At 64.6% G+C, this 114,393-nt stretch carries 104 protein-coding genes and 1 pseudogene (2 of these 105 only partly in view); 43 read left to right on the top strand and 62 right to left on the bottom strand.

All coding sequences use genetic code 11. The features are described 5' to 3' along the window. From K2U94_RS07450 to K2U94_RS07435, 4 genes are all read right to left on the bottom strand, one after another. A protein-coding gene (locus K2U94_RS07450) for a DNA/RNA helicase domain-containing protein (protein ID WP_243066601.1) crosses the window boundary here: on the bottom strand, nt 1–1,740 show its 5' portion. It extends 282 nt beyond the left edge of the window; the window shows 1,740 of its 2,022 coding nt (coding positions 1–1,740); it begins with the start codon at nt 1,738–1,740; its stop codon lies off the left edge, out of view. 127 nt (nt 1,741–1,867) lie between these two features. Next, complete coding sequence (locus tag K2U94_RS07445; RefSeq protein WP_243066600.1) at nt 1,868–5,173, bottom strand: transglutaminase family protein; 3,306 nt, start codon at nt 5,171–5,173, stop codon at nt 1,868–1,870. A 326-nt stretch (nt 5,174–5,499) separates the two neighbouring features. Beyond that, the gene (gene ppdK, locus K2U94_RS07440; protein ID WP_243066599.1) at nt 5,500–8,178 is read right to left on the bottom strand and encodes a pyruvate, phosphate dikinase; all 2,679 of its coding nucleotides are present in this window, start codon (nt 8,176–8,178) and stop codon (nt 5,500–5,502) included. A 149-nt stretch (nt 8,179–8,327) separates the two neighbouring features. After that, nucleotides 8,328–8,897, bottom strand: coding sequence for an HdeD family acid-resistance protein (locus K2U94_RS07435; protein ID WP_243066598.1), 570 nt, complete (start codon nt 8,895–8,897; stop codon nt 8,328–8,330). 240 nt (nt 8,898–9,137) lie between these two features. Here K2U94_RS07435 and dxs point away from each other — a divergent pair, with 240 nt between their 5' ends. Continuing rightward, nucleotides 9,138–11,057 (top strand): 1-deoxy-D-xylulose-5-phosphate synthase, encoded by a 1,920-nt coding sequence (dxs, locus tag K2U94_RS07430; RefSeq protein ID WP_243068828.1) that lies wholly within the window; start codon nt 9,138–9,140, stop codon nt 11,055–11,057. 49 nt (nt 11,058–11,106) lie between these two features. Here the strand turns inward: dxs and K2U94_RS07425 are convergent, their stop codons facing one another. Then, nucleotides 11,107–12,729: a magnesium transporter CorA family protein gene (locus tag K2U94_RS07425; RefSeq protein ID WP_243066597.1), complete on the bottom strand. Its 1,623-nt coding sequence runs from the start codon at nt 12,727–12,729 to the stop codon at nt 11,107–11,109. 189 nt (nt 12,730–12,918) lie between these two features. Here K2U94_RS07425 and K2U94_RS07420 point away from each other — a divergent pair, with 189 nt between their 5' ends. The 3 genes from K2U94_RS07420 (at nt 12,919) to K2U94_RS07410 (ending at nt 16,466) form a co-directional block, all read left to right on the top strand. Further along, nucleotides 12,919–13,671 (top strand): TlyA family RNA methyltransferase, encoded by a 753-nt coding sequence (locus K2U94_RS07420; RefSeq protein WP_243066596.1) that lies wholly within the window; start codon nt 12,919–12,921, stop codon nt 13,669–13,671. An 80-nt stretch (nt 13,672–13,751) separates the two neighbouring features. Further along, nucleotides 13,752–15,020, top strand: a complete 1,269-nt coding sequence (locus tag K2U94_RS07415) for a class I SAM-dependent RNA methyltransferase (protein WP_243068827.1) — start codon at nt 13,752–13,754, stop codon at nt 15,018–15,020. A 27-nt stretch (nt 15,021–15,047) separates the two neighbouring features. Next, nucleotides 15,048–16,466 (top strand): FAD-binding oxidoreductase, encoded by a 1,419-nt coding sequence (locus K2U94_RS07410; RefSeq protein WP_243066595.1) that lies wholly within the window; start codon nt 15,048–15,050, stop codon nt 16,464–16,466. 115 nt (nt 16,467–16,581) lie between these two features. Here the strand turns inward: K2U94_RS07410 and K2U94_RS07405 are convergent, their stop codons facing one another. Beyond that, nucleotides 16,582–16,860 carry a hypothetical protein gene (locus tag K2U94_RS07405; protein WP_243066594.1) on the bottom strand — a complete coding sequence of 93 codons (279 nt, stop codon included), beginning with the start codon at nt 16,858–16,860 and terminating at the stop codon, nt 16,582–16,584. Between K2U94_RS07405 and K2U94_RS07400 the strand changes: the two genes are divergently transcribed. Then, nucleotides 16,861–18,624, top strand: coding sequence for a putative bifunctional diguanylate cyclase/phosphodiesterase (locus K2U94_RS07400; RefSeq protein WP_243066593.1), 1,764 nt, complete (start codon nt 16,861–16,863; stop codon nt 18,622–18,624). It begins immediately after the preceding gene. A 98-nt stretch (nt 18,625–18,722) separates the two neighbouring features. Here the strand turns inward: K2U94_RS07400 and K2U94_RS07395 are convergent, their stop codons facing one another. Continuing rightward, a complete protein-coding gene (locus K2U94_RS07395; RefSeq protein ID WP_243066592.1) occupies nt 18,723–19,610 on the bottom strand; it encodes a cation diffusion facilitator family transporter in 888 nt (295 codons plus the stop codon). A 299-nt stretch (nt 19,611–19,909) separates the two neighbouring features. On the opposite strand from K2U94_RS07395, the gene acuI reads away from it, so the two are divergent. Then, nucleotides 19,910–20,896 carry an acrylyl-CoA reductase (NADPH) gene (acuI, locus tag K2U94_RS07390; protein ID WP_243066591.1) on the top strand — a complete coding sequence of 329 codons (987 nt, stop codon included), beginning with the start codon at nt 19,910–19,912 and terminating at the stop codon, nt 20,894–20,896. Here acuI and K2U94_RS07385 read toward each other — a convergent pair. Both K2U94_RS07385 and K2U94_RS07380 read right to left on the bottom strand, forming a co-directional pair. Beyond that, a complete protein-coding gene (locus tag K2U94_RS07385) occupies nt 20,893–21,798 on the bottom strand; it encodes a LysR family transcriptional regulator (protein ID WP_243066590.1) in 906 nt (301 codons plus the stop codon). The two genes, acuI and K2U94_RS07385, sit on opposite strands and share 4 nt — an antisense overlap. A 60-nt stretch (nt 21,799–21,858) precedes the next feature. After that, nucleotides 21,859–22,842, bottom strand: a complete 984-nt coding sequence (locus K2U94_RS07380; protein WP_243066589.1) for an L-threonylcarbamoyladenylate synthase — start codon at nt 22,840–22,842, stop codon at nt 21,859–21,861. 136 nt (nt 22,843–22,978) lie between these two features. Between K2U94_RS07380 and K2U94_RS07375 the strand changes: the two genes are divergently transcribed. From K2U94_RS07375 to ubiA, 6 genes are all read left to right on the top strand, one after another. Continuing rightward, nucleotides 22,979–23,722 (top strand): enoyl-CoA hydratase-related protein, encoded by a 744-nt coding sequence (locus tag K2U94_RS07375; RefSeq protein ID WP_243066588.1) that lies wholly within the window; start codon nt 22,979–22,981, stop codon nt 23,720–23,722. Nucleotides 23,723–23,763: 41 nt separating this feature from the next. Beyond that, nucleotides 23,764–24,633: an SDR family oxidoreductase gene (locus K2U94_RS07370; RefSeq protein WP_243066587.1), complete on the top strand. Its 870-nt coding sequence runs from the start codon at nt 23,764–23,766 to the stop codon at nt 24,631–24,633. A 55-nt stretch (nt 24,634–24,688) separates the two neighbouring features. Then, entirely contained in the window at nt 24,689–25,654 is a 966-nt protein-coding gene (thrB, locus tag K2U94_RS07365) for a homoserine kinase (RefSeq protein ID WP_243066586.1), read from the top strand. Then, the gene (rnhA, locus tag K2U94_RS07360; RefSeq protein ID WP_243066585.1) at nt 25,651–26,097 is read left to right on the top strand and encodes a ribonuclease HI; all 447 of its coding nucleotides are present in this window, start codon (nt 25,651–25,653) and stop codon (nt 26,095–26,097) included. Before thrB ends, rnhA begins: the two co-directional genes overlap by 4 nt. A 102-nt stretch (nt 26,098–26,199) precedes the next feature. Next, nucleotides 26,200–26,652, top strand: coding sequence for a hypothetical protein (locus K2U94_RS07355; protein WP_243066584.1), 453 nt, complete (start codon nt 26,200–26,202; stop codon nt 26,650–26,652). Between the two features lie 3 nt (nt 26,653–26,655). Then, the gene (ubiA, locus tag K2U94_RS07350) at nt 26,656–27,609 is read left to right on the top strand and encodes a 4-hydroxybenzoate octaprenyltransferase (protein ID WP_243066583.1); all 954 of its coding nucleotides are present in this window, start codon (nt 26,656–26,658) and stop codon (nt 27,607–27,609) included. A gap of 9 nt (nt 27,610–27,618) precedes the next feature. Here ubiA and K2U94_RS07345 read toward each other — a convergent pair whose 3' ends face one another. Next, a complete protein-coding gene (locus K2U94_RS07345) occupies nt 27,619–28,158 on the bottom strand; it encodes a DUF6101 family protein (RefSeq protein WP_243066582.1) in 540 nt (179 codons plus the stop codon). A 217-nt stretch (nt 28,159–28,375) separates the two neighbouring features. Between K2U94_RS07345 and K2U94_RS07340 the strand changes: the two genes are divergently transcribed. The 4 genes from K2U94_RS07340 (at nt 28,376) to lpxK (ending at nt 32,191) form a co-directional block, all read left to right on the top strand. Beyond that, nucleotides 28,376–29,275 (top strand): 3'(2'),5'-bisphosphate nucleotidase CysQ, encoded by a 900-nt coding sequence (locus K2U94_RS07340; RefSeq protein WP_243066581.1) that lies wholly within the window; start codon nt 28,376–28,378, stop codon nt 29,273–29,275. Further along, a complete protein-coding gene (locus K2U94_RS07335; RefSeq protein ID WP_243066580.1) occupies nt 29,272–29,508 on the top strand; it encodes a DUF4170 domain-containing protein in 237 nt (78 codons plus the stop codon). The genes K2U94_RS07340 and K2U94_RS07335 overlap by 4 nt, the downstream gene beginning before the upstream one ends. Before the next feature lie 221 nt (nt 29,509–29,729). Further along, nucleotides 29,730–31,025 (top strand): 3-deoxy-D-manno-octulosonic acid transferase, encoded by a 1,296-nt coding sequence (locus tag K2U94_RS07330; RefSeq protein ID WP_243066579.1) that lies wholly within the window; start codon nt 29,730–29,732, stop codon nt 31,023–31,025. 101 nt (nt 31,026–31,126) lie between these two features. Next, entirely contained in the window at nt 31,127–32,191 is a 1,065-nt protein-coding gene (gene lpxK, locus K2U94_RS07325; RefSeq protein ID WP_243066578.1) for a tetraacyldisaccharide 4'-kinase, read from the top strand. Nucleotides 32,192–32,194: 3 nt separating this feature from the next. Here the strand turns inward: lpxK and K2U94_RS07320 are convergent, their stop codons facing one another. The 3 genes from K2U94_RS07320 to K2U94_RS07310 form a co-directional block, all read right to left on the bottom strand. Next, the gene (locus K2U94_RS07320; RefSeq protein ID WP_243066577.1) at nt 32,195–32,428 is read right to left on the bottom strand and encodes a DUF2093 domain-containing protein; all 234 of its coding nucleotides are present in this window, start codon (nt 32,426–32,428) and stop codon (nt 32,195–32,197) included. An 80-nt stretch (nt 32,429–32,508) separates the two neighbouring features. Next, nucleotides 32,509–33,906, bottom strand: coding sequence for a serine/threonine protein kinase (locus K2U94_RS07315; RefSeq protein WP_243066576.1), 1,398 nt, complete (start codon nt 33,904–33,906; stop codon nt 32,509–32,511). 145 nt (nt 33,907–34,051) lie between these two features. Continuing rightward, entirely contained in the window at nt 34,052–35,035 is a 984-nt protein-coding gene (locus tag K2U94_RS07310) for a glycosyltransferase family 2 protein (protein WP_243066575.1), read from the bottom strand. 496 nt (nt 35,036–35,531) lie between these two features. Here K2U94_RS07310 and K2U94_RS07305 point away from each other — a divergent pair, with 496 nt between their 5' ends. The 5 genes from K2U94_RS07305 to K2U94_RS07285 are packed head-to-tail and all read left to right on the top strand — an operon-like array spanning nt 35,532 to nt 40,518. Continuing rightward, complete coding sequence (locus tag K2U94_RS07305) at nt 35,532–36,749, top strand: 6-phosphofructokinase (RefSeq protein WP_243066574.1); 1,218 nt, start codon at nt 35,532–35,534, stop codon at nt 36,747–36,749. Further along, nucleotides 36,746–37,597, top strand: coding sequence for a class I SAM-dependent methyltransferase (locus K2U94_RS07300; protein ID WP_243066573.1), 852 nt, complete (start codon nt 36,746–36,748; stop codon nt 37,595–37,597). Before K2U94_RS07305 ends, K2U94_RS07300 begins: the two co-directional genes overlap by 4 nt. Beyond that, complete coding sequence (locus K2U94_RS07295) at nt 37,594–38,469, top strand: rhamnan synthesis F family protein (protein ID WP_243066572.1); 876 nt, start codon at nt 37,594–37,596, stop codon at nt 38,467–38,469. Before K2U94_RS07300 ends, K2U94_RS07295 begins: the two co-directional genes overlap by 4 nt. Further along, the gene (locus K2U94_RS07290) at nt 38,384–39,754 is read left to right on the top strand and encodes a hypothetical protein (RefSeq protein WP_243066571.1); all 1,371 of its coding nucleotides are present in this window, start codon (nt 38,384–38,386) and stop codon (nt 39,752–39,754) included. Before K2U94_RS07295 ends, K2U94_RS07290 begins: the two co-directional genes overlap by 86 nt. Beyond that, complete coding sequence (locus tag K2U94_RS07285) at nt 39,751–40,518, top strand: glycosyltransferase family 25 protein (RefSeq protein WP_243066570.1); 768 nt, start codon at nt 39,751–39,753, stop codon at nt 40,516–40,518. The genes K2U94_RS07290 and K2U94_RS07285 overlap by 4 nt, the downstream gene beginning before the upstream one ends. 3 nt (nt 40,519–40,521) lie before the next feature. On the opposite strand, the gene K2U94_RS07280 is transcribed toward K2U94_RS07285, so the two are convergent. The 4 genes from K2U94_RS07280 to rpsU all read right to left on the bottom strand — a co-directional run bounded on the left by K2U94_RS07280 (nt 40,522) and on the right by rpsU (nt 43,695). Continuing rightward, on the bottom strand, nt 40,522–41,280 hold the full coding sequence (locus tag K2U94_RS07280; protein ID WP_243068826.1) for a metallophosphoesterase family protein: 759 nt from the start codon (nt 41,278–41,280) through the stop codon (nt 40,522–40,524). 83 nt (nt 41,281–41,363) lie between these two features. Beyond that, nucleotides 41,364–42,950: an exodeoxyribonuclease VII large subunit gene (xseA, locus tag K2U94_RS07275; protein WP_243066569.1), complete on the bottom strand. Its 1,587-nt coding sequence runs from the start codon at nt 42,948–42,950 to the stop codon at nt 41,364–41,366. Between the two features lie 168 nt (nt 42,951–43,118). After that, nucleotides 43,119–43,334: a hypothetical protein gene (locus K2U94_RS07270; protein WP_243066568.1), complete on the bottom strand. Its 216-nt coding sequence runs from the start codon at nt 43,332–43,334 to the stop codon at nt 43,119–43,121. Between the two features lie 76 nt (nt 43,335–43,410). Further along, a complete protein-coding gene (gene rpsU / locus K2U94_RS07265) occupies nt 43,411–43,695 on the bottom strand; it encodes a 30S ribosomal protein S21 (RefSeq protein ID WP_243066567.1) in 285 nt (94 codons plus the stop codon). A gap of 743 nt (nt 43,696–44,438) precedes the next feature. On the opposite strand from rpsU, the gene K2U94_RS07260 reads away from it, so the two are divergent. Further along, complete coding sequence (locus K2U94_RS07260) at nt 44,439–45,749, top strand: DEAD/DEAH box helicase (RefSeq protein WP_243066566.1); 1,311 nt, start codon at nt 44,439–44,441, stop codon at nt 45,747–45,749. A gap of 49 nt (nt 45,750–45,798) precedes the next feature. Here the strand turns inward: K2U94_RS07260 and K2U94_RS07255 are convergent, their stop codons facing one another. Together K2U94_RS07255 and K2U94_RS07250 are read right to left on the bottom strand one after the other, a co-directional pair. Then, the gene (locus tag K2U94_RS07255; RefSeq protein WP_243066565.1) at nt 45,799–46,011 is read right to left on the bottom strand and encodes a cold-shock protein; all 213 of its coding nucleotides are present in this window, start codon (nt 46,009–46,011) and stop codon (nt 45,799–45,801) included. 259 nt (nt 46,012–46,270) lie between these two features. Next, nucleotides 46,271–47,701 carry a hypothetical protein gene (locus K2U94_RS07250; protein WP_243066564.1) on the bottom strand — a complete coding sequence of 477 codons (1,431 nt, stop codon included), beginning with the start codon at nt 47,699–47,701 and terminating at the stop codon, nt 46,271–46,273. A gap of 167 nt (nt 47,702–47,868) precedes the next feature. On the opposite strand from K2U94_RS07250, the gene lepA reads away from it, so the two are divergent. Continuing rightward, nucleotides 47,869–49,674: a translation elongation factor 4 gene (gene lepA / locus K2U94_RS07245; RefSeq protein WP_243066563.1), complete on the top strand. Its 1,806-nt coding sequence runs from the start codon at nt 47,869–47,871 to the stop codon at nt 49,672–49,674. 4 nt (nt 49,675–49,678) lie between these two features. Here the strand turns inward: lepA and K2U94_RS07240 are convergent, their stop codons facing one another. From K2U94_RS07240 to K2U94_RS07225, 4 genes are all read right to left on the bottom strand, one after another. Beyond that, the gene (locus K2U94_RS07240; RefSeq protein ID WP_243066562.1) at nt 49,679–49,891 is read right to left on the bottom strand and encodes a hypothetical protein; all 213 of its coding nucleotides are present in this window, start codon (nt 49,889–49,891) and stop codon (nt 49,679–49,681) included. 140 nt (nt 49,892–50,031) lie between these two features. Then, a complete protein-coding gene (locus tag K2U94_RS07235; protein ID WP_243066561.1) occupies nt 50,032–50,685 on the bottom strand; it encodes a cupin domain-containing protein in 654 nt (217 codons plus the stop codon). Between the two features lie 96 nt (nt 50,686–50,781). Beyond that, a complete protein-coding gene (locus K2U94_RS07230; protein ID WP_243066560.1) occupies nt 50,782–51,036 on the bottom strand; it encodes a hypothetical protein in 255 nt (84 codons plus the stop codon). 90 nt (nt 51,037–51,126) lie between these two features. Next, complete coding sequence (locus tag K2U94_RS07225; RefSeq protein WP_243066559.1) at nt 51,127–51,636, bottom strand: DUF992 domain-containing protein; 510 nt, start codon at nt 51,634–51,636, stop codon at nt 51,127–51,129. 301 nt (nt 51,637–51,937) lie between these two features. Here K2U94_RS07225 and K2U94_RS07220 point away from each other — a divergent pair, with 301 nt between their 5' ends. Further along, on the top strand, nt 51,938–52,645 hold the full coding sequence (locus K2U94_RS07220) for an MgtC/SapB family protein (protein ID WP_243066558.1): 708 nt from the start codon (nt 51,938–51,940) through the stop codon (nt 52,643–52,645). Nucleotides 52,646–52,708: 63 nt separating this feature from the next. Here the strand turns inward: K2U94_RS07220 and greA are convergent, their stop codons facing one another. Together greA and carB are read right to left on the bottom strand one after the other, a co-directional pair. Further along, nucleotides 52,709–53,182, bottom strand: a complete 474-nt coding sequence (gene greA, locus K2U94_RS07215; protein ID WP_243066557.1) for a transcription elongation factor GreA — start codon at nt 53,180–53,182, stop codon at nt 52,709–52,711. Between the two features lie 192 nt (nt 53,183–53,374). Next, nucleotides 53,375–56,698 (bottom strand): carbamoyl-phosphate synthase large subunit, encoded by a 3,324-nt coding sequence (gene carB / locus K2U94_RS07210; RefSeq protein WP_243066556.1) that lies wholly within the window; start codon nt 56,696–56,698, stop codon nt 53,375–53,377. A 310-nt stretch (nt 56,699–57,008) separates the two neighbouring features. Here carB and K2U94_RS07205 point away from each other — a divergent pair, with 310 nt between their 5' ends. The 4 genes from K2U94_RS07205 to pedF all read left to right on the top strand — a co-directional run bounded on the left by K2U94_RS07205 (nt 57,009) and on the right by pedF (nt 59,115). Beyond that, on the top strand, nt 57,009–57,362 hold the full coding sequence (locus K2U94_RS07205; protein WP_243066555.1) for a c-type cytochrome: 354 nt from the start codon (nt 57,009–57,011) through the stop codon (nt 57,360–57,362). A 116-nt stretch (nt 57,363–57,478) separates the two neighbouring features. Continuing rightward, on the top strand, nt 57,479–57,889 hold the full coding sequence (locus K2U94_RS07200; RefSeq protein ID WP_243066554.1) for a GtrA family protein: 411 nt from the start codon (nt 57,479–57,481) through the stop codon (nt 57,887–57,889). After that, nucleotides 57,886–58,422: a TspO/MBR family protein gene (locus K2U94_RS07195; protein WP_243066553.1), complete on the top strand. Its 537-nt coding sequence runs from the start codon at nt 57,886–57,888 to the stop codon at nt 58,420–58,422. Before K2U94_RS07200 ends, K2U94_RS07195 begins: the two co-directional genes overlap by 4 nt. A gap of 210 nt (nt 58,423–58,632) precedes the next feature. Further along, on the top strand, nt 58,633–59,115 hold the full coding sequence (gene pedF, locus K2U94_RS07190; protein WP_243066552.1) for a cytochrome c-550 PedF: 483 nt from the start codon (nt 58,633–58,635) through the stop codon (nt 59,113–59,115). A gap of 60 nt (nt 59,116–59,175) precedes the next feature. On the opposite strand, the gene K2U94_RS07185 is transcribed toward pedF, so the two are convergent. From K2U94_RS07185 to K2U94_RS07165, 5 genes are all read right to left on the bottom strand, one after another. Beyond that, on the bottom strand, nt 59,176–59,844 hold the full coding sequence (locus K2U94_RS07185) for an O-methyltransferase (RefSeq protein ID WP_243066551.1): 669 nt from the start codon (nt 59,842–59,844) through the stop codon (nt 59,176–59,178). Nucleotides 59,845–59,956: 112 nt separating this feature from the next. After that, nucleotides 59,957–61,282, bottom strand: a complete 1,326-nt coding sequence (locus tag K2U94_RS07180; protein ID WP_243068825.1) for a dicarboxylate/amino acid:cation symporter — start codon at nt 61,280–61,282, stop codon at nt 59,957–59,959. Between the two features lie 100 nt (nt 61,283–61,382). After that, nucleotides 61,383–62,411, bottom strand: coding sequence for a CBS domain-containing protein (locus K2U94_RS07175; protein ID WP_243066550.1), 1,029 nt, complete (start codon nt 62,409–62,411; stop codon nt 61,383–61,385). 92 nt (nt 62,412–62,503) lie between these two features. Beyond that, on the bottom strand, nt 62,504–63,508 hold the full coding sequence (locus tag K2U94_RS07170; RefSeq protein ID WP_243066549.1) for a nickel/cobalt transporter: 1,005 nt from the start codon (nt 63,506–63,508) through the stop codon (nt 62,504–62,506). Then, on the bottom strand, nt 63,505–64,161 hold the full coding sequence (locus K2U94_RS07165) for a DUF1007 family protein (protein WP_336606154.1): 657 nt from the start codon (nt 64,159–64,161) through the stop codon (nt 63,505–63,507). Before K2U94_RS07165 ends, K2U94_RS07170 begins: the two co-directional genes overlap by 4 nt. 155 nt (nt 64,162–64,316) lie before the next feature. Here K2U94_RS07165 and K2U94_RS07160 point away from each other — a divergent pair, with 155 nt between their 5' ends. After that, on the top strand, nt 64,317–64,958 hold the full coding sequence (locus K2U94_RS07160; protein WP_243066548.1) for a DUF4336 domain-containing protein: 642 nt from the start codon (nt 64,317–64,319) through the stop codon (nt 64,956–64,958). Nucleotides 64,959–65,048: 90 nt separating this feature from the next. Here K2U94_RS07160 and K2U94_RS07155 read toward each other — a convergent pair whose 3' ends face one another. Then, nucleotides 65,049–65,312: a hypothetical protein gene (locus K2U94_RS07155; RefSeq protein ID WP_243066547.1), complete on the bottom strand. Its 264-nt coding sequence runs from the start codon at nt 65,310–65,312 to the stop codon at nt 65,049–65,051. Between the two features lie 311 nt (nt 65,313–65,623). On the opposite strand from K2U94_RS07155, the gene K2U94_RS07150 reads away from it, so the two are divergent. Then, entirely contained in the window at nt 65,624–66,460 is an 837-nt protein-coding gene (locus K2U94_RS07150; RefSeq protein ID WP_243066546.1) for a DUF1194 domain-containing protein, read from the top strand. 191 nt (nt 66,461–66,651) lie between these two features. Here the strand turns inward: K2U94_RS07150 and K2U94_RS07145 are convergent, their stop codons facing one another. After that, nucleotides 66,652–67,146, bottom strand: a complete 495-nt coding sequence (locus K2U94_RS07145) for a fasciclin domain-containing protein (protein ID WP_243066545.1) — start codon at nt 67,144–67,146, stop codon at nt 66,652–66,654. A gap of 253 nt (nt 67,147–67,399) precedes the next feature. Here K2U94_RS07145 and K2U94_RS07140 point away from each other — a divergent pair, with 253 nt between their 5' ends. After that, nucleotides 67,400–67,927 (top strand): helix-turn-helix domain-containing protein, encoded by a 528-nt coding sequence (locus K2U94_RS07140; RefSeq protein ID WP_243066544.1) that lies wholly within the window; start codon nt 67,400–67,402, stop codon nt 67,925–67,927. A 97-nt stretch (nt 67,928–68,024) separates the two neighbouring features. Then, on the top strand, nt 68,025–68,171 hold the full coding sequence (locus K2U94_RS07135; protein ID WP_243066543.1) for a hypothetical protein: 147 nt from the start codon (nt 68,025–68,027) through the stop codon (nt 68,169–68,171). Between the two features lie 870 nt (nt 68,172–69,041). Here K2U94_RS07135 and K2U94_RS07130 read toward each other — a convergent pair. The 3 genes from K2U94_RS07130 to K2U94_RS07120 form a co-directional block, all read right to left on the bottom strand. Then, a complete protein-coding gene (locus tag K2U94_RS07130; protein ID WP_243066542.1) occupies nt 69,042–70,475 on the bottom strand; it encodes a homospermidine synthase in 1,434 nt (477 codons plus the stop codon). A gap of 123 nt (nt 70,476–70,598) precedes the next feature. Continuing rightward, nucleotides 70,599–71,162: a GNAT family N-acetyltransferase gene (locus tag K2U94_RS07125; RefSeq protein ID WP_243066541.1), complete on the bottom strand. Its 564-nt coding sequence runs from the start codon at nt 71,160–71,162 to the stop codon at nt 70,599–70,601. A 116-nt stretch (nt 71,163–71,278) separates the two neighbouring features. Further along, nucleotides 71,279–72,421, bottom strand: coding sequence for a type III PLP-dependent enzyme (locus tag K2U94_RS07120; RefSeq protein WP_243066540.1), 1,143 nt, complete (start codon nt 72,419–72,421; stop codon nt 71,279–71,281). Between the two features lie 680 nt (nt 72,422–73,101). Between K2U94_RS07120 and K2U94_RS07115 the strand changes: the two genes are divergently transcribed. Further along, nucleotides 73,102–74,688, top strand: coding sequence for an OpgD/OpgG family glucan biosynthesis protein (locus K2U94_RS07115; protein ID WP_243066539.1), 1,587 nt, complete (start codon nt 73,102–73,104; stop codon nt 74,686–74,688). Here the strand turns inward: K2U94_RS07115 and cdd are convergent, their stop codons facing one another. From cdd to K2U94_RS07090, 5 genes are all read right to left on the bottom strand, one after another. Beyond that, a complete protein-coding gene (gene cdd / locus K2U94_RS07110) occupies nt 74,689–75,090 on the bottom strand; it encodes a cytidine deaminase (protein ID WP_243066538.1) in 402 nt (133 codons plus the stop codon). It abuts the gene before it with no gap. Between the two features lie 14 nt (nt 75,091–75,104). Beyond that, nucleotides 75,105–75,911 carry a hypothetical protein gene (locus K2U94_RS07105; protein WP_243066537.1) on the bottom strand — a complete coding sequence of 269 codons (807 nt, stop codon included), beginning with the start codon at nt 75,909–75,911 and terminating at the stop codon, nt 75,105–75,107. A gap of 125 nt (nt 75,912–76,036) precedes the next feature. Further along, nucleotides 76,037–76,564, bottom strand: coding sequence for a DUF1269 domain-containing protein (locus K2U94_RS07100; protein ID WP_243066536.1), 528 nt, complete (start codon nt 76,562–76,564; stop codon nt 76,037–76,039). 117 nt (nt 76,565–76,681) lie between these two features. Next, the gene (locus K2U94_RS07095; protein WP_243066535.1) at nt 76,682–79,837 is read right to left on the bottom strand and encodes an efflux RND transporter permease subunit; all 3,156 of its coding nucleotides are present in this window, start codon (nt 79,835–79,837) and stop codon (nt 76,682–76,684) included. Between the two features lie 4 nt (nt 79,838–79,841). Continuing rightward, a complete protein-coding gene (locus K2U94_RS07090; RefSeq protein ID WP_243066534.1) occupies nt 79,842–80,996 on the bottom strand; it encodes an efflux RND transporter periplasmic adaptor subunit in 1,155 nt (384 codons plus the stop codon). Between the two features lie 261 nt (nt 80,997–81,257). Between K2U94_RS07090 and K2U94_RS07085 the strand changes: the two genes are divergently transcribed. Together K2U94_RS07085 and K2U94_RS07080 are read left to right on the top strand one after the other, a co-directional pair. Beyond that, nucleotides 81,258–81,734: a hypothetical protein gene (locus tag K2U94_RS07085; RefSeq protein ID WP_243066533.1), complete on the top strand. Its 477-nt coding sequence runs from the start codon at nt 81,258–81,260 to the stop codon at nt 81,732–81,734. A gap of 31 nt (nt 81,735–81,765) precedes the next feature. Next, complete coding sequence (locus K2U94_RS07080; protein WP_243066532.1) at nt 81,766–83,070, top strand: TAXI family TRAP transporter solute-binding subunit; 1,305 nt, start codon at nt 81,766–81,768, stop codon at nt 83,068–83,070. A gap of 15 nt (nt 83,071–83,085) precedes the next feature. On the opposite strand, the gene K2U94_RS07075 is transcribed toward K2U94_RS07080, so the two are convergent. From K2U94_RS07075 to K2U94_RS07050, 6 genes are all read right to left on the bottom strand, one after another. Beyond that, entirely contained in the window at nt 83,086–84,804 is a 1,719-nt protein-coding gene (locus K2U94_RS07075) for a SulP family inorganic anion transporter (protein ID WP_243066531.1), read from the bottom strand. 129 nt (nt 84,805–84,933) lie between these two features. Further along, complete coding sequence (glnA, locus tag K2U94_RS07070) at nt 84,934–86,343, bottom strand: type I glutamate--ammonia ligase (RefSeq protein ID WP_243066530.1); 1,410 nt, start codon at nt 86,341–86,343, stop codon at nt 84,934–84,936. 390 nt (nt 86,344–86,733) lie between these two features. Next, nucleotides 86,734–87,720 (bottom strand): TorF family putative porin, encoded by a 987-nt coding sequence (locus K2U94_RS07065; protein WP_243066529.1) that lies wholly within the window; start codon nt 87,718–87,720, stop codon nt 86,734–86,736. 319 nt (nt 87,721–88,039) lie between these two features. Beyond that, nucleotides 88,040–89,530, bottom strand: a complete 1,491-nt coding sequence (locus K2U94_RS07060; RefSeq protein ID WP_425332508.1) for an ammonium transporter — start codon at nt 89,528–89,530, stop codon at nt 88,040–88,042. Between the two features lie 25 nt (nt 89,531–89,555). Further along, the gene (locus K2U94_RS07055; protein ID WP_243065702.1) at nt 89,556–89,894 is read right to left on the bottom strand and encodes a P-II family nitrogen regulator; all 339 of its coding nucleotides are present in this window, start codon (nt 89,892–89,894) and stop codon (nt 89,556–89,558) included. A 235-nt stretch (nt 89,895–90,129) separates the two neighbouring features. Continuing rightward, the gene (locus tag K2U94_RS07050; protein WP_243066527.1) at nt 90,130–90,882 is read right to left on the bottom strand and encodes a DsbA family oxidoreductase; all 753 of its coding nucleotides are present in this window, start codon (nt 90,880–90,882) and stop codon (nt 90,130–90,132) included. A gap of 119 nt (nt 90,883–91,001) precedes the next feature. Between K2U94_RS07050 and K2U94_RS07045 the strand changes: the two genes are divergently transcribed. Continuing rightward, the gene (locus K2U94_RS07045; protein ID WP_243066526.1) at nt 91,002–92,033 is read left to right on the top strand and encodes a class I SAM-dependent methyltransferase; all 1,032 of its coding nucleotides are present in this window, start codon (nt 91,002–91,004) and stop codon (nt 92,031–92,033) included. 12 nt (nt 92,034–92,045) lie between these two features. Here the strand turns inward: K2U94_RS07045 and arsH are convergent, their stop codons facing one another. From arsH to K2U94_RS07015, 6 genes and pseudogenes are all read right to left on the bottom strand, one after another. After that, complete coding sequence (gene arsH, locus K2U94_RS07040; protein WP_272884849.1) at nt 92,046–92,768, bottom strand: arsenical resistance protein ArsH; 723 nt, start codon at nt 92,766–92,768, stop codon at nt 92,046–92,048. A 149-nt stretch (nt 92,769–92,917) separates the two neighbouring features. Beyond that, complete coding sequence (gene arsB, locus K2U94_RS07035) at nt 92,918–93,994, bottom strand: ACR3 family arsenite efflux transporter (protein WP_243066525.1); 1,077 nt, start codon at nt 93,992–93,994, stop codon at nt 92,918–92,920. Nucleotides 93,995–94,041: 47 nt separating this feature from the next. Next, on the bottom strand, nt 94,042–94,572 hold the full coding sequence (locus tag K2U94_RS07030; RefSeq protein ID WP_243068822.1) for an arsenate reductase ArsC: 531 nt from the start codon (nt 94,570–94,572) through the stop codon (nt 94,042–94,044). Nucleotides 94,573–94,746: 174 nt separating this feature from the next. Continuing rightward, nucleotides 94,747–94,920: pseudogene (locus K2U94_RS07025) on the bottom strand (helix-turn-helix domain-containing protein); the annotation flags it as partial. A gap of 162 nt (nt 94,921–95,082) precedes the next feature. Beyond that, a complete protein-coding gene (locus K2U94_RS07020) occupies nt 95,083–95,319 on the bottom strand; it encodes a thioredoxin family protein (protein ID WP_243066524.1) in 237 nt (78 codons plus the stop codon). A 15-nt stretch (nt 95,320–95,334) separates the two neighbouring features. Beyond that, on the bottom strand, nt 95,335–96,390 hold the full coding sequence (locus K2U94_RS07015) for a permease (protein WP_243066523.1): 1,056 nt from the start codon (nt 96,388–96,390) through the stop codon (nt 95,335–95,337). Nucleotides 96,391–96,582: 192 nt separating this feature from the next. Between K2U94_RS07015 and dapD the strand changes: the two genes are divergently transcribed. From dapD to dapE, 3 genes are read left to right on the top strand one after another with little or no spacing between them, the layout of a single operon-like run. Then, nucleotides 96,583–97,437, top strand: a complete 855-nt coding sequence (dapD, locus tag K2U94_RS07010; protein WP_243066522.1) for a 2,3,4,5-tetrahydropyridine-2,6-dicarboxylate N-succinyltransferase — start codon at nt 96,583–96,585, stop codon at nt 97,435–97,437. Further along, nucleotides 97,437–97,907, top strand: coding sequence for a hypothetical protein (locus tag K2U94_RS07005; protein WP_243066521.1), 471 nt, complete (start codon nt 97,437–97,439; stop codon nt 97,905–97,907). Before dapD ends, K2U94_RS07005 begins: the two co-directional genes overlap by 1 nt. A gap of 1 nt (nt 97,908) precedes the next feature. Further along, entirely contained in the window at nt 97,909–99,087 is a 1,179-nt protein-coding gene (gene dapE, locus K2U94_RS07000) for a succinyl-diaminopimelate desuccinylase (protein ID WP_243066520.1), read from the top strand. Here dapE and K2U94_RS06995 read toward each other — a convergent pair. Next, entirely contained in the window at nt 99,075–100,208 is a 1,134-nt protein-coding gene (locus K2U94_RS06995; protein ID WP_425332507.1) for an NAD(P)H-dependent flavin oxidoreductase, read from the bottom strand. The genes dapE and K2U94_RS06995 overlap by 13 nt on opposite strands. Then, entirely contained in the window at nt 100,166–100,909 is a 744-nt protein-coding gene (locus tag K2U94_RS06990) for an SDR family oxidoreductase (RefSeq protein WP_243066518.1), read from the bottom strand. Before K2U94_RS06990 ends, K2U94_RS06995 begins: the two co-directional genes overlap by 43 nt. A 105-nt stretch (nt 100,910–101,014) precedes the next feature. On the opposite strand from K2U94_RS06990, the gene rpiA reads away from it, so the two are divergent. From rpiA to K2U94_RS06970, 4 genes are all read left to right on the top strand, one after another. Beyond that, nucleotides 101,015–101,728: a ribose-5-phosphate isomerase RpiA gene (gene rpiA / locus K2U94_RS06985; protein ID WP_336606153.1), complete on the top strand. Its 714-nt coding sequence runs from the start codon at nt 101,015–101,017 to the stop codon at nt 101,726–101,728. Between the two features lie 22 nt (nt 101,729–101,750). Then, nucleotides 101,751–103,136, top strand: a complete 1,386-nt coding sequence (gorA, locus tag K2U94_RS06980; RefSeq protein WP_243066517.1) for a glutathione-disulfide reductase — start codon at nt 101,751–101,753, stop codon at nt 103,134–103,136. Between the two features lie 94 nt (nt 103,137–103,230). Continuing rightward, nucleotides 103,231–103,905 carry an SOS response-associated peptidase gene (locus K2U94_RS06975; protein ID WP_243066516.1) on the top strand — a complete coding sequence of 225 codons (675 nt, stop codon included), beginning with the start codon at nt 103,231–103,233 and terminating at the stop codon, nt 103,903–103,905. 83 nt (nt 103,906–103,988) lie between these two features. Beyond that, on the top strand, nt 103,989–106,664 hold the full coding sequence (locus K2U94_RS06970; protein WP_243066515.1) for a DUF2339 domain-containing protein: 2,676 nt from the start codon (nt 103,989–103,991) through the stop codon (nt 106,662–106,664). 79 nt (nt 106,665–106,743) lie between these two features. Here K2U94_RS06970 and K2U94_RS06965 read toward each other — a convergent pair whose 3' ends face one another. The 8 genes from K2U94_RS06965 to K2U94_RS06930 form a co-directional block, all read right to left on the bottom strand. After that, a complete protein-coding gene (locus K2U94_RS06965; RefSeq protein ID WP_243066514.1) occupies nt 106,744–107,688 on the bottom strand; it encodes a PhzF family phenazine biosynthesis protein in 945 nt (314 codons plus the stop codon). Beyond that, a complete protein-coding gene (gene pssA, locus K2U94_RS06960) occupies nt 107,685–108,512 on the bottom strand; it encodes a CDP-diacylglycerol--serine O-phosphatidyltransferase (protein ID WP_243066513.1) in 828 nt (275 codons plus the stop codon). The genes K2U94_RS06965 and pssA overlap by 4 nt, the downstream gene beginning before the upstream one ends. A 1-nt stretch (nt 108,513) precedes the next feature. Continuing rightward, nucleotides 108,514–109,212, bottom strand: a complete 699-nt coding sequence (locus K2U94_RS06955) for a phosphatidylserine decarboxylase (RefSeq protein ID WP_243066512.1) — start codon at nt 109,210–109,212, stop codon at nt 108,514–108,516. A gap of 80 nt (nt 109,213–109,292) precedes the next feature. Continuing rightward, the gene (locus tag K2U94_RS06950) at nt 109,293–109,502 is read right to left on the bottom strand and encodes a SlyX family protein (protein WP_243066511.1); all 210 of its coding nucleotides are present in this window, start codon (nt 109,500–109,502) and stop codon (nt 109,293–109,295) included. Nucleotides 109,503–109,515: 13 nt separating this feature from the next. Further along, nucleotides 109,516–111,303: a DNA mismatch repair endonuclease MutL gene (mutL, locus tag K2U94_RS06945; RefSeq protein WP_243066510.1), complete on the bottom strand. Its 1,788-nt coding sequence runs from the start codon at nt 111,301–111,303 to the stop codon at nt 109,516–109,518. A gap of 245 nt (nt 111,304–111,548) precedes the next feature. After that, a complete protein-coding gene (locus K2U94_RS06940; protein ID WP_243066509.1) occupies nt 111,549–111,899 on the bottom strand; it encodes an endonuclease domain-containing protein in 351 nt (116 codons plus the stop codon). Between the two features lie 7 nt (nt 111,900–111,906). Next, complete coding sequence (locus K2U94_RS06935; protein WP_243066508.1) at nt 111,907–113,214, bottom strand: M16 family metallopeptidase; 1,308 nt, start codon at nt 113,212–113,214, stop codon at nt 111,907–111,909. A gap of 22 nt (nt 113,215–113,236) precedes the next feature. Beyond that, nucleotides 113,237–114,393, bottom strand: the 3' portion of a protein-coding gene (locus K2U94_RS06930; protein WP_243066507.1) for a M16 family metallopeptidase. The gene runs 199 nt beyond the window's last position; 1,157 of the gene's 1,356 nt are visible here — the last part of the coding sequence; its start codon lies off the right edge, out of view — the gene reads right to left on this strand; its stop codon occupies nt 113,237–113,239.

Below are 114,393 nucleotides of genomic sequence, written 5' to 3'. Positions count from 1 at the left end.
ACCTTGACAGCCATATTCGCTGACGGGCGTTTCCAGGGCGCTGCCGCTACGAAAATCTGAGTAAGGTTTTAGGAACCAATGTCCAATCGGACTAAGTTCGTTGGAGCGAAGGGCCGGGGGAACGCCATCTCCGACTAATCGAACAGCACCCGAACTACACAAGAGTCCGACCGAGCGTTGTCCCCTGCGACGCTCCCGCAACCAGGCGCGGGCCCGTTCCAAATCTCGAGTGAGATAGGTGGGCGGCTCGTCCATTTGATCGGCAAAACCTCGAGCCTGTACGAGATCGCTTTCAAGAAGGGCGGCGACCCAGAAGCCGTGTAAAGGGTTTCGGTAGCTGCGGATCGCATTCGCAAGATGCAAACTGGCGACGCGCCGGCAATCAAGGCTAGCAAAATCAGAATCGCTCGCGAGACCATCGCCACAGACCAATTGGCCGCCATCAATCGCCGCCGGCGCCGCGACGATTTCCCATTTGACGCCATTGCGAATTGAATCCGCGATCGCTTCGGCCCATAGAGGCAATCCGCCCTCGCCGCGGTTAATCTCTTGCCCGGGACCGACCAGGCACACCAAACAGCACCATTCAAGGCGATCGAGAATTTCGAGGAAAAGCGCGGGCTCCGATTTAGCCCGCCCCATCAGCTCCTGGCCGACTTCCGCATTCCAAGCCCGCTGCGCCTCGTCAAACACGATCACATGTTCGGGAGGCTTGGCGCCGTCAGTATGTTCTTTGAGATAACCGAGGAGATTCTGAATGGCGCTATCGGCTTCATATTTTGCCGCCGCCTTCGATTTTTGCCCGCGGCGCGCGCTGTCTGTCGCCAGGGCCTCTGTAAGCACGTGAACCAAGGGGCGGTTGCCCGACAAAAGCGCCGCCGGCCGCTCGCCGCTTCTTAATTTTAGAGCAAGATCCAAACCCAATAAGGTCTTGCCGGCGCCTGGAGCGCCTGTCACGAAACAAACAATTTTCCGACGAAGGGTTTCAGCCCCGCTTACAATATCGCGCAGCGCCTGAGCTGCCGCTTGCAATTCTTCGTCGGCCGCATCGCCTCTTCCAATATCGGCGATTGCATGGCCCTGGTAGAGCGCCTGTGCAGCTTCGACAATTGTTGGCGTGGGGCGATAAGCGGAAGCGTCAAAACCCACGCCATCGAGCGGCAGAGCGTCAAAATCGCTCTGCGCCGCGACTAGTCGGAAGGCGTCGATCAGCGTCTCCCTATTGGCGAAAAGAATATTCGCAACTCCGTCGCATAATTGCAGAGATTGAGAAACCTGCGGCGCGCAATCAGCACATAAAATAGGGACAATCAGTCTCGATTGGCTTGCTTCGTGAAAATCCTTAAGCGAACAAGCGTAACGTTCGAGCTGGGCTTTGTGTGCACCCAGATAAGATTTTTCGCCGATCTTAAATTCGACCACGGCAACGACGCCTGGCGCCAGCACAACCGCATCGAGGCGTTTAGCCAGACGAAAGAGGGACACTTCGAGCGAAATGGACCAGCCATAAACGCCAACGTCCATTTCAGAAAAGGCGTCGTGCAGAATGGCGATTTCCGCCTCCCACGCTCGAATCTGTTCGGCCTGCGCGGAGCTGTGCAGAGCGACATGTCGACTGGAGAGGTGACCAACAATTTCAGCGGTTAGCGTGGTTAAAAACTCTTCGACGGTCGCGCGATAAAAAGAACGTTGCGCATTGGTTTTCGATAGGCTCTCGCCGATTTTAATCTGCTCGCTCATCGAAAGGTTAATCGCATTGCAGCAACATTCCTGCCGCCACATCGGGATAGTTCATGGCGGAAAACCAAGTTAAAGAAACGTTCCGATCAACCGGGACGCCTTCGGCGTCCCGGTTGATCTTAGCCCCTCACACCCCCACTGGCCGGCGCAGATCGAGCGTGTTCGGGAAATCGCTGGTGGCTTCCTCCGCCGGAAGCCAGATGCGGCCGGGGGTGTGGCCGTGGTCCTGGAAGCGTGCGAGGCGGCGCGCTTCGGCCTCGTAGGAATTGACCGGGAAGGTCTCGTAATTGCGTCCGCCCGGATGGGCCGAATAATAGACGCAACCGCCGAGCGACCTTTTGCTCCATTTGTCGATAATGTCGAAGGTCAGCGGCACATGCGGCCAGACGGTCGGATGATAGCCGGCATAGGGCTGCCACGCCTTGTAGCGCACGCCCGCCACCGCCTCGCCGCGTTTTCCCGTCGAGCCGAGCGGTATCCGCCGCCCATTGCAGGTCACGATATGGCGGGCCTCATTGAAACCCTCGACCCGCGCCTGCAGACGCTCGACCGACGAATCGACGAAGCGCACCGTGCCGCCTGGCGAGCCCTCCTCGCCCATGACATGCCACGGCTCAAGCGCCTGGCGGATTTCGAGCTTCACGCCCGAATGTTCGACCTGGCCGTAGAAGGGGAAGCGGAACTCATATTGCGCGCGATACCATTCGCGATCGAAAGCGTAGCCGGCGCGGCTCAAATCGTCGAGCACGTCCAGAAAATCCTCCCAGACGTAATGCGGCAGCATGAAACGGTCGTGCAGGCTGGTGCCCCAGCGCGACAGTTCGCCCTCCTGCGGCTCACGCCAGAACCAGGCGACGAGCGCACGCAAAAGGAGTTGCTGCGCCAGCGACATGCGCGCGTCGGGCGGCATTTCGAAGGAGCGGAACTCGACGAGGCCGAGCCGCCCGGTCGGGCCTTCCGGCGAATAGAGCTTGTCGATGCAGATTTCGGCGCGATGGGTGTTGCCGGTGACGTCCGTGAGCAGATTGCGATAGAGCCGGTCCACCAGCCACGGCGGGACATAGCCCTCGCCCGGACGCGGCGTATTGGCGAGCGCGATCTCCATCTCATAGAGCGCGTCGTGGCGCGCCTCGTCGATGCGCGGCGATTGCGATGTCGGACCAATGAACAGGCCGGAAAAAAGGTAGGACAGCGACGGGTGGCGCTGCCAGTAGGTCACCAGGCTTTTCAACAGGTCCGGACGCCGCAGGAAGGGGGAATCGTTGGGCGTGGCCCCGCCGATGACGACATGATTGCCGCCGCCGGTGCCGACATGGCGCCCGTCGATCATGAATTTTTCCGTGCCGAGCCGCGACAGCCGCGCCTCTTCGTAAAGGGTCGTGCTGATGTGGACGAGATCGTCCCAATTGTCGGCGGGATGGACATTGACCTCGATCACGCCGGGGTCGGGCGCGACCCGGATCACCTGCATCCGCCAGTCGAGCGGCGGCGGATAGCCCTCGATATGGACCGGCAGGCCGAGGTCGCGCGCGGTCTCCTCGACCGCCGCGAGCAGCTCCAGATAATCCTCGAGGTAACCGACCGGCGGCATGAACACATGCAGGCGCCCGTTGCGCGGCTCGATCGCCAGCGCCGTGCGCACCTGCGACGAATAGCCGAGCAATTGCTGGTCCCACAATTGCTGATCGCGCGTGACGGCGCCGCGGCGATATTTCTGGGCGATGGCCTCCGCCTTGGGCAGCGGCATGCGCGGCTCGGTCGGGTCCTGTTCCACGATGAAGGGATAGGCGCTCGGCGCCACATAGGGCATCGAGGAGAGCGGCAGGCGGAACCCGATCGGCGAATCGCCGGGGGTGAGGAAGATCGCGCCGCGCCGCAGCGGCCATTTCTGGCTGATCCAGCTGCGGGTCTGGGTCTGGGCGTTCCAGCGCTGCACCGGCAGGACGAAGCCGGTCGGCACGTTGAGGCCCTGGCTGAACACACGGGCGAAACGGGCGCGCTCTTCCGGCTCGGCGAGCTTGCTGTCGCCGGGCGTGACATTCACCGGCAGTTCCGATTCCTTCAACAGCCAATGCGCTGGGTCCTCATAGGCCGGAACGACATAATCTTCTGGAATCATGAGCTTTTCTGCGACCGTGACGCAGAACGCGCGCGCCTGTTCCGGCGTGGTCGGCTTCGACGGATTTTCGCGCGCGATCAGATTGACGTCGCGCCAGATCGGCTCGCCGTCCTTGCGCCAATAGATCGAGAAGGTCCAGCGCGGCAGGCTTTCGCCCGGATACCATTTGCCCTGGCCGTAATGCAGAAATCCATTGGGCGCGAATTTTTCGCGCAGGCGGCGGGTGAGGTCGTCGGCGATCGTCCGCTTGGTCGGCCCGACCGCTTCGGTGTTCCATTCCGCCGACTGGTAATCGTCGATCGAGACGAAGGTCGGCTCGCCACCCATGGTCAGGCGCACGTCCTGCGTGCGCAGGTCCGCGTCCACCGTCTTGCCCAAAGCGTCGAGCGCATGCCAGGACTCGTCCGAGAAAGGCGCGGTGACGCGCGGCTTCTCATCAAGCCGTTCGATGGTCATTTCGAAGCCGAAATCGGCGCGGGCGTCGCCCGCGAAAGAGCCTTCGATCGGGGCGGCGGAGGAATAATGCGGGGTTGAGGCGAGCGGCAAATGGCCTTCGCCCGCGAACAGGCCGGACGTCGGATCGAGGCCCACCCAGCCGGCGCCGGGGATATAGACTTCGGCCCAGGCGTGGAGATCGGTGAAATCATGCTCCGTGCCCGAGGGGCCGTCGAGCGATTTCAAGTCGGGCTTGAGCTGGATCAGATAGCCGGAGACGAAACGCGCGGCAAAGCCGAGATGGCGCAGAACCTGGACCAGAAGCCAGCCGGTGTCGCGGCACGATCCCGAGGCGACCCGCAGCGTCTCTTCCGGCGTCTGCACGCCAGGCTCCATGCGCACGAGGTATTTAATCTTATGCTGCAATTCCTGGTTCAACCAGACCAGGAAATCGACCGTGCCCTGCTCCTCACGCGGGATCGTGTCGAGAAAAGCCTGGAGCAGCGGGCCGGCGGGTTCGGCGCCGACGTAAGCCGAAATGTCCTTGCTCAGCGATTCGGCGTAAGTGAAGGGGAATTTCTGGGCATATTCCTCGATGAAGAAGTCGAACGGATTATAGACCGCCATTTCGGCGAGCAGATCGACGGTGATCGAAAATTCCTCGGTCAGCTCGGGAAAGACGAGCCGCGCCAGATAATTGCCGTGGGGGTCCTGCTGCCAGTTGATGAAATGGTTCGCGGGCTCGATCTTCAGTGAATAGGCCAGGACCGGCGTACGGCAATGCGGCGCCGGCCGCAGGCGAACGATCTGCGGCCCCAGCGATACCGGATGATCATAGGAATAGCGGGTGGAATGGTGAAGTTTCGCGAGGATGGCCATTGCGGCATGAGCCTTTCTTGGCGGCGACTGTGCAATTTATGAGGACTAAAGCGCAGGCCTGTCACGTCTGAAAAGAAGGCTTTCGGTCATGTTGACGAGCGAGCTGGCTGAAATTTAGGCGCCGTGAGTCCCCTCGCAGCCTGGTCCGTCGTTCTACCAGCGCCCAATACGGGGGCGGCCGCCAGGGTTTGATGGCGCGACGAACGAAGCATCGCGCTCAGTCAGGGCCTGGCGTCTCTGAGGGCCGCCCGCCGCCGCGCCGGAAACTCGGCAGAAGTTTCCGGCATTCTGGTTACGAGGGAAAATCAGCGCGACGCGCTTTCTCCTCACGCCGTCGAGCCCGCCGCCTGTCCGAGGGCCGCCTGGGCGGCGGCGAGGCGGGCGATCGGCACGCGATAGGGCGAGCAGGACACGTAATCGAGCCCCGTCTTCTCGCAGAAAGCGATGGAGGATGCGTCGCCGCCATGCTCGCCGCAAATGCCGAGCTTGATCTTTTCGCGCGTCTTCCTGCCGCGCTCCGCCGCCAGCGCCACCAGCTCGCCGACGCCCTCCTGATCGAGCGTCACGAAGGGATCATGCGCGAGAATGCCCTTCTGGACATAGGCGCCAAGGAAGGAGCCCGCGTCGTCGCGCGAAATGCCGAGCGTCGTCTGGGTCAGATCGTTGGTGCCGAAGGAGAAGAATTCCGCCGTCTCCGCGATCTCGCCGGCGCGCAAAGCCGCGCGCGGCAATTCGATCATCGTGCCGACGATATAAGGAATCGTCACGCCGGTCTCTTTCGCCACCGCTTCCGCCATGGCGTCGATACGCGCCTTGACGAGATCGAGTTCGCGCTTGGAGAAGACCAGCGGCACCATGATTTCCGGCGTCACGTTCTCGCCGGTCTTCTTCTGCGCGGCGACGGCGCCTTCGAAGATGGCGCGGGCCTGCATTTCCGCGATTTCCGGGAAGGCGACGGCGAGACGCACGCCCCGGAAGCCGAGCATCGGGTTGAACTCGTGCAATTCGTCGGCGCGGCGCTTGAGCTTATCGGGGCTCGCGCCGATCGCGGCGGCGACTTCGGCGATTTCCTCCGCCGTATGGGGCAGGAACTCGTGCAGCGGCGGATCGAGCAGGCGGATAGTCACCGGCAGGCCGTGCATGATCTCGAACAAGGCCGCGAAATCCTCGCGCTGCATCGGCAGGATCTTGGCCAGAGCGGCGCGGCGTCCCTCCTCGTCGTCGGCGAGAATCATCTCGCGCACCGCGATGATGCGGTCATTGTCGAAGAACATGTGCTCGGTGCGGCAGAGGCCGATGCCCTCGGCGCCGAATTTGCGCGCGATGCGCGCATCGTTCGGGGTGTCGGCGTTGGTGCGCACCTTCATCCGGCGCACGGAATCGGCCCAGCCCATCAGCACGGCGAAATCGCCGGAAAGCTCCGGCTGCAACATGGGAACAGCGCCGTCCATCACCTGTCCGGTCGCGCCGTCGATGGTGATGACCTCGCCCTTGGCGAAGGTGCGGCCCATCGCGGTCATGGTCTGCGACGCATAATCGACCCGCACCGTTCCCGCGCCCGAAACGCAGGGCTTGCCCATGCCGCGCGCGACCACCGCCGCATGCGAGGTCATGCCGCCGCGCGTGGTGAGGATGCCCTCCGCCGCATGCATGCCGTGGATGTCTTCCGGCGAGGTTTCGACGCGCACCAGAATCACCTTGTGGCCGGCGGCCTTGAGCGCCTCCGCTTCGTCCGACGAGAACACGATCTCGCCGCTCGCCGCCCCGGGCGAAGCCGGCAGGCCGGTCGCCACAATCTTCCGCTCGGCCTTGGGGTCGAGGGTCGGATGCAGCAATTGGTCGAGCGAAGCGGGCTCGATTCGGGCGATCGCCTCCGGTTTGGTGATCAGGCCCTCACTGGCCATTTCGACCGCGACCCGCAACGCGGCGCGGGCGGTGCGCTTGCCGTTGCGGGTCTGCAGCATCCAGAATTTTCCGCGCTCGACGGTGAATTCCATGTCCTGCATGTCGCGATAATGCGTTTCCAGCAATTTGGTCGCGCGGACGAATTCGGCGAACACTTCCGGCATCGCCTGTTCCAGCGAGGGCTTGTCGGACTTCGCGGCGATTCGCGCGGCCTCGGTGATGTTCTGCGGCGTGCGGATGCCGGCCACCACGTCCTCACCCTGGGCGTTGATCAGGAACTCGCCATAAAGCGCGTTCTCGCCGGTCGCGGGATTGCGGGTGAAGGCGACGCCGGTCGCCGACGTCTCGCCCATATTCCCGAATACCATGGCCTGGACGTTGACCGCCGTGCCCCAGCTTTCCGGAATGTCGTGAAGGCGGCGGTAGGTAATCGCGCGCTGGTTCATCCAGGACGAGAAAACCGCGCCGATCGCGCCCCAGAGCTGCTCCTTGGGGTCCTGCGGGAAAGGCTTCTCGGTTTCGCGCAGCACCGCCTCCTTGTAGCTGGCGACGATCTTGCGCCAGTCCTCGGCCTTCAGCTCGGTGTCCTGCTGATAGCCCTTCTGGTCCTTGTAGACCTCGAGAATCTCCTCGAAATTATGGTGCTCCACGTCGAGCACCACATTCGAATACATCTGAATGAAGCGGCGGTAGGAATCCCAGGCGAAGCGCTCGTCCCCGGCCGATTTGGCGACCGCGTCGACGGTGACGTCGTTGAGGCCGAGGTTGAGCACGGTGTCCATCATGCCCGGCATCGAGGCCCGCGCGCCCGAGCGCACCGAGACCAGCAGCGGATTTGCCGGATCGCCGAAGGCATGGCCGGCGAGCGCCCCGACATGGCGCAGCGCCGCCTCGACCTGCTCGGCGAGCTCCGGCGGATAGGCATGGCCATTGGCGTAATAATAGGCGCAGACTTCAGTCGAAATGGTGAAGCCCGGCGGCACGGGCAGGCCGAGATTGGCCATCTCGGCCAAATTGGCGCCTTTGCCGCCAAGCAAATTCTTCATTGCGCTGGCGCCTTCCGCCTTGCCGTCGCCGAAAGAATAGACCCATTTCGCCATTATGGATTTCCTCACGCCGTCAGATTTTCGTCCGACGCATCCGTTAGAGTGTGCGGGAGCTTGTAAGAGGCTTTCGGCCTTTATCACCTTGGGGCGCCAAAAGCCAATCGCCGCGGGCAAAAACAAAAGGCTTTAGGATGAACAAAACGTCAGGGCCGAAGTTTCAGCCCCAGCGCGATCCAGCTCGCGCCATAGAACACCAGATCGATCCCGAATAAAACGCCGAGCACGACCATGGTGTTGCCCGGCCAGCCGGCGAGAATCAGGACGCCGAGCAGCGTCGTGATCGCGCCCGCGAAGATGACGAATGCCTTCGGCCCCGCCGGCAGCTTGAAGCCGAGCCAGATGCGCACGACGCCCGCGAGCAGGAATCCGACGCCGACCACGGCGGTCAAAACCGCGGCGGCGACTGTGGGGCGCGCCAGAGCGAAGGCGCCGAACACCAGATAGAACAGGCCGCTCATGACCCACAGGAAGAAGGACGGCCAATCGCGGGTGTTGAAGCCCATGACGATTTCGAAGCCGCCGGCCAGGATCAGCATGAAGGCCACGAACAGGACGACGGCCGCGGTCGAGACCTCCGCCATGGCCAGCGCCGCGACGCCGAAGACGAGGCAGAGCGCGCCATAGGCGACGAACCAGCCCCAGCGCGAGCGCAGGCGCTCGATCGCTCCGCCTAAAGAATGACGCGGATCAAATCCCGGCATGCCCATGCTCATGGCCGCCTCCTATGGAAAAACATTCGCTTTGGCGCCTGAACGCGGCGCAGATGAAAGCCGCAGGCGGCGTGGCCGTCAAGAGATTTGCCTGTTAAGCCGACCATCGGCGCCGAATCGCGCCGCCCCGTCCAACGGCCGGTCAACAAAATTCCTTGGTGCAATTGCCCCCCGGTCGCTCAACGTGTAAAGCACGCTTTCGCGCTTCTATTCATGGGGGAGCGAATATTGATTGAGTGCGCCGTGAACAATAATTCGACGACCCCTGTTCTCGACCTTGTCAAAGTCCCAGCCGACTTGCGTCAGTTGCCGGAATCCGACTTGCGCGCCCTCGCGGAAGACGTTCGGCGAGCGACCATCGACGCGGTTTCCGTCACCGGCGGCCATCTTGGTTCTAGCCTCGGCGTGGTCGAATTGACCGTCGCGCTCCATTACGTCTTCGATACGCCGAAGGATCGGATCATTTGGGACGTCGGCCACCAGGCCTATCCGCACAAGATCCTCACCAGCCGCCGCGACCGCATCAAGACCCTGCGCCAGGGCGGAGGCCTGTCCGGTTTCACGAAACGCGCGGAAAGCGAATATGATCCTTTCGGCGCCGCGCATTCCTCGACCTCGATTTCGGCCGGCCTCGGCATGGCGGTCGCCCGCAGCCTTTCGGGCGGCGACAATAAAGTGATCGCGGTCATCGGCGACGGCTCGCTGTCGGCGGGCATGGCCTATGAGGCGATGAACAACGCCGGGGCCTCGCATTCGCGCCTCATCGTCATCCTCAACGACAACGACATGTCGATCGCGCCGCCGGTCGGCGCCATGTCGGCCTATCTCGCCCGCCTGTCCTCGGGCCGCACCTATCTCAAGCTGCGCGACGCCGGCAAGACCATCGCCCGCCATTTGCCGAAAACCGTCGAAACCGCGATCACCCGCGCGGTGGAACACGCCCGCACCTATGTCACCGGCGGCACTTTGTTCGAGGAGTTGGGCTTCTATTACGTCGGCCCGATCGACGGTCATAATCTCGACCATCTCCTGCCGGTGCTGAAAAATGTCCGCGACGCCGATGTCGGCGGCCCGGTGCTGATCCATGTCGTGACCCAGAAGGGCAAGGGCTACGCCCCCGCCGAAGCCGCCAAGGACAAATATCACGGCGTCAACAAATTCGACGTGGTGACCGGCGCCCAGGTCAAGCCGAAGGCCAACGCCCCGGCCTATACGAAAGTGTTCGGCGAGGCTTTGGTCAAGGAAGGCGAGAAGGACGACAAGATCGTCGCCATCACCGCCGCCATGCCCTCGGGCACCGGCGTGGACCTGTTCCAGCAGATTTTCCCGAAGCGCACCTTCGACGTCGGCATCGCCGAACAGCATGCCGTCACCTTCGCCGCCGGCCTCGCCACGGAGGGCTACAAGCCTTTTTGCGCGATCTATTCGACCTTCCTGCAGCGCGGCTATGACCAGGTCGTCCACGACGTCGCGATCCAGAATCTGCCCGTGCGCTTCGCCCTAGACCGCGCCGGCCTTGTCGGCGCCGACGGCGCGACCCATGCCGGCTCGTTCGACGTGGCTTATCTCGGAATCCTGCCCAATATGGTGGTGATGGCCGCGGCCGACGAGGCGGAGCTGGTCCATATGGTCGCGACCGCCGCCGCTTACGACAAGGGCCCGATCGCCTTCCGCTATCCGCGCGGCGACGGCGTCGGGGTCGAACTGCCGCAGGAGGGCCAACCGCTCGAAATCGGCAAGGGCCGCGTCATCCGCCAGGGCGACAAGGTCGCGATCCTGTCGCTCGGCACGCGCCTCGCCGAGGCGCTCTACGCCGCCGAAACGCTTGCGGCGCAGGGTATTTCAGCCACGGTGGCCGATGCGCGCTTCGCCAAGCCGCTCGATGTCGAACTTATCCGCAAGCTCGCCAGCGAGCATGAGGCGCTCATCACCATCGAGGAGGGCTCGATCGGCGGCTTCGGCTCCTTCGTCGCGCAGCAATTGGCCGAGGACGGCCTGTTCGACCGCGGCTTGCGCTTCCGCGCCATGGTGCTGCCCGACGCCTTCATCGACCAGGACAAGCCCGACGCGATGTACGCCAGGGCCGGCCTCGACGCCAACGGCATCGTCGCCAAGGTCTTCGAGGCCCTCGGCCGCCCCGCGGCAACCATGAAAACGGCCTGATCGCCAATCGAATCGAACCCGGAGCCGCGCGCGCCCGGGGCTTTTCGTCTCAGTCCGTGGGCAATTCGCGGCGCGCGTCCCACACGGCGGCGAGCGCGCGCAGCTTGTCGGGCCAGGCCGTCTTCTCCATGGCGAGAACGTTGAGAAAATAGGCAAGGCGACGGGATTTCATCACCGTGTAGAAGGTGAGCAGCGAAGTCGGGACGAAGACCGCGAAAAAAATCATGATCCGTTCGGCCGTCGGCAGATCGGCGTGGTTGAAAAGATTCATGCCGAGGAAGCCGGTCGTGATCGTCCCGGTCAGGCTGAACAGGGTCACCACAGTCAACTGGAGGATGGTCACCGCCTGACGGCGCAACAGATCGGCCTCCATGAAGGCCTCCATATCGTTGACCTCCTCGCGCAATTCCTGGAACAGGGCCTCTGTGCGCATCTGCCCTCTCCAAATGCGGAACACGTCGCGCAAGATGGCCTGATCCGAAACTTCGCAGAAATAATAGCGGTGGGTAAAGCGCAGGAAGCTCGCGGAAATTTCGCGAATGTCGTGGCGGAAGCGCGACACCGACCGGCTGTCCCGTCTTTCCAGACGGCTGATGACGTCAACCACCCGGTTCGACATCATCAGGATCGCGGCGCGATGGAAATGCGCGATCAGGCCGAGCATGAAAAACTGGTGGCGGAACTGGCCGAGGAAGCCGCGCTCGGCGTCGACAAAACCGCGATCGCCGGAGCGGCCGATCATCACCAGCGCTTGTGGCGTGCACATCAGCCGCATATTGGGCCATTCGGGATCGGAACGGCCGGGGTCGAAATAACGGTCGTAGCAATGCGCACGCTCGAAATCGGCAAGAAAAGCGGAAGACATCGGCAGCCTGTCCTCGACGCCGGGCGGCGCAGCGAAAGCCAGACGCGTGAATTCCGCGCGTGTCAGAAGGGTCGGGTCCTCCACCGCGAGAAAGGTCATCATCGGCATGCGGTGGAATTCCAGCGGCCGGTAGCGCACGGCGCCGACGGCGCCGCGTCGGTTCAGGACCATCGGCCGTAGCATGAATTCCCAATGCGCGGCGATGGCGATGGTCTGGGTCCGGGAAACCGATTCATAATATTTTGATTTCGTCGTGTAGTCGGCGCAGGCGAGCGGCGCCCCGTCGCGATCGAGCCATTCAACCGTCTCGAAACAATTGGCCGGCTCGCCGCCCTCGCTCCAGGCCGACGGATAGGCGCGGCCGAAACGATTGACAATGTTCATGGCGACGCGCAGATCGATGTTCTCCGCCGAAATTTCGATCACGGGAATCATGACGTCGGCATCGTAGAAGAAAAAAACGTCGGCGTGATCGACAGTGAGGACGCGGGGTTCGGCTTCGCCCGGCGCGCGCACCCGCACCGCCTTGATATCGGTGCGGCGATAGACAAGCAGTGGCGACTCGCCGTAGGAGCGCGCCGATTTCGAACGCTCGCCATAGAGAAAACGCTGGACATGCGGCAGGAAGGATACGAATTCCCGATAATGGCGCTCCTGATAGAGGGTCGCGTCCTGGGGAAAATCGTCATCGAGCAGCATCCAGTTGGGATCGCCGTCGAGCCGGCGCCAATGGACGTCGCCCTTGTCCGCCAAGGGCATCAATTGCAGCGGCCAAAACAGAATCTGGCGAAATTGCTCGACCCGCATGTCTCCCTCCCCCACGCTCGTCGTCCTTTTCGGCGCATCCGCCGACCTTTTCCCGTCCCGACGCCCATGCTACGCGCTTCGCGCCCTGGAGCGCCATGCGTTCCGGCGCGACGTTCGCCTGGCGCCGCGCATGAAATGTGCGGCGGGCCGCAAGCCAAGGCCCGCAAGAGACCATGCAAGAGACTCTGAATGACCCGACGCGCCGATATCGCTTTGGTTGAACGCGGCTTCTTCGCCAGCCGCGCCAAGGCGCGCGAGGCCATCGAGGCCGGCCTCGTCACATTGGACGGCCGCCCGGTCGCCAAGCCGTCGGAGCCGGTCGCCGACGACGCCGTGCTCACGGCCAGCGCGCCCTATCCTTATGTGTCGCGGGGCGGCGTCAAACTGGCGGCGGCGCTCGACGCCTTCGCGCTCGACCCTTCGGGAAAACAGGCGCTCGATATCGGCGCCTCGACCGGAGGCTTTTCCGATGTCCTGCTGACGCGCGGCGCGGCCCACGTGACCTGTGTCGATGTCGGTCACAGCCAGCTTCACCCGAGGATTGCGCAGGATTTCCGGGTGACGTCGTTCGAAAAGCGCGACGCCCGCGCGCTTTCCGCAGAAGATCTTCCCGCCCCGCCACAAATCATCGTCTGCGACGTCAGCTTCATTTCGCTGGAAAAAATCCTCCCGCCGGTTCTGGCGCTCGCCGCGCCGCGGGCCGAGGCCGTCCTGCTGATCAAGCCGCAATTCGAGGTCGGGCCGGAACATGTGAAAAAGGGCCTCGTCCGCGACGAAGTTGCGCAGAAAAGCGCCTGCGGCCGGATCGAGGCTCTGGTCGAAAAGCTTGGCTGGCGCGTCATCGGCCTGATCCCGTCGCCCGTCGCCGGCGGCGACGGCAATCGGGAGTTTTTGCTGGGGGCGCATCGACATAGCGTTTTCGAGCCGGATGGAGACCATTGAGCGTGAAGAAATCGCGTCAAGACAACCAGCCGCCGGCTGGACCCGATCCGATCGGATCGGGTCCAGCCGGCGTGATCGATCTGAACGCCCGTCTCGACATTGAAAAACTCGGAGCGCGCGGCGAAGGCGTGAGTTTTGGGCCGAATGGCCTGATCTTCACGCCTTTCGCGCTGCCAGGAGAAACCATTCTCGCCGAGGTGGACGGCGAGCGCGGCAAGCTTATCGAGGTTCTGGCGCCCTCCCCCGACCGCGTGCGAGCGCCCTGCCCGCATTTCACCCAATGCGGCGGCTGCGCCGTGCAAACCCTCGCTCAGCCCGCCTATCAGGCCTGGAAAGGCGGCCTCGTCGCCGACGCCCTGCGCAACGCCGGCGTGAGCGCGAAGGTCGCGCCGCTCATTCCCGCCTGGGGGGCAGGAAGGCGCCGCGCGACCTTCCATTCCCGCAACGACCAGCGCGGCAAGGCCCATGTCGGCTATATGCAGGCGAGAAGCCACCGCATTTTCGAACTCGACGCCTGCCCGATCCTCGCGCCGGAGCTGGCCGGCGCCCTGCCCGCCGCCCGCCGCGTCGCCGAGGTTCTGGAATCGCTGGAGAAACCGCTCGATCTCGTCGCGACCGCCAGCCTGAACGGACTCGACCTCGACATTCGCGGCTGCGGCAAGCTGGATTTCGCGCTCGAACAGGCCGTCATCGCGGAGGCGCAGGCGCTCGACCTCGCGCGCATTTCCAACCACGGCCTGCCGCTGGTCGAGCGCCGCGCGCCGGAACTCGCGATCGGCCGCGCCCGCGTCGCGCCGCCGCCCGGCGCCTTCCTTCAGGCGACCGCCGCCGGCGAGGAAATTCTGGCGCAACTCGTCCTCGACGCCGTGGGCGCGGCGAAAAAGACCGCCGATCTCTTTTGCGGAATCGGCACATTCGCGTTGAGATTGGCGGAGAAAGCCGAGGTCTTCTGCGCGGAAAGCGACGCCGCCGCGCTCGCCGCCGGTTTGCGCGGCGGACGCGCCGCGCCCGGCCTGCGGTCCCTCAAGGGCGAAGCCCGCGACCTGTTCAGCCGCCCGTTGCTCTCCGGCGAGCTCGAAGACTTCGACGCCGTCGTCTTCGATCCCCCGCGCGCCGGGGCGGAGGCGCAGGCGCGCGAACTGGCGAAAAGCGCCGTTCCGATCGTTGTCGGCGTCTCCTGCAATGCCCAGACTTTCGCCCGCGACGCCAAAATCCTCCTCGATGGCGGCTATAAGCTGGAACAGGTCACGCCGGTTGACCAATTTCTTTTTTCGCCCCATGTGGAGTTGGTCGGCGTCTTCCGGAAGGAAGCGACCAAGCCCGCGCGCAGACGCCGCCTCCTCGGCTAGTGCGGGATTGCAACGAAACGGATTGAAATGACCGAACTTTCTCCTGCCGAGACCGCCGCGCGACTCGCCAAGATCGTCGGCGAGAAATATGTCCTCGCCGCGCCGCGGGACATGGAAGCTTTCATGACCGAGCCGCGCGACCTCTGGCATGGCAAGGCGGCCTGCGTCGTGCGCCCGGGCAGCACCGAAGAAGTCGCCGCCATCTGCGCCTTCGCCGACGAGAACGGACTGAAGGTCGTGCCGCAGGGTGGCAATACCGGCCTGGTCGGCGGCCAGATTCCCGACCAGTCGGGCAAGGAAATCCTGCTGTCGCTCGGACGTCTCGACAAGATCCGCGAGATCGACCCCGAATCCAACACCATGATCGTCGAGGCCGGCGTCACCCTGCAAAAGGTGCAGGAAGCCGCCGAGAGCGTCGATCGCCTGTTTCCCCTCTCGCTCGCCTCGGAAGGCTCCTGCACCATCGGCGGCAATCTGGCGTCGAACGCCGGCGGCACCGCGGTTCTGGCCTATGGCAACGCCCGCGATCTGGTCACCGGCCTTGAAGTGGTGCTGGCCGACGGCTCGGTGCTCGGCAATCTCTCCAAACTGCGCAAGGACAACACCGGCTACGACCTGAAACATGTCTTCATGGGCTCGGAAGGCACGCTGGGGATCATCACCGCGGCCGTGGTGAAACTCTATCCGCGCCCGCGCGCGGTCGAGACCGCCCTGATCGGGCTGGCCTCAGCGGAAAAGTGCCTCGAACTGCTGGTGCTGGCCCAGGGCACGGCCGGGCCGGATTTGAAGACCTTCGAATTCATGTCGCGCTTCGGCGTCGAGATCGTGGTCAGGCATTCCGCCGGCGCGCGCGAACCGCTGGAAAGCCCGCACGCCTGGTATGTGCTGCTGGAACTGGCCTCGCAGTCGGAAACCGGCCTCAACGACAAGTTGATGGCTTTGCTCGAAGCGGCTTTCGAAAAGGAAATCATCGAGGACGCCGCGGTCGCCGCCTCGCTCGACCAGCGCAAGGCCTTTTGGGCTTTGCGCGAAAACCTGTCCGAGATGCAGAAATTGGAGGGCGGCTCGATCAAGCACGACGTCTGCGTGCCGGTCGCCTCGGTCCCCGCCTTCCTGGCGGAGGCCGTTCCGGTGGTCGAAAAGACCATTCCCGGCGCGCGGCCGGTGCCCTTCGGCCATATGGGCGACGGCAATATCCACTTCAATGTCAGCCAGCCGATCGGCGCCGACAAGGCGGCCTATCTCGCCCGCTGGGAGGAGTTGAACGAAGCCGTCCACGCCGTGGTCAAACGCATGAACGGCTCGATCTCCGCCGAACATGGCATCGGCGTGCTGAAACGCGAGTTGCTGCCGACGGTCAAGGACCCGGTCGCGATGAACGTCATGCGCCGCTTCAAAACCGCGCTCGACCCGCGCAATACGCTCAATCCGGGCAAGGTTTTGTAATCATAGACCGAAATTTGGCGACCACGCGGCGACATCCTTAAACGGACTTCGCCGCCTTGTTAATCATTGACAGCTAGGAATTGAGCCATCGCTCAAGGCCGCCTGCATGTCTTTATCATTCAAAGCGCATTTCTCCTTGACCGCCGTCGAAGCCGAAGCGCGGGTCGATCCGCGCATCCGGGCGCGCGCGCTCGAAGTATTCGTGCAGCGCGAAACGATGAACTCCTATTTGGCCCAATTCGTGTTCGGCCTGATCGCCATATCTGGATATTATATCGGAAATCAAAGCATTGTCGTTATCGGCCTCCTTCATTGCCTGGTCGATCAGCTGGTTCGCCACAACCTGCGCCGCTTTTCCCGCAGCCTTCACCGTGGCGAACTCGACAATGACCACTTGCGCCGTATCGAGCGCATCTTCTTCGGCGTCGGCTTCGTCTGGGCGATGGCGTCCTGGCCGCTGGCGGAAGCCCTCGACGGCCTCCGCCTCTTGCTGACGGTCGTTTCCGTGGCCGGCCTCCTCGTCATGGCCAACACGACCTGTTTCGCGCCCCGGGTGTTCAGAGCCTCGGTCATCGGCTTCGGGCTCGGAATTGGGCTGGCGATCCCTGCCATCAAGACCATTCCCTGGTATGTCCTCGCGGGCGCGACCACAGCCTTCCTGATCGTCGTAACAGGCGTCGGCGCGGGAACCGCCCGACAATTGATCCACATGCTCCGGATGCAGGTGGAGCGCGACGAAGCGATCGAGTGCCAGAAGCGCACCATCGCGGCGCTCGATTCGGCGCGCAGGGCCGCCACTTCCCTGGCGGAAACGGATAATCTGACGGGGCTCCCCAATCGCTTCCTGTTCATGACGAAACTCGACGCGCTCATCGCGAGCGAGGAGCCTTTCTCTCTGACCTTGCTGGACATCGATCTTTTCAAGAACATCAACGACGGTCTGGGACACAACATCGGCGACGAGGCGCTCAAGGCGGTTGGCGGCGTCCTGGCGACTTGCGAGGAACAACATGGCTTCGCCGCCCGGCTTGGCGGCGACGAATTCGCGGTCATCGCCATCCGGAACCGGGGTGAGAAGAGCGGAACCGACTGTGTCGCGTGGGTGAATGAAAGGATCGGCGACCTTCGGACGTCGAATCTGAAAATTCCGTCAATCTCGATAACCGGGGGCTCCACCTATTTTCCACAGGATGCAAACAATCGCTCGGACCTGCTGGCGGCGGCCGACATGGCGCAGCGGGAGGCGAAAAAGACGCGGCGCGGCGGCAATCTCGATTACAGCGCCAATCTCACGGACACGTTCCGGCGGGAAACCCGGATCGCGCAGGCGCTCAATGAGGCGATCGCCGCGCGCTCGCTTTCCATTTGTTTCCAACCCAAGATCAATCTCCAGGCCGGCCGCGTGGAGGGCGCCGAGGCGCTGTCCCGCTTCCCGGAAAGTCTCGCCGGCTACTCCCTCGACGAGATTTTCGAGGTGGCCGAAAAGCGCGGCCTCGGAACGATCCTGGACGAACTGGTTCTGGACGCCTATCGCGAGGCTCTGGTCGCCTTGAGAGACGAATTTTCGATTTCCTTGCCGACTTCCGTCAATCTTTCCGGCGCCATTCTCAAGGCGCCGGAGCGGCTCTTCGCCAAACTCAACATGCTGATCGCGGAGGGCCTGTCGCCCGCGCTCATCCGCATCGAAATCACGGAAAACGCGGTTTACGGCCGAGGCCAGATCGGCGTCATCAAACTCCTTGACGATATCGTCAAGCTCGGCTTCAGCCTCGCGCTGGACGATTTCGGAACGGGCGGCGGAACCTTGCTCCATCTCGTCAACCTGCCGATCAGCGAAATCAAGATCGATCGATCCTTTGTTTCGGGCATGCTGACTGACCGCAACAAGAACGCGATCATCAGCGGACTGATCGTCACCGGCCAGGGCATGGGCGTCGACATTGTCGCCGAGGGCGTTGAAACAGAAAAAGAAGCAAACCGCCTGCGCTCCATGGGCGCGCGATTCGCCCAAGGCTTTCTCTGGTCGAAACCATTGCCGCTGTCCCGGTTCGCGGATTTCGTCCGACTTTTCGGTCCAGGCGTCGGGAACAATCCCGCCATCAGGCCCGAGGCCGCCTCGGCGAGGCGTCCGGAGTTGCGATTCGCCGGCCGAGCCTGAAACAGGCGGAAATGCGCGACCTACGCCGCTGCAAGAGGGCGCTCGACGCACACACAGGCTCAGTCCGGACAAGGCGCCACAGGCGGAGGCGGCCGGGGTCAGGCGAGCAGCGCGCCGATGTGCTCCGCCTTGTCGTCGGGCTCGACGTGGATGGTCACGACCGCTTCGCCCAGCGCCTCGGTAAGCGCCGCTTTCAGCCTGTCGCAAATTTCATGCGACCTGGCGACCGTCATTTCGCCCGGCACGACGAGGTGAAAATCGATGAAAGTCGTTTTTCCCGCGTGGCGCGTGCGCAGGCCGTGGACCTCGAGCGCTCCCCCCGCATTGGCCTCCAGCGCCTTGCGGATCAGCGCGAGCTGTTCTGTGGGCGCCGCTTCGTCCAGCAGCCCGCCGGAGCTCTCGCGGATCACCCCCCACCCGCTCCGCAGGACATGAACCGCCACGAGCGCGGCGATGACCGAGTCGAGCATGCCGATATTGGTCAGGACGACCAGCGAAAGGCCAACGATCACGCCCGCCGAAGTCACCACGTCGGCAAAAAGATGTTTCCCGTCCGCAACCAGGGCGGCCGAGCGGTTCCGCCGGCCCTGTCGGATGAGGACGGCGCTCCAGATCGCATTCAGGGTCGTGGCGACGCCACTGATGGCCAGGCCCAGGACGGGAGCGTCGATGGGCCTGGGCGTGATGAATCCGGCATAGGCTTCGCGCAAAATGGCGAAGCCCGCGACCAGGATTAGGGCGCCGACGCCGACCGCCGAAAGATATTCCGCCTTCTGGTGGCCATAGGGGTGGTTCTGATCCGGCGGGCGGGCCGCGTAACGAATGGCGACCAGCGCGGTCAGCGCCGTCGCGACATTGATGATGCTCTCAAGCGCGTCGGAAAAAAGCGCGACGCTGCCCGTGACGTGGTACGCGGCATATTTGATCGCCAGAACGACCACGCTGACCAGCAGGCTGCCGGAAGCAATTTTTTGGGAAAACGTCATGCGTGGAGCGTCGTTGAATGGCATAGCGGCTTTGGCGGCGCGTGGAACGCTAACCGATTTCTCGTGGGGTTGGTAATTGCGATTTGCCGACTCCGCTCTGTCCGACGGTCGATCGGCCGGTCAGGAGAGTTTAACCGCCCGCCCAGCAACCGGAACCAACCAGGTCCGCCGCCCCTCCGGCACAACGCCAGTTGGCGACGCCCATCCTTTCCTTGCCGGGATGCAAATCGCTTTTCCCCTGACCACGCTTGACGCTCTCCGCGCGGCGCAGTCTCATGCCCGCCCAACGGAGGCGCCCCATGTCCAAATTCAAGGCCATCCGCATCGACAAGGATGCGTCCGGCTACCGCGCGACCTATTCTGAATTCGACGAATCCGAGTTGATGGACGGCGACGTGACCGTGCGCGTCAGCCATTCAACGGTCAATTACAAGGACGGCCTCGCCATCACCGGGAAGAATCCGGTGGTGCGGCGCTTCCCCATGATCCCGGGCATCGACTTCGCCGGCGTAGTCGAAAGCTCGTCACATCCGGACTTCAAACCGGGCGACGCGGTGGTCCTCAACGGCTGGGGCTGCGGCGAGACTCATTTCGGCGGTTATGCGCAAAAGGCGCGGGTCAAGGGCGATTGGCTCGTGCCGCTGCCGAAGGCCTTTACCGCCGCGCAAAGCATGGCGATCGGAACGGCGGGCTATACCGCGGCGCTCGCGGTGCTGGCGCTGGAAAAGCAGGGGATGACGCCCGATCGCGGCCCCGTCCTCGTCACCGGCGCGGCGGGCGGCGTCGGCTCGATCGCCATCGCGCTGCTCGCCACGGCCGGCTGGCGGGTCATCGCCTCCACGGGCCGGAAGGAAGAGGCTGATTTTCTGACTTATCTCGGCGCATCCGAAATCATCGACCGCGCCGAACTTTCAGCCCCCGGAAAACCGCTCGGCAAGGAGCGCTGGGCGGCGGCGGTGGATGCGGTCGGCTCGCACACCCTCGCCAATGTCCTCGCCCAGACCTCTTACGAAGGCGCCGTCGCCGCCTGCGGCCTCGCCCAGGGCATGGACCTGACGACCTCCGTCGCGCCCTTCATCCTGCGCGGCGTCTGCCTGCTCGGCATAGACAGCGTGATGAAGCCCAAGGCGGTGCGCCTGCGAGCCTGGGAGCGGCTGGCGCGCGATCTCGACCAGACCAAGCTCGCAGAACTCAGCCAAACCATCGGTTTCTACAAAATCATGGACACCGCCGCCGACATTCTCCAGGGCAAGGTGCGCGGGCGAGTGATTGTGGAAATCGGCTAAATCCCCTCGCCCTGGCCGTTGCCGGCGAGGACGGCGCGGCGCCGGCTCAGTTCGACGCCGGCATGATCCATGAAGGCGCGCACGCGCGCGGCGTGGCGCAGGTCGGGATGGGTCAGAAGCCACAGCACGGCGCCGCGTCCGGCCATGGGTTCGTCGGTGCATACCAGTTCGGGGTGCTGGTCGCCGACGAAGCGCGGCAGGAAGCCGATCCCCACGCCCTGGGCGATACATTTCGCGAGGCCGACCGTGGTGTTGCAGCGCATGGCGATGCGGTGCGGCGGGATTTCCTTCTCGATCCAGTCGAAAACGTCCACGCCGCCGAATTGTTCGTTGAAGGCAATATAGGTGTTGCTCTCGTCGGCGAGGTCGAAGCCTTTCTCGTAAAGCGCGCGTGAGACGTATCGGCCCCAAACCGACGGGCCGATGCGCCGGCCGACGAGGGTTTCGGGCGGCGCATAGGTCGAGCGCACTGCTATGTCGGCGTCGCGGCGCGAGAGATTGAGCGGCTGGTTGGTTACCAGCACGTCGAGCTGAATGTCCGGAAAAGCCTTGCGGAAACTCGCCAGAATGGGCGCGAGCACGTAATTGAACAAGGCGTCGTTGGTCGTCACCCGCAGCAGGCCGGACGGTTTTTCGTCGCGCCCCGCGATGCGCCGCTCGAAATCGGTGACGTCGCGGCCCATGCGCTCGGCCAGGGCGACCATTTCCTGGCCGGCGGCGGTGGGCGAATAACCGTTGCGCGAACGTTCGAACAATTTGGCGCCGATCATCGCCTCAAGGGCGCCAAGACGGCGAAAAACGGTCGAATGGTTGAGATTGAGCGACGCCGCGGCGCCGACCAGCGACCCCGATTCGGAAATTCCGCGCACCAGGCGGAAATCGTCCCAACTGATCTGATTCATGACGTCAAAATGGGTCGATTCCAGAAAAAGCGCAAGGTTGGCGGCGCTTCCCGCAGAGCATCAGCCGCGCGGCGCCGCCGCGCGGCGCAGGCGATCGTTGATCGCCTCGCCGAGATCCTCTTCCGGGATTGGCGCGACCGCGATTTCGCGCGCCCCGCTCGCGTCGAGCGCCCGCAGCATGGAAAAAAGATTGGCCGCCGCCTCGGTCAGGTCGCCGCTTGGCGAAAGGTCCAGCGCCCTGCCGGGGGCGTCGGCGAACCGGCCGCAGAAATCGAGCCCGATCTCGCCCTCTCGCAGTGTTTCCGCTTCGAGCCGCACCGAGGCGCGCGGCGCATAATGGGAGGCGAGCAGGCCCGGCGCGACCGGCTGGCCGGCCTCGTCCTCCACGGCTCCGGCAAGACTTTCACCCAGGACGCGCTCGATTTCGGCGCGCGGAACGCCGCCCGGACGCAGGAGGCGGGGCGTCTCGTCGAGCAGGGAAACTATCGTCGATTCGACGCCGACCGGGCAGGCGCCGCCGCTGACCACGGCGTCGATCCGGCCATCGAGGTCGGCCAGCACATGGGCGGCGGTCGCCGGGCTGACATGGCCTGACAGATTGGCCGAGGGCGCCGCGACCGGACCGCCCGCCGCCGCGATCACGCTGCGCGTCAGGACATTGCCAGGAATGCGCAAAGCAATGCTGTCGAGGCCCGCCCGCGCCAGATCGCAGACTGTTGCGCCGGGCGCGAGCGGCAGAACCAGAGTCAGCGGCCCCGGCCAGAACGCCTCGGCCAATTTCTCGGCCCTAACATCGAAAACCCCCTCGCGCCGCGCCGCCGCGACATCTGCGACATGGGCGATCAGGGGATTGAAGCTCGGCCGGTCCTTGGCGCGATAGATTTCCGCCACCGCGCGCGGATCGGTCGCCAGGCCGCCGAGACCATAGACAGTTTCCGTCGGCAGCGCGACCAGCCCTCCGGCGCGCAAAATCCCCGCAGCTTCTGCGATTCCCGCCGGACCGGGCGCGAGCAGCCGGGTCACGCGCTTGTCTTCCTTGTTCAATCGGCCAATCCTGCTTGACGCTGGCGCGGAAATATAGTTCACCTATAAACTAATATCCCGCCTTTGTTGCCGATGCACATGACACCGGCGCGCGCGTCAGGCAAGAACAATGGGCGAGGACAGGGGGAGGAACGGCATGGCGGATATCGAAATCGCCCGGCGGGGCGCGGTGCTGGAATTGACCATCAACCGGCCCGCCAAGAAGAACGCCCTGACCAACGCCATGTACCGCGCGCTCAACGTGGCCCTCCACGAAGCCGAGCGCGACCTGGACATTGCCGCCGTCCTCGTCGCCGGCGCCGGCGGCGTGTTTTGCGCTGGCAACGATATCGGCGATTTCGTCGCCGCGGTCAGCGCGGGCGGGGAAATGGCCGGCGCCGATTTCATTCGCAAGATCGCCGCTTTTCCCAAGCCGCTCGTCGCTGCGGTCGATGGGCTCGCGGTCGGCGTCGGCTGCACCCTGCTGCTCCATTGCGACCTGATCTATGCGACGCCCGAATCGCGCTTCTCCCTGCCTTTCATCGATCTCGGCCTGCTGCCGGAGGCGGGCTCCTCGCTTCTGCTGCCGCGCCGGGTCGGCATGGCCCGCGCCAGCGCCTGGCTGCTCGCCGGCGAAAGCTTTTCGGCCGCCGAGGCGCTCGCCGCCGGCCTTGTCAACGACATCGTCGCCCAAGACTCCCTGCTCGCGACGGCGCGGGAAAAGGCGGCCAAACTCGCGGCCAAGCCGCGCACCGCCCTGATGGCCGCGCGTAAATTCCTGCGCGGCGACAAGGAGGAGATCCTCACCCGAATCGACGCCGAACTCGAAGCCTTCCGCAACGCCCTGGCGTCGCCGCAAGCCCAGGCCGCGCTGGCGGCCTTCCTCAACAAGAGCAAGTAACGCAAGCCTCAACAAGAGCAAGTAACCCAAGGGAGGACATCATGGCTGGTCTTGCTGGCAAAACCCTGTTCATCACCGGCGCCTCGCGCGGCATCGGCCTCGCCATTGCGCTGCGGGCGGCGCGCGACGGCGCCAATATCGCCATCGCGGCCAAGACGGCGGAGCCACATCCCAATTTGCCGGGCACCATTTTCACCGCGGCGAAAGAGATCGAGGACGCCGGCGGCCGCGCCCTGCCCCTGACCGTGGACGTCCGCGAGGAGGCCCAGGTGGCCGCGGCCCTGGCCCGGACGGCGGAGACTTTCGGCGGCCTGGACATTGTCGTCAACAACGCCAGCGCCATTGCGCTCGGGGGCAGCCAGCAGATCGACATGAAGCGTTTCGACCTCATGCATCAGGTCAATGCGCGCGGCTCCTACATGACGGCGAAACTCGCCTTTCCTTTTCTCGCCAAGGCCGAAAATCCCCATGTGCTGATGCTGGCGCCGCCGCTCGACATGAAGGAAAAGTGGTTCGCGCCCCACACCGCCTATTCCATGGCCAAATTCGGCATGAGCCTCGCCGTGCTCGGCCTTGCCGGCGAGTTCCGCCCGAAGGGAATCGCGGTCAACGCCCTGTGGCCGCGCACCACCATCGCCACCGCCGCGATCAACAATCTGCTCGGCGGCGAACAGATCATGCGCGCCTCGCGCAAGCCGGAGATCATGGGCGACGCGGCCTATGCGATTTTCACCTCGCCGAGCCGCGCAGCGACCGGCCAGTTTTTCATCGACGACGTTCTGCTGGCCTCGCGCGGCGTAAAGGATTTCGACGCCTATCGCGTCGATCCGACCAGCCCGCTCGCCCCGGATTTTTTCGTCCCCGAAGATACGCCCGTGCCGGAGGGCGTTTCGCTCAAGCCGGCGGTTTGACGCTTCCCTCCCGCGCCGCTAACACGTCTTCGGCGCGCGGGGAGAGTCGCAAAAGATGGCGGTTTATACGGATGTCACGGACGAGGCCCTGTTCGCTTTCCTCAGCGCTTATGACCTCGGCGCCGTTCTATCCTTCAAGGGCATCGCCGAGGGCGTCGAAAACTCCAATTTCCTGCTTCATTGCGAAGCCGGGCGTTTCATTCTCACGCTGTACGAAAAAAGGGTGAGGCCGAACGACCTGCCGTTCTTCATCGGCCTGATGGAGCATCTGGCGGCGAAAAAACTGTCCTGCCCGCTGCCGGTCAAGCGCCGCGACGGGGAGGCGCTCGGAACGCTCGCCGGGCGCCCGGCGGCGATCGTCACCTTCCTCGACGGCGTCTCGGTCCGCAAGCCGGAAGCCCGCCAATGCGCCGAAACCGGTCGCGCATTGGCGCAATTGCATCTCGCCGGCGGCGATTTCGGCCTCTTCCGCCGCAACGCGCTCTCGGTCGCGCATTGGCCCGAATTGTTCGCCGCCTCGCGCGCCCGCGCCGACGAGGTTTCGCCAGGACTGGCGCAGGAAATTGCCGCGGAACTCGATTCCCTTGAGCGGCTCTGGCCATGCGATCTGCCCCAGGGCGTGATCCACGCCGATCTTTTTCCCGACAATGTCTTTTTCATCGGCCCGAAACTTTCCGGCCTGATCGATTTCTACTTCGCCTGCAACGACGCGCTCGCCTATGATCTGGCGATCTGCCTCAACGCCTGGTGTTTCGAGCCGGACGGCTCCTTCAACGCCACCAAGGGCCGGGCTTTGCTGCAAGGCTACCAGAGCCTGCGCCCGCTCGAAGACGTCGAGCGCGGCGCCCTGCCGGTTCTGGCGCGCGGCGCCGCCATGCGATTCCTGCTGACCCGGCTCTACGACTGGCTCAACGTGCCGCCCGGCGCCCTGGTCAAGCCCAAAAACCCTCTGGAATATCTAAGCAAATTGCGCTTCCACCAGACCATCGACAACGCCGGCGAATATGGGCTCATCGAATGAGCCGCCGCGTCGCGATCTGGACCGATGGCGCCTGTTCGGGCAATCCGGGACCCGGCGGCTGGGGCGCCATCCTGACCTTCAACGGCGCCGAGAAGGAATTTTCGGGCGGCGAACCCACGACCACCAACAACAGAATGGAGCTCACCGCCGCCATTTCGGCCCTGGAGGCCCTGACCCGCCCCTGCGCCGTCGATCTCCACACCGATTCGCAATATGTCCGCCAGGGCGTGACCTCGTGGATGCTTGGCTGGAAGCGCAACGGCTGGCGGACCGCCGACAAAAAGCCGGTCAAGAACGAGGATTTGTGGAAGCGGCTCGACGAGGCCGCCCAGCGCCACGACATCGCCTGGCATTGGGTCAAGGGCCATGCCGGCGACCCGATGAACGAGCGCGCCGACGCGCTGGCGCGGGCCGGCATGGCGCCTTATCGGAAGGGCGGATAGGGACGTATTTGCCGCAAGAGACAGCCGGCGCTTGCGCCTCCAAGGCGCTTTTTGCTAAAGAAGCTTAAAAATGCGGCGGGGGCGCTGCCAAAGCGGGACACAATGATCAAAGCGATAATCGCCTCGATGCGTCCATTTTTCCTTCTCGGCGTCTTTTTCCTGGGCTTTTCCGCGCTCTCGGGAGCCGCGCGCGCGCAAAGCTGCAACGAGGATCTCGCCGCCTTGGGCAAGAGCCGCAACACCGAGATCGAAGCGCTCAACGCCATTTCCAAGGCGCACGGCAACAAGCTCGATCCCATCGCCGCCTGTCCGCATCTGCGCAAGATGAAGGAAATCGAGGCCAAAATGGCGAATTATTTCGCCAAGAACAAAGATTGGTGCAACATCCCGGACGATTTCCTCGCCAATTTCAAGCAAAACACCGAACGCACCGCCAAGATCGCCGAACAGGCCTGCGCCCTGGCCGCCAAGGCCAAGCAGATGCAGGAGAGCGGCGGCGGCGCCGGCCTCGGCAATCTGCCGCCTCCGCCGAAGCTCCCCGCCGGACCGCTCTGAGCCATGCCGGCGCCGGCGGTCGACGGGGCCGCTCAGCCCCAGCTTCCTGACGCGTCGGCCTCCAGCCTGTGGCGGCGCCTTCCAGCAAGCTGGACGCCCTATGTCCAGCTCGCGCGGCTCGACCGTCCGGCAGGGTGGCAATTATTGCTCGCCCCATGCCTGTCCTCGATCTGCCTCGCCTGCATCTATCGCCTTGAAAATCCCAATTATGGCCTGCTCGCCTTGTTCTTCATCGGCGCTGTCGCCATGCGCGGGGCGGGATCGACCTTCAACGACCTGATCGATCGCAAGATCGACGCCCGGGTCGAGCGCACGGCCGCGCGGCCGCTGCCTTCCGGCCGGGTCAGTCCGCGCAATGCGGCGATCTTCATGGCCGCCCAGGGTCTCGTCGGCCTCGCCGTCCTGCTGTCCTTCAACCGTTTCGCGATTCTTCTCGGCCTGTTGTCGCTCGTCCCGGTCGCGATCTATCCCTTCATGAAGCGCTTCACGTCCTGGCCGCAGGCCGCGCTCGGCCTCGCCTTCTCCTGGGGCGCTCTGTTGGGATGGGCGGCGCAGACCGGCGGCCTCGCCGCGCCGGCGCTGTGGCTCTACGCCTCATGCGTCGCCTGGACCATCGGCTATGACACGATCTACGCCATTCAGGACCGCAAGGACGATGTCGCCGCCGGAGTCAAATCCACCGCTTTGTTGTTCGGCGAGCATGTGCAGCTTGCGGTGGCGGTTTTCTATCTTCTGACCGTGCTCTGCGCCGAGGTCGCCCTTGTCCTCGCGGGCGCGGGCCTTGCGGCCCATCTCGGCCTGCTCGCCTTCGCCTCGCATCTCGTGTGGCAGATTCGCGGGCTCGACGCCGACGACGAGGCCAAGGCGCTCAGGTTGTTCCGCTCCAACGGACTCGCCGGCTTCCTGCTCTCCGTCGGCCTCTTCACCGAGAACCTGCTGTTTTATCTGGTCCGCTGAGATCGGCGCTCATTCGTAGCAGATGATTTCGCGCTCGCCGCAATGGACCGGCAGGACGCGGCCTTTCGCGCCGGCCTTGCGCCGCGCCGACATGGCGGAGCGCCGCTCCTTCAGCGGCCAGCCGCGCCGGCGCGGCTGAACCGTCCCGGTCCTGACCTCGCCGAGCCGGCCCTCCACGAGGCGGCCTTCCACGAGCGAGGCGTCGCCTTGGGCGCTGCGCGCCAGCCGCGGCAGGCGAAAGAATTGCGCCCAGGCCAGCCAATCGGGAGCGATGTCCTTCTCGTTCTCGGCTTCCGCCAGCACCAGATCGAGTTCGGGATCGGCATGCGCCAGAATCACCCGATAGAGCAGGCCGCGCGCGCTTTGGTGAAGGGCCAGCACGACGCCGCGAAAGCTGCGCACCGGCACCGAAAGGCGCATCCGCACGCCGGCCACGCAGCGATCGATGGCGATGGCCTCGGCCGCGACGCCGACCTCGCGCTTGCCGGAATCGGCGCGCGGATCGTCGGCGACGAAGCGGGCGAGAATGGCGGCCTGGGGCTGGGACATGATCTGCTCCTGCGGGAGATTTCCGCGATGGGCCGATCTTTCGCCGCAACCCTCCTCGACCGTGCTAATAAAACAGGCGGCATTTTAGCGATTTCGCCTGGGCGCGCGGCATGTCGAACCCGCTGTTAGGGCAATTGTTCAAATTGTCGGCAACTGTTTCACGAGCGGGAGAGAAGCGCGATTTTCGCACTTGCGAAATGTCTTGCGCTGCGGTGACATGACGATTACACGAAACGTCAATCCTTCCAGCCAGGGCCGCGCATTGTCCGATCCGTCCGCCTATGCCGCCATTCTGCCTCGCATCGAGGCGATCGCGCGCGAGGCCGGCGCGATCGCGATGGATTATTTCCGCCACGGCGGGCCGACCCACGCCGAGGTCAGCCACAAGGCCTGCGGCTCGCCGGTGACCGAAGCCGATCTGCGCATCGACCATTTTCTGCGCGAAAGCTTAAGCGCGCTCGCGCCGGAGGCCGGCTGGCTGTCCGAGGAAACCGCCGATTCGCCCGAGAGGCTGAGGCGCGAAATGGTTTTCGTCGTCGATCCGATCGACGGCACGCGCGGTTTCGCCTCGGGCGATCCCTGTTTCGCCATTTGCATCGCGCTCGTCGCCGGCGGCCGGCCGGTCGTCGGCGTGGCGCATGCGCCGGCGCTCGATGAAACGTTCACGGCCATATTGGGAGGCGGCGCGCGCCGCAACGGCGTTCCGATCAATGTCTCCGGCCGGCCGGCGATCGCCGGCGCGTCGGTTTCGGCGCCAGAGCCCCTGGCCGCCGATCTCCGGCGCGCGGGTCTCGCCTTCGAGCGCAAACCCCAGCTGCCCTCGCTCGCCATGCGCCTGCTGCGGGTCGCCGACGGCGAATTCGACGCCGCCCTCTCCCGCGCGAACGCCTATGATTGGGACATCGCCGCCGCCGACCTCATCTTGCGCGAGGCAGGCGGCGCGCTGACCGACTTTGCCGGCCGCGCGCCATTGTACAACCAGGTCGAGCCGAAACATCCCGCCCTCGCCGCGGGACCGCCCGGCCTCCAAGCCGATCTGATCCGGGCGGCGCGCGACGGCGCGGCGAAGGCCGCGCGCGAACGCGCCGCCATGCCATTGAAGGGTGATTGCCAATGAGCCATGAAGTCGAGCCCAAGCAGCTGCTGCACCTTGTTTTCGGCGGCGAGCTGAAGAATATCGAAACCACGGACTTCAAGGATATTTCGGAAATCGACTTCGTCGGCATGTACCCCAGTTTCGACAGCGCCCACGCCGCCTGGAAGGCCAAGGCGCAATCGACGGTGGACAACGCCCATATGCGCTATTTCATCGTCCATCTTCACCGCGTTCTCGACCCTTCGGACGATTGAGCCCGGCGCCGCGGCGTTCTTACGGTCGGGCCCTCGCAATTTCCCCGGATCTGCGTTATTCGTCGCCTGAGCCAAAGGCTTGGTCGGAGGCGGAGCGTGAGCTTTTCACGTCTTCGCCGCGTTTCGGCCCGAATGGTCGAGCAAATTCGCCGCGCCCTAAGCGGAGGAGCCGGACGACGGCCCCCGACGCGGCCGAAAAATAATAACGAGACCGGACTGCGATGAGTTCTGCGGTTTTTCTGCCCGTCTACCGCGCCGCCGCCAGGGGCCTTGCCCCTTTCAGCGGCGTTTTCCTTTGGCGACGCGGCCGCAACGGCAAGGAAGACATCAAAAGGATCGGCGAGCGCCGCGGACGCGCGAGCCAGCCCCGTCCCCAGGGCCGTCTGGCCTGGCTGCATGGCGCGAGCGTCGGCGAAGGCCTGGCGCTGCTGCCTTTGGTCGGCCGCCTCATCGCAAAGGGCTTCCATGTCCTCGTCACCACCGGCACGGTGACCTCAGCGCGCATCCTCGCGCAACGGCTGCCGGAGGGCGCGACCCATCAATTCGCGCCGCTCGACGCGCCCGCCTTCATCGAGCGTTTTCTCGACCATTGGCGGCCCGATCTGTTCATCCTCGCCGAATCCGAAATCTGGCCCAACACCATCTGCGCGGTTCACGCCCGCAACATCCCGATCACTCTGGTCAACGCCCGGCTGTCGCCGCGCTCCTTCGAACGCTGGCGGCGCCTGCCAGGCTTCATCTCGGCGCTGCTCGGCAAGATCGATCTCTGCCTCGCCCAGAGCCGGGACGACGCCGCGCGCCTGCTCCAGCTCGGCGCGCCGCGCGTGGACGCCATCGGCAACCTGAAATATGACGTGGACGCGCCGCCCGCCGACCCCGCCCGCCTCGACGAGCTCGCCCGCCAGATCGGCCCGCGGCCGATCTGGATCGCCGCTTCGACCCATCCGGGCGAGGAGGCGCTCGCGTTCCAGGCGCACAAGGCCCTGGCCGCGCGCTTTCCGCGCCTGCTTACGGTCCTCGCGCCGCGCCACCCGCATCGCGGCCCGGACATCGTTGCCGAGGCCGAGGCCGCCGGGCTCGAAGCCGCCCTGCGCTCGCGCGGCGAGCCGATCCGTCCCTCGACCCAGGTTTATGTGGGCGACACGATCGGCGAGCTCGGCCTGTTCTATCGTCTGTCGAGCGTGATCTTCATGGGCAAGTCGCTCGCCGGGGAAGGCGGCCAGAATCCGATCGAGCCGGCCAAGCTCGGCTCGGCGATCCTTCACGGCCCCCATATCGGCAATTTCCTCGACGTCTATGGCGCGCTCGACAGCCAGGGCGGAGCGATCAGGGTCGCCGACGCCAACGCCCTCGCCCGCCAGCTCGAAGCCTTGTTCACCGACCCTGCCCTGCTGCGCCGCACCGCCGAGGAATCGCGCCGCATTGTCGGCGAGCTCGGCGGCGCGACCGACAAAATCATGCTGGCGCTGGAACATTATATCGCGCACATGATTGTATCTCGGCCTGAGGCCTTCTAGATTTACCTATCATACCGTTGGCCAGCCGGCGCCGCGCCGGTCGGCGCGGACGCCATCGGCCCTTTTCGGGGTCCGATGGGCGTAAGACCTTGCGAGGCCCCATGCGCGCGCCGGCTTTCTGGTGGTCCGCAAAACCCGGCCTGTTCGGGCGGATCATGATCGCGATTCTCTCGCCCCTGGCCGCGCTTTACGGCCGGGCGGCGGCGCGCCGGATGGCGCGCGCGGGCTCGCGGGTCACCGCGCCCGTGATCTGCGTCGGCAATTTCGTGGTCGGCGGCGCGGGCAAAACCCCTACCGCTTTGGCCGTCGCCAAGTGGCTCAAGCGCGCCGGCGAAACGCCCTGTTTCCTGTCGCGCGGCTATGGCGGGGCGCTCAGCGCCGACGGCGGCGCCCATCTGGTCGACCAGCGCCGCCACGGCGCGGCCCAGGCCGGCGACGAACCGCTACTGCTCGCCCGCGTCGCCCAGACGGTGGTGGCGCGCGACCGCCCGACCGGCGCCATGCTGGCGCTCGCCGGCGGCGCCAGCCTGATCGTCATGGATGACGGCCTGCAAAACCCGAGCCTGCGCCGCGACTTCGCCTTGGCCGTCATCGACGGCGCCGTCGGCTTCGGCAATGGCCGCCTGCTGCCGGCCGGCCCCTTGCGAGCGCCCATTGCGCTCCAGCTCAAGCTTTCCTCGGCGGCGCTGGTGATCGGCGAGGGCGAAGCGGGCCACGCCGCGGCGAGCCTGTTCGAAGCCTCCGGCAAGCCGGTCTTCCACGGCCGGCTCGCGCCCGACGCCAACGCCGCCCTGCGCATGCTCGGCGCGAAGGTCGTGGCCTTCGCGGGAATCGGCCGGCCGCAAAAATTTTTCGAATCGCTCGAAGCCTGCGGCGCGCGGATTGTCGCGCGGCACAGCTTCCCCGACCATTATCCCTACCGGCCGCCCGAAATCGCCGCGCTGCAACGCCAGGCCGAAGCGCTCAACGCCTTGCTGGTGACGACTGAAAAAGACATGGTCAAGCTCGCGCCCTTCCTGCCCGTTCTGCGGCAGGATCTTCCCCAGCCCGAGGCTCTGCCGGTCGGGCTCGTGGTCGAGGAAGGCGACGACCTGCGCCAACTGCTGCTGGACGTGGTGGCGAAATTCCGCGGCGCCGGCCGGCTTTCCGGCGAAATCAAAATGTAGGACTTACGGCTTGCGCGGCAATTCGCCGAGCTGCTGCAGGCGCAGCATTTTCGCCTCGGGCCCGGCATAGGGCTCCTGCCGGTCGACGTTCCAATAGCGCAATTCCTCGATCATGATATGCGCGCCGGTCGCCGCGCAAACGACGAAGGCGCCCGGCTTCTTGATCTTGAAATCGCCGTCGAGATATTCGATTTCGGCCGGCCCGCTCATCGGGACCCGGCGATCAATGCGGTTCATCGGCCTCATCCAATTCCCCCGCGCTCCCGTCGGGGCTTCCACCGATGTACCGCCAATCGCCTCGCCGTTCAATCCCGGGCTTAAATTCCCAGCCCCACGTCCGGCTCCATCGGGACCTCGTCGCCGGCGCCGGCCTCCGCGGGCTGGGGCGGGCGGACGAGCGTGACGGTGCAGGGCGCCTGGGCGCCGATCCGCGCGGCGACCGGGCCCATGCCGCCGCGCCGGCCCGAGCAGGCGCAGATCACGATCTGATCGACGAAATTTTCGCGGGCGAAATCGATCAAAGCGGCCGCGGGATCGCTCGCCTCAAGCACATGGGCGGTGATCTGGGCCGAGGGCAGGCCGAGCCCGGCTGCCCAGCGCCGCGCCTCCACCAGCCGCCGCACATGGAGATTGCGACCGAACTCGTCCTGGGCGCTGTCGAGGCGCAGCCGGCTGGTCTTGATGACGCTGACGCAGGCAAGCCGCGCGCCGGGCGCGGCGGCCATGATTCGGGCGACCGTGTCGCGCAGGACCTCGCCCAGCGCGGCATTGGCGTCGCCGAGGTCGAGCGCCGCCATGACGATCGGCGCGGCGGCGCGCCGGGCGGCGATGCTTCGCGGCGTCCTCATCGGCGCGAATTTCTGCGCCCACCAGCGCCGCCGCGCCGTGAGCCAGGAATCGGCGCGGCGCTTTTCCGCCCGTTCGGTCAGGCGAATCTGCTCCGGTTCGGCGAGATCGAGCGCGAGTTGCGCGGCGGTGGGATAGCGTTTGTCGGCCTCCGGCTCCAGGCAATGCAGGATGACCTCCTGAAGCCAGGGCGGACAGTCGGGGCGGTGGCGGACGGGCGGCTCCGGGTCGCGCCACAACCGCCGGGCGAGCGCCCGGCGCTGGCGCGGCGAACCGAATGGCCGCACGCCGGTCAGCAGGAAATAGAGCATGACGCCGAGCGCGAACATATCGCTGCGCGGATCGGTGCGATCGCGCAAAATCTGCTCTGGCGACAGATAGGGGCCAGTGCCGAGCGGCAGGCGGAATTCCTCCGCCAGCAGGTCGGGCAGCAGGTCGTGGCGCGACAGGCCGAAATCGATCAAAGCGAAGCCGCCGCCGGCCCGGCGGATGACATTCGATGGCTTGACGTCGAGATGGATCACGTTCTGGCTATGGAGATCGGCCAAAGCGTGCGCGACGCCGACGCCGATCTCGACCACGTCGTCGATCGGCAGCGGCGCGTGATCGATGCAGCCGAGCAGGCTTTCGCCCGCAATATGCTCCATGACGATATAGGGCTGGCGGCTGAAATCGCCCGAGGCGATGAATTTCGGCGCATGGGGGCCGTGGAGCAGCGGCAGGATCATCTGCTCCATCTCGAAACCGACGATGGCGGTGGCGTCGTCGCCGTCCTGAATGATCGGCGCCTTGAGAATCGCCGGAGGCGACATGTCGTCGCGGGTCACCCGCCACAGATGCGCCATGCCGCCGACATGGATGCGCTCCATCAGGCGAAATCCGTCGATGACGTCGCCGGGATGCAAATCGGAAAAGGCGAGGCGGTCGAACGGAATCGGTGAACTCCTCGGTTGGCGGCCCGGCTCACGAACGCATGAAGCGCCGGAGGCGCGCCGACGCGCCGATATTGGGCCGTCAGGCGCGCGCCGCGAAACGGACCAGCCTTCGCGCGACGCCCGTCAGCCGCCCCCGATAGATCCGGCCCACGACAGGGGCGACCCAGTTCATGCGCCGACGGACGCGATTCTTCATGTAGGGGACGATTTCAAGCATGGCCGTCCAGCCATGCGCCAGACGAGCCGCTTCGCCGTTTTTCGAGCCATTATAAAATTCGTTGTAAGCGATCTCGAAAAAACGCGGCGCGATGAAGTTGCGCCGCCAGTATACGCCCAGGCGCGGATCGTCGGGGAACAGTTCGATGAGCTTGTGAAAGTAAATCATGCGGGATTTAGCCATCCTTGCGCTGAAGGATGTCGATCCGGCGTAGATGCGCCAGCGCGTTACGGCCTCGTTGACATAAACGCTTCGGTAGCCGGCCATGAACAGCCGCAGGAATAGATCGTCGTCCTCATAGCCGGAAAGCCGCTCGTCAAACAGACCGACGGCCACCATGGCGTCTTTCGCGATCAGCGAGGCGCCGGGAAGAATGAACTGGTCGTAACTCAGACAATCCTGCAAAGACCGCTTCGGCTGCGGCGACGGAACGGCGTCGAGGACGCAATGGGCGACCATGCGGCCCTCGCGATCGATCTGGTCCAAATTGCCATAGACGAAGGCCAGATCCCGAACCGGCGGGCTTTCGAAAGGCGCTTTCAGAACCGCAAGATGATTATCGTACCATGCGTCGTCCTGATCGAGCAGCGCGATGTGCGAGCAGTTTGTGTGCATGATCGCCGTGTTGCGGGCCGACGATTGGCCGCCGTTCGGCTTCCTGAGGATCGTGATGCGGTGATTGCGCGCGAATTCTTCAACGAGCGCGGGACCTTCGTCGGTCGAACCGTCGTCGACGACGATCACCTCGTCGGGAGGGTCGGTCTGCGCGACAACGCTGCGAAGCGCTTCAATGATGAACGGCGCGCCATTATAAAGAGGAATGATTGCGGCAACCGTGATGGTCAAGGTCCAATTCCCTTCGAACGTTTACCCTGGCGCGACATGATGAGGTTCCTACACTTCGATTGGGCCTCCTGACAAGTTTCGACACCCAATCGACTCGTTGAATCCTAACATCTGCGGCCCACTTTCAATCGGATACTGAATGGCGGCGGACCATATCCTCGGTAAAATTGTTTGAAAAACCTACACAATTTTCCACGCCCAAGCGGAGACCTGCTGCTGGGCGGTACGAATGCGTATTCCATTAGTCCTCAAGATTTGAACATCTGAACAAAACTGACAGGGGAACCAATGGCGATCCGGCGGAATCGCCAGCGGCTCCAGTTTGCCTGGTTTTTCGGGGTTGCGCGTAAAACCGGCGTCGGCCTTCGCGCGCGCCGCTCTATAGCCCGCGCGGCGATGCGGAGCCAAGCCTCGGCGTCCGGCGCCGCGGCAAAAACCGGTTTCCCTTTTCCGCCCGCCGCTATAAAACTGCCCTGTTTTCAAGGGGAGGAATTTGATGACGCCGAAGAAAATTCTCGTCGCCCAAGGCGGCGGTCCGACCGCGGTGATCAACCAGTCGCTCGCCGGCGTCGTGCTGGAGGCGCGCAAATTCGCAGGCGTCGAGCGCGTCTATGGCGCCCATCACGGCGTGCGCGGCATCGTGGACGAGAACCTGCTCGACCTGACCCAGGAGACCAGCCACAATCTGGAGATGGTCGCCAACACCCCCTCCTCGGCGCTGGGCTCGACCCGCGACAAGCCGGACGCCAAATATTGCCACGAGATCTTCAAGGTGCTCCAGGCCCATGAGATCGGCGCCTTCTTCTATGTCGGCGGCAACGATTCCTCCGACACCGTACGCATCGTCGCCGATGAGGCGATCAAGGCGAACTATGCCCTGCGCTGCGTGCATATCCCCAAGACGATCGACAACGATCTCGTCGGCAACGACCACACCCCCGGCTTTCCCTCCGCCGCGCGCTTCGTCGCGCAGGCCTTCGCCGGGGCCAATCTCGACAACGCCTCCCTTCCCGGCATCTATGTCGCGGTGGTGATGGGCCGCCACGCCGGCTTCCTGACGGCGGCCTCCGCGCTCGGCAAGAAATTCCCCGAGGACGGCCCCCATCTCATCTATGTGCCCGAGCGGGTTTTCGACACCGAAAAATTCCTCGCCGACGTCAAGCGCATCTATGAACGGCTGGGCCGCTGCGTCGTCGCGGTTTCGGAAGGCGTCCACGACGCCGCCGGCGCGCCGATCGTCACCAAGCTCGCCGAACAGGTCGAGCATGACGCCCATGGCAATATCCAGCTTTCCGGCACCGGCGCGCTCGCCGACTTGTTGTGCGAGGAGATCAAGAACAAGCTGAAGATCAAGCGCGTGCGCGGCGACACTTTCGGCTATCTCCAGCGCTCCTTCATCGGCTGCGTCTCCGACGTCGATCAGCGCGAAGCGCGCGAGGTCGGCGAGAAGGCGGTGCAATATGCGATGTGGAGCGGCCGGAACGGCTCGGTCTCGATCAAGCGCACGGGATTCTATTCCGTCGATTACGAGCTGGTTCCGCTCGAAACGGTGGCCGGCAAGACCCGGGTGATGGAGGACGAATTCCTGTCCGACTGCGGCACCGACGTCACCGACGCCTTCCGCCTCTACCTACGTCCGCTGCTCGGCTCGGGAATGCCCGACGCCTATCGCCTGCGCCCGAACCATGTGGCCAAGGTCCTGCACAAGGCGTGAGCGGAAAAACGCAAGATCGGGGGTCGGCCGGGCTCGGCGCCTTTCTGGCGGACGAGTTCGAGCCAGCCTTTTGGACGCCCGAACTGCTGGACGAGGAAAGCGCATGGTGGGCCCATGTTCCCTTCGCCTTTTGGCTGGTGGCGGCGACGCGGCCGCGCATCGTGCTGGAGGTGGGCGTTGATCGCGGGGTGTCCTACGCGGCGTTCTGCGAGGCCGCGCTGCGCCTTCGCCTGGATTGCCGGCTCCACGGCGTGGACCTTTGGTCCGATCCGGGCGGCGACGAGCGTTTCGATGACTTCGCCAAATTCCACGATCATCGATACGCCGGCTTTTCCCGGCTGATGCGGATACGATCCGTGGACGCGCTCGACGCCTTCGCGGATGGATCGATCGACCTCCTCCACATCAACGCGTCCGGCGGGCTTCTGGACGCGCGCGAAGAATTCCGGCGCTGGCGGAAGAAGATTTCGCCGCGCGGCATTGTGCTTATCCATGGCGAACCCGTCGAAGACCTCCACAACGGCCAGTCCTTTTTCGTCTTTCCCCGGGGCGAAGGCCTTGCGCTGGCGGCGCCGGGGCCACAGACGCCGGACGCGGTGGCGAAACTTTTCGCGCTCGACGACAACTCTGCCCGCCGGCTTCGCGAACGCTTCGGGCTGCTTGGCGAAAGATGGGCGGAAAGGGCGACGATCCTTGGCCTCTTGCGCCAATTCGAGAGCGACTTCCAAACCCTGCGGCCAAAAGACGAGGATTTTCGCCTGACCGTCGCCGACCGGTTCCGGAACAGCCTTATCAAGACGGCCGCCGACCCGTTTCGTTATTTTCGACCCAAGAGGCGCCGGCGATGAACGACGCGAGATGGCGCCGGCTCCTGAAGATTCCGCCCGGCTTGATCAGATACCGATATGCCGCCCTTCCGATCGCGGCGTTGGCCGAAGCGCCGACCGGCGAGCCGAAGATAGGCATATTCGTCCACGCCTTCTATGAACAGGAAATCCAGCGCATCCTTCCCTATCTCGCCCATATCGGCGCGCCCTTCCGCCTGTTCGTCTCGACTGACACGCCCGAAAAAAAGAATTTTCTGGAAGCGGCGCTGCGATCCTATGCGCCGGACGTTCGCATTTTCGAAAACCGCGGCCGCGACATCGCGCCGAAATTCGTCGGTTTCAGGGACGAGCAGCGCGCATGCGATCTGGTCCTGCATATCCACACGAAAAAATCGCCGCACGCCGAGGAACTGGCGCGCTGGCTGGAATTCATCCTCGACAGCCTGCTCGGCTCCCCGGACGTCTTGCGCAGCATATTTGGGCTGTTCGCAACCTATCCTCATCTTGGCGTGATCGCGCCGCGCGTCCATCCGTCGGTCGTCTATGGCGTCCAATGGGGCAAGAATTATTGCAAGACGGTTTATCTGGCGCGGCGGATGGGCGTAAGGCTAGAGCGTTCGACCCGACTCGACTTTCCCGCCGGGTCGATGTTCTGGGCAAGACCTGCCGCGTTGGCTCCCCTGCTCGACCTCGACCTGGCCTTTTCGTCCTTCGAGCCGGAACATGGCCAGGTGGACGGCACGACCGCCCATGCGCTCGAACGATTGATTTTTTACGCCGCCGAACGCGCCGGCTATCGCTCGCTCCATGTCGGGACCTCGGACGACGCCGAAGCTTTCGAGACCGTCATCGGCTCCGGCGAATTGGAGCAGGGCTGGGTCAGGACCAGATAAAGCCGGAGCCGGAACCATTCTCCCCATTCTTGCCGATAGCTGGACGATCCTGAATTCCCGCGCCTTCCGCGCCGCGGACTATGCCTGGCTGCATCTTTCGTCGCGCTATCTCGCGCCTCTCGCCCTGTTTCATTACCTGCTCGCCGGCGAAAAGCGCGGCTATCGTCCGACGCCGTTCTTCGATCCCGACTTTTTTCGCGCGCGAAAGCCGCAAGCCCCCGGCGCCAGCGCTTTCGCCACCTTTCTGCGCGCGCCTCACGGCGCCCCGGCCTGCGCCGAATTCGACGAGGATTGGTTCGTCGCGCGTCATCCGGAAGCAAAGGCGGCCGCCTCGCCCTGGGCCTATATGACGGAACAAGGCATTGCGAAGCGGCTCGATCCCTCCCCGGAGGTTTCGCTCGCCTTCGTCGCTGGCGCCTATCGCACCCGCAACAAAAGGCTGGCGCGGAGCCTGATGAAAATCTTTCACAGGCGGCGCGGCGACGGCAAAAAATCCTGCGTCCTGAACCGGCAGGACCTTGAGGCCAATCAGGCCGCCTTTCGCGCCGCCATCAAGCTGCGCGCGCTTCATGAGGGGGCGGCGCGGCGGCCATGGCTCGTCTTCGTGCAGACCAATGGCGGCCATCCCGCCGCGCTGCATGCGCCCGAACGGCGCTACGACCTGATGCTCAATTATTATCACGAGCCGAAAGAGCCGCCCCGGGAAGCGGAATATGTCTTCGTCCAGAACGGAACCAAGACCACCGCGATCGCCGAACTGATCGAGGCGCGGCCGCAGCTTTTCGACCCTTATGATTATGTGCTTTTCCTCGACGACGACATCGACCTTTCGGCCGCGCAACTCGCCGATTTTTTCGAAACCATGCGGAACAACAGCCTCGACCTCGCCCAGCCGGCGCTCGCCGAAGGCTCCTATGGCTCCTTCCTTGCCCTGTTCCAAAAGGCGGGCTCGCCCGGCTTCAGGCGGGTCAATTACGTCGAGATCATGATGCCCGCCCTGTCGCGGCGGGCGCTGGCCGCGAGCGCCGATTGCTTCCGCTCCGGGATCAGCGGCTTTGGCGTGGACGCCCTGATCGGCGCGACGGTGCGGCGGCTTTTCGGCGCGACCGTCGCGGTGGTGGACCGCGTCGCGGCGCGGCACCAACGCGCCATCGACCTCGAAGGCGGCGCGCTCTATCTTTATTTGTCCGCGAACGGCATTGATCCCGGCGTCGAAATGTGGACCATCCTGGCCGATCATGAACTTGAACAAGACCTCAGGGAAACGGGGGCGAGCGGACTTTGAAGGTCTATTACATCAATCTCGACCGCGCGCCGGAGCGCCGCGTCCACACCGAACAGATGCTCCAGGGCGTCGATTTCGAGCGCGTCGCGGCGGTAGACGGCAGCAGGAATCCGCCGACGAAAAAGGGCCTGAACCGGTTCCAGATCGCCTGTATCGACAGCCACCGGATCGCCTGGCGAAAATTCCTCGCCACGCCGGATTCCTTCGCCTGCTTTCTGGAAGACGATCTTCATTTCTCGCCGGAATTTCCAGCTTTCGTGATCGGGGAATACTGGATTCCCGCCGAGGCGCATGCAGTCAAGCTCGACAGTTTCTATAATGTGGTCATGGTCGGCGCGCAGTCGCCCGCCCCGCTCGGACGCGGGCTCGCGCGGCTCTACACCCGCCACGAAAGCTCAGCCGCCTATATTCTGAGCCGCCGCGGCGCCGAAACCTTCCTGCGCCTGAGCGAAAATCCGACCCGGCCGGTCGATTACATCCTCTTTCCGGAAGACCCGATCGGCGAAAGGCTGAATGTCTTTCAACTCACGCCCGCCGTCGCCGTCCAGGATTCGCGCTACGAGAAACATCACGCGCCGGGCGCGAATTTCGTCAGCGCCATCGCCCGGACCGACCGGCCCGGTCCCGACGGCTTCCTCCCCCGACTGTGGTTCAAATTGAAACGGGAAACGATCCGCGTCGTCCACGATATCGGCCGCGCCAGACGTTATCTGGTCAACCGGCTGTTCCGCCGCCTCAAGCCCGAGGTCATACCGTTCCGGTAAGCTCTACCATCCCAGGAAAAGGCGCTCGCCAAGGAATTCCGGCAGGCCGGCGGCGAATATTTTTCTCGCCGCCTGATCAACGTCATAATCGACCCGGCTGAAGGTCACGGTCCCGCGCAGGTCGTCGTAAAGCGCGAAACAGGCCAAAGGATTGCCGTCGCGCGGCTGGCCGACCGAGCCGAGCACCGCGAGCCAGCGCCGGCTACGGGCAAGCGGCGTTGGCAGATTGGGAGTCGGCGCGAAAAAGGTCGGCGGCTTGCCCGGCGCGACATGATAGAGTTGCTGGCGATGAACATGGCCGCAGAAGGTGACGCGGGCCTCGACCGCGCGCAGCGAACGTTCCGCGGTGTCGATGCCGGTCACATAATTGAAGCGTTCCGGCGCGCTGGCGTCGCCGTGGACGAACAGGGTCTGCTCGCCGCCCTCGCCGAGCGTCGCGGCGGTATAAGGCATTGCGGCAAGGAAATCGCGCTGGGCCTTGTCCAGGCGTCGCGCGGTCCATTCGATCGCGGCGCGGGCGGCGTCGTTCATATATGGCGACGCCCCGCCGACCGCCGCGAGATCGTGATTGCCCATCACGGCGATCGCGCCCTGAGCGACATCCTCAGCGACGCAATCGACGATATAACAGGGATCCGCGCCGTAACCGATCAGATCGCCAAGATAGACGAATTTCTGGGCGCCCATCCGCCGCGCCTCCATCCGGCACGCGTCGAACGCCTCGCGATTGCCATGAATATCGGTGAGAAGCGCAATCAGCATTTTGATCCAGATCAATGAAATTCTATTTCTAGATCAAATCGCGCCGCGCGTCGCGTCCCCGCCGCGACTTTTCGACAATTCCGTCAGAAAAGACTGCCCTGTCCGCCGGCCTCGGTCTTGCGCCGCGCCGGCGCGCGCTTTTTCGGCGCCGCCCGTTCGAGGGGCGGACCGGCAGTCGCGGCGATCTTGCCATCCGCGAATTGCAGAGTGAGACGCGCGCCCTCGGGCGCCTGAGCGGCCGAGCGCACCGGAGCGCCGTCGGCGTCGCGCACCAGCGCGAATCCGCGGCGCAGCACCGCCTGATAGCCGACCGCCGCCAGCATCTGATCGGCGTGGCCGAGCCATTCGCGCCGCCGCGCCAGAGAGGCGAGCGCCGCCGCATCGAGCCGGGTCGCCAAAGCCCGCCTCCTTTCGTCCTGCGCGCGCAGGTCGTTGCGCAGCAAAGCGAGGCGCGCGAGGCGGGCGGCGCCGAACCTTGCGCATAGCGTCGCGATCCGCTCGCCCCGCTTCTCGACCAGCGCCGCGCGGACCGCGCCGAGCCGGAAAGCGAGATTGTTCAGGCGGCCGGTCGCGCGCTGCAATTCGGCGTGCGGGGCGTGGCGCGTCAGCAGACGGGAGGCGTTGGCGAGCGCAAGCTGGCGCCGCGCGAGCGCGGCCGCCGCGCTCGCGCGCAATTTATCGCCGGCGCGATCGACTCTCTGGCGCGGCGTCGCGAGCAGGCTTTCCGGTCCCGGCAGGGCGCGGGCCAGGGCGCGCAAATCGGCGCGGCGGCGATCCAGGAGCCGCAGGGCCGCAGCGTCGTGGCGGCGCGCGACATTGGCGAGGTCCGTCAGCAATTCGGCGCGCACCGGCACGGCTTTTTCGGCGGCGCCGGTCGGCGTCGGCGCGCGCAGGTCGGCGACCAGATCGAGCAAGGTCCAGTCGGTCTCATGGCCGATGGCCGAAATCAGCGGGACGCCGGACGCGGCCGCCGCGCGCAAAACCTCTTCCTCGTTGAAGCTCCACAAATCTTCGAGCGAGCCGCCGCCGCGCGCGACGATCAGCAGATCGGGGCGCGGAACGGCGCCGCCGGGGGTGAGCGCGTTGAAACCCCGAATCGCCGCCGCGACCTCGGCCGCCGACGTCTCGCCCTGAACCCGCACCGGCCAGACCAGAACGCGGCGCGGAAAACGGTCGTTCAGCCGGTGGAGGATGTCGCGGATCACCGCCCCGGTCGGCGAAGTGACGATGCCGACGACCGCAGGCAGGAAGGGCAGTTTTTTCTTGCGCGCCTCGTCGAACAGGCCTTCGGCCGCGAGTTTTTTCCGGCGCTCCTCGAGCAAGGCCATCAGGGCGCCAAGCCCTGCCGGCTCAAGCTGTTCGATAATGATCTGATAGGAGGATTTGCCGGGGAAGGTGGTGATCCGGCCGGTGGCGATCACCTCCAGCCCTTCGTGCGGCTTGGCGCGCAGACGCGCAAAAGTTCCCTTCCAGATCACCGCGTCGATGCGGGCGCTGGCGTCCTTCAGCGAGAAATAGCAATGGCCGGAGGAATGCGGCCCGCGATAATTGGAAATCTCGCCGCGCAGCCGCACATGGCCGAACTGGTCCTCGATCGCGCGCTTGAGCGCCCCGGACAGTTCCGAGACGGTCACTTCCGGCGCATTGGTCAGCGAGACGGATTCGCTCATGACGGGATCGCACGAGTCGGAGACATTCATCCTGTCTAGCAGATTTGGCGATGGCGGAGAAAGCGACGCGAGCCGGGGAGCGTCTGCAATGGAATTTCGGGTCCGGGCGGCAAGCGGTCACAGAACCGAACGGCAAAGATTTCCTCTAATCTTCGGTCTGTTCATTCCTCATGAGCGCCGCACGACTTTGATCGCCGCCATTGGGCGACCCGAGCGCTGGGCGATTTCCCGATCCTGCGTTTCGAGAAAAGCCCGCGCCGGTTCATCGCCATCGAGGCCGCCAAGAATCTCCTTCGGAACGCGCCGGTTTGAACGCGTGGCGCCGTCTTCGTACATGACGTCGAACAAGACAAATTCGCTCTTCGAGCCAGGTTTGCGCGCCATATTTTCATTTCTCCGCATCGCCGCAGGCCGATTCTACGGTTGATTTCATCGCAACAGCACGCTTCACGTTAAAATATCAAGGCGATGGCGGCGCCGCGGAAAAGGCCGGCGCCGCAGGTCGTTGCGGACCGCGCGGGGCCTTGCGCTTGGGCTTGGGCAGCAAGCCTTCATACTGCGCCTTTTTGCGCGCCTGCTTGCGCGCCCGCCGAATGGCTTCGGCGCCTTCCCGCGCGCGTTTCTCCGAGGGCTTCTCGTAAGCGCGGCGCTGTTTCATTTCGCGAAAGAGACCTTCACGCTGCATTTTCTTCTTCAGCACGCGAAGCGCCTGCTCGACATTGTTGTCGCGAACCAATACCTGCACGAATTCTCCGATCTTTGCATTCGAGGGATGCGCTACCGGCCCGGTGGCGGCGACGCGAAACGTGCGAACAAGCGCCAGAACGACTGCCGCCCCAGGGAAACACGATTATTTTGGAGATACGGGGAGAGCTCCGTGTTCGACCATCGAACGACCCTGTCGTCGTTCTATACGATATGGCGCGGGGATTGGCCAGAGACGGAAATACAACCTCATCTTGTTTCAGACATTGTTGACCGCCAACAAGAGCAAATCGAGTTTTGGCCCCAGGCGTGGCGCGTCCGTGAGCGGCTTAATGCTCCCGCGTCCTTATTTATGATCTCCACGACATCGATAAACACCCGACAGAGCGCGCCCGCGCTCTGCATTCAGCGTGCTTTCAGGGAAGAGAGGCCCATGAATTCTGGAACCGTCAAATGGTACAACGCCAGCAAGGGCTACGGCTTCATCGCCCCGGATGGACCAGGATGTACTGGCGAGCGGAGAGAATCTTGTCGACTGGCGCGAAACCCGCAAGTTTTCCAATCCGGTCCAACCGGAAGCGCTTGCCATGCATTGCCGATGCGCTTATTAGCTGACGTTTAACGGCGCGCCGGCGCATGGGACGCGAATTTTTTTGAATTGACGCGTCGCCCGGCCTCCAGACCGTTTCCTGACAGTCGGCCCATTCTGTGCGGGGCCTTCTTCGCCACGCCTCAGCGTCCGCCGCCAAAACTGCGGGCGCGCGGCCACATGAAAGACGTCAATTGACAACCTTTTCCGATCTCGGCCTGGCCGAGACCATTCTGCGCGCTCTCAAATCCGAAGGTTACGAAACGCCGACGCCCATTCAGGCGCAAGCCATTCCGCCCTTGCTCGAAGGCCGCGACCTGCTCGGCATCGCCCAAACCGGCACCGGCAAGACCTGCGCCTTCGCCACGCCGCTCATCACCCGACTTCTGCAATTCCCTGAAAATCCGCGCAGCAGACAGACGCGCGTGCTGGTGCTGGCGCCCACCCGCGAACTGGCGGCCCAGATCGGCGACAGTTTCAAGACCTATGGCCGTTTCGCCGGGCTGCGCGTCGCCACGATCTTCGGCGGCGTTGGCTTTGGCCCGCAAGTTCAGGCGCTTTCACGTGGGCTGGATGTGCTGGTCGCCACCCCTGGCCGTCTGCTCGATCACATGGCGCAGGGCAATCTGCGGCTCGATGGAACCTCCGCGGTCGTTCTGGACGAGGCCGACCATATGCTCGATCTCGGCTTTGTCGTTCCGATCCGCAAGATTTTCGCCAAATTGCCGAAGCGGCGTCAAACGCTGTTCTTCTCCGCCACCATGCCGCCGGAAATCGCCACGCTGGCGGCGGAAATGCTGCATCAACCGGTCACGGTTTCCGTTACGCCGGTGGCCAAGACGGCCGATCGCGTGGCCCAGCGCGTGATCCTGATCGAGGCCAAGCGCAAGCGCGAGGCTCTGGTCGACTTGCTGCAAAATCCCGACTTCCGCCGCAGCATCGTCTTCACCCGCACCAAACGCGGCGCCGACCGGGTGGCCTCGGCTCTGGTCGAGGCCGGTCACGCGGCGGAGGCGATCCACGGCAACAAAAGCCAGAACCAACGCTCGCGCGCTCTCGACGGGTTCCGCTCGGGCCGCGTCGCCGTGCTGGTCGCCACCGATATCGCCGCGCGCGGCATCGACGTTGACGGCGTCAGCCATGTGGTGAATTTCGAACTGCCGGAAGTTCCGGAAGCCTATGTGCATCGCATCGGCCGCACGGCGCGCGCCGGGGCTGAAGGCGAGGCCATTTCCTTTTGCGACCACGAAGAGCGCGATCTTTTGCGCGGCATCGAGAAACTGACCAAACAGACGATTCCGACCACCGATCTGCGCCTCGCTCCCAATGCGGCCGGCGAGACTCTGCCGGCGGAGAAAAAGCCGGACGCCCGATTCGGGCGGCCAAATGGCGTCCCCGCCGTGAAAAGGTCGGCGCCGCGTCGTGACGGCGAAAGGCGGCGGGCGCCGCGCCCTTCAGGCGAAGGCCGCCCGCGCCAGGGCGAAGCTCAAGCCAAACGCCGCTGATCGGGGGAGACTGGGCCGTCGAAATCCGAGCGGCCCAGTCGCTGCGCGTTCAGCTGATGATCGTCAGCGTTTCCACTGAAGTCTTGCCGCTGCGCTTGTCCACAGCGGTCTCGTAGCTGACTTTCTGGCCATCGGGCAGAGCGCGGATGCCGGCGCGCTCTACCGCGCTGATATGGACAAAAACATCGGGGCCGCCCGCATCCGGCTGAATGAAGCCAAAGCCCTTTTGCCAGTTGAACCATTTTACTGCGCCAGTCGGCATGATCTGTCCTTTCCATGCATGAGTCTTGCGGCTCCGCGAAACGCGCAAAAGCCGGTCGAGGCCAGTGGGGAGGAAAGCGACGAGCCGGCGCGTCAAAGGACGAGATAGCAGGTTCATTCAGCTGGACTCGACCATTGAGACGTATGCCACGCGCGCGAAATGCGCAAGCCAATGACAGACGGTGAAGAAGATTAGGCTCGCCGCCGCCCGGGAGGGAGGAAGTGGGCGGCGGGCGCCGCGCGCTTGCCGTTTGCGTCTGTCATGCCGCCTGCGCCCTCAACGCGGCGGCCTCGCCCGTCTTCTGCTTTTGTGGCGCCTCGAACAGCAGGCGGCCCGCCCAGACCAGCAGCGCGAGGTTGCGCAGGAGCGCGACCAGGCCAAAGATCGGCGGCAGGCTGGCGGCGCAGAACACGTAAAGATAGGGATATTCCAGCTGCGTCAGGACGAGACCGGCGAAAAGCGCGAGATTCGCGGCGCGCGAGGCGCGCAGCGACGCCAGCGCGGCGACCGGCGTGAGCCAAACCAGATATTGCGGCGAGAACACTTTTCCCAGCGCCGAAAAGGCGACGATGATGGCGCAGACGCCTTTGGCGAGTACGACGACGCGCTCGAATTCGGTCTCGCAGGCGCTCAGCGCCCGCCAGCTCCAGGCGAAGACGCCGAATATGGCCACAACGGGCGCTATTTCCGCGAACGGCCGCAGCAAAGGCTCGTAAGCCGCAACGATATTGTCGGAGCCGAAGGAAAAGACCGAGCCGGCGACGATCCCCGGATCGAAAGCGCGCAGGAAAATCAGCAGGGCGCCAAGGGTGCTTTCGACCTGCAGGGGCCGCGCCGCATGATAGGCGAAGGAATCGCGCCAATGTTCGCCGGCGAAAAACAGATAGGCGACCGCGGCGACAAGGCAAACCGCCGCCGCGCCGCCGAAGCTCTCGACAAGCGCGCCCCAGCGCCGCGTCGTCGCGTAATAAAGGGCGCCGAGCGGCGCGAACAGGATCGGCGCGCCCTTGCAGACCACGCCAAAAGCCAGAGCCGCCCCGGCGCCGGCGGACCAGCGCGCGGCCAGGGCAAAGATCGTCAGGCCGACCGACAGGGAGACGCAGGCGTCATAGCGCCGGGCGACAAGGGCGCCGAGCGCCGCCGTCGTCGCCAAGGCGAACAACAGCGTGCGTTCGCCCTGCCCCGGTGACAGCTTTTCGACCGCGCGGACGGCGAGGAAGACCGAAAGCGTCAGCAGAAGCTCCATCTCCAGCCCGAACAGCAGGTGGTAGGTGCTGAAATCCTGGGTGAAGAGGGCCGGCGCGAGGGCGAACACAACCATTCCGGGGGGATATTCCACGACGAAATCGCGCCAGGGCCGTAGCGGCCGTTCCGGCGTCACCTTCGGGAAGGCGCCGGCGTCGGCCTGCCCGGAGACGCCATGCGCCGCCCGCCATTGCGCCGGCGTGCGCACGAAAAAGCTGGAATAGGGCCTGCCCAGCATCGCATTGGCATAGGCGAAATAGCGCGAGGTATCGAAGTCGTTGCGCGCCAGAACGCCGAGGAATTCAAGGGCGTTCAGCCGGCTCGCGATCTGCTGGGCCGTGACGTTCGCTCCGTCCGCGGGCGTCCGGTAGCTGCTCAGCGACGGGCCATAGAGATTGAACCAGCCAAAGACCAGCGCCAGCCACAACAGCCAATATTTGCTCATGCGAGTCATCGGGGCGGCGATCCGGCAGGTGAAATGCGTCGCCGATGGTAACGCGGCGCCGGTGAAAAATTCCCTATCGGCGCCGCGCCGGGCGTGGCGATCGGCGCGGGCGCGTTTTTTGCCTGCGCGCCCTTCCTTTCGCGCGGCCGCCCTGCTATCTGCGGCGGATGACCGCGCATAAGATCGACAATATCCGCAATTTCTCCATTGTCGCCCATATCGACCATGGCAAGTCCACCCTCGCCGACCGCCTTATCCAGCAGACCGGCGCCCTGGCCGAACGCGAAATGGTCGAGCAGGTGCTGGATTCGATGGATATCGAGCGCGAGCGCGGCATCACCATCAAGGCGCAGACGGTGCGCCTCGAATATAAAGCCCAGGACGGCCAGACCTATATTCTCAACCTGATGGACACGCCCGGGCACGTCGATTTCGCCTATGAGGTCTCGCGTTCGCTCGCGGCCTGCGAAGGCTCGCTGCTGGTGGTGGATGCTTCCCAGGGCGTCGAGGCCCAGACGCTCGCCAATGTCTATCATGCGCTCGACGCCGGGCACGAAATCGTGCCGGTGCTCAACAAGATCGACCTGCCCGCCGCCGAGCCCGACCGGATCAAGGCCCAGATCGAGGAAGTCATCGGCCTCGACGCTTCGGACGCCGTGCCGATCTCGGCCAAGACGGGCCTCAACATCGACCTCGTGCTGGAGGCCATCGTCCGGAAACTGCCGCCGCCGCAAGGCGACGAAAAGGCTCCGCTCAAGGCGTTGCTGGTGGACAGCTGGTACGATTCCTATCTCGGCGTCGTGGTGCTGGTGCGCATTTTCGACGGCGAGCTGCGCAAGGGCCAGAAAATCAAGATGATGGGCACAGGCGCCCATTACGAGGTCGACCGCATCGGCGTGTTCCGCCCGAAAATGCAGGATGTCCAGAAGCTCGGCCCAGGCGAGGTCGGCTTCATCACCGCCCAGATCAAGCAGGTCGCCGACACCCGCGTCGGCGACACCATCACCGACGACAAGAAACCCTGCGTGGAAGCCCTGCCCGGCTTCCAACCGGCCCAGCCGGTGGTCTTTTGCGGCCTCTTTCCGGTAGACGCCGCCGATTTCGAGGACCTGCGAGCCGCCATGGGCAAGCTGCGGCTCAACGACGCCAGCTTCTCGTTCGAAATGGAATCGTCCGCCGCGCTCGGCTTCGGCTTCCGCTGCGGCTTTCTGGGCCTGCTCCATCTCGAAATCATTCAGGAGCGGCTGGAGCGTGAGTTCAACCTCGACCTGATCGCGACCGCGCCGTCGGTTATCTATAAAATCATGATGACCTCGGGCGAGACGATCGAGCTGCACAATCCGGCCGATATGCCCGACGTGGTCAAGATCGCCGAGATCCATGAGCCCTGGATCAAGGCCACCATTTTGACCCCGGACGACTATCTCGGCGCGGTCCTGAAACTATGTCAGGACCGGCGCGGGGTTCAGGTGGATTTGAATTATGTCGGCAAGCGCGCCATGGTGGTCTATGAACTGCCGCTCAACGAAGTGGTGTTCGACTTTTACGACCGCCTGAAGTCGATCTCCAAGGGCTATGCTTCGTTCGACTATACGATCATCGACTATCGCGCCGGCGATCTGGTCAAAATGTCGATTCTGGTCAATGGCGAGCCGGTCGACGCTTTGTCCATGCTCGTCCACCGCACCCGCGCCGAATCGCGCGGCCGCGCCATGTGCGAGAAGCTGCGCGAACTGATCCCGCAGCACATGTTCCAGATTCCGATCCAGGCGGCCATCGGCGCGAAAATCATCGCCCGCGAGACCATCCGCGCCCTGCGAAAGGACGTGACCGCCAAATGCTACGGCGGCGACGTCACCCGCAAGCGCAAGCTGCTCGAAAAGCAGAAGGAGGGCAAGAAGCGCATGCGGCAGTTCGGCAAGGTCGAAATCCCGCAGGAAGCTTTTATCGCCGCCCTCAAGATGGACAGTTGACGCCCTATCTGCCGGCGTCGATTCGCTCCACGGTGGCGACCACTTCGTTCGTCAACTCATAGGTCGACTTCTGCTGCAAATCCAGTTCGACCACGCGCCGCGAGAGGCCGGAAAGGTCGTCCTGCGCCGCGCCGATCGCCTTTTCGAGCGATTGCAGCGCCGCGTAAAGCCATTCGATCTTTTCGTCGGGGCTCATCGCCTTCCATTCTTTCGCCATCGTCGCGCTTCTCCGGCTTCGGTCAGATCATCGATCATAAGTTGAATATATTAATTAATACAATCTTAGGTTGTAATAATTGAAATGATCCGCCGCTTCCGCTTTGACCTCGCGCTGTTCGCGTTCTCGAAGTTCGCGCCTCAGGCCTCCAGCGCGCAGACATTGGGCTGAAGCAGGGCGCCGGCCTTGAGCCAAAGCCGCACGCCCTGCGGCCCCACGAAGCCGCCGAGCGCCTGCGCCGGTGGAAGCCTCAGCCAGGACCAGCGCTCGAAACACTCGCCGTTCTCGGTGAAAGAGCCTGAAAGGACAAATATTTCCAGTCCGTCCGGATTCGGCAGGCGGATCTCCGCCCCCGGCGCCCAGTTTTCCTGCCAGACGCGCTCGCTGGCATTTTCGAACAGCAGCCTTCGCGACGTTCCGGCTTCGGGCGGCAGGGCCACGACGGCATGGTCATCCGCCCGGAATTGCCAGAGTTTGACGAAGATGACGCAACCGGCGTCGGAGCCCGGAGCGTGGGCTGTGCCTGTCGGATTGCGCAGATAGGAGCCCGCCGGATAATCGCCGGTTTCGTCCTGAAAGACGCCTTCCAGCACCAGGATTTCCTCGCCGCCGCCATGTTCGTGCGCCGGAAAGCGGCTGTTTGGCGCGAAGCGCACGATAGAGGTGGCGCGCGCGATCTCGTCGCCGATGCGAAACAGCATGCACCGCTCGACGCCCGGCGCCGGGCTCGGCGTCCAAGGCAACCTGCCGGCGTGCGCCGCCGCCCGCGAAGTCAAATCATCATTGAGACGCATCGCGCGCCCTCCCCGGCTGAACACGTCCCCGGGACGTGAGGGCGGCGAAAGGCAATGTCAATAGCGTCGATCCCGCCGGACCGCGCGGCCAGCCAGTCAGTTCCCGTTATAATAGGTCTGGGGGTAATATTGGCTCGGATAATAAGTCTGCGGGTAATAGGTCGGGGTCTGATAGACCGGCTGATTATATTGCGGCGGCGGCGGAAAATTCGCCGGCGGATTGTTGGCCGGCGGCGAGTACCTCGGCGGACTCGCGACCGGCGGCGCATAATTTTGCGCGATCGACGGCGTCGCCACACCGATGAGGGTGACGAAACAGGCGAAGCAGGGCAGGCAGACGGGGATGCGCATCGGGGATATCCTCGGAGAGGTCAACCAACTGCGCAAGTCTGCGCCTCGAACCTGTCCCGAAGCCTGCCATTCCCGCCGGCCGCGCATCGCTCAGTAATGATGATGACGGCGATGGTGATGGGGAGGCGGCGGAACGAAATCCAGCGTCAGGCCCGTCACGCCGCCGGCGACGTTCAAACCCTCCTGGGCGGTGAGCGACACCGGTTGGAGCGCGATCGTATCGGCGCTGCCGCCGATCAGAACATTGGCGCCCAGGCCGACGCCGACCGTCACCTCGCCGCTCACACCGCCGTAGCTTCCCGCAAGCGCGCCCTGGGGCGGGGCGCTGGTCGGCGCGAACACCGCCCACGCCAACAGGCCCTTGGTGGTCGCGCCAAGATCGACGCCGATCTTGGTGATCGAGCCGGCATAATGCTCGACACGGCCGCCTTGCGAGGTGAAACGGCAAACCAAAGCGCGATTCGAGGCGATGATCAATCCCGGACCGCCGGCGACCTCGCAATTCAGCGTGCCGACCTGCACTTGGTCGGCGGAAGCGACATGAGTGGAAAATGCAAGCGCCGCCACGGAAACGGCGAATAGGACGGAACGCATGTTCATGGGGAAATCCTTCCTTGCACTGGGCGCAAAAATCGCCCGAACTCTCGGAGAATTCACGGGATTTCCGCCGTCAAGAGGCGGGAGCCGACCGTGACGCCGCGGGCATTATCGTCTTAGCCTGCGCCTTGGCAATGGAAAAAGTGAGACGCAATTGCGTCGATGGGCGGGAGCCCCGCCGCCCGTTCCCGAGCCGCCCGCCGCTGTTGTCATAAAATGGCAATCGAAATCGCGATTGATCGCGCGATCCGCGAAAACGCCACGCGGCGGCCGGACATGCGACGCCTGTGCTGGAAGGGCCTGAATGCTTCCCGTCAATGGACATTTCATCGGCGACGCGCTTCACCTGCTCGCCGCGCTGGCCTGCGGCGCCCTCATCGGCTTCGAACGGCAATGGCGCGAGCGCAACGCCGGACTGCGCACCCATACGCTGGTGGCGCTCGGGGCCGCGACTTTTGTCGTCTTCGCCGCGCAATTCGCCAATGAGAATCCCACCCGCGTCGCCGCCCAGGTCGTCTCCGGCATAGGCTTTCTCGGCGCCGGCGTGATCTGGAAGGAGGGCGCCAATGTGCGCGGGCTCAATACGGCCGCGACTTTGTGGTGCTCCGGGGCGGTGGGTCTGCTGGCAGGCGCCGGCTATTGGCCCCAGGCGGCCTTCACGGTGGTCCTGATCGCTTCGGTCAACCTCGTCCTGCGCCCGCTGACGGCGCTGATCGACCGCCAGCCCGTCGAGAACGCCGAGATCGAATCCTACTATCTGGTGGCGATCGTTTGCCGTTCGGATGAAGAGGCCGAATTCCGCGCCAGGATGCTGCAATATTTCTCGACCGGCGACCTTCACCTGCGCCAGCTTGACAGCGTCAATATCGAGGGCAGCGACCGCGTCGAAATTTCGGCCCAGGTGACCTCTGGCAAACCGCGGGAGCTGGCGCTCGAACATATCGTCGGCGCGTTCAGCCTCGAGCCCGCCGTCAGCGCCGCGCGCTGGCGCAGGGTGACCGATATTCTGTAAAGGGCGCGTCGCGGCGGCGTTTCTGTCGCGCCTTCGATTCCACCCTCCGCGCGGGAAAGTGCGTCAGACGAAATCGATTTTCATGATTTCATAGCTCTTGCCGCCGCCGGGCGTGTTGACCTCGACCGAATCGCCGACCTTCTTGCCGATCAGGGCGCGCGAAATCGGCGAGGAAATCGAAATCTTGCCGGATTTGACGTCCGCCTCCATGTCGCCGACGATCTGGTAGCGCTTCTCCAGTTCGGTGTCCTCGTCGATCAAGGTCACGGTCGCGCCGAATTTCACCGTGCCGCCAGAGAGCTTGCTGACGTCGATCACGTCGGCGCGGGAGAGCTTGTCCTCCAGTTCGGCGATTCGGCCCTCGTTGAGCGACTGCGACTCCTTGGCCGCGTGATATTCGGCGTTTTCCGACAGATCGCCATGGGACCGCGCTTCCGCGATGGCCTGAATGATGCGCGGCCGCTCCTCCTGCTGGCGGCGCTTCAGCTCCACCTCGAGGGCCGCATATCCGGCGACGGTCATGGGCAGCTTTTCCATCCTGCGACTCTTTCAAATTCTAAGGCTCGCTTCGCCGCGGGCGGCGAAGCTTTCGACAAACCCCGACGGCATTCACGCGGCGCCGGGACAAAACGCGAGACGCGCCCGATGGGGCGCGTCGCATGCTCGTTTTAAGAACCCTCATGATGGAACAGAGGCGGGCGCAGGTCAACGCCCCCCGGAAAGCTTCCCTCAGGCGAAATAATCCTGAAGCGCCCGCACTTCGAGATCGCCGGCGAGAAAGGCGCGCACGCCCTGCGCCGCGGCAAGCGCCCCGGCGAGCGTGGTGTAATAGGGCGCCCTGTGCAGCAGAGCGGCGCGGCGCAGCGAGCGCGAATCGGCCAATGCCTGCGCGCCCTCCGTGGTGTTGAACACCAGTTGCACCCCGCCGTTCTTGATGGCGTCCACGACATGGGGCCGGCCTTCCGACACCTTGTTGATCTTTTGCGCCGAAATGCCCTGCTCGTTGAGGAAGCGCGCGGTGCCGCCGGTCGCCAGCACCTTGAAGCCGAGATCGGCCAGAAGCCTGACCGCCTCGAGCACCCGCAGCTTGTCCACATCGCGCACCGAGACGAACAGGGCGCCCGACGTCGGCACCTTGGTTCCAGCGCCGAGCTGGCTTTTGGCGAAGGCGATGTCGAAGCTGCGATCGAGGCCGATCACCTCGCCGGTCGAGCGCATTTCGGGTCCGAGCACCGTATCGACGCCGGGGAAGCGGGCGAAGGGGAATACTGCTTCCTTGACCCCGACATGACCGCCCTCCCAGGGCGTCAGGCTGAATCCCGCAAGCTTTTCGCCCGCCATGACCCGCGCGGCGATCTTGGCCAGCGGCCGGCCGATGACCTTGGCGACGAAAGGCACGGTGCGCGAAGCGCGCGGATTGACTTCGAGCACATAGATCTCGCCGTCCTTGAGCGCGAATTGCACATTCATCAGGCCGCCGACATGAAGCGCCAGCGCGAGCTTGCCGGTCTGCTCCTCGAGCCGCGCGATCATTTCGGGCGTCAGCGAGCGCGGCGGCAGCGAACAGGCCGAATCGCCGGAATGGATGCCCGCCTCCTCGATATGCTCCATGACGCCGGCGACGAAAACCTCCTCGCCGTCGCACAGGCAGTCGACGTCCACCTCGACGGCGTCCATGAGATAGCGGTCGAACAGCAACGGATTCTTGCCCAGAACCGTGTTGATCTGGCCGGTCTTGTCGTTGGGATAGCGCGCCTTGACGTCCGACGGCACCAGACCCGGCAGCGTTCCGAGCAGATAATCGTCCAACTCGCCCGAATCGCGGATGATCGCCATGGCGCGGCCGCCGAGCACATAGGACGGACGCACCACCAGAGGCAGGCCAAGCTCCTGGGCGACGATGCGCGCCTGCTCCACCGAATAGGCGATGCCGTTTTTCGGCTGCTTCAGGCCGAGCTTGTCGAGCAGGCGCTTGAACAGGTCGCGGTCCTCGGCGAGGTCGATCGAATCGACCGAAGTGCCGAGAATGGGAATGCCCGCCTCCTGCAACGCCTTGGCGAGTTTCAACGGCGTCTGGCCGCCGAACTGGACGATGACGCCCTTGAGCGTCCCCGCCTCCTGCTCCTTGGCGAGAATTTCGAGCACGTCCTCGCGGGTCAGGGGCTCGAAATAGAGCCGGTCCGAGGTGTCGTAATCGGTCGAAACCGTCTCCGGATTGCAATTGATCATGATGGTTTCATAGCCGGCGTCGCCGAGCGCGAAACAGGCGTGGCAGCAGCAATAATCGAACTCGATGCCCTGCCCGATGCGGTTGGGCCCGCCGCCAAGGATCACCACTTTCGTGCGGTCGCTCGGGCGCGCCTCGTCGGCCAGGACGCCGGCGAAAGGCCGCTCATAGGCCGAATACATATAGGCCGTGGGCGAGGCGAATTCCGCCGCGCAGGTGTCGATGCGCTTGAATACCGGTCGCACGTTCAAGCTTCGGCGCAACGCCGCGACGTCCGACTCGTTCCTGCCGGTCAGCGAGGCGAGGCGCAAATCCGAGAAGCCGGCGCTTTTGAGCATGCGGAGATTGTCGGCGTCCTCCGGCAGGCCGAAGCGCCTGACCTTGCTTTCGAGCGCCACGATTTCGGCGATCCGCGCAATGAACCACGGGTCGATCTTGCAGGCCTCGTGAATTTCCGCTTCGCTCATGCCCATGCGCAGGGCCTGGCCGACGACCAGCAGGCGGTCAGGCGTCGGCGTCCCCAAGGCTGCGCGCAAAACATTCATGTCGTCGCCCTTGCCGAGCCCGTCGATCTCGATCTCGTCGAGGCCGGAAAGGCCGGTTTCCAGCGAGCGCAGCGCCTTTTGCAAGGATTCGGCGAAATTGCGGCCGATGGCCATGGCCTCGCCGACCGATTTCATCGCCGTGGTCAGGATCGGCTCGGCGCCGGGGAATTTCTCGAAGGCGAAGCGCGGAATCTTGGTGACCACATAATCGATGGTCGGCTCGAACGAGGCCGGCGTCGCCCCCCCGGTGATGTCATTGGCGATTTCGTCGAGCGTATAGCCGACTGCGAGCTTGGCCGCGACCTTGGCGATCGGGAAGCCGGTCGCCTTCGAGGCGAGCGCCGACGAGCGCGACACGCGCGGGTTCATCTCGATCACGATCATCCGGCCATTGGCTGGATTTATGGCGAACTGGACGTTGGAGCCGCCCGTCTCGACGCCGATTTCGCGCAACACCGCGATCGAGGCGTCGCGCATGATCTGATATTCCTTGTCCGTCAGCGTCAGGGCCGGCGCGACGGTGATGGAATCGCCGGTATGGACGCCCATCGGATCGATGTTTTCGATCGAGCAGATGATGATGCAATTGTCCGCCTTGTCGCGGACGACCTCCATCTCATATTCCTTCCAGCCGAGTACGCTTTCCTCGATCAGGACTTCGGAGGTCGGCGAGGCGTCGATGCCGCGCTCGACAATGTCGATGAATTCCGCCTTGTTGTAGGCGATGCCGCCGCCAGTGCCCCCGAGCGTGAACGACGGGCGGATGATCGCCGGCAGGCCGATGTCCTCCAGCGCCTCCAACGCCTGACTGAGCGTCTTGATGTGATGCGAGCGCGGGGTGTCGAGGCCGATCCGAATCATGGCCTCGCGGAACAATTCGCGGTCCTCGGCCTTGTCGATCGCCTCCGCCGTCGCCCCGATCAACTCGATGTCATATTTGGCGAGCACGCCCATTTTCTTGAGCGACAAAGCGCAGTTCAGCGCCGTCTGTCCGCCCATGGTCGGCAGAAGAGCGAAGCCGCCGGGCGCCGCGTAACGCTCCTTCTCGATGATCTTGGCGACGATTTCCGGGGTGATCGGCTCGACATAGGTGCGGTCGGCGAGATCGGGATCGGTCATGATCGTCGCCGGATTGGAATTGACCAGGACGATCCGGTAGCCTTCCGCGCGCAGCGCCTTGCAAGCTTGTGTGCCGGAATAATCGAACTCGCAGGCCTGGCCGATGACGATGGGGCCGGCGCCGATGATCATGATCGTCTGGATGTCTGTCCGTTTCGGCATTTTCCGCTCTTTACCTTTTGCCTCGGCCGCGACGCGCCCGAGGCGCCCCTCGCGGGAGGCTGTTTCCGAGCTTCGGCGCGGCCTTGCGCCGCGCACAAAAAAAGGCCGCACTTTCGGCCAAGAAAGCCTGAGCGCGTCCTCCGCTGTCATCCCGCGACGGGAGAGATTTCGGTCGGGAGACGCCCGGCCTGAATGTGACGCTCCTGTTAGCGTAAGTTTGCAGCGCTGTGAACCCCCGGACGGCGCGAGCCCTTCGCGTCGTCCGGGGATTTTCAAGGAAAGGTAATGGCTTCAGGCCATATTTCGAACAATGACAAAACAGAAATGCCCCTGGAACGGTTCCTGCCGCGCAGCTCTCGTCGCTCTGCTCGCCCTTGCGGCAGGCGTCCCGGCGCATGCGCAAGGCGTCGGCGGGCGTGAGCTGACCGTCGGCAAAGGCTCGATGGTCGCGACTTGCGCCGCCTGCCATGGCGTCGACGGCATCGCCCATGACGCGGAAGTTCCCAATCTCGCCGGGCAGAACGAGGCCTATCTCTACAATCAGTTGCGCGCCTTCCACAGCCGGCGGCGAGCGCACAAGGAAATGACCTATATGAGCCGCAACCTGACCGACGAGGAAATGCGCGCCCTCGCCGCCTATTTCGCCCATTTGCCGCCACGCTGAGCATGCATTCGTTGGCGAACCAACGAATGCATGCTCAGCTTCATTTGAATTAGCAGGATTTTTGTCCGAAAATTGGCCACCACTTTTCGGAATTCCTGCTCAGCCGGAACCGCCCGATGTCGCTCCGCCGTCAGTTTTCCTCCTTCTTCATCGTCGGCTCGATCGCGACGGCGACTCATTATTCCGTTTTGATCTCCCTCAAGGAGCTGGCGCATTGGCGCGTCATCCCCGCCACGCTCTGCGGCTTCTGCCTGGGCGGCCTCGTCTCCTATGTCCTCAACCGCCGGCACACTTTCGCCAGCGACCGCGCCCATGTCGAAGCCGGATGGCGCTTCTTCACCGTGTCGGCGGTCGGCTTTTTTCTGACCTGGGGCCTGATGCGCCTGTTCGTCGTCGAATGGCATGCGCCCTATCTGCCGGCGCAAATGGTCACCACCGGGCTGGTGATGTTCTGGAATTTCGGCGCCAACCGCCAATGGACCTTCCGGCCGCAGAGCGCCTGTCCCGCGATCGGAACCCGCCATTGACAGCGTCTCCCGAAACTCTGCCGCCGCCCGGCTCCGGCCCGGCTCACGATCCGGCTCCCGGCATGGCCCCGCGCCGCGCCGCCGTCATTGCCGTCGGCCTCGTCTTTTTCGATTCGCTGCTCGGCCAGCTTGCGACGATCCCCAATATCACGCCCTGGTACGAGGGGCTGGCGAAGCCCTCTTTCACCCCGCCCAACGCCGTGTTCGGACCCGTCTGGACCCTGCTCTACGCCCTCATGGCTTTGGCCTTCTGGCGCATCCTGATCCAGCCGAAGCAGAAGGCCCGCAGCCTCGCCATCGGCGTCTTTCTCGCCCAGCTCGCGCTCAACGTCATCTGGAGCTACGCCTTTTTCGCCGCCCACAGCCCCCTGCTCGGGCTGATCGACATCATCCCGCAGGAAATATTGGTCGTCGCCACGACGATCCTGTTCTGGCGCCTCGACCGTCTCGCCGGCCTGTGCCTGCTGCCGCTCGCTTTGTGGGTCGGCTATGCGGCGGTGCTGAATTTAGCCGTCTGGCGACTCAACGGCTGAACGAAAGCCCTGATTCCTGCGTGTAAATTGTTCTAAATGACAGGTACTTAGACCGCACGTCCCCGCAATTTCACCGCAATTGAGGCCAAATTCAGACAGCGCGACGGCGGCGATTGCAGCGCAACATCGCCGCCGTCGCGCGCGTATCGGAATAGATCTTGGCTTACGGAGAACGGGCGTCGGGGATCGATCGCCAGGGGAGCTTTCATTATGCGTAAAATCACGGGGGCGGCCGGGCTGGCCGCCGGTTTCCTGTTGCTGGCTTCTGTCGAGGTTATGGCCCATGGCGACGTGACGCCGCACCCCGTGGACACGACCGGGCTGCCGCCGCTCGGCAAGACCTGGGTCGATTCCAATCCCTATCGCGGCAACGCCAAGGCGATCGCCATCGGCTCGGTCGGCTATTATCACAATTGCGCCGCGTGCCATGGCCTGAACGCCGAAGCCGGCGGCATGGCCCCCGATCTGCTGCAGATCGCCAAGGACTGCGTGACCGAGACCTCCGCGGAGGAAAAGGCCTCCTGCTTCAAGGACAGCGACGATTATTTCAAGGGCGTCGTGCTCGAGGGCCACAAGAACAGCGAGGGCCGGGTGACCATGCCCAGCTACAGTAGCGTCTTCACCCAGGAAGCCGTCTGGGCGATCAAGGCCTATCTCGACAAGCGCACCGCCGACGAAGCCAAGACGAACTGAACCGTCGGCAAACAGGCGCGGCCGCCGGCGCATGAGCGCCGCGGCCGTTCCGCGGGTTCATCAGGCCTTTTCGACCAGGCCGATCGCAAAACCGTCCCAGCCCTTGGCGCCGACGGTCTGGATTGCGGTGGCGGTCAATTTTTTCTCGGCGCCGGCCTGATCGAAGAATTTTCGCGTGCCGACGATGTCGAGATCGTCGCTCGCCGCATCGAGCACCCTGCCCTCGCGCACCACATTGTCGACGACGATGGCCGCCCCGACCCGGGCGAGGCGAAGCGCCCATTGCAGATAGTCGGGATTGTTGCGTTTGTCGGCGTCGATAAAGACGAAATCAAAAACCGCGCCCTCCTTTTCAAGCAAAGGCAGGGACTCCAAAGCAGGGCCGACGCGCAGGTCGAGTTTCGCTCCCTGCCCCGCGGCCTGAATATTCTCGCGGGCCACCGCCGCATGGGCGGGCGAATATTCGAGCGTGACGATCTTGCCGTCATCCGGCAGGGCGCGGGCGAGCCAGATGGTGGAATAGCCGCCGAGCGTGCCGATTTCGAGAATCCTGCGGGCGCCAGCGAGCCGCGCGAGCAAATGAAGCAGCTTGCCCTGCGCCGGGGAAACGTCGATCGACGGCAGGCCCGCGTCGCGATTGCGCTTCAGCGCCCCGTCGAGCGCCGCGTCGGGCGGCGACAGTTTTTCGATAATATAGGCGTCAACCGCCGTCCAATCCTTTTCCGTCATGTCACCTGCCCCGTTCCAGCGGCGCGATTTAACCGCTACGAGGCTTCCCTTGTCGAGGAAAAAGGCGCGGGGCGGAAATGGCCTCGGCGCGCCGAAGTCGAAGGACGAAAAATCATCCGGCGAATTCCTCCCGCTCCGCTTCTTTCAGAATGTCTTCCGAATCGGACGCGCCCGAGAGCGCGGCATTGAGCCTGGCGCGATCGAGTTCGCCCTCCCAGGCCGAGACTGCCACGGTCGCCACGCCATTGCCGATGATATTGGTCAACGCGCGATTTTCGCTCATGAATTTGTCGATGCTGAACACGATGGCCATGCCGGGCACAAGGCGCGGGTCGACGGCGGCGAGCGTCGCCGCGAGGGTGATGAAGCCGGCGCCGGTGACGCCCGAGGCCCCCTTGGAGGTCAGCATGGCGACGACGACGATGATGAGCTGGTGTTTGAGGTCGAGGGGAATGTTCAGCGCCTGGGCGATGAACAGGGTCGCCAGCGTCATATAGATATTGGTGCCGTCGAGATTGAACGAATAGCCGGTCGGCACGACCAGACCGACCACCGATCGCGAGCAGCCGAGCTTTTCGAGCTTGGCCATCAATTGCGGCAGCGCGCTCTCGGAGGACGACGTGCCGAGCACGATCAGCAGCTCGTCCTTGATATAGACGAGGAATTTGAAAATGTTGAAGCCGACCGCCCGTGCAATCAGGCCGAGAACGACGAAGATGAAAACCGCCGAGGCGAAATAAAAGGTCGCGATCAGGCCGAGCAGGCTGCCGAGCACGGTCGGGCCAAATTTGCCGACCGTATAAGCCATGGCGCCGAAGGCGCCGAAAGGCGCGGCGCGCATGACGATGCCGATGACGCCGAACACCGCATGGGCCACATCGTCGATCAGGCGGCGCAGGGGCGCGCTGCGCTCCCCCATCGCCATCATGGCGAAGCCCATCAGAATCGAGAACAGCAGAACCTGGAGAATATCGCCTTTGGCGAAGGCGCCGACGACCGAATCGGGAATGATGTCGAGCAGGAATTCGACGGTCGAGCGATGCGCCGACGAATTGGCGTATTTGACGACCGCCGCGGCGTCGGCATGGCCGCCGAAGCCCGCGCCCGGCTGTACGACATTGCCGATGACGAGGCCGATGACGAGCGCGAAGGTCGAGACGACCTCGAAATAGACCAGAGCCTTGACGCCGACCCGCCCGACCTTCCTGGCGTCCTGGATATGAGCGATGCCGGTCGAGACAGTGCAGAAGATGATCGGCGCTATCACCATCTTGATCAGCTTGATGAAGCCGTCGCCCAGAGCCTTGACCCCCGGCTCCGTCGCAAATTTCGGGAAGGCCACGCCAACCACGACGCCGAGCAAAATGGCGAACAGGACCTGGACATAGAGCTGGCGATAGAGCGGCTTTTTCCCGGGCGGCTCGGCCGCGTCGCTCATATTGACCGGCAGGGACGACGGGACGGCTTCGCTCACATTCATCGGGGCGCTCTCCTCGCGCCCATTCAACGCCCCGCCATGGCGAGCGCAAGGATTTTTCTCAGCTTCCCCAGACCAGAGTCAATTCGGCGTCGCCGGGAAAGCCGTCAGGGAAATTCGCGATGCGCGCCGAAAGGGCGAAACCCAAAGGCCGCAATTCCTTATCCCAGCGCAGAAAGAAATCCGCCGCCTTGCCGCGCAGGCTCGCCGGCCAGTCGCGATCGGGCAGGTTGATGGCGCGGCCGCCGTCGTCGCAGAGCGCGGCCGGGAAGGTCAGGGCCACGACGCCGGTTTCGCCGCGCCGCGCCGCCTCGCGCGCCAGCATCATGAGCTGAGCCATCTCCTTGTCGTCATAGCGCGCGGTCAATAATTCCTTCACCAGTTCGCCGCGCTTTTCATGCGCCTGGCGGATCGCGTCGTGCTGCACCTGCGCCTTGGCGCGCTCGAACTCGCCCACCATCGCCTTCAGCTCCGCCGCCGTGACGCCGCCCGCCGGGATTTCCGGCTCGGGCGGCGGCGCCTTCTCGGCTTTCAGCTTCTTCAGCCTGGCCTGGGCCCGCTGGCGCGCGGCGTCGAAGACCTCGGGCGTCACCGGGCGCGCCTGCGGGCGCTCCTCGGGGGCGAATAAACGCAACAGGTCGGCGCGGGTGACGACTCCGACCACGATCCCGTCGCGCAGGACAAAAATGCGCTTCACCCGATGGGCGCTCATCAGATCGGCGACGTCCGCGACGCTGGCGTCCTCATCGACGCAGAGAGCCGGCTTGGCCATGATCTGGCGCACTTTGTCGGCCTCGCGCTCCAGCGCGTCGAGATAATTCGCGGCCATGTCCTGGCCGCCGGCCAGCAGGTTCACCCAATCTTCGCGCAGTTTCTTATGCATGGCGGAATCGGCGAAGCGGAAATCGCCTTCGCTGACCACGCCCAGCGGGCGCCCCTGCGGGTCTAGCACCGGCAGGCCGCTGACGCCGAGGCGCAGCATCGTCTCGGCCGCCGCGCGCGCCGATTCGTCAGGGCCGACTCCGGACACCGGACTGGTCATGACGTCGCGCGCGCGTTTTTCACCGCTGGAGCCGACGATATCCAACATGACGCCCCCCTGAAATACGCCAGCCATTATAGGCGCAAATTATGAAACGCGCCTGAATTTGCGGGCGATGGCTCCCGCGTTTAAGGCCAGGATTAAATCGCGCCGCCCGTCGCAATGACGCCCGCGAGCATCACGACCCCGACGGCGAGGACGACGCAGGCCGCGCCGACCTCGAGCAGCCGGCCGAAAATTTCGGCGCGCCGGCGCCGGGCTCCGAGCATTGCGCGCGCCGCGCCCTTGAACAGGACGGCGCCGCCGGCAAGCCCGGCCGTGGTCAGCGCCGTGCCCACCGCCATGGCGAAGGTCGCCCACACCCCGATCATGAACACGCTCTGCGCGGCGGCGAAGACGAGCACCAGAAGCGCGCCGGAACAGGGACGCGATCCGGCGGCGACCACCGTCATGACGCCCTGACGCCAGGAAAAGCCGTCGCCGAGCTGGCTCGGGTCGGGCGCGATACAGGCGCAATCCTGGCCGTGCAGCCCCTGCCGCGCGCCCTCCTCCGCTCCGGACTCGCAGCGAAAACGGGTCGCGACGGGAAGCGGCGGCGCGCGCAGGGCGGCATAGAGGCTTCCGCCCTTGCGCCACACCAGCCAGAGCCCGAGGGCGGCGATGAAGACATAGGACGCGACCTCGACGGCATGGGTCGTCGCGATCATCTTGCGCGCCGTCGCGCCCAGGATGATCGAGGCGATCCCGACGATGGCGATGGCGACCACCGCCTGCAGCAGAGCAGCCAGACCGGCGAGGACCACGCCGCGCCGCAAGGCCCTTTCATTGGCGAGCATATAGCTCGTGATCACCGCCTTGCCATGGCCGGGTCCGGCGGCGTGAAATATCCCGTAGGCGAAGGAGACCGCGGCAAGCCAAAAGACCGCCCAAGGATTGGCCTGCGCCGCCTCCACCGCCAGCCGCAGGGCGTTGAAAAAGCGCGCCTGCTCCTCCAGCAGCCACAGGCCGACCCGGCCGACCTCGCCGACCGAGCCTTCGTTGACGCCGAGCGAGAACGGATTGCCGCGCCCGAAATGGGCGAATTGCGCGGCGGCCTGGCCGCAGAACAGCGCCAGCAGGAAGAGGGAGAGTCCGATCCGCTTCATGGGCAGGCCACAATCGAGCGCGTCGCCAGCTTGACGCCGAAATCGGTTCCCGGCGAGAGACCGGAAAAGAAGCTCTCATTGAGCTTTTTGGTGTCGGTTTCGGTGAGCGGGTCCGGCCGCATCGTGGTCAGCGAACAGCCGGACGGCGCGTCCTTCATGGTGACCGGATTGTCCTTGGCCAGTTCGAAATCGACGAAATAGGTCGGGTCGTAAACCATGAAGACGAAAGGCTTTTTCGCCGAAACCGGCTCCTTGAGCGGCAAGGTGAAGCTCAGGGTCACAATCTTCTTGGCGTCGGCGGTCAGCTCGTAATCCTTGGGCGGGCCGAATTTGTGATAGGCTGGACCGGTTTTGGCGACGGTGAAATATTCGAAATCCTTCAGAGATTCGACATTGGTCTTGGCGAGAGGCGCGAGTTCCTCCCTGGTCGGCGGCCTGCCGTTCTTGCCCAGGCCCTGGGTCGCGAAGGCGGAATACATTTCGTCGAAGGTCCAGACATGGCGGAAGCCGACGATCTTGCCGCCCGGCCCGAACAGGATTTGCTCGCGGGCGGTGACCCAGACATGGGGATGGGCTGAAGCCGGAGCCGATGACGAGACCATAACCGCCAGAAACAGCCATGCCCCCGTCAAAACTTTTTGCTTATCTATCAAAGAATCGCTCCGGCGGACCTGCGCGCTTGTCCTACTCCAAACCCGCAAGTCTGGCGAAAACGAGGCGGGCGGCATTGTGACGCGGAGGCGATGACGGGATGAGAGCTCCTCTTAGCGAATTCGCGCCAAATCTTTAGGTCGGCGAGGGTCCCGTCGTGCCATTCATTGGCGGCTTTCATTACCCGACGCGCATGGTCGCGATCCGGCTCGCCGACGGCCGCCTGTTCGTGTGGTCGCCAATCGAACTGACCACGGCATTGAAAGCGCAGGTCGAGTCCCTTGGCCCGGTCGCCTGCCTGGTTTCGCCCAATCTGCTCCACCACCTTTATCTCGGCGAGTGGAAGGCGGCTTTTCCCGCGGCGCGCCTGTTCGCCTCGCCGGGGCTCAAGGGACGGCGCAAGGTCCTCGCCTTTGACGCCGAACTTGGCGACGCGCCGGACCCGCTGTGGGCCGCCGACATCGACCAGGTTTTTTTGCGCGGCAGTTTTGTCATGACGGAAGCGGTGTTTTTCCATCGCGCCAGCAAAACCGCGATTTTCGCTGATCTGATCGAGAATTTCCCGCCCGGCTGGTTCAAGAGATGGCGCGGCTTCGTGGCGCGGCTCGACGGCATTGTCGCGCCGAATTTCGGCGCCCCGCGCGAATGGCGCGCCTCCTTCCTGCGCCGCCGCCTCGCGCGGGAATCGCTCAGGCGCATTCTCGACTGGCCGATTGAGAAGGTCGTCATCGCCCACGGCGATTGCGCCGAAAAGGATGGCGCGGCCTTTGTGCGGCGCGGATTTTCGTGGCTGATGTGAAGGCCCGTCGCTGTCGCCGTTCGGCGGGGGTGGAAATCGATTCGACAGGAAAAATCCGGTTCGCGCCGCGGATTTTGTTCCTGCTTTGTTTCATGTGAAACGTCCGCGATAAACCGCCGCGCCGCGGTCGCTTTTGGGCGACCAGAAGCGAGTCTTCCCATAACTTTTTGTTCTGACGCGATAGTTTCTCGTGACGGGCAAGGTAAAAAATCCGCGCGCTCGACCAGCTTTGGCGCGCTGCATAACCGTTTGCGGCGGGCGGCGCGCATACAACTGGATGGTTGCAGTTGGTGGAAATCGATGCGTTTTTGCATGAAAATGGTCGGAATTTGCAAAAATCGCGCGCTTTTTCATCGGTTTTACACATGGTTTTACAACCACAGATTGAAATTATGCGCAGCGCGGAAGCCTTGCCGGCGCGACGACGCCAACGTCTTAGCCCGGACCGGCCGATTCCGCCGGCCGGATTGACGCCCGCCGCAATTGACGAATTCCGATCGCCGCTCCGTAACGGCGGCTCCCCGGAAAATCTCCGCCGCGTCGGCGGACGCGGCCCTGGCGCCATCGTTCCCGAAGTTGCGGGAAAGGGCGCGTCGGCACATATTGGATCCGCCGTCGCTCCCGCCCAGCCGGACGATTTCCCCTTTGGTTCCGAGGAGATTTCCTTGCCGCCGATTTTCCGCCTTCTGCTTGCCGGCATGATTTTGATCGCGGCGGGCCAAGGAGTGGGCCATGCGGCGGCCCGAAGCGCCGACAAGGACGCGCCCGGCGCGGCGCCGGTCGATACCGCGCTGATCGTCTCCGTCGATGTGTCGGGCTCGGTCGACCAGGGCCGCTTCGCGCTTCAGATGGACGGCATCGCCAAGGCGCTTGAGGACCCCGAGGTCATCGCCGCCATGCTGAGCGGACCTCGGGCCAGCATGATGTTCACCATGGTCGAATGGTCGGAACGAGTTGCGACGGCCATTCCGTGGACGCGCATCGCCTCGCGCGACGACGCTTTCGCCGTCGCGGCGCGCGTGCGGCGAACGCAGCGTCCGGCGGGCGAATTTACCTGCGTCGCGCATATGATGCGCTACGTTTCCGACCTGATTCTGCCGACCTTGCCCGTGAAGGCGGAACGCGTGGTGATGGACGTTTCCGGCGACGGCGTCGACAATTGCGACGAGGACCCCGCGACCGCGCGCATGCGCGACGCGCTCACGGCGACCGGCATGACGATCAACGGTCTGCCCATCAATGAAGGCGACCCCAATGAGCCGCTCGGAGGCGGGGCCTTCCGTGCGCCCGGCCGGCCGTTTCAGCCGCGCACTTTCGCGCCCAAGATTCTGGAGCCCTGGTATCGCAAATATGTGATCGGCGGCGCCGGCGCCTTTCTGCTTCCGGCCAAGGGCTATGGCGATTTTGACCGCGCCATCAAGGAAAAATTCGCCCTCGAAATCAGCGCCGCGCCAGCGGTTCACGCGCATTTCGCCCAGCTGGGCGCCGCTGGATCGCGCTGATCTGGTCACCACGGTAGGCGGTCGGTCCCCAGCTGCCGCTCGCGGGACGTATGTCAATCCTCTGCAAACCCCTGATCAGTCGGTTCTGCCTCTTTTTGATTTGGGGAATGCCTATCATGTCGCAACCACCGCACAGCGGTCGATCTCGGCTTTGTCGAGAACGTTGCGCCGGGACCGACCGCAAGATCGTTTCATCGCGGAATCAGCACCTTGTCGATCGCGTGGATCACGCCGTTGTCGGCTTCAACATCCGCCTTGACGACATGCGCGCGGTTGACTTTCACGCCGTGGCGCCCGTCGATATGCAACTTTTGTCCTTCGACGGTCTTCACGGAGGGACGTTTGCCGACAACCTCGCTTGAGGGAATCTTGCCACGCACAACGTGATAGGTAAGGATCTTCACGAGTTTAGCCTTGTTCTCTGGCTTGAGCAGGCTCTCGACAGTGCCTTTCGGGAGTTTCTTGAAGGCTTCATCCGTCGGCGCGAAAACCGTGAATGGCCCTGGCGATTTGAGGGTGTCCACCAGGCCGGCCGCCTTCACAGCCGTGACCAGAGTATTGAATGAGCCCGCCGATGCGGCCGTGTCAACAATATCTGCGGCTTTTGCAGGTCCTTGTATTGCGACGAAACCGAGCGCCAAGGCGCCGGCCAAGGTCGCGAAGATCTTGCTTGCCGATAGTGACATGACTTCCTCCTTTGTCATCCAACAGCAAGTATACGGTTGGTCCGAGTGATTGGATCATTTCGGGCAAATCGATCGCATTGGTGTCAGAGTTGCCGTTAACTGCAAGCGCCGCAGCAAGGGCCGTCGAGCATTCATTGCTCGATCGATGAGCCCACAGTTACGGTGGCATGCAGTTAAGGTGACATGATACTGGAGTGGCCCCCAAAAGTGGGACACGAGATAATTCGGTGACACGCCTCCAGAGGAGGTCATGGTGTCAGACCGAGTTCAAAGCCGTCTTTCGACGGAATTAAAGGTCCAGATTGTTCAGCGGGTCGAGGCTGGAGAACGACTTTCTGCGGTTGCGAAGGAGATCGGCGTTCTTCGCAAGTCGATATATGAATGGCGTGCGGCGTATCGCACGCTGGGGGCCGCCGGATTGAACCAGAAGCGAGGCCCGAAGCCGGACCGCAAGCGGAAGTCGGCTTCGACGCCGGGCGCCGCCTCGTCCGACGCCGCGTCGTCCTCAGCTCCGCCCGACGTCGAAGCGAAACCGATGGACGAGTTGGGCCGCGCACAAGCCCGGATCGCCGAACTCGAACGGATCATCGGCCGTCAGCAGGCGGACCTGCATTTTTTTCGCGAAGCCTTGCGGCTCTGGGACGCGAAGAGCCCAAAGAGCGGCGCGCCCACCTCTGCTGTCGCGAACGCGGGATTGTGTTCATGCATGACTGACGAAATCGCGCTTTTTTGGGAGAGCGTGGGCTGTGACCAACGCCTTATAATCACCATTTCGAGTTAGGGCAGGCACGAATATCGGCAAAATGCGCTCCGCCAGCATGTCGCAACGGCAGCGATCAGGGCGCCTGTCGCACAAAGCGTGACAATGGGAGGGAACGATGGCTAAGGGTCAAGTCAGAGGAAATAAAGAGGCCAAAAAGCCGAAGGCGGATCAAGCTCACGCCAACAAACGATTTCCATCCGCCTATCAGAAATCACAGGGAAAAGAAGACCCAGTAGATAATCTGTTCAAAAAGAAGACCTGAGCGAATAAGAACCGCGCGTGCGCCTAGGTGAAACTCTTGAACTCACTCGCCGCGCCTGAAAATTAGTCACCTGCATAGGACAAAAATGAGAGTCCGGCAGCGCGCTGTCGGCCTCCCGACTTCTTGGCTTTGCGACGGCGGCGGCTCGGACAGCAAACGCCGAAACTTCAAAAAAACTCAGGCGATTGAAACGAATCGCAGCCGTGCTCAGTTGTTAAGACGAAGCAACATTGGGAGGCTCAAAATGCTCATGAAACGGCTCGCTTCGTATGCTTTCGCGTTCGCGCTGGCTTTCGCGGACTTCAATCCCGCCCTGGCCCTTCCGGTCTCCGCTACCGACATAGGCGCCACCACCCCGGCGCCGCAATTGGAACTGGTGCGGGGCGGACGCGGAGGCGGAGGCGGCGGACGCGGAGGCTTCCACGGCGGCGCTGGCGGCTTCCATCGCGGCGGTGGCGTGGCGCACCGCGGTTATGGCGTTCGCGGCGGCGGCATGCGGGCAGGATATGGCGCGCGTCCTGGCTATCGCGGCGGCTATCGCGCCGGAGCCCGAGGGGCATATCGCGCCGGAGCCCGAAGGGCGTATCGGGTCGGCGGACGCTATTACGGCGGCGTATGGTACGGCACTGGACGACGCTTCTATCGCGGACGGTGGTGGGCCTATGGGGTAGGCGCCTGTTGGAGGGCAAGCCCCATCGGATACGTTTGGGTTTGCGGGTAAAACGCCCCCCGAATCTGGTTCAGGCCGGAGAGCCGCGCGCCGCCAATCACCGAGGCGATCGACGACGTTGGGGCCAGCCCACGGCCCCCTCATCCGGCGCTTCGCGCCACCTTCTCCCGCAAGGGGAGAAGGGGCGCCGGTCCTTCTGATTAGCGCACCAGAATGTTGCGGAACTGCCAGGGGTCGCTTTCGTCGATGTCCTCGGGGAAGAAGCCGGGGCGGTCTTGCAGCGGGGTCCAGTCGGTATAGACGCCGACCACCGGGCCGAGATAGGGGCGCTGGATTTCGAGGCAGCGCTTGTAGTCCAGTTCGTCGGCCTCAAGAATGCCGGCTTCCGGGTTTTCCAGCGCATAGACCATGCCCGCCAGCACCGCCGAGGACACCTGAAGGCCGGTGGCGTTCTGATAGGGGCACAGGTCGCGCGTCTCCTCGATCGAGAGCTGCGAGCCGTACCAATAGGCGCCCTTGGCGTGGCCGAACAGCAGCACGCCCAGTTCGTCGATGCCGTCCACGATCTCGTGCTCGTCCAGGATATGGTTCTTTTCCTGCACCTTGCCGCCGGCGCCGAACATTTCATGCAGCGACAACACGGCGTCGTCGGCCGGGTGATAGGCGTAATGGCAGGTCGGGCGATAGACCGCCTCGCCCTTGTCGTTGCGCACGGTGTAATAATCGGCGATCGAGATCGACTCGTTGTGGGTGACCAGGAAGCCATATTGCGGCCCCGGCGTCGGGGTCCAGCTGCGCACCCTTGTGTTGGCGCCCGGCTGCAGCAGATAGATCGCGGCGCCGCAGCCGAATTTGTGGGTGCGGCCGTTTTCCGGCATCCAGGTCTCGTGGGTGCCCCAGCCGAGTTCGGCCGGCTGCATGCCTTCCGAAACAAAACCTTCCACCGACCAGGTGTTGACGAAGACGCCGCGCGGCTTGGGGTCCCTGGCGCGCTGGGTGTCGCGTTCGGCGATATGCACGCCCTTGACGCCGAGGCGGTGGGCGAGCGCCGCCCATTCCTCGCGGGTTTTCGGCTCCGGCGCCTTGTCGCCGAGATCGGCGGCGAGATTGACCAAAGCCTGCTTCACGAACCAGGACACCATGCCGGGATTGGCCCCGCAGGTGGAAATGGCGGTCGTCCCGCCGGGGTTCTTGCGGCGCGATTCTAGTACGGTCTCGCGCAGGGCGTAGTTCGAGCGGCTTTCCGGGCCGAGATGCTTGTCGAAGTAAAAGCCGGCCCAGGGCTCGATCACCGTGTCGACGTAAAGCGCGCCGATCTCGCGGCACAGCTCCATGATCGCCAGCGAGGACGTATCCACCGACAGATTGACGCAGAAGCCCTGGCCGCCGCCGCGCGTCAGCAGCGGAACCAGCAGGTCGCGGTAATTGTGCTTGGTGACGGCGGATTTGATGAATTCATAGCCGCGGCTTTCCGCGATTTCGCGATCGACGTCGATTGGGTCGATCACGACGAGGCGGTTATGGTCGAACTCGAAATGCCGCTCGATCAGCGGCAGCGCGCCCTTGCCGATGGAGCCGAAGCCAATCATCACGATCGGGCCGGAAATGCGGCCGTGAATGGGCCAGTCAGTCATGATGTCATCCTTCTCGGGTGGGCGGGAATTGGGCGGTTTACTGGCCGAGACGCCGGACAAGGTCAAGCGGCCCCGCTTGCGCGAGGCCGTATTTTGACATGAGATGTGACGGTTTGACGAAGGTTACGCCGCGAGGCGTCGCTCGGCCTCGGTCGCAGCGAAGGCGCCGGTCGCCCGGACCAGTCCCTGCGCGCCAGCGAGCGCGCCGGGCTTAAGCTCCAGCGCGAGGAAGCGGGCGATCTCCACGGGGCCAGGCAGGTCGAGGTTTTCCGCGCCGGCGCGCGAAAAGCCGAAGCGCTGGTAATAGGGCGCGTCGCCGACGAGCAGCACCGCCCCGTGGCCCAGCTCCCGGGCGCGCTCCAGGCCGAGGCGGATCATCCGGCCGCCGAGGCCCTTCGACCGCCGCGAGGCGCTGACCGCGATCGGGCCGAGCAGCAAAGCGTCATGCCCTTCGCCGGCTTCGATCAACCAGAAGCGGAGCGTGCCGACCAGCACGCCGTTGTTAATCGCGGTAAAGGCGAGGCCCGGCGCGGGCAGACGGCCTTCGCGCAGCCGTTCGCAGGTCTTGCGCCAGCGGTTGAGGCCGAAGGCGCGATCGAGCAGGGCTTCGCGGGCGAGGAAATCCCTGGCGGATTCTTCGCGGATGATGGCTTCGCCGGCGGCGGGGGCCGAGAGGGTCTGGTTCATGAGGACCTCCACAAGGTCGCAAAAAGCCGCGGCCGGAACCAAGCCGGCGCGGGGTGAGGAGGCCGCCGCCTTTCTTGCGAAAGGCGGCGATGTTGACGGGAAACTGAGAACCGAACTTAGATCACGAAGGACTGCAACGGCGGGAAACCGTTGAAACCGACCGCGGAATAGGTCGTGGTATAGGCGCCTGTCCCCTCGATCAGCACTTTGGCGCCGATTTCGAGACTGATCGGCAGCGGATAGGGCTCCTTTTCATAGAGCACATCCACCGAATCGCAGGTCGGACCGGCCAGGACGCAAGGCTCGCGCGGGTCCGCATCGTAATCGGTGCGGATCGGATAGCGGATCATCTCGTCCATGGTTTCGGCCAGACCATTGAACTTGCCGATGTCGAGATAGACCCACTTCAACTCGTCGTCGTCCGACTTTTTGGAAATCAGCACGACTTCCGCCTCGATCATGCCGGCGTCGCCGACCATGCCGCGTCCCGGCTCAATGATCGTCTCCGGGATCTGGTTGCCGAAATGTCGTCGCAGCGCCCGGAAGATGGCGTCGCCATAGGTCCGCACGCTCGACACCCGCTTGAGATAGCGGGTCGGGAAGCCGCCGCCGAGATTGACCATCTGCAGGACGATGCCCCGCTCGGCCAGTTCACGGAACACGCCCGCGGCCGCTTTGAGCGCGCCGTTCCACATGCGCGGATTGCGCTGCTGCGAGCCGACATGGAAGGACAGGCCATAGGCCTCCAGGCCAAGACGATGGGCGTGCTCCAGAACGCGCGGCGCCATGTCCGGCGCGCAGCCGAATTTGCGCGACAAGGGCCATTCGGCGCCGACGCCGTCGCACAGCATGCGGCAGAAGACCTTGGCGCCGGGCGCGGCGCGCGCGACCTTTTCGACCTCCGCGTCGCAATCGACCGCGAACAGCCGGACGCCGAGCGCGAAAGCGCGCGCAATGTCGCGCTCCTTCTTGATCGTATTGCCGAAGGAGACGCGGTCGGGAGCTGCGCCGGCGGCGAGCGCCTGCTCGATCTCGACCACCGAGGCGCAGTCGAAGCAGGAGCCGAGATCGGCGAGCAGCGACAGCACTTCCAGGGCCGGATTGGCCTTGACGGCATAGAACACGCGGGTGTCCGGCAGCGCCTTGGCGAAGGCGTTGTAATTGTCGCGCACGACATCGAGATCGACGACGAGGCAAGGGCCGGAATCCAGCCCCTTTTCGCGGCGGTGGCGGAGGAATTCGAGGATACGATCGGTCATCGCGGCATCCCTTCGAAGGGCGGCTTCCCGCCGAACAACAAAGCTTCGGAAGGACGAGCGCCAGCTGTCCGCTCTCGCGCGATGGAGACGCGAGATCCAGATGACAACGCCGTCCAGGACCGTTTCAGCGGCGCGCAATGCGTCGCGTGGCGGTCGGGTGCTGCGCCGTGGACGCGAAAAGCCCGGAAGGCGGTGCGCCTACCAAGTTTTTAGCGGCCTTCGATTGGAATGGGTGACCCCGTTCCGCACGCCCGGCAAGAAAGACAAGCCTCTTCGGTAAGCCGGCCTTTGGAGGGCCGACAGAGACGAAAAAGCCCGGTCCGTCGTTGCTTTAAGTCGCGATCCCCCGTTCAGACGGGGTTCGCCGGTTCGCCTCCGGCTGCCGGTTTGATTTTCAGGCGTTCCTCCGGCCTCTTGTCCGGAGTCTCGCCAACCGACACACGACCACAGGCACGTGCGATTTGGGCAAGACCATACATATGAACTTGTCCCTGAAACGCAAGTGAAAAAATTCGTAACCTTGGCATTTTTCGCGCCCCGTGGCGCCCGTGCTTCGTCCCGCCGCACGGGGCGCCGCGGGGACGTCTTGCGAAGGCCGCAAATCGCGGCTAGTTCCTTGGATCGTAGCGCAGGCCCGCCCGACGCCGGCCCAAGGCGCGCCCGCCCGTGGACTGAGATTCATGCCCCAGATCGACCGCCGTTTCCTGCTCAACGCTTTCGCGCTCTCGGGCGCCGCCGCGCTCGCCCCGCGCGCCCTGTCGCCAGCAGCGGCTGAACCCTCCGGCGCGGCGGGCGGGCGGCCTCCGGCGCCGCGTTTCGGCTTCGACGACGTCGTGAAGCGCGCCCGCGATCTCGCCGCCGCGCCCTATGACGCGGCCATGCCGAAATTGCCCGAGGCTTTGAACAGGCTCGATTTCGACGCCTATCGCGACATCCGCTTCAAGCCCGAGAAATCGCCGATCACCTCAGGCCCCTACCGCCTGCAATTGTTCCATCCCGGCTTCATCTACAAGCGCCCGGTGGTGGTGAACACGATCCGCGACGGCATCGCCACGCCGATCCCCTTTTCCACCAGCCTGTTCGACTATGGCCGCGCCAAGTTCGAGAAGAATCTCCCGGTCAATCTCGGCTTCGCCGGCTTCCGCCTGCATTATCCGCTGAATTCGCCCCACGGCCAGGATGAGCTGGTGTCCTTTCTCGGCGCCACTTATTTCCGTTTCCTCGGCCGGGGCCAGTCCTATGGGCTTTCCGCGCGCGGCCTTGCCGTCAATACCGGCGGCGACGACGAGGAATTTCCCTATTTTCGCGAATTCTGGATCGAGACCTCGGCCAAGCAGCCCGAAAAGGCGACCATCTTCGCTTTGCTCGACAGCGCCTCGGTCACCGGCGCCTATCAGTTCGAACTCACGCCTGGCGACGAAAGCGTGATGGAGGTCGCCGCCACCATCTTCCCCCGCCGCGACAATGTGAAATTCGGCCTCGCGCCGCTCACCTCGATGTTCTTCCTCGGCGAGGACCGCAACAGCGGCAAGCCCTCCGACGACTGGCGCCCCGAGCTGCACGATTCGGACGGGCTCCTGATGCACACGGCGACCGGCGAATGGATCTGGCGGCCGCTGCGCGCGCCACGGGTCATGGCCATGTCCACCTTCCCGCAGGACCATATCAAGGGCTTCGGCCTCGTCCAGCGCGACCGCAATTTCGACCATTATCAGGATCTCGAACTCCTATATGAGATTCGCCCGACCTATTTCGTCGAACCGCATGGCGACTGGGGCGAAGGGCGGATCGAACTGCTCGAACTCGCGACCAAGGACGAGACCGCCGACAATATCGTCGCCTATTGGACCCCGACCACGCCGCCGCCCTCGGGCAAGCCTTTCTCTTATTCCTATCGGATCCGCGCTTTACTGGAGGCCGCCGATCTTTCGCCCGCCGGCCGCGTGGTCAACACCTGGAAGACCTGGCCCAAGGCGCTTGGCTCCAACGAAACCGTCGATGTCGGCTCGCGCCGCTTCATCGTTGACTTCGCCGGCGGCGACCTGGCCTTTTACGCCCAGGATCCCAGCACCGTGCAGATCAACGCCTCGGCCTCCCTGGGCAAGGTGACCCGCACCATTCTCATGCCCAACCCGCATATCAAAGGCTTCCGCGCCTTCGTCGATGTTCAGGTCGAGCCGGGACAATCGACCAATATCAGCGCCTTCCTCCACGCCGGGCCGAAAAAGCTGACCGAAACCTGGCTTGAGCCGTGGATCGCGGAATGATCACTCGCCCTTGAAGGCGTCGGGGCCGAAGGCCCGGGGCAGCAGATCGGCCAGGGCGAGCGTTTCGACCTCGCCCCTGGCGTCGGCGAGATGGACCAGCGCGCCGGCGCCGAATTCCGCAATGCGCTGGCGGCAGGCGCCGCAGGGCGCGATCCGCCCAGGCCCCGGCCCGAGCACCAGAATTTCCGCGATCCGCCTTTCGCCGGCGGAGATCATCGCCGCAATCGCCGAAGTCTCGGCGCAGATTCCAAGCGGATATGCGGCGTTTTCCAAATTGCAGCCGACGAAGACCGCGCCGCTCGCCGTCCGTAGCGCCGCGCCGACGGGAAAGCGCGAATAAGGCGCGTAAGCCCGCGCCTGCGCCGCCTTGGCCTGCGCGAACAATTCGTCGATGCCCGGCATATTCCCTCACGCGCTCAAAACTGGCGCCACAGGCCGAGCAGCACGCCATTCTCGCGATAGGCGTTCTGGCCCGCGACCGTCACGAATCCGCCCGCCTGCGCCCGCCATTCCGGATTGAGCCGATAGACGAGGCTGAACTGCGCCTTGGCCTGCGCCCATTGCGGCGCCTGCGGATTGCCCGACGCTCCGGAGATCGTATTGAAACTTTGCGCCATGACAAGCAGGTCCCGGGTCAGGTAAAGGCCGAAAGTCGCGTCGAAATGCCCTTCATTGGGCTCGATTCCGCCAACCAGCCGATAGCCGGCCGAAAAATCGACGAAACCGGAAAAGCCCCACAGGCCGACATTATGGCCCAGCAGCAGGCGGAAATCATATTCCGGCCGGTTCGGCCCCTGCAGCCAGCCGTCGGTCGCGCCGCCGCTGGTCAGCGCGCGCACGCCCGCCAGCACCGAAATCACGGTCGAATCGTCGCGCCAGACCCGCGCCTGGGCCGCGATTTCGCTGTCGCCGACGCCGGTGTAGCGCTGGTTCTCGGGCGGGGCGACCGATGAGCTTTGCACGCCGGGACGCAGGATCGCGGTCAGCCAGTCGGTCACGCCATAGGCGACGTAGATATTGGCCTGGCCGCTGCGGTAAAGCGGCGTCGGGGTGAAACGGCCGGCCTGATCGTAGGCTTGATTGGCGTCATCGAAAAAGGTCGTGACGATGATCTCGCCATGGCCCTGATCCGGGGTCCAGGCCCCCGCCCATACCGGCGCGGCCCAAAAAAGGGCCGGCGCGACCACCGCGACCCTGATCCGACCAATACGCCTTAGCCTCATGCGGCCGCCCGCGCGCCCGATAATATTGACGAAGGGTCAGATTGCCCGGCAAGCGCCGGAAAAGAATGGCGCGAAACGAACATTTGCCCGTTTCGCGCGCGATAAATTCGACGGATCGTCAAAGATCAGGCCGAAGGCGTTTCCGTTGGGGCCGGAGCCGCCGGCGCCGGCGCGTCGAGCGACGCGCGCAGCTTGTCTTCGAGGGCATGATCGAACGAGGTCCGAATCACTGTGCCGCCGACGCCCTTGAGGTCTTCGAGCACCTTGTCGGTGGTCATTTTACGGATAAGGAGGAACAGTCCGGCCATGCCGGGCTTCAGCGCCTCATTGGCCTGGCGCTTCATGTCCTCGTCATTGATCCCTATATCGGTCACCGCGCCGCCGAGCGCGCCGCCGGCGGCGCCGACCGCCGCGCCCGCGAGCGGCATCATGAAGAGAAGACCGATGAGGGCGCCCCAGAGCGCGCCGGAAGCCGCGCCGGCGGCGGTGGTGTTCATCAGCTGGTTCAGCTTGATCCGACCCTTGTCGTCGCGCACCGCGATCACCGCGTCGCCGATGTCGATGAGATATTCGCGCTGCATGCCGAGGATGCGGTCGCGCACTTCTTCCGCCTTCTGCTCGCTGTCAAAGGCGATGAAAACCAGATCGCTCATGTTCTGCTCCTTCCCATTCCGCCGCCTTCCAGCGAAGAACCGTGCGGAATCAGCCAATGTTCCCGCCCAGCACGACGCCCCGATAAAGACGACGCTCGGATGACGGCGCCGCCGCGCTCAAACCTTCGCTGCGCCCTGCCCCTGCGGCCCCTCCTTGGGACGCGCGCCCGGCCGGAACCGCTCGCGCAGGGCCTGGAACGCCACATAAAGCGGCGGGATCGCGAAAATGCCGACCACTGACGCCAGGATCATGCCGCCAAACACCGGCGTGCCGACATTTTTCCGCGCGAGCTGAGAGGCGCCGCTGGCGACCACCAGCGGATAAAGGCCGAGGATGAAGGCGAGCGAGGTCATCATGACCGGACGGAAGCGCAGGCGCGCGCCTTCGGTCGCGGCTTCCAGCAGCTCCACGCCGCGCTCGCGCTGCTCCTTGGCGAATTCGACGATGAGAATGCCGTTTTTCGCCGCGAGGCCGATCAGCACGACCATGCCGATCTGTCCGTAGAGATCGAGCGTCAGGCCGCCAAGCAGGATGAAGAGGAAGGAGCCGAACACGCCGATCGACACCGAGAGCAGGACCGGGACCGGAATGGTCCAGCTCTCGTAAAGGCCGACGAGGAACAGATAGGCGAATAGAATCGCAAAGCCGAGAATGATCGCGGTCTTGCCTTCCGCCCGCTTCTCCTGGAAGGCGGTGTCGGTCCATTCGCCGGAATAGCCGGCGGGAAGGGTCTTGGCCGCGACCGCCTCCATCGCCGCCAGCGCCTGTCCGGAGGAGACGCCCGCCGCCGGCCCGCCCTGCACCGTGGCCGCGGTGCGATTGTTGTAACGGATGATCGCCGGCGGACCGACCACGGGTTTGATTTCGGCAAGGCTGCGCAGCGGGATCATCTTGCCGTCGTTTGAGCGGACATTGATCCGGTAAATGTCGTCCACGCTGTCGCGATCTGAAGCCTCGGCTTGGACCTGGACCTGCCAGGTACGCCCGAACATGTTCATATTGTTGACGAAATAGCCGCCGAGCGAGGCCTGGAGCGACTGGAACACGGTGTTGAGCGGGACGCCGAGAATCTGCGCCTTGTCGCGGTCGATATCGAGATAGATCGACGGATTGCTCGCCGAGAAAGTGGTGAAGACGCGGTTGAGCCTGGGATCCTGATTGGCGGCGATGGTCAGGCCGCGCAGGGCCTGCGCCAGAGCCTTGGGATCGGAGCCCGCGTTTTCCTTGACGACGTAAGTGAAGCCGCCGCCGGTGCCGAGGCCGATGATTGGCGGCGGAGCCAAAGCGACCACCGTGCCGCCGGCGATGCCGGCGAATTTCTGGCCGAGCCGCTTGATGAGCGCCGAGGCGGATTCTTCACGCCCCTTGCGCTCCTCGAACGGCTTCAATGTGACCACGATGAAGGCGGCGTTGGGCTGCGAATAGGAATCGATGAAATTGAGGCCGACGACCGAAGTGTAATCCGCGACCGTTTCCTCCCCTTTCAATATCGTCTCGGCCTGGCGCACGACGTCATTGGTGCGCGACAGCGAGGCGCCGCCGGGCAATTGGGCGACGACGAAAAAGGCGCCCTGGTCGTCCTCGGGCAGGAAGCCGGTCGGCGTCTTCTTGGCGAGCGCCCAGACCCCGGCGCTGGCGACCGCGACCATCAAGAGGCCGACGATCGAAACCCGCACCAGCCGGCCGACGACGGCGCCATAGCGGTCGCGGACCCAGTCGATCGCGCGCATGACCCAGCCGACGACGCCTCTGCGCGGACCATGATGGCGCTTCAGCAGCACGCCGCACAGCGCGGGCGACAGGGTGAGGGCGTTGATAGCCGACAGCAGCATGGCCACCGAGACGGTCACCGCGAACTGGCGGAACAATTCGCCGGAAATGCCGGGAATGAAGGCGACCGGGACGAAGACGGACATCAGAACCAGAGTAATGGCGATGATCGGCGCGGTGATCTCCGCCATGGCCTTCTTGGTGGCCTCGGCGGGCGTCATGTCCGGATTTTCCTCCATCACGCGCTCGACGTTTTCAACCACGACGATGGCGTCGTCCACCACGATGCCGATGGCGAGCACCACCGCGAGCAGCGACACCGTATTGGCCGAATAGCCGACCGCTTTCAGCGCGATGAAGGCGCCGATCAGGCTGACGGGCACGGCGAGCGTCGGGATCAGCGTCGCCCGTACGCTGCCGAGGAACAGGAAGACGACGATCACGACCAGCACGAAGGCCTCGATCAGCGTCTTCTGCACTTCGTGAATGGTGTCGGTCACGAAAACCGTCGGATCATAAGTGACCTTCCAGGCGACGTCGTCCGGAAAAGTCTTTTCGAGCGCCGTGATCTGCTTCTTCACCGCGACAAGCGTGGTCAGGGCGTTGGCCCCCGGCGTTTGATAAATGGCGATGGCCGCGGCGGGCGCGCCGTTGAGATAAGTGTCGCGGTCGAGATTGGCGGCGCCGAGCTCGACCCGGGCGATGTCCTTCAGCCGCAGGATCGAGCCGTCGGGCTGGGTGCGGATGATGATGTTCTCGAAATCCTCGACCGAGGTCAGCCGGCCCTTGGTCTGGATATTGAGTTGAAGCTGCTGGTCGTTGTTCACCGGCCGCGCGCCGATGCGCCCCACCGCGGCCTGGACGTTCTGCCCCTGGATGGCGTTGATGACGTCGGCGGTGGTGAGGCCGAGGCCGGTCAGGCGGTCGGTATGGACCCACACGCGCATGGCGTAATCCTGCGGACCCCACAATGTGGCGTCGCCGACGCCCGGCGTGCTCCTGATCTGGTCGAGCAGGTTGATGGTGACGAAATTCGACAGAAAGAGCGGATTCCGCGTGCCCTTGGGCGAATAGACGGCGATCACGCCGAGCAGGGCCGAGGATTTCTTCTTGACGACGACGCCCTGTTTCTGGACCTCCGGCGGCAGCTGCGCCAAGGCGATCTGGACGCGATTGTTGACATTGACCGCGTTGATGTCGGGATTGGTCCCAAGCTCGAAGGACACTGTGAGCGTGTAGCTGCCGTCGTCGCCGCTCACGCTCTTCATATAGATCGCCTTGTCGACGCCGACGACCTGGGCCTCGATCGGCTGGGCGACTGTGGACTCGACCACCTTGGCGCTGGCGCCGGGATAGAAGGTCGTCACCGAAACCTGCGGCGGCACGATGTCGGGATATTGCGCGAGCGGGATCGACATCAGGGCCAGCAAGCCGGCGATGGTCGTGACGATCGCGATGACGATGGCGAGGCGCGGCCGATCAACGAAAATGGCGGAGATCATGCCGTCAGCTCCGGCTCTGGACGGGAGAGGCGGTGACCGGGGCGCCCGGCCGGACATTGTTCAGGCCCTCGACGATGACCATGTCGCCCTGCGAAAGGCCGCTCGCGGCGACGACGTCGCTGCCGGTTTCCACGCCGGTCTTGATCCGCCGCACCATGGCCTTGCCGTCCTCGACGACGAAGACATAGACGCCGTCCTTGTCGGCGAGCAGCGCGGCCTGCGGCACGACGATCTCAGCTTTAGGCTTGTCGCTCGCCAATTGCACGCGCACGAGCTGGCCGTCCCGCAGGACCCCGTCGGGATTGGGAAAAACCGCGCGCAGGGTGATGGTGTCGGTCGAGCGATCGACCTTGACATCCACGAAGTCCACCTTGCCGGTCTGCGCATAAGTCGAACCGTCGGCGAAGATCAGCGTGGCGCCGGCATTGTCCAGTGTGGTCTTGGCGTCGCCCGTCACCCGCATGAATTCGCGCTGGCTGACCGGGAAGGTCACATAAATCGGGTCTTCGCTGACGATGGTCGCCAGCACGCCGCTGTCCGGACCGACGACATTACCCGCCGTCACATTGGTCAGGCCGATGCGGCCGTTGATCGGCGAGACGATCGACGCATAACCGAGATTGATCTTGGCGGTGTCGAGATTGGCGCGCGCGCTGAGCACGGCGCCGCCGGCCTGCTTGTCCGAGGCCGCCGCCTGGTCGCGCTGCACCGCCGTGCCGGCCTGTTTGGCGAGCAACTCCTCGGCGCGCTTCAGCTGGATTTCCGCAAGCGTCTTCGAGGCCTCGGCGCGCCCCAACGCGCCCTGCGCCTGTTCGACATCGGCCTTGAACAGGTCGGGCTCGATCTCGAACAAGGGCTCGCCGACCTTGACCGCCTGGCCTTCCTTGAACAGGACGGCCTGCAGATAGCCTTTCACCCGCGCGCGGATTTCGACCTTTTCGACCGCGTCCGCCCGGCCGACAAATTCGGCGCCCTTGGTGACTTCCTTCTTTTCGGCCGGGACGACGCCGACCCGCACCGGCGCCTGGGCCTGGGCCTGGGCCTGGGCCTGGGCCTGGGCCTGGGCGGCGCCGGAAAAGGCGAGAAAGGCGAGCGCAAGGGCGAACGCGCCCGCCCTCGACGCGGAGGAAACGTTCATGAGGCAAGAACAAGCAGCCATGGATCGTCTTCCTCCGTCAAATCTTTGGTGCGCCCGGGACGAGCGGCGAATCAGCTTTTGGCCGTCCGGGCGGGGAATCTAGACCATCGATCCTTCACCTTTAAGACTGCGCCCCAGGAAAAACGGCGGGGTTGACCTTTGACCGACGTCATTGCTGCTATTGACTAGCTGGAATACCCTCAACCGGCAAGCGTCACGTTCGGACTTGCGCGAGGGGACTCACGCGTGGCCAGGCCGCGCCCAGGCAGGGGAGAGCCAAAAATGACCGACAAGAACAAGTCGAGCCTCGACAACCTTTCCGACGACGACATTTTCATGTCGGTCAAGGAACTGAAGGCTTATGTCACCGAAGTCGAAATGGCCAAGGCCAAGAAATCGGTGGAGTCGATGGGTCGGGCGGAAAAAGCCAAGGAGGAATTGTTGCAGCGACTCAAATCCGACCAGCCGATCAGCCCGGAGCGGCTCCGCGCCTTCACCTTACGCGTCAAGGCGACGGCGGAAGGCGGCCAGACCGAGATGCTCATCGGCCGCTTCCCCTCCGAGCTTTGCTCCGACCATGGCCGCGCCATCAACATGGCAGAGCCGGACTGGCCGGAGACTTTGCAGGGCCTGCCCCGCCAAGCCTATCTGACCTGGAAGGAAAAGCTCCAGCCGCTCGGCTATCAGCTCAAGGCGTTGATCGTCGACTGGCCGGAGGGCGTGCCGGGCGACGTCGGTCTTTACCTGTCGTGGAAATGAGCGGGGCCGGCGGCGGCGTCGGAGGGGATGATTGAGCAATTTCTCGCGACGGCTGTTCGCGCTCGCGGGGCTTCTGCTCGCCTTGGGCGCAGGCATGGCGGCTTGGCGCGCCTTGACTCAGCCCAAAATCCTGACCATCGCGGTCGGCCCGCCGGGATATGACGATTTCGATTTCGTCGAAGCCTGGAGCCGGGCGCTGGCGGATCGCGACGCGGGCGTCCGCCTCAAGGTCCTGGAGACCGCCGGCCCGGTCGAATCGCTTGCCAAGTTGAAAAGCGGCGAGGCCAGGCTCGCGGTGACGCGCGCCGACCTCCCGGTATCGGAACGCGTCCGAGCCGTCGCCCTGCTGCACAGCGATCCGGTCGTCATCGTCGCGCCGGCAAAGCCCGCGATCGACAATTTTGGCCAGCTCAAGGGCAAGAGCCTCGGCGTGATCGGATCGCCCGGCGCCAATGAAGCCCTGATCGCGACTTTGACCCGCCATTACCGCGCCGACGTGCGCGTGGTCGATCTGCCGTCGGCCGCCTCGGCCATCGCCGCCGCCTTCCGCGCGGGCAAGGCGAACGCTCTCCTGTTCGTCGCGCCGACCACCCGCAGCGCCAAGGTCGGAGAATCCTGGGCGGCGGTCCGGCGCGCGGTCGGAAAAAAACTCGAATTCGTTGCGATCGACGACAATGACGCCATCGTCGAAGCCGCGCCGGCTTATGAAACGGAGGAAATCGCGGCGGGCCTGTTCGGCGGCCGGCCGCCGCTGCCGGAGGAAGAGGTCTCGACCCTGCGCGTCCCGATCATGCTCGTCGCCGACCGCCGAATCTCCAATCGAACCATCGGCGCGCTCACACGAAACCTGTTCGAGAATCGCCAGCGCATCGCCGAGGATTCCGCCATCGCCAATCTGATCAAGTCGGCGAGCACGGACAAGGACGCCACCATTCCGATCCATCCCGGCGCCCAGGCCTATTATGACGGCGAGGAAACCACCTTGCTGGAGCAATATGGCGACTGGCTTTATTACGGCCCGCTGCTGCTCGGTGCACTCGGCTCGGGCATTCTGGCGGTTTTGCGCTATCTCGGCTTCATGCGCGCGAAGGAGACGAGCGAGAGCCTGCTGGCCAAAGTGCCGGAGGTGATCGGCCTGATCAAGGCCGCGACCACCAACGAGGATCTCGACCGCATTCACGCCGGGATCGACGCGGCGGTCGAACGCTTTTCGCAGGACGTTGTCCAGGGAAATCTGGAAGAGCAGAAGACAGCGCCGATCGCGCTGGCGGTCGATTATCTCGGCCGCATGATCGCCGAACGGCGGCGGCAAATCCTGGGCGAGACGACGAAATAGGACGGGGGGAATTTCTCAATTCTCCCAGTCCACCCAATCGACGTCATAGACGTCGAGATAGGCCGAGACGGCCGCGCCGACCGTCGGGAAGAAATTGCCCGCGCCGAATTGCGCGAAAAGGCCGAAACGTTTGAGCTTGTCCTTCACCGGGTCCTTCAGTTCGGCGAAGCAGAGTTCGACGCCTTGCGCCAGCAGCGCCCGGTCCAGTTCGGCGAGCACGTCGGCGGCGGTGACGTCCACGCTGGTCACGGGCTCGGCCGCGATGACGAGCCAGCGGGCAGGCTGCGGCGCTTGCGCCACGGCCGCGAGCGCGCGCTCGCGAAAGAATTCCGCATTGGCGAAAAACAGCGGAGCGTCCCAGCGAAACAGCACCAGTCCCGGAATTTGACGCGCATCCGGATAGCGCTCGACGTCGTGATAGCCCTTGAGGCCCTGCGCGCGTCCCAGAATCGCGGAATGCGGGCGCCAGCCGTCCCAAAGGAACTCGATCACCGCGATGACCACGGCAAGGCCGATGCCGGGGATCGCGCCGAGAACCGCGACGCCGGCGAAACAGACCATCGACAGCCAGAATTCCCAAGGCTGAATGCGATAGATTCGAACGAGATCCTCGAACTCGAAAAGCCCCAGCGCCGACGCGATCACCACGGCGGCCAAAGCCGAATTGGGGAGCTTTTCCAGCAAATTGGGCGCAAGCACGAGCAACGCCGCCAGCGCCAGCGCCCCCACGACGCTGGCCAGCTGCGTCTTGGCGCCCGCGGCCTCGGCGACCGGCGTGCGCGAGGAACTGCTGCTGATCGGAAAGCCCTGGAAGAACCCCGACACGAGATTGGCCGCGCCGAGGCCAATCATTTCCTGGTTCGGATCGACCTTCTGGCCGAGTCGCGCGGCATAGGCGCGCGACAAAACGCTGGTGTCGGCGAAGGCGACCAGCGCCACGGCGACGCCGCCGGCGAGAATGTCGGGAAGGGCGGCCAGTTCGACGCGGGGAATCGAGAAAGCCGGCAAACCGCGCGGCAGTGCGCCGAGGACCGACACGCCGTAACGATCGTCCATTCCGAATGCGCCGACGATCAGAATCGCGCCGACGACGGCGATCAGCACGCCAGGAACACGCTTGTGAGGCCTGAGCGTCAGGATCACGGCAAGCACGCCGGCGCCGACGACGAGGGCCGCCCAATTCGTCTCGCCCCGCGCAATGGCCTGAACGATCGCCCAGGATCGCCGCAAAGGCCCCTCGGCCTCTACCGAAAATCCAAACAGCTTCGGCAATTGGCTGACCAGAACGGTGAGCGCGATGCCGTTCATGTAGCCATAGCGGATGGGCTTGGAGAGCAGTTCGGTCACGAAGCCGAGCCGCGCGGCGCCGGCCAGGACGCAGACGAGGCCCGAGACAAGCGCCATCAGGCTCGCGATCGTCGCCGCGCGCGACGGGTCCCCGCCGGACAGTGGCAGGACGACGCCCAGAATGATTGCGGCGAGCGAGGAATCCGGCCCGAGCACCAGAATGCGGCTGGGGCCGAACAAGGCATAGGCCAGCAGCGGCGCGATGGTGGCGTAAAGGCCGTAAATGCCGGGCACGCCAGAAGCGACGGCATAGGCTATGCCGACCGGCGCCAGCATGGCCGAAAGCGCCAATCCGGCGACAATGTCATGGGCCAGCCATGAGGCTTGATAATTGCGGAGAAGCAGAAGCCCGGGCGCCCACCGCCACCAGCCGGCTTGTTCTTGCATAATTTCGACTTCGCGAGGCGTTTCCATTGATGGTGACAGGGCCGCGCCGGTTCGTCAATTTGCGCGCCAGCGGCGCCAGCAAAAAAGGGCGGCCGAACCGGCCGCCCTTCGTCTGTTCCGAGCAGGAGTTCAGTAGGAATAATACATGTCGAATTCGACCGGGTGCGGCGTCATTTCCATGCGATAGACGTCCTGCATCTTCAGCTCGATATAGCTGTCGATGAAGTCGTCGTTGAACACGTCGCCGGCGGTCAGGAAGTTGCGGTCCTTGTCGAGGCTGGCGAGCGCCTCGCGCAAGGAGCCGCACACCGTCGGGATCTTCTTCAGTTCGCGCGGCGGCAGGTCGTAGAGGTCCTTGTCCATCGCGGCGCCGGGATCGATCTTGTTCACGATGCCGTCGAGGCCGGCCATCAGCATGGCCGAGAAAGCGAGATAGGGATTGGCGGTCGGATCGGGGAAGCGAACCTCGATGCGCTTGGCCTTGGGATTGTTGGTCCACGGAATGCGGCAGGACGCCGAGCGGTTGCGGGCCGAATAGGCCAGAAGAACCGGCGCCTCGAAGCCCGGGACCAGACGCTTGTAGGAATTGGTCGACGGGTTGGTGAAGGCGTTCAGCGCCTTGGCGTGCTTGATGATGCCGCCGATATAGTACAGGCATTCCTGGCTGAGGTCGGCGTATTTGTCGCCCGCCATCACCGGCTTGCCGGCCTTCCAGATCGACTGGTGGACATGCATGCCCGAACCGTTGTCGCCATAGACCGGCTTCGGCATGAAGGTCGCGGTCTTGCCATGGGCGTGAGCAACCTGGTGGATGGCGTATTTATAGATCTGGAGATGATCGGCCATGGTCGTCAGGGTGCCGAACTTCATGCCGAGTTCGTGCTGGGCCGAGGCGACCTCGTGGTGGTGCTTCTCGACATTGACGCCCATCGCCGCCATGGCCGCAAGCATCTCGCCGCGAATGTCCTGGAGCGAGTCGACCGGCGGGACCGGGAAATAGCCGCCCTTGGTGCGGACGCGGTGGCCGAGGTTGCCGCCTTCATAGGCGGTGTCGGCATTCGTCGGCAGTTCGGAGGAATCGAGGGCGAAGCCGGTGTTGTAGGGATCGGCGCTGAAGCGCACGTCGTCGAATACGAAGAATTCGGCTTCCGGGCCGAAAAAAGCGGTGTCGCCGATGCCGGTGTTCTTGAGATAGGCTTCCGCCTTCTTGGCGATGCCGCGCGGATCGCGGTTATAGGGTTCGCCGGTCATCGGTTCGAGAACGTCGCAGACGATCGAGAGAGTCGAAGCCGAGAAGAAGGGGTCGATCGTCGCGGTGGCCGGATCGGGCATGAGCTTCATGTCGGATTCGTTGATCGCCTTCCAGCCGGCGATGGACGAACCGTCGAACATCGTGCCTTCCGAGAACATCTCCTCGTCCACGAGGGCGATGTCGAAGGTCACATGCTGCCATTTGCCGCGCGGGTCGGTGAAGCGGAGGTCGACATATTTGATGTCTTCGTCCTTGATCCTTTTAAGAACGTCCTTGGCAGTCGTCATTGAAGCGCCTCTTGTTGATGAACCTGGTTTTGGGGATTTCTTGGCCGGCTATGAAGGCGGATGCAGTCGATGCAGGATTTCCGCTGGTGCGAACTCATGCAAATCTGGCCTTACGCTTAAGCAATTGGCTTGCCAAAAAACCGGCGGCGCAAATCGCAATTTTCTCAACGAATTCCATGACCTAAAGCATCGACAGCGAAAGCCTGCGCAATGAAGCAGGCAAATTGCTGTGAAATCAGTCATCCATGTCCCAAATTATGTGCAGAGGCTCGCGGCGAGGGCCGGCGTCCGGCACGGATGGACCAGGCCCAAAAAAAACGCCCGGCGCGAAGCGCCGGGCGTCGATTTCCGCCTTGATCGGGGCGCGAACCCCAACCAGATCCGATCCGATTACTTGAGATCCTTGCTCGTCAGATCGAAGGAGAGCGTGGCGACGAAACGGTCGTCGGCATAGTTCGAAGTGGCCGGATAGCCGAACTCGACGCTGCCGCCGCTCGGGATGCCGGTCAGGATATAGGCCTCGGCCTTGCTCAGGTCCGTGCCATAGTAACGCAGGTCGAGGGTGACGAACTTCCAGGTGTAGGACACGCCCACGTTCCAGTAGTTGTAGTCGGGAAGGTCGCCGACCGCGAGGCCGGAGCCGCCGCAGGCGATGTAGCAATAAGCGGCGGAATTGAAGCCGGTATAGACCGGATCAACCTTGCCGAGCCACTGGTGGCCGAATTCGCCGGAGAGCGAGAAGGCCGACAGATTGCCCCAGCCGGTCACCTTGACGGTGCCCGACAGATATTCGTCGGAAGCGCCGGTGTTGAGATAGCTGGGCGACCCGAAGAAGTTCAGGCCGAGCGTAACCATGTCGTTAACCGTATAGGTCGGCTTGATATAGCCTTCGAAGAAGGTCGGGTTCCGCGGCGCAAAGCCGATCGGATAGACGCCCAAAAGGGTGCTGTACACCGGGAAGGTGCCGGTCGGGGAACTCGGATAGCCATAGACGATGCCGCCGAGGTCGAAGGCGAACTTGTCGAACGTGCCGCGGATGCCCGCGTCGCCATCGAGTTCCATCGCCGGCGAGCCGACCGGGAAATAGTTCGGCGAGAATTTGATGCTTTCGCCCGAAGTGCCGATATAGAGCTGCCAGGTCGGATTGACGTTGTAACGCAGTTCGGCGCGGCCCCACACGCTCGGCATGTGGTTGGACTGGGTGATGCCGCGGAAGAGGTAATCGCTGGTCAGCGTGGCGCCAACGTCGAAATCCCAGGGGCTGACGACGATCGGCGCAACGACCGGGGCCTCCTTGGTGCTCGGCAGGTCGGCGGCGACCGCCGCACCGGCCGACGCGGCCAGAGCTGTAGCCGCAAGGAACGGAATAAGTCTCATTATTTGCTCCACTTGAAAGAAACTCGGTGCCAGCAAAATGCCGGTATTCCGCCGGAATTCTCAAGGGCAACGCTTATGCACTTGCCTATATTTTAAGCAATTAACCGGCTTCAACGTGAATTCAGAACGTGTTGTGGCAATTATGTAACAAATTCCACGGCGTCGGAGGGCCGGCAGTCCGAGTTCCCTGCAGATGACCGCTACTCCGCAAGAATCATAAGCAAGAATCACATGTGGCGAAAAGCGACGTCCGGCCGGCAAAAAAGCAACGGCGGGGCAAATGCCCCGCCGTTCTTTGTTTTTGGCTTGGGAGGTTGGATCAGTAGTTGTAGGCGCGTTCGCCGTGGTCGGTGATGTCGAGGCCTTCGCGCTCCTTGTCGGGGGCGGGACGCAGGCCGATGATGAGATCGACGATCTTGTAGAGGATGGCCGAGCCGACGCCGGACCAGACGAGCGTGGTTCCGACCGCCTTGATCTGCACGATCATCTGCGCCGCCATGTCGTAGGTTCCGGCGTTGTTGTGGGCGAAGTTGGTGTAGTCGGTGATGCCGACGCCGCCGAGCGCCGGGGCGACCAGGATGCCGGTCGCGAGCGCGCCGGTGATGCCGCCGATGCAATGCACGCCGAACACGTCGAGCGCGTCGTCATAGCCGAACTTCTCCTTCACCGTCGAGACGAAGAACAGGCAGATCGGCGACACGACCAGGCCGAGAACCACCGAGCCCATCGGGCCGGCGAAGCCCGAGGCCGGCGTCACCGCGACCAGGCCCGCCACCGCGCCCGAGATCATGCCGAGCAGCGAGGGCTTGCCCTTGAACGCCCATTCCGTGAACATCCACGAAATAGCCGCCGCCGCCGTCGCCACCATGGTGTTGACGAAGGCCAGCGCCGTCACGCCATTGGCCTCGAGGTTCGAGCCCGCGTTGAAGCCGAACCAGCCGACCCACAGCAGCGAGGCGCCGATCATCGACATGGTCAGCGAATGGGGAGCCATCTGCTCCTTGCCGTGGCCGATGCGCGGCCCGATCATCAGCGCGCCCACCAGGCCCGCGATGCCGGCGTTGATATGGACGACCGTGCCGCCGGCGAAGTCGAGCGCGCCCAACTGGAACAGCTTGCCGGCGTCGAGATTGACCGCGTCAAGCTTGGCCTGCGCCGCCGCCTTGGCCGCGTCGCCGGAAGCCGCCGCAAGCGCCTTGGCGGCGTCGCCGACCGCGTCCGGGCCCGCCCAGTACCACACCATATGGGCGATCGGGAAATAGATCACCGTCACCCACAGCAGCACGAACAGCATCACCGCCGAGAATTTGATGCGCTCGGCGAAGGCGCCCACGATCAGCGCCGGGGTGATCATGGCGAAGGTCATCTGGAACACCATATAGGCGTATTCCGGGATGACCACGCCGTTCGAGAAGGTCGCCGCGGTCGAGTTGGCGTCCACGCCCTTCAGGAAGATCTTGGAAAAGCCGCCGACGAAGTCGTTGAGGCCGCCGCCATTGGTGAAGGCTTCCGAATAGCCGTACAAAACCCAGATCACGCCAACCATCGAGACGATGGCGAAGACCTGGGCGAGCACCGACAGCATGTTCTTGGTGCGCACCAGGCCGCCGTAAAACAGGGCAAGGCCGGGAATGGACATCATCAGAACGAGCGCGCTCGAGACCAGCATCCAGGCGGTGTCGCCCTTGTTCGGCACGGGCGCCGGCGCGGCGCCCTGCGCATGAGCCGCGCCGGCGCACAGCGCCAGCCCGGCCAGCGCGAGGCCGAGCGTCTTAAGCCCGGTTCGGCGGGGGGGAATGGAAAGCATCATTTACTCCTGAAGACAGAGAGGGGAATTAGAGCGCGTCGGAATCGCGTTCGCCGGTGCGAATGCGGATCGCCTGTTCGAGCGGGCTGACAAAGATCTTGCCGTCGCCGATCTGCCCGGTGCGCGCGGCGCTGGAAATGGTCTCGACCGTCTTGGCGGCCAGGTCCGCCGGAACCGCAACCTCGATCTTCAGCTTCGGCAGAAAGCTCACGGCGTATTCCGCCCCACGGTAAATCTCCGTATGGCCCTTCTGCCGGCCATAGCCCTTGACTTCCGTCACCGTCAGGCCGTGCACGCCAACGCCCGTCAACGCGTCGCGCACCTCGTCCAGCTTGAACGGCTTGATAATAGCCATCACGATTTTCATCTGATGTTCCCTGATTTCCGTCTCGGACGACGCAGTCGCACAGGAATACGCCGGCGGGGCGTTGCCCGGCCAGGACCTGCCAAACAAGGTCCATGCCACGGCGCCGGCGCCGCGAATCCGTTGAAAAATGGTAAAGCTGGAGCTGACAAAGTCGAATTGTGATCAATTATTAGGCATATTGCCTATGTTTAGATCGCGCTTTCCGCTTGGTCCGGCTTAAATTTCCGGCGGCGCCTCAGCACCAGCTCGCCTGATCCGGGTGAGGCCCGCGCAGCAGCTCCAGAATATTGGCCTCGATGATTCGGTAGCCCACATTGCCGAACAGCTTCTGGCGGCCCTCGTTCAGGATCAGAGTCGGGCTGCCCCTCACGCCCAGGGTTTCGGCGTCCTTGTAATCGGCGGATAGCGCGGCATGGGCGCGGCCGTCGTCGAGGAAAGCCTGGACGAGCGCCGGATCGAGGCCGAACCCGCGGGCGACGTCGTGCTGGACATCCCGGCGGGCGACGTCGAGGCCACGGACGAAGAACGCCTCCCTCATCGCGGCCAAGCCGCGTTCGAAGGCGCCAGCGGCGAAAACGCCTTCCTTTTCAGCAAGCGCGACCGCCTTGAGGAAGAGATGGGGCGACAGCGACGAAGCCGGCCGCGCCCGTCGCCAGACGTCGGGATGCAGCGTCACCTCGGGAAAGGCGCGCGCCGAATGCTGGAGGTGATCGCCAAAGCCCTCATAGCCGCCGCGACTGGCCCAGGAAACGGCGATCTTGCCAGGGACGTCGCCGAAAACCGCGCAGAATCTGTGCTCCAGCGCGACTTTCCCGCCGAAGGCGCGCCGGACGGCGGCGAGGCGCAGCTCGGCGAAAAAAGCCCAGACGCACAGCACGTCGGAAAAACACGTGATCGGTAGACGCTCCACCCCGAAAGCCCTCGCGCCGGAATCATCGAGGCCGGCGCCCCTTGCCACGACTTTGCCCCGCGCAAGACGCCGCGACAAGCGCATCCTTGCGCCGCCGCCGGCGAACCCCGGGCGTCCGCGCTTTTTCGCCTCGGCCAAAGCGTGTAAACCCTTACCCGCCACGCCCGGCGAGGCGGGCAGGACCGCAAGGAGGGCTCATGTCGCAGGGCAATCACGGCGAGCTGAAAAAGCAATTTCGTAACATGGCGCGCGCCGCTCAGACGCTTGGCGTCGCCTATATCGGCGTCGTCAACGGGCTTTTCACCGCGCTCCACAGCCTCGGCAAGGCCGACGCCGACGCGCTCGCCGCCGCCGCGGGCATGGATCCCTTCTATGTGCGGCGCTGGTGCGACGCGGCTTACGCCTTCGACTTTCTCGAAGCCGGCGGCGACAGCTTCCGGCTCTCTGAAACCGGCGCCGCCATTGTTCCCACCGCCCCTGGAACGCTGATGCCATTCGCCGCGCAAACCGTGCTCAACCTGCACATGGCCGAACGCGCGGCCGAGCTGATGCGCACCGGCGCGCGGCCCGGCGAGCAGGTCCTGGCCGAGCGCGCAACCTTGCTGCCCTGGTTCGGCCCCATGCTCGAAGCCAATTTCGCAACTTTTTTCGAGCAGACGATCTGCCCCGGCGTGCCCTTCTTCGCCGAGGTCGATCGGCGCGGCGGCCTTGCGGTCGATCTCGGCTGCGGCAACGGCTGGTATCTGCGCGCGCTCGCGCGCCGCTGCGGCGCACTGCGCGGCCTCGGGATCGACGGCTTCGAGGAAAACATCGCCCAGGCGACCCGCCTCGCGGCGCGGGAGGGCCTTGGCGAACGCCTCCATTTCGTTTCCGGCGACGCCCATGATTTCACACTCGACGAGCCGGCCGATCTCATCGCCATGAACCGCGCCCTGCACCATGTCTGGGAGGTCGGCGGCGCGACCTTCATCGCCCGGCTACGCGATAATCTGCGCCCCGGCGGCGCGGCGGTGATCTGGGAGCCGGACTGGCCGGCCGACCGCGCCACTTTGCGCATCCCCGCCTTCCAGGGCCTCGCCTTCCAGAATCTCACCGAACACGTCCAGGGCAATCATCTGCTGCGGGCGGAGGAAATCGCCGACGCCTTCGCGGCGCAGGGCATGGCGCCGGAAATCTTCCATTTCGGCGAGGGACAGGAAGCGATCATCGTCGCCCGCAAGCCCGGCTGACGGACGATCGCGTCAGATGGAGCGCTGATTGACCCGCCGGGACAATTCTTCGGCGTTTTCCTTGCGCTCGGAATAGCGGTCGACGAGGTAGTTGGAGCAGCCCCGGGTCAGCAGCGTGAATTTGACGAGCTCTTCCATGACGTCGACGACGCGATCGTAATAGGCCGAAGGCTTCATCCGGTCGTTGTCGTCGAATTCCATGAAGGCCTTGGCGACCGACGATTGGTTGGGGATGGTGATGAGCCGCATCCATCGCCCGAGGATGCGCATCTGATTGACGGCGTTGAAGCTCTGCGAGCCGCCGCAGACCTGCATGATGGCGAGCGTCTTGCCCTGGGTCGGTCGGACGGCGCCGAGGCTGAGAGGAATCCAGTCGATCTGCGCCTTCATGATCGCGGTCATCGCGCCGTGGCGTTCGGGCGAGCACCACACCATGCCCTCGCACCATGTGACGAGGTCGCGCAATTCCTGGACTTTCGCGTGGTCGGCTTCCGCGTCGTCGGGCAAAGGCAGGCCGCTCGGATTGAAGGTCCGGGTTTCCGCGCCCAGGCGATGGAGAATGCGCGACGCTTCTTCGTTCAGGAGGCGGCTGAAGGAGCGTTTGCGCAGCGAGCCATGGAGCAACAATATGCGCGGGGCGTGGCGCGGCTGAGGTCCGACGAACAGCCGCTCTTCGTCGATGGTCTTGAAGCAGGCCTCGTCGAGATTGGGCGTGGAATCGATCGGCTTATCCAAGGCGGCGGCCCTCCGCGTCGACCAGCGACCCGCCGTCCCCCCTGGCGCAAGGACGCGCACGGCCGAGCGGCTCAAGCCGCATGAGCGCCGGCTTTGTCGCTCGCGAGGCGCGGAAATCCGCCTTGTGATGAATGACAGCGTTCATTGCGTCAGCCAATCGCTTTCTGACGGATCTCCGTGGCGACTTCGCGCCGGCGCACGGCCGCGCCGGCCTCATACCACGCGCGCGTCGCATTGACGATCTTGACCACGGACAGCATCACCGGAACTTCGATCAATACGCCGACGACGGTCGCAAGCGCCGCGCCCGAATGGAAGCCGAACAGGCTGATCGCCGCGGCGACCGCCAGTTCGAAGAAATTGCTGGCGCCGATCAAGGCCGATGGCGCCGCCACGCAATGCGCTTCTCCCGTCGCCCGGTTGAGCAGATAGGCAAAGCCGGCGTTGAAATAGACCTGGATCAGGATTGGGACCGCGAGCATGGCGATGACGAGCGGCTGCGCCAGGATTTGCTGGCCCTGGAAGCCGAACAGGAGAACCAGGGTCGCCAGCAGCGCAACGAGCGACAAAGGCTGCAGATGTTTCAACGCCGCCCCTATGGCGGCCTCGCCGCCGCGCGCCAGCAGCGCGCGACGCAAAGCCTGGGCGATGACGACCGGAACGACGATGTAGAGCACGACCGAGAGGAGCAAAGTCTCCCACGGCACGGTGATCGCCGACAGGCCGAGCAGCAGTCCGACGATCGGGGCGAAGGCGACGATCATGATGAGATCGTTGAGCGCCACCTGACTCAAGGTGAAATGCGGCTCGCCCTTCGAAAGGTTGCTCCACACGAAAACCATGGCGGTGCAGGGCGCCGCGGCGAGCAGGATCAGGCCGGCGATATAGCTGTCGATCTGGTCGGCGGGCAGGAAAGGCCGGAACAATCCGCCGATGAACAGCCAGCCGAGCAGCGCCATCGAAAAGGGCTTGATCGCCCAGTTGATGAATAATGTGACGCCGATGCCGCGCCAATGCTCCTTGACTTGCGCAAGCGCGGCGAAGTCGATCTTCACGAGCATCGGGATGATCATGAGCCAGATCAGCGCCGCCACGGGAAGGTTGACCTTGGCGATTTCAGCGGCGCCGACCATCTGGAACACGGCCGGGAAGAAATGGCCGAGAGCGACGCCGGCAACGATGCAGAGCGCGACCCAAAGGCTGAGATAACGTTCAAAAGTGGACATATGCAGGCTCCGGCGACGCCGAGCACGCCGCAAGCAGACGGGAAAATTCAGGCCTTGATTTCGGTTCGACCGACGGTCGCGCCCTCCATCCGGCCGATTTCCTTCAGCTGGGTCGCAAGCGTCAGCTTGTCCAGCCGGTCGATGGGAATGGCGGCGAAGGCGGAAATGCGATTTTTGAGATAGCGGAAGGCGGTGACGAAGGCGCGCTCCTTCTCGATGTCGGTCCCTTCGACCGCCGCCGGGTCCTCGACGCCCCAATGCGCGGTCATCGGCTGGCCCGGCCAATGCGGGCAGGCTTCGCCAGCGGCGTTGTCGCAGACGGTGAAGACGAAATCCATTTTCGGCGCGCCCTCGCCCGCGAATTCGTCCCAGCTTTTCGAACGCGCGCCATCGGTCGGATAACCGGCCTCATCCAGCACTTTCAGGGCAAAGGGATTGACGGCGCCCTTGGGATGGCTGCCGGCGGAAAAGGCGCGGAATTTCCCGCCGCCGTCCTTTTCGAGAATTTTCTCGGCGAGGATCGATCGCGCGGTGTTGCCGGTGCAAAGGAACAGCACGTTGAAAACGCGGTCAGGCATGGCGGAAACCTCCGGAACATTACACTGGGAAAGTTCGGCGAGCAGCGGCGCGCAGAGGTCGGGACGGCCGCCGCAGCAATCCTTGAGCAGGAACAGAACCACTTCGCGCAGACAGCCCATGTCGGCGCGATAGATGATCGACCGGCTATACCGGTCGCCAAAGACGAGACCGGCGTTGGCGAGAATGGAAAGATGGGCGGAGAGCGTGTTTTGCGGCACGCCGACCAGCCGCGCGAGCTCTCCCGCAGCGACTCCATCGGGCTCGCGGGTCACGAGCAGGCGGAATGTTTGCAGGCGGGTGGCCTGCGCTAATGCCGCGAGAGCGGATAGGGCGCGTTTTTCATCCATAAATCCAGAATAATGGATTAATTGCCACAACGCAACCGTGAAGCCCTCAATCAACGCCTTGAGCGGCGCGCGAAGCAGCAGACGCCGGCTTTTCCCGGATCAGCGCCGCAACAAGCGAAGGAACTGAGCGGCGTTGATGATTCGACCAAATCGCGGTCGGCTCTATGCCGCCAGCCATTTCGCGACGTCCTCGGGCTTCGGGACGCCGCCGGCGTGGACCACCTTGCCGTCGATGACGAGGCCCGGCGTCGAGACGATTCCAAAACCGGCGATGGCCACGAAATCGGTGATTTTTTCCAGTTCGATGGCGATTCCGAGCTTGTCCGCCTCGGCGCGAACCATATTGGCGGTCGCCTCGCAACGCTTGCAGCCCGAGCCCAGCACCTTGACGTTTTTCATGGCCGGCTCCCTCCTTCACGAAAACAGGAAATTGAAAAGATAACCGACGACCAGAATGCCGGCGGCGACGACCCCGATGAAGACGGCGATGAGCCGCGTCGTCATCACCTTGCGCAGGATCACCATTTCGGGGACGGACAAGGCGATGACGCTCATCATGAAGGCCAGGGTCGTTCCAAGCGCCGCGCCTTTGTCGAGCAAGGCCTCGACGACCGGAATGATTCCGGCGGCGTTGGAATAGATCGGGACGCCCAGCGCCACGACCGCCGGAACCGACCACCACGCGCCCTTCCCCATGATGGACGCCAGCAGCTCGGTCGGCGCATAGCCGTGGATAAGAGCCCCGACGCCGATGCCGACGATGATCCAGAGCCAGACGTGGCCGAATATGTCGCGCACTGCGTCCAGGCCCGCCTCGATGCGATCGATGATCGTCGCATGGTTCGAGACGACGACGGCTTCGCCGGCGCGCACATTGCGCACCCATTCCTCCAGCCAGCCCTCGAGATGGAGGCGGCCGATGATCCAGCCCGAGATGATGGCCACCATCATGCCGAAGGCGAGATAGACGAGCGCCACCTTCCAGCCGACCAGCGCGAACAGGAGGCCGAGCGCGACCTCATTGACCATCGGGGCCGAGACCAGGAATGAAAAGGTGACGCCGAGCGGCACGCCGGCCGAGACGAAGCCAACGAACAACGGCACCGCCGAGCAGGAGCAGAAGGGTGTGAAGACGCCGAGCGTCGCGGCCGCGACATTGCCGAAGCCTTCGCGCCGGCCAGCCAGCAAGGCGCGGGTGCGTTCAGGCGAGAAGAAGCTGCGCGCGATTCCCATGCCGAAAACCACAAGCGCCAGCAGCATGAGGACCTTTGGCGCATCGAAGACGAAAAAGCGCGCGGCTTCTGCGCGATGGCTGTTCGCAGGGATCGGGAGCTTCCCGACGAGCCAGGCGGAAAAATCTTCAAGCCGCCAATAAATCACGAACCAGGCCGCGACCGCCGCCACCGTCGCCGCGACCCAGACCGTGGGCGACTCGGCCGGGCGCAGCGCATTGGACGTATCGTCGCTCACGGGCCATTCCCCGAGGCTGGGGCGAAGTCGACGAATGCGGATGGGACGCGGTATTTATCCATATCTCTGGATTATTGGAATCTCCAATCGGGCGCAAGAGCGTTCCGTCGGCGCCGTCGCGCGCGGCGCGACCTTGACTTCTGAGCGCCAAAACCCGAAACCTCGCGCCAACCAATCGAAAAGGGAACGTCCATGCCGCACGCGCTCGCGACCATCATCGAGGCCGCCTTCGAGGATCGCGCCAAGATCACGCCGGAAACCACCGGCGACATTCGCCACGCCGTCGAATCCGCGCTCAACCTGCTCGATTCCGGCAAGGCGCGCGTGGCGGAAAAGATTCCCGGCGCGACCGGCAAGGAGAGCTGGAAGGTCAATCAATGGCTGAAAAAGGCCGTGCTGCTGTCCTTCCGCCTCAACGAGATGAGCGTCGTCCCCGGCGGGCCGGGAGCCGCGACCTGGTATGACAAGGTTCCCTCCAAATTCGAGGGTTGGGGCGTCAAGGACCATGTCGCCGCCGGCTTCCGCTCGGTGCCCGGCTGCGTCGTCCGCCATTCGGCCTATATCGCCCCCGGCGTGGTGCTGATGCCGAGTTTCGTCAATCTCGGCGCCTTCGTCGACACCGCGACCATGGTGGACACCTGGGCGACCGTCGGCTCCTGCGCCCAGATCGGCAAGAATGTCCATCTCTCGGGCGGCGTCGGCATCGGCGGCGTGCTGGAGCCGCTGCAGGCCGGCCCGACCATCATCGAGGACAATTGTTTTATCGGCGCACGTTCCGAAGTCGTGGAAGGCGTGGTGGTCGGCGAGGGCTCGGTGATTTCGATGGGCGTCTATATCGGCGCCTCGACCAAGATCGTCGATCGCGCCACCGGCAAGGTCCATATGGCCTATGTGCCGCCCTTCTCGGTCGTGGTTTCCGGCAATCTGCCCGGCAAGCCCCTGCCCGACGGGACGCCCGGCCCCTCGACCTATTGCGCCGTCATCGTCAAGACGGTGGACGCGCAGACCCGGTCCAAGACCGGCATCAACGAACTTCTGCGCGATTGATGGATCGCGCGGCTTTCCGCTTTCTCTTCCGCGAGTCCGAGGGGACGATTTCCGCTCCCGTCTGGCGGCGCTGGACGCTGGCGCTGACCGGGTTCTGCGCGGCGCTGGCGCTGATCTGGTCCGCGATCAGCCCATGGACCCATCGCGACCTCGCCACCCAAGGGCTGTTCGAGGCCAAGGCCTTTTTCGCCTTCGTCTATCTGCTGCTTTATGCTTTCGCCGTGCTGCTGGCGCAGGTCAGCCAGTATAATCTCTCGGCCAAGCGTTTTCGCGCCCTCGGGCTCAACCCTGCCTGGGCCGGAGCCTGGCCGCTCTCGGCCTTTCTGACCGGCGCGGTTTTCTTTGCCGAGCCCCATTTTTTCGGGGTGATTCCGCCCTTCGCGCCGTGGCTCCTGCTGTTCGCGGCGACGGCGGGTTTCGTCGCGCAATTTTTCGAATTGGGCCTGCGCCCTGACGGAACGAGGACATGAAGTGGAGGCAAGCGACTTGGATGGCGAGACCAGCCCCGGCGTGGCGCTCACCCGCGACCTGATCCGCCGGCCGTCCGTCACGCCGGCCGACGCCGGCGCGCTCGACATTCTGCAGGCGCGACTGGACGCCGCCGGTTTCACGACCCATCGCCTGCCCTTTTCCGAGCCCGGCACGCCGGACATCGACAATCTTTACGCAAGGATCGGCGACAGCGCGCCCTTCCTCCTGTTTGCCGGCCATACCGACGTGGTGCCGCCCGGCGATTCCGCCAAATGGACGGTCGATCCCTTCGCCGGCGAGATCGTTTCGGGCGAGCTTTACGGGCGCGGCGCCGCCGATATGAAGGGCGGGATTGCCGCCTTCGCCGCCGCCGCCTTCGCTCACCTCGCAAAGCACGGCGCGCCTAAAAAAGGCTCGATCGGCTTCCTCATCACCGGCGACGAGGAAGGCCCAGCCGTCAACGGCACGGTAAAAATGCTGCAATGGCTTACAGAGAAGGGCGAAAGCTTCGACCATTGCGTGGTCGGCGAGCCGACCAATGCCCAAGACCTCGGCGACATGATCAAGGTCGGCCGGCGCGGCTCGCTCAACGGCCGCCTGCTGGTGAAAGGCCGTCAAGGCCATGTCGCCTATCCCCAGCGCGCCGACAATCCCGTGCCGCATCTGCTGGCGCTCTGCGCCGCGCTGAAAGACGAGCCGCTGGATCAGGGCACGGACTGGTTCGACGCCTCCAATCTCGAAATCACCTCGATCGACATCGGCAATCAGGCGACCAATGTCATTCCCGGCGAGGCTTTCGTCCGGTTTAATATTCGTTTCAACGATCTCTGGACGCCCGAAACGCTGAAAGCCGAAGTCCGCCGCCGTCTCGAAACGGCGCGGCCGGCGGAGAAATTCGATCTGAGTTTCGATCCCTGCAACGCGACCTCCTTCATCACCAAGCCTGGTCCTTTCACCGAGCTGGTGGCGAAAGCTATTCAAACCGAAACCGGACGGCGGCCGGAATTTTCCACCTCCGGCGGGACATCCGACGCAAGATTCATAGCGACCTATGGCCCGGTGGTGGAATTCGGCCTGGTCGGCAAGACCATGCACCAGATCGACGAGCGTGTTCCGGTGGCCGATATCGATGGGCTGACCCGCATCTACGAACGGATTCTCGAAGCCTATTTCGCCTGAGCTTCGGCCTGTCGCAGCGCGGGTTCGAGGCCGCGCGCCGCTTGTAACGCCTCGCACCAGATCAGTTCGGTCAGCTCGCCCGCGTCCATTTCGCGCGCCAGACTTGCCGCCTCGCCCGCCCAGAGCGGCGAAAAATCGCCGCTGCCGCGCGACTCTGCCGCCGCGCGCAGGGGCGCGACCGCCGCTGAGGCCAGCGGGAAGGCCGGCGCTTCGGCGTGAAGCGGCCCCAAAGCCTCCATCAGGCGATTGACCAATCCGCGCGCCGGCCGGCCGGAAAAGAGATTGGTGATCCGGGTCGAATCGTCGCGCGCGTTTTTGAGCGCCGCGCGATGAATCGCCGAAATCGTGGCCTGCGGCGTCAGCAGATAAGCCGTGCCGATCTGGGCGGCGGCCGCGCCCAAAGCGAAAGCGGCCGCGACCCCGCGGCCGTCGGCGATGCCGCCCGCCGCGATCACCGGAATTTTGACCGCCGCGACCACCTGCGGCAGCAGAGCGAACAGGCCGGGCTGGGCGTCGACGTCCTCGGTCAGGAACATGCCGCGATGGCCGCCAGCTTCCCGCCCTTGCGCAATGATCGCGTCCACCCCGCGCCGCTCCAGCCATAGAGCCTCGGCGACCGAGGTCGCGCAGCCCCAGATCTTCGCGCCGGCGCGCCGAACCCGTTCCAGCAGTTCGTCCGACGGCAAGCCGAAATGGAAACTGACCACTGCCGGGCGGATTTCCTCGACCAAAGCGCAAAAATCGGCGTCGAAGGGTTTTCGTTGCGCGGCGGGCGCCTGCGCCGCCGGGTCGATGTCGAATTCGCCATAAAAGGTTGAGAGCAGATCGCGCCAGCGCGCCAAAGCGTCCGGGTCGGGCTGCGGCGGAACATGGGCGAAGAAATTGACGTTGAAAGGCGCGGGCGTGGCGGCGCGAAGGCTGAGCATCTGGGCGCGCGCCTGTTCACGGCTGAGCATGGCGCATGGCAGCGAGCCGAGCCCGCCCGCCTTGCACACCGCGATGGCCAATTGCGCATCCTGGGCGCCGGCCATTGGCGCCTGAATGAGGGGGAATGTGCGACAACATGCTCGATCTCGTCTCAATGCACCGAAACGCCGTTGAATTGCTCGACGAAAGCCCATTCGTCGGGCCCCGGATTGTCGCGCAACATGCGCACCCGATCGACCAGAATCTCGTCGGCGTCGGTCGCCAATTTTTCCATCGCCTCCTTGATGAAATCGTCGAGCTTCATGGCGCGCGGGTTGTCGCGCGATCCCGTCAGATCGGTCTGGACCCAGGGCGGGGCCAGCTCGAGCACGCGCACGGAACTGCCTTTGAGCCGGACGCGCAACGACATGGTCCAGGAATGGAGCGCCGCCTTGGTCGCCGAATAGACCGCCGAATGGGCGAGCGGCGTGAAAGCGAGCCCCGAAGTCACATTGATCACGGCGGCGTCGGGCTTCATCTTGAGATGTTCGATCAAGGCCGAAGTCATGCGGATCGGCCCAAGCAGATTGGTCTCGACCGTCGCGACGGTTTTTTGGTCGTCCATCTCCGACCCGGTCTTGTCGCCCGACATGATTCCCGCGTTGTTGACGAGGACATTGACGTCGGGATGATGTTTGATCAGCCAGGCGGCGACGCGCTCGATGCTCGCGGGGTCGCGCATGTCGATCTCGTGGAAAGCCATGCCCGGACAGTCCTCGGCGGTCTCCATCAAGGGCGCCTGGCGCCGCCCGGCGATGATCACCTTGTTGCCGAGTTGGTGAAAAGCCCTGGCGAGCGCCTGGCCGATGCCGGTTCCGCCGCCGGTGATGAAGATGGAATTGCCGGTCATTTTCATGTGGCTTCTCCCGCCGCCCTACCCTTCAGATCGACCTCGACCTAGGCGCTTGCAAGTTCGCGCGTTCCGCATTACGCCAAAAGAATAAGACGAGAGGAGCGCGCCGTGGATCATTCCCTCATCGAGTCGCTGAAACGGCAGGCCGCCGAACAGGCCGCCGCTTTGGTTCGCTCCGGCATGAAGCTCGGCCTCGGCACCGGCTCGACCGCCGCCCATTTCGTCGATTGCATCGGCGAAAAGGCGCGCGCCGGCCTCGACGTGATCTGCGTGCCGACCTCCGAGCGCACCCGCATCCAGGCCGAGGGCTGGAATCTGCAGCTTTCAACGCTCGACGAGACGCCCGAACTCGACCTCACCGTGGACGGCGCCGACGAATTCGATTCGGCTTTGCGCCTCATCAAGGGCGGGGGCGGCGCGCTGCTGCGGGAAAAAATCGTCGCAGCCGCCTCGAAGCGCATGGTGGTCATCACCGACGCCAGCAAGGAGGTCGAACGGCTCGGCCGGTACAAACTGCCGGTGGAGGTCGATCGCTTCGGCCTCAATGCGACGCGGCGCCATATCGAGGAGGCGGCGCGCGCCTGCGGCTGCCAAGGCCCGGTGGTGCAGCGCAAGGTGGACGACGAAACGGAATTCATGACCGACGGCGGCCACCCGATCTTCGATTGCGATTTCCGCGTCATCCCGGACCCGGAAGGCCTGGCCCGCGCGCTCAACGCCATTCCGGGCGTGGTCGAGCACGGACTGTTCATCGGCATGGCGAGCGCGGTGATCATCGCCGACAAGAACGGCATTCGCGTCGTCGGCCAGTTGGAAAGCTGAACGGGAACATCAGGAAGCGCCGATGAGCGAATTCGAGACCGATCTTTTCGTCATCGGCGCCGGCTCGGGCGGCGTGCGCGCGGCGCGCATCGCCTCCGGCTATGGCGCGAAAGTCATGATCGCGGAGGAATTCCGCATTGGCGGAACCTGCGTGATTCGCGGCTGCGTGCCGAAAAAGCTTTATGTCTACGCCTCGCGCTTCGCCGACGATTTCGCCGACGCCCAAGGTTTCGGCTGGCGTTTCACCCACCGACCGGAATTCGACTGGCCGAAACTCGTCGCCGCCAAGGAAGGCGAAATTTCCCGCCTGTCACGAATTTACGAGGCCAATCTCCTCAAATCCAGCGTCGATATTTTCCAGGAGCGCGCCGAAATCCTCGGCCCCCATGAGGTGCGCCTGATGCAATCCGGCCGGGTCGTCGCCGCGCGGCATATTCTGGTCGCGACCGGCGCCAGCCCGCAGATGCTGCCCACCATTCCCGGCGTCGAACATGCGATCAGCTCGAACGAGATTTTCGACCTGCCGAAATTCCCGCGCCGTCTCGCGGTGGTCGGCGGCGGCTATATTGCGGTGGAATTCGCCAGCATTTTCGCCCGGCTCGGCGCTCATGTGACCCTGCTGTTTCGCGCCGACAATGTCTTGCGCGGCTTTGACGAGACTCTTCGCGACGGCCTGCGCGACGCCCTCGCTGAAGCGGAAGTCGATCAGCGCTTCGGCGTCCTGCCGACCGAAATCGTCAAGACCGATGACGGCTTCGACCTCGGCCTCACCGATCACAGCCGCCTGCATGTCGATCAGGTTCTGATCGCAACCGGCCGCGCGCCCCACACCAAAGGGCTCGGATTGGAAAAGGCCGGAGTCGAGATGGACGACATCGGGGCGATCAAGGTCGATGCGCGCAACACGACCAATGTGCCCTCGATCCACGCCGTCGGCGACGTCACCAACCGCGTCAATCTAACGCCGGTCGCGATCCGCGAGGGCCATTTTTTCGCCGACCGTATGTTCGGCGGCGCCGACAAGGAAGTCGATTACGACTTCATCCCCTCCGCCGTCTTCACCACGCCGGAAATCGGCACGGTCGGGCTGACCGAGGCCGAGGCGCGCAAATCCCGCGATTGCGTCGATATTTACCAGACCTCGTTCCGCCCGATGAAGACGACGATAGCCGGCGGCAACGAGAAGGTGATCATGAAACTCGTGGTCTGCGGCGAGAGCGATCAGGTGCTCGGCGTCCATATCCTAGGCGAAAGCGCCGGCGAAATGGCGCAGCTTCTCGCAATCTCCCTGCGCCTCGGCGCGACCAAGGCCGATTTCGACGCCACCATGGCGCTTCATCCCTCCGCCGCGGAAGAATTGGTCACCCTGCGCAACCGGACGGCGCGCCACACCCGCGACGAGGAATAGTTCTGGTTCTTGAGAACCGGCTAGGAGCGACTGCGACGCCGAGCCAGTGCGAGGGATCCGTTGGTCGCGAAGCGGCCAACAAATGGAGATAGAAATGTGCGGACGCTTCGCGATCACCTCGCCGCCCGAAGCCGTCCGCGCCCATTTCCGCTATGTCGAACAGCCCAATTTTCCGCCGCGCTACAATATTGCGCCGACCCAGCCCATTCCCATCGTCACCGCCAGTCACTCCGAGGCGGGCGACGCGCGCCATTTCCAGCTTGCGCGCTGGGGTTTCCTGCCGGGCTTCGTGAAAGACCCGAAAGATTTCCCGCTGATCATCAACGCCCGCGCCGAAACGCTCGCCCAGAAGCCGAGTTTTCGCGCCGCGCTGCGGCGGCGGCGCTGCCTGGTTCCGGCCGACGCCTGGTATGAATGGCGCGCGAACGGCAAGGGGCCGAAAACGCCGTTCCTGCTGCGCCGGCGCGGCGGCGGCCTGATGGGCCTGGCGGGACTTTGGGAGACTTACACCGATCCATCGGGCGGCGAGATCGACACCGTCTGCATCATTACGACCCTGGCCAATGGCGCGACCGTCGCCATCCACGACCGGATGCCGGCTTTGCTCGCGCCGCAGGATTACGGCGCCTGGCTCGAACCTGACGAAAGAATAGCGCCGCCGCTCAATCTGCTGCGGCCCGCCGCCGAAGACGCCGTCGAATTTTTCGCCATTTCGCCGCTGGTCAATCGCGTCGTCAATGACGGGCCGGAGATTCAGGCGCCGGTTTGACTCGAGGTCGCCTCGACGTAACGAAATCGGAAGCGGCGTCATTTATATTCGCGGATCGATCTCGTCCGCACGGTCCCGCAGACATGGATTTTTTCGCCGGCCTGTTGTCGCTTCTCGGCTTGTTGGGGTTCTTCCTCGCCGTCGACGCCCGCCGACGCGTGAAACGGTTCGAGAAGGCGCTGCGCACGCTGGAGGAGGAAACGCGCGCCTTGCGCGCCCAGCTTGACGCCGCGCCGGCCGCCGCGCAATGGGCGGAGCCGCCGCCGAGCGCGCCAGCCCGCGAGGCCGAACCTGCGCCAAGTCCCGAGCGTGCGCCAAGTCCCGAACCTGCGCCAAGTCCCGAACCTGCGCCAAGCCCGGGGCCGGCGCCTTCTTTCGCGCCCGCGCCGACCGCTCCTGCGTCGCTGGAGCAGGTGATCGGCGCGCGCTGGGCGGTCTATGTCGGCGGCCTCGCCTTGGCGCTAGGCGGCCTGTTGCTGGTGCGCTACGCCATCGAACAGGGCTGGTTCGGCCCCGCCGCGCGCGTCATTCTGGGGCTCGCCTTTTCCGCGACCTTGATCGGCGCGGCGGAATTTCTGCGCCGTCGCGAAAAGCTGCTGGGCGAGCCGACGCCAACCCCCGCCGTGCTGCTCGCCGCCGGCGTCACCGCCGGTTTCGGCGCGATTTACGCCGCCCACGCTCTTTACGACTTTATCGGCCCGGCGCTCGCCTTCATCGCGCTGGGCGCCTTCGGGGTCGGCGCCATGTTCGCCGCCCTCTGGCACGGCCCCGCCATCGCCGGCTATGGGCTGGCGGGCGCGCTGGCCGCGCCGCTGCTGGTTCAATCGACCGAGCCGCGGCCGTGGCCCCTGCTGCTCTATGTCGGCGTCGTCGCCGCCTCGGCCTATGGGCTGGCGCGTCTGCGGCAATGGGCTTGGCTCGCGCTCGCCGGCGCCGTCGGCGCGGCGGTCTGGGGCCTCGGCTTCACCTTCGGCCGCAGGCCCGATTTTCCTCAGACCGCCGAGATTCATTTCGTCCTGCAAATGGCATTGGCCTGTTTCGCCTTTGCGCTCGACCGCGCTGCGCTGGCCGAGAGCCCCCGCACGCAACGAATCCTCGCCCATGCGGGGCCGCTGGGGCTTGCCGCGGTCGCGGCTTTTGCACTGACCATCTGCGCCAATCGCGGCGCCTTCGACCTGTTATGGATGCTGAGCGCCGCCGGAATCGTCGGCCTTCTCGCGGGGTCTGGCGCGGCGCGGCCACGAACGGCGCCCGGCCTCCTCGCCGGCGCCGGCATGGTCGCCGTCTATCTGCTGCTGTTGTGGCCGACGGCTACGATGCGTTTCGATCTCTACCACGCCCCGCCCGCCCTGCCCGCGCGCTTCCAGATCTTCGCGGCGCTGAGCGCGGCGACCGTCGCCGGGCTCGCCGGCCTCGCCCTGTGGCGGCGGGCCGCGGTTCCCAAATCGGCGCCGGTCCTGGCGGCGAGCAGCGCATTGACGCCGCTCGCCGTCCTCTGCGTCGTCTATCTTCGGATGACATGGGCCGAGACCAGCCTGCCGCTCGGTCTGGTCGCCCTCGCCCTCGCCTCGGCCTTTGTCGCCGTGGCCGGCGCGTTCCGGACGCGCGGCGCGCAAGATTTCAACGACCGTCTCGCCGTAGGCGTTTTCGCGTCCGCGGCGCTGGCCGCGCTGGCGCTTGGCCTCACGTTCACGCTCGATCGCGGTATGCTCACGGTCGCCTTCGCGCTTGCGGCGCTCGGCGCGGCCTTTGTCGAATCCCGGCTCGATATTCCCGCCTTGCGTCAGGCCGTCGCCACGACTGGCCTGCTCGTGGCGGCGCGCCTCGCCTGGGATCCGCGCATTGTCGGCGACGACCTCGGAACCGCGCCCATTTTCAACTGGCTGCTCTGGGGCTATGGCGTTCCGGCGCTTGCTTTCGGCCTCGCCGCGCGCTTCCTCGCCCGCAACGGCGGCGAGGACAGGTCCACGCAAATCGCGGAAACGCTGGCCACGGTCTTCGCCGCGCTGCTGGTCTTTTTCCAGATCCGCCATTTCCTGCATCGGGGCGATCTTTTCGTCGAAGACGTCGGTCTCGTGGAGAATGGCCTTTACGCCATCAGCGCCATGGGCTTTTCGCTGGTTCTGGCGCGGCTCAGCCTCGGCCGCGCCAGCCCGGCGCTCGATGCTCTCTCGCTTGCCTTCGGCGTCGGCTCCGCTGTGATCGCCGCCCTGGCGCTCGCCTTGTGGAGCAATCCCTTTTTCACCGAGCAACCGGTCCTCGGCGGGCGTTGGATCAACACCCTCCTGCTTGGCTACGCCCTGCCCGGCTTGTGCGCCGCTTCATTCGCCAATCTCTGCCGCACCTATCGCCCGCCATGGTTCCCGCGCATGCTCAAGCTGGTCGCGGTCGCGCTGATCTTCCTCTATGTGACGCTGGAGACCCGCCGCTATTTCCAAGGCGCATCGATCGGCTGGAGCGAGGCGGCCGGTGCGACCGAACAATATGCCTATTCAGCCGTGTGGCTGGCCCTCGGCGTCGCTTTGCTCGCCTATGGCCTCGTCCGCCATTCGCTCGAAGCGCGCGGCGCCTCGGCGGCGGTGATCGTGTTGTCGGTGCTCAAGGTCTTCATTTTCGACCTCGCCCATCTCGTCGGCGTCCAGCGCGCCTTTTCCTTCATCGGCCTGGGCGCCGTGCTGATCGGCATTGGACTGGTTTACCAAAAACTGGTGTTCCGGCCGCGCCGGACGCCGCGCGCCATAGGAAATCCGAATGAATGATCGGATTTCCTATTCCGTTCGTGGACGTTCGTTTTCGTTTGAAGGATTTTCCGCGCCATGTGTTTTCGCGGAAACCGTATCAAACAGTGAGCATGCCCTCGCCCACCTTCACGCAAGCGCCGCCGACGCTGGTTTCGACCAAAATCCCGCCCGCAATCCGCAGATTCAAGCTGATGTGGCTGGGACGGCCCATTGCAAATCCCTGTTCGACGACGATGTGGTGCTCGCCATCCTCGGGTTGTTCGAAATGCGCGGCGACGGCGGCGAAGGCCGAAGCCGCCGCGCCGGTCGCGGGGTCTTCGTGGACTCCAAAGCCATAGGGCGTCGCGAGACGCCCGTCTCCCGACAGGCTATGAACGAAAACGCGGGCCTGGACGTGATGGGCGGGATCGGCAGTCTCGCGCGCGTAGACAAAGGCCGCCGCGCGTTCCAGCCCGCACGCCGCCGCCAGGAGGGCGGCATTCGGCGCGGCATGATTGAGCGCTGACAGGCCATCGACAGGGACGAAAGCGAAAGGCAGACCCGCCGTCGCCACGACCGGCAGATGATTGTCGAAACCGATCTCCGCCTCGCCCAGGCCAAGGGCGGCGGCGATCGCGGCGCGGTCGCCGAGATCGCCGACAAGCGCCGGCGCCTGGGGCGGCAGAAAGGCGCCGCGCAAATGACCGTGGACGCGCGAAACCTCGCAGACCACGACGCCGGCCCGTTCCTCCAGAACCAATTGCAGCGGCTGGCGTCCAATCATGTCCGGCGCGCGAACGAGCGCGATCAGGCATGCCGCGCCGAGCGTCGGATGGCCGGCGAAAGGCAACTCCGTCGTCGGCGTGAAAATGCGTAAAGCCGCCGTATGGACAGGGTCGCGCGGGGCGAGGACGAAGGCCGTCTCGGAGAGGTTGAATTCGCGGGCGATGGCCTGCATCTGCGCCGCGCTCAGGCTTTCGGCCTCGGTGACGACCGCGAGCGGATTGCCGGAAAAAGGTGTTTCCGTGAAGACGTCGAGCAGATGATAAGCGACGCGGATCACGCCGCGCCCGTTTCCGTCTGGCGCGCGGCGGCGTCCTGCGCCTCCAGGCGGCGATAGGCGCGGATCGAGAAGGGGATCAGCGCCAGATAGACGAGGCTGACGACGATAAGCATTTCGAGCGGGAAGGACGCCACCAGCACCAGCACGGCCGCGACGGCGAAAAGCACGAAAATGAATTTGTCGCGCGGCACCCGGCCGATATGTTTCCCCGAATAATGCGGAATGCGGCTCGCCATCAGCCCGGCGATCGCGACCACATAGGCGGCCTCGGCCAGGATCTGCCAGCGCGAATCCGGCAGGCCGAAGGACAGCCGCAGATAGAGCGGCAGCAACACGACGATGGCGCCGGCGGGCGCCGGCATGCCGGTGAAGAACCGCCCCGACCATTCAGGCTTGTTCGGGTCGTCGATCATCACGTTGAAGCGCGCCAGACGCAAAGCCGCCGCAATGGCGAAGATCAGCACCGCCGCCCAGCCCACGGTTTTCAGTTCGTGAAGCGACCAGAAGAACAGAAGCAGCGCCGGCGCGACGCCGAAATCGATGAAATCGGCCAGGGAATCGAGCTCGGCGCCGAAACGCGACGAGCTTTTCAGCGCCCGGGCGATGCGGCCGTCGACGCCGTCGAGCACCGCCGCGACCAGAATGGCGAGCACCGCCCACTCATATTTGGCGTCGACCGCGAAGCGGATCGCCGTCAGGCCGGCGCATAAAGCCAGCAAGGTGACGACATTGGGCACGACGAAACGCAGGGGCACGCTGCGCAGGCCGCGCGGCCGAACGCCGACCTGGACCGCGCCGGTTGCGCGAGGAGTTTCGCTGTCCATGTCAGCCGACCTTGAAATGGCGCTCGGTCTCGCTCGCACGATAATCCGCGAGAACCGTCTCGCCCGCCACCGCCTTCGAGCCGACGCCGACCAGGATGCGGGCGCCCGGCGGCAGATAGACGTCCACCCGCGAGCCGAAGCGGATCAGGCCGAAACGCTCGCCGACGCCAAGGCTCTGGCCCTCCTGCACGAAGGAGACGATGCGCCGCGCGACGAGGCCGGCGATCTGGACCACGCCGAACCGGCCATAGGTCGAATCGATCACGAGCCCATTGCGTTCGTTGTCCTCGCTCGCCTTGTCGAGATCGGCGTTGAGGAACAGGCCGGGCTTGTAGGCGATGCGGGAAACGCGGCCGGTGATCGGCGTGCGGTTCACATGGCAGTCGAAAACATTCATGAAGATGCAGACGCGCTGCATCGGATCCACCCCGAGGCCGAGTTCCGGCGGCGGCTCGAATTCGCCGATCGAACAGACTATGCCGTCGGCGGGCGACACCACCAATCCGTCCTGCACCGGGGTGACGCGCGGCGGATCGCGGAAAAAATAGGCGCACCACAGGGTCGCGACGGCGCCGACCCAGCCGAGCGGCGGCCACACCCAGCTCAGCACCAGCGAAACGCCGGCGAACAGCGCGATGAAGACATAGCCCTCCGGATGGATGGGCACGATCTGCTTGCGGAGGGAGTCGATGATCGACATGGACGCGCGGACTCTGAAAAAGGAAAGCCGGGGGTTATATGGCGCCAATTGAGGTTTAAGTCACGCCGCCGGGCGAAGGGTCAATAATGCGGCGGCGGCCTGTCGGGCGCGACCGCCTGGCTCAACCCCTGAATTTCCTCGCGCAGGCGCAGAACTTCGCGGGTCAAGGCGTCGACCCGGCTCCATTGCGCGGCGACCGCATCGCTCAATTCGGCGATCACGCGCTCCTGATGGGCGTTGGCCGCCTCCAGCGCCTCGATGCGCGCTTGCGTTTCGGACGAAGCGCTCATGATTTCTTCCCTTTCATCGCCGTCCGAACAATTTCTCGATATCGGCGAGCTTCAGTTCGACATAGGTCGGGCGGCCGTGGTTGCACTGGCCAGAACCGGGCGTGCGCTCCATTTCGCGCAGCAGGGCGTTCATTTCCTCGGGCGCGAGGCGGCGTCCGGCGCGCACCGAATGGTGGCAGGCCATGGTCGCGAGCACATGGTCGAGCTTTTTTTCCAGCGGCGCCGCCGCGCCGTCCTCGGCGAGCGAACAAGCGAGATCGCGCACGAGAGGCTCGATTTCGGCGGGACGCAACGACGCCGGCGCCTCGTGAACCGCCACCGCGCCGGGACCGAAAGGCTCCAGCGCCAGCCCAAGCGAGCCCAGGAGTTCGGCGGACTCGATGAGGCGAACGGCGTCGTCGGGATCGAGATCGACCACCAGAGGCGAGAGCAGAGCCTGGCGCGCGACGCCGCTTTCCGCCCGCTCGCGTTTCAGCCTCTCATAGACCAGCCGCTCGTGGGCGGCATGCTGGTCGATCAGCACCAGGCCATCGCGCGTCTGGGCGACGATATAGGTCTCATGAATCTGGGCGCGCGCCGCCCCGAGCGGCGCCGCGAGATCGCTCGCCTGCGGCGCGGCGTCATGGGCGCGGGCGTCGGCGGCGGGCGCGGCCTCGGCAAAGCCCGGCGCGGCGTCGAGCAACGAGGGCGCGGCGGGCGAGGCGCGCCAGTCCCAATTCGCCGCGGGCGCCGGACCAGCGAATGAGGGCATATTCTGCGCGAATTTCACCGCCGCCGCCGAGGCGGTCGTGGGCGTCGCGCGGTGCAACGCCGCGGCGAGACTCTGTTTCAGCGCGCCGACCACCAGGCCACGCACCAGACCGGGGTCGGCGAAGCGCACCTCGGCCTTGGCGGGATGCACATTCACATCGACGAGGCGCGGCGGGCAAGTGATGAAAAGGGCGAGCGTCGGATGCCGGTCGGCGCTGAGATAATCCATATAGGCGGCGCGGATCGCCCCGGCGATCTGGCGGTCGCGCACCGGGCGGCCATTGACGAAGACGAATTGCGCGAGCGCATTGGCGCGGTGCCAGGTCGGCAGGCCGGCGAAACCCCAGAGGCGGAACTCCTGGCGCTCGGCGTCCACGGCGAGCGCGTTTTCGCGGAAATCGCGGCCGAGGACCTGGGTGAGGCGGGCGAGCAGGCCGTCGCGGCCAGGAGGACAGGCCTGATAATCGAAACCGGCGAGCCCTTCGCCACCGAGCGAGAAACGCGCCTCCGGATTGGCCATGGCCAGTCTTTTGACCACATCGGCGACGGCGGAGGCCTCGGCGCGCTCGCTCTTGAGAAATTTGAGCCGCGCCGGGGTGGCGGCGAAAAGGTCGCGCGCCTCGACCCGCGTGCCCTGAGCCAGAGCGACCGGCGCGGGCGCGGAAACGGCGCCGAATTCGACCCGCAGCCGCAGGCCATTGGGCGCCTGCCGCGCGCGGGTGGCGATCTCCAGCCGCGCCACCGAGGCGATCGAAGGCAAAGCCTCGCCGCGAAAGCCGAGCGTCGCAATATTGGTGAGGTCGCCGTCGGGGATTTTGGAGGTGGCGTGGCGCTCGACGCACAGGACGAGATCGGCCTCGTCCATGCCCGCGCCATCGTCGATGACGCGAATGAGCTTTTGCCCGCCCCCGGCGATGGTGACGTCAATGCGCGAGGCGCCAGCGTCGAGAGCGTTCTCGACCATCTCCTTGACGGCCGCCGCCGGCCGCTCGACCACCTCGCCGGCGGCGATGCGGTCCGCCAGAATGGGATCGAGCCGGCGGATAGGCATAGGTTACGGGCGCCTGTCGTCCCCTCTCCCCGCACGCGGGGAGAGGGCAGGGGCGAGGGGGAGTCTGGCGTTAGCTTCAGCGCCAAGACCCGCGTTAGCTTCAACGCCAAGACGCGTCCATCTCGGAAGAGCCATGCTGACCGGCTCGCGACAAGCGCCAGAGTCCCCCTCGCCCCTGCCCTCTCCCCGCTCGCGGGGAGAGGGAGTGAGGCTGCGGCGCGACGGACGAATTTTTGCGAGCCTTTTCATTGCAATGCCGCCAGAATCGTTTCGCAGACGCCGTCCAGATTGCGAAAGACGTCATCGTTTGTCACACGAACAACGCGATAGCCAGCCTCACGCAAAAACGCCTCGCGGCGGCGGTCGTAATCCCGTTCTTCATCCGTCGAATGGGTCGCGCCGTCCACTTCAATCACGAGCTTTTGGTCCCGGCAGACAAAATCGGCAAAAAACGGCCCGATCGGTTCCTGTCGGACGAATTTGAACCCGCCCAACTGGCGCCCGCGTAACGCCGACCATAATTTCCGCTCGGCGTCGGTCTGCTCCCCACGCAAGGCGCGGGAGCGTGACGTCCGCAAAGCCGCCGCGCCGCGCATGAAAACTTCAGGCGGCGGCTGGCTCCGCCAAACCCTCCGGCCGGCCGACCACGGCGACCAGCAGCTTGGCGTCGCCGATCAGGCGCTTGGCGACGCGGCGGGCGTCGTCGAGCGTCACCGCTTCGACCTCGGCGTTGCGGCGGTCGAGATAGCTTGCCTCGAAACCCTCGCGCTGCAATTGCAGAAGATGGCCGGCGATCTTGGTCGAGGTGTCGAAACGCAAGGCATAGGAGCCAACGAGATATTTCTTCGCCTTGTCCAGTTCCTCCGCGGTCGGGCCTTGCGCCGCGAGGCGGGCGCATTCGCTCTCGATCACGTTCAGGGATTCCCCTGCGCGCTCATTCTTGGTCGAGGTCGAGCCGATGAAGGACGGGCTGCGTTCGGCGGTCATCAAAGTGGAATAGACCGAATAGGTCAGGCCGCGCTTCTCGCGCACCTCCTGCCACAGGCGCGAGGTGAAGGCGCCGCCGCCCAGAATATGATTGACCACCATGGCCGCGATATAATCGGGGTCGCGACGAGCCAGTCCGGGGCGTCCGAAGCGGATATTGGCCTGCGGCACGTCGTAATCGACCACGATGCGTTGACCGAGACCCTGAATTTCCGTCTCGGGAATGGGCGTCAGCTCCGCCTTTTCCGGCAGCGAAGCGAAAAGCGCGTCGAGCTGGCGGGCGAGCGTCGCCGCGTCGATCGCTCCGACCACAGCGACCTTGAGCGTGTCGCGTGCGAGCATTTTCATGCGCAGGGCGATGAGATCGTCGCGCGTCACGCCGTCGATCTCGCCCAGTTCGCCGCGCGCCGAGCGCGCGTAAACATGGCCGGCCCAGGCTGTTCGCCGCCACGCCCGCGCCGCCATGGCGTCGGGATCGGCGGACTCGCGCTTGAGCGCGGCGTTGATCTGGCCGCGCACCCGCTCCAGCGGTTCGGCGTCGAGACGCGGCGCGTTGAGCGCGAGCGCCAGCAGTTCGAAGGCCTTGTCGCTGTTGCGCGAGAGCGTCTGGAGATGGCCGAAGAACTCGTCGCGCTCGGCGGAAAATCTCAGGCGAATGGCGTGGTCGTCGAGCGCGCGGTGGAAAGCCTCGGCTTTGAGATCGCCGGCGCCCTCGTCGAGCAGGCCGGCGAGCAGGGCCGCCGCGCCGGCCCTGCCCTGGGGGTCCTGCGCCGCGCCGCCGGCGAAGGAAAACTCCATCGCCACCAGAGGCACGGCGTAATCCTCGACCAGCCAGGCGGCGATCCCGCCGGGGCTGACGACATGCTGGACGCGCGACGCGCGCGAAACGGCTGTTGCGGGGGCGTCCTTTGTGGGGGCGTTCATGGAGTCAACTTTCTTCTGACGCTCAGGCCGCGGCCTGGTCCTTGAGCAGGAAACCGGAGACGGCGCGGCGTTTATTGAGCCATTTCATGGCCTTGGCGACGTCCTCGACGCTCACCGCCTCGATCCGCGCGCTCCAGCCGAGCACGTCGTCGATCGTGCCGCCATTGGCGAGCGCGGCGCCGAACCAGCGCGCGAGCGAGGTCTGGTTGTCCTGCGCGTAAACCGCGTCGGCCACGAGCCGCGTCGCGGCGCGCGCGACGTCTTCGCCACTGACGCCGTCGCGCCGCGATTCTTCCAGCACCGCGTCCACGCCGCGCTCAAGCTCGTCGAGGCTCACGCCCTCGGCGGGCAAAGCGTAAACGTAGAAGCGGCTCTCATCCACGGCGTCGGAGTAATAATAGGCGCCGGCGGAGACGGCGATCTTGCGCTCCAGCACCAGGCGGCGGAACAGCAGGCTGGTCTGGCCGCCGCCGAGATGATGCGCCAGCACGTCGAGCGCCTCGGCCTCGCCTTTTTCCGCGGTATGAGCCGAGGGGACGAGATAGATGCGCTCGAACTGCGGCTGCTCGACCTTGGCGTCGGCGAGCCGGACGATGCGCTCGGCGCGGGGCTCCGGCTCGCGCGGGCGATGGCGCTGCGGCGCCTCGCCGCGCGCCGGGATCTTGCCGTAAGTCTCGCGCGCCAGCATCTCGACTTCCGGCGCCTCGACGTCGCCGGCGACGACGAGGATGGCGTTTTCCGGCGTATAGAAGCGGCGGTAATAAGCGAGCGCGTCCTGGCGGTCGAGAGTCTCGATCTCGTGCCCCCAGCCGATGATCGGCACGCCATAGGAATGATGGGTGTAGAGCGCCGCGTTCAGCGCCTCGTCGAGCTGGGCGGCCGGATCGGCCTCCGTCCGCATGCGGCGCTCTTCCATGACGACATCGCGCTCCGGCGCCACCACCTCGTCGGTCAGGTTCAGGCCGGTCATGCGGTCGGCCTCGAATTCCATCATGGTCTTGAGGTGTTCGCGGGCGACGCGCTGGAAATAGGCGGTGAAATCATAAGACGTGAAGGCGTTCTCCTGGCCGCCGAGTTCGGCCACGAGATGGGAGAACTCACCCTGCTTGTGGGCGTTGGTGCCCTTGAACATCAGATGTTCGAGGAAATGGGCGATGCCGCTTTTTCCCCGCGGGTCGT

Origin of the sequence: Candidatus Rhodoblastus alkanivorans, from assembly GCF_022760755.1 — a bacterium.
GTDB lineage: Bacteria > Pseudomonadota > Alphaproteobacteria > Rhizobiales > Beijerinckiaceae > Rhodoblastus > Rhodoblastus alkanivorans.
Note: the sequence above shows the minus strand (reverse complement) of the source record. Positions and strands in the feature narration are given on the sequence as shown.

Coding starts and splice junctions, on each gene's coding strand:
- K2U94_RS07330 (WP_243066579.1), top strand. CDS start 29,730: ATGAGTTCTGCGGTTTTTCTGCCCGTCTACCGCGCCGCCGCCAGGGGC.
- K2U94_RS07340 (WP_243066581.1), top strand. CDS start 28,376: ATGACGATTACACGAAACGTCAATCCTTCCAGCCAGGGCCGCGCATTG.
- K2U94_RS07225 (WP_243066559.1), bottom strand. CDS start 51,636: ATGAACATGCGTTCCGTCCTATTCGCCGTTTCCGTGGCGGCGCTTGCA.
- K2U94_RS07250 (WP_243066564.1), bottom strand. CDS start 47,701: ATGAGCAAATATTGGCTGTTGTGGCTGGCGCTGGTCTTTGGCTGGTTC.
- lpxK (WP_243066578.1), top strand. CDS start 31,127: ATGCGCGCGCCGGCTTTCTGGTGGTCCGCAAAACCCGGCCTGTTCGGG.
- K2U94_RS07295 (WP_243066572.1), top strand. CDS start 37,594: ATGAACGACGCGAGATGGCGCCGGCTCCTGAAGATTCCGCCCGGCTTG.
- K2U94_RS06970 (WP_243066515.1), top strand. CDS start 103,989: ATGGATTTTTTCGCCGGCCTGTTGTCGCTTCTCGGCTTGTTGGGGTTC.
- K2U94_RS07100 (WP_243066536.1), bottom strand. CDS start 76,564: ATGAGCGATCTGGTTTTCATCGCCTTTGACAGCGAGCAGAAGGCGGAA.
- ubiA (WP_243066583.1), top strand. CDS start 26,656: ATGCCGGCGCCGGCGGTCGACGGGGCCGCTCAGCCCCAGCTTCCTGAC.
- K2U94_RS06990 (WP_243066518.1), bottom strand. CDS start 100,909: ATGAAAATGACCGGCAATTCCATCTTCATCACCGGCGGCGGAACCGGC.
- K2U94_RS07130 (WP_243066542.1), bottom strand. CDS start 70,475: ATGACTGACTGGCCCATTCACGGCCGCATTTCCGGCCCGATCGTGATG.
- K2U94_RS07030 (WP_243068822.1), bottom strand. CDS start 94,572: ATGCCTGACCGCGTTTTCAACGTGCTGTTCCTTTGCACCGGCAACACC.
- K2U94_RS07270 (WP_243066568.1), bottom strand. CDS start 43,334: ATGGCGCGCAAACCTGGCTCGAAGAGCGAATTTGTCTTGTTCGACGTC.
- K2U94_RS07445 (WP_243066600.1), bottom strand. CDS start 5,173: ATGGCCATCCTCGCGAAACTTCACCATTCCACCCGCTATTCCTATGAT.
- K2U94_RS06955 (WP_243066512.1), bottom strand. CDS start 109,212: ATGTCGATCATCGACTCCCTCCGCAAGCAGATCGTGCCCATCCATCCG.
- K2U94_RS07420 (WP_243066596.1), top strand. CDS start 12,919: ATGACCCGACGCGCCGATATCGCTTTGGTTGAACGCGGCTTCTTCGCC.
- K2U94_RS06935 (WP_243066508.1), bottom strand. CDS start 113,214: ATGAACGCCCCCACAAAGGACGCCCCCGCAACAGCCGTTTCGCGCGCG.
- K2U94_RS07385 (WP_243066590.1), bottom strand. CDS start 21,798: ATGAATCAGATCAGTTGGGACGATTTCCGCCTGGTGCGCGGAATTTCC.
- K2U94_RS06940 (WP_243066509.1), bottom strand. CDS start 111,899: ATGCGCGGCGCGGCGGCTTTGCGGACGTCACGCTCCCGCGCCTTGCGT.
- K2U94_RS07200 (WP_243066554.1), top strand. CDS start 57,479: ATGTCGCTCCGCCGTCAGTTTTCCTCCTTCTTCATCGTCGGCTCGATC.
- K2U94_RS07280 (WP_243068826.1), bottom strand. CDS start 41,280: ATGCTGATTGCGCTTCTCACCGATATTCATGGCAATCGCGAGGCGTTC.
- K2U94_RS07175 (WP_243066550.1), bottom strand. CDS start 62,411: ATGTTGGATATCGTCGGCTCCAGCGGTGAAAAACGCGCGCGCGACGTC.
- K2U94_RS07075 (WP_243066531.1), bottom strand. CDS start 84,804: ATGCAAGAACAAGCCGGCTGGTGGCGGTGGGCGCCCGGGCTTCTGCTT.
- K2U94_RS07135 (WP_243066543.1), top strand. CDS start 68,025: ATGGCTAAGGGTCAAGTCAGAGGAAATAAAGAGGCCAAAAAGCCGAAG.
- K2U94_RS07290 (WP_243066571.1), top strand. CDS start 38,384: ATGTCGGGACCTCGGACGACGCCGAAGCTTTCGAGACCGTCATCGGCT.
- K2U94_RS07090 (WP_243066534.1), bottom strand. CDS start 80,996: ATGGCTGCTTGTTCTTGCCTCATGAACGTTTCCTCCGCGTCGAGGGCG.
- K2U94_RS06995 (WP_425332507.1), bottom strand. CDS start 100,208: ATGGGCTTTCGTCGAGCAATTCAACGGCGTTTCGGTGCATTGAGACGA.
- K2U94_RS07425 (WP_243066597.1), bottom strand. CDS start 12,729: ATGCGGGTCGAGCAATTTCGCCAGATTCTGTTTTGGCCGCTGCAATTG.
- K2U94_RS07065 (WP_243066529.1), bottom strand. CDS start 87,720: ATGAGACTTATTCCGTTCCTTGCGGCTACAGCTCTGGCCGCGTCGGCC.
- K2U94_RS07230 (WP_243066560.1), bottom strand. CDS start 51,036: ATGCGCATCCCCGTCTGCCTGCCCTGCTTCGCCTGTTTCGTCACCCTC.
- K2U94_RS07120 (WP_243066540.1), bottom strand. CDS start 72,421: ATGACCGATCGTATCCTCGAATTCCTCCGCCACCGCCGCGAAAAGGGG.
- K2U94_RS07315 (WP_243066576.1), bottom strand. CDS start 33,906: ATGGAGCGCATCCATGTCGGCGGCATGGCGCATCTGTGGCGGGTGACC.
- K2U94_RS07255 (WP_243066565.1), bottom strand. CDS start 46,011: ATGCCGACTGGCGCAGTAAAATGGTTCAACTGGCAAAAGGGCTTTGGC.
- K2U94_RS07410 (WP_243066595.1), top strand. CDS start 15,048: ATGACCGAACTTTCTCCTGCCGAGACCGCCGCGCGACTCGCCAAGATC.
- K2U94_RS07395 (WP_243066592.1), bottom strand. CDS start 19,610: ATGACGTTTTCCCAAAAAATTGCTTCCGGCAGCCTGCTGGTCAGCGTG.
- K2U94_RS07155 (WP_243066547.1), bottom strand. CDS start 65,312: ATGAAAAAGCGCGCGATTTTTGCAAATTCCGACCATTTTCATGCAAAA.
- acuI (WP_243066591.1), top strand. CDS start 19,910: ATGTCCAAATTCAAGGCCATCCGCATCGACAAGGATGCGTCCGGCTAC.
- K2U94_RS07045 (WP_243066526.1), top strand. CDS start 91,002: ATGTCGCAGGGCAATCACGGCGAGCTGAAAAAGCAATTTCGTAACATG.
- K2U94_RS07185 (WP_243066551.1), bottom strand. CDS start 59,844: ATGACGGAAAAGGATTGGACGGCGGTTGACGCCTATATTATCGAAAAA.
- thrB (WP_243066586.1), top strand. CDS start 24,689: ATGGCGGTTTATACGGATGTCACGGACGAGGCCCTGTTCGCTTTCCTC.
- K2U94_RS07115 (WP_243066539.1), top strand. CDS start 73,102: ATGCCCCAGATCGACCGCCGTTTCCTGCTCAACGCTTTCGCGCTCTCG.
- K2U94_RS07345 (WP_243066582.1), bottom strand. CDS start 28,158: ATGTCCCAGCCCCAGGCCGCCATTCTCGCCCGCTTCGTCGCCGACGAT.
- K2U94_RS07170 (WP_243066549.1), bottom strand. CDS start 63,508: ATGAAGCGGATCGGACTCTCCCTCTTCCTGCTGGCGCTGTTCTGCGGC.
- K2U94_RS07240 (WP_243066562.1), bottom strand. CDS start 49,891: ATGGCGAAAGAATGGAAGGCGATGAGCCCCGACGAAAAGATCGAATGG.
- K2U94_RS07355 (WP_243066584.1), top strand. CDS start 26,200: ATGATCAAAGCGATAATCGCCTCGATGCGTCCATTTTTCCTTCTCGGC.
- gorA (WP_243066517.1), top strand. CDS start 101,751: ATGAGCGAATTCGAGACCGATCTTTTCGTCATCGGCGCCGGCTCGGGC.
- K2U94_RS07180 (WP_243068825.1), bottom strand. CDS start 61,282: ATGAGCGACGCGGCCGAGCCGCCCGGGAAAAAGCCGCTCTATCGCCAG.
- K2U94_RS07095 (WP_243066535.1), bottom strand. CDS start 79,837: ATGATCTCCGCCATTTTCGTTGATCGGCCGCGCCTCGCCATCGTCATC.
- arsB (WP_243066525.1), bottom strand. CDS start 93,994: ATGTCCACTTTTGAACGTTATCTCAGCCTTTGGGTCGCGCTCTGCATC.
- xseA (WP_243066569.1), bottom strand. CDS start 42,950: ATGAGCGAATCCGTCTCGCTGACCAATGCGCCGGAAGTGACCGTCTCG.
- K2U94_RS06950 (WP_243066511.1), bottom strand. CDS start 109,502: ATGAGCGCTTCGTCCGAAACGCAAGCGCGCATCGAGGCGCTGGAGGCG.
- pedF (WP_243066552.1), top strand. CDS start 58,633: ATGCGTAAAATCACGGGGGCGGCCGGGCTGGCCGCCGGTTTCCTGTTG.
- K2U94_RS07105 (WP_243066537.1), bottom strand. CDS start 75,911: ATGAGGCTAAGGCGTATTGGTCGGATCAGGGTCGCGGTGGTCGCGCCG.
- K2U94_RS07235 (WP_243066561.1), bottom strand. CDS start 50,685: ATGCGTCTCAATGATGATTTGACTTCGCGGGCGGCGGCGCACGCCGGC.
- K2U94_RS07060 (WP_425332508.1), bottom strand. CDS start 89,530: ATGATGCTTTCCATTCCCCCCCGCCGAACCGGGCTTAAGACGCTCGGC.
- K2U94_RS07205 (WP_243066555.1), top strand. CDS start 57,009: ATGACAAAACAGAAATGCCCCTGGAACGGTTCCTGCCGCGCAGCTCTC.
- K2U94_RS07320 (WP_243066577.1), bottom strand. CDS start 32,428: ATGAACCGCATTGATCGCCGGGTCCCGATGAGCGGGCCGGCCGAAATC.
- K2U94_RS07220 (WP_243066558.1), top strand. CDS start 51,938: ATGCTTCCCGTCAATGGACATTTCATCGGCGACGCGCTTCACCTGCTC.
- pssA (WP_243066513.1), bottom strand. CDS start 108,512: ATGGACAGCGAAACTCCTCGCGCAACCGGCGCGGTCCAGGTCGGCGTT.
- K2U94_RS07370 (WP_243066587.1), top strand. CDS start 23,764: ATGGCTGGTCTTGCTGGCAAAACCCTGTTCATCACCGGCGCCTCGCGC.
- K2U94_RS07055 (WP_243065702.1), bottom strand. CDS start 89,894: ATGAAAATCGTGATGGCTATTATCAAGCCGTTCAAGCTGGACGAGGTG.
- K2U94_RS06975 (WP_243066516.1), top strand. CDS start 103,231: ATGTGCGGACGCTTCGCGATCACCTCGCCGCCCGAAGCCGTCCGCGCC.
- K2U94_RS07020 (WP_243066524.1), bottom strand. CDS start 95,319: ATGAAAAACGTCAAGGTGCTGGGCTCGGGCTGCAAGCGTTGCGAGGCG.
- greA (WP_243066557.1), bottom strand. CDS start 53,182: ATGGAAAAGCTGCCCATGACCGTCGCCGGATATGCGGCCCTCGAGGTG.
- cdd (WP_243066538.1), bottom strand. CDS start 75,090: ATGCCGGGCATCGACGAATTGTTCGCGCAGGCCAAGGCGGCGCAGGCG.
- dapD (WP_243066522.1), top strand. CDS start 96,583: ATGCCGCACGCGCTCGCGACCATCATCGAGGCCGCCTTCGAGGATCGC.
- lepA (WP_243066563.1), top strand. CDS start 47,869: ATGACCGCGCATAAGATCGACAATATCCGCAATTTCTCCATTGTCGCC.
- mutL (WP_243066510.1), bottom strand. CDS start 111,303: ATGCCTATCCGCCGGCTCGATCCCATTCTGGCGGACCGCATCGCCGCC.
- K2U94_RS07305 (WP_243066574.1), top strand. CDS start 35,532: ATGACGCCGAAGAAAATTCTCGTCGCCCAAGGCGGCGGTCCGACCGCG.
- carB (WP_243066556.1), bottom strand. CDS start 56,698: ATGCCGAAACGGACAGACATCCAGACGATCATGATCATCGGCGCCGGC.
- K2U94_RS07085 (WP_243066533.1), top strand. CDS start 81,258: ATGACCGACAAGAACAAGTCGAGCCTCGACAACCTTTCCGACGACGAC.
- K2U94_RS07435 (WP_243066598.1), bottom strand. CDS start 8,897: ATGAGCATGGGCATGCCGGGATTTGATCCGCGTCATTCTTTAGGCGGA.
- rnhA (WP_243066585.1), top strand. CDS start 25,651: ATGAGCCGCCGCGTCGCGATCTGGACCGATGGCGCCTGTTCGGGCAAT.
- ppdK (WP_243066599.1), bottom strand. CDS start 8,178: ATGGCGAAATGGGTCTATTCTTTCGGCGACGGCAAGGCGGAAGGCGCC.
- K2U94_RS07005 (WP_243066521.1), top strand. CDS start 97,437: ATGGATCGCGCGGCTTTCCGCTTTCTCTTCCGCGAGTCCGAGGGGACG.
- K2U94_RS07125 (WP_243066541.1), bottom strand. CDS start 71,162: ATGAACCAGACCCTCTCGGCCCCCGCCGCCGGCGAAGCCATCATCCGC.
- K2U94_RS07375 (WP_243066588.1), top strand. CDS start 22,979: ATGGCGGATATCGAAATCGCCCGGCGGGGCGCGGTGCTGGAATTGACC.
- K2U94_RS07335 (WP_243066580.1), top strand. CDS start 29,272: ATGAGCCATGAAGTCGAGCCCAAGCAGCTGCTGCACCTTGTTTTCGGC.
- glnA (WP_243066530.1), bottom strand. CDS start 86,343: ATGACGACTGCCAAGGACGTTCTTAAAAGGATCAAGGACGAAGACATC.
- K2U94_RS07145 (WP_243066545.1), bottom strand. CDS start 67,146: ATGTCACTATCGGCAAGCAAGATCTTCGCGACCTTGGCCGGCGCCTTG.